At 72.4% G+C, this 114,263-nt stretch carries 108 protein-coding genes and 1 riboswitch; of the genes, 88 read left to right on the top strand and 20 right to left on the bottom strand.

The window, feature by feature from the left end; genetic code table 11:
- Nucleotides 1-256: 256 nt before the first annotated feature.
- Nucleotides 257-1,303 (top strand): S1 family peptidase, encoded by a 1,047-nt coding sequence (locus tag AB0O48_RS10185; protein ID WP_357245233.1) that lies wholly within the window; start codon nt 257-259, stop codon nt 1,301-1,303.
- 75 nt (nt 1,304-1,378) lie between these two features.
- Here AB0O48_RS10185 and AB0O48_RS10180 read toward each other — a convergent pair whose 3' ends face one another.
- Nucleotides 1,379-2,089, bottom strand: coding sequence for a DUF998 domain-containing protein (locus AB0O48_RS10180; protein ID WP_365064556.1), 711 nt, complete (start codon nt 2,087-2,089; stop codon nt 1,379-1,381).
- A 154-nt stretch (nt 2,090-2,243) separates the two neighbouring features.
- Here AB0O48_RS10180 and aspS point away from each other — a divergent pair, with 154 nt between their 5' ends.
- The 26 genes from aspS to AB0O48_RS10050 all read left to right on the top strand — a co-directional run bounded on the left by aspS (nt 2,244) and on the right by AB0O48_RS10050 (nt 33,871).
- Nucleotides 2,244-4,049, top strand: a complete 1,806-nt coding sequence (aspS, locus tag AB0O48_RS10175) for an aspartate--tRNA ligase (RefSeq protein ID WP_365064553.1) — start codon at nt 2,244-2,246, stop codon at nt 4,047-4,049.
- 100 nt (nt 4,050-4,149) lie between these two features.
- On the top strand, nt 4,150-4,962 hold the full coding sequence (locus AB0O48_RS10170; RefSeq protein WP_357245228.1) for a sugar nucleotide-binding protein: 813 nt from the start codon (nt 4,150-4,152) through the stop codon (nt 4,960-4,962).
- 66 nt (nt 4,963-5,028) lie between these two features.
- Nucleotides 5,029-5,628, top strand: coding sequence for a helix-turn-helix domain-containing protein (locus AB0O48_RS10165; protein ID WP_357245226.1), 600 nt, complete (start codon nt 5,029-5,031; stop codon nt 5,626-5,628).
- A gap of 115 nt (nt 5,629-5,743) precedes the next feature.
- Nucleotides 5,744-7,027, top strand: a complete 1,284-nt coding sequence (locus tag AB0O48_RS10160) for an MFS transporter (RefSeq protein WP_357569851.1) — start codon at nt 5,744-5,746, stop codon at nt 7,025-7,027.
- A gap of 132 nt (nt 7,028-7,159) precedes the next feature.
- Nucleotides 7,160-7,381 (top strand): hypothetical protein, encoded by a 222-nt coding sequence (locus AB0O48_RS10155; RefSeq protein WP_357245222.1) that lies wholly within the window; start codon nt 7,160-7,162, stop codon nt 7,379-7,381.
- Between the two features lie 74 nt (nt 7,382-7,455).
- Nucleotides 7,456-8,994, top strand: coding sequence for a replication-associated recombination protein A (locus AB0O48_RS10150; protein ID WP_357569850.1), 1,539 nt, complete (start codon nt 7,456-7,458; stop codon nt 8,992-8,994).
- A 2,492-nt stretch (nt 8,995-11,486) separates the two neighbouring features.
- Nucleotides 11,487-12,182: a hypothetical protein gene (locus AB0O48_RS10145; RefSeq protein WP_357254932.1), complete on the top strand. Its 696-nt coding sequence runs from the start codon at nt 11,487-11,489 to the stop codon at nt 12,180-12,182.
- Nucleotides 12,183-12,330: 148 nt separating this feature from the next.
- A complete protein-coding gene (locus AB0O48_RS10140) occupies nt 12,331-12,795 on the top strand; it encodes a DUF948 domain-containing protein (protein ID WP_357254791.1) in 465 nt (154 codons plus the stop codon).
- Between the two features lie 30 nt (nt 12,796-12,825).
- Nucleotides 12,826-13,131: a hypothetical protein gene (locus tag AB0O48_RS10135; protein ID WP_357254795.1), complete on the top strand. Its 306-nt coding sequence runs from the start codon at nt 12,826-12,828 to the stop codon at nt 13,129-13,131.
- Nucleotides 13,128-15,806, top strand: a complete 2,679-nt coding sequence (alaS, locus tag AB0O48_RS10130) for an alanine--tRNA ligase (protein ID WP_357254796.1) — start codon at nt 13,128-13,130, stop codon at nt 15,804-15,806. Before AB0O48_RS10135 ends, alaS begins: the two co-directional genes overlap by 4 nt.
- 72 nt (nt 15,807-15,878) lie before the next feature.
- Nucleotides 15,879-16,337: a Holliday junction resolvase RuvX gene (ruvX, locus tag AB0O48_RS10125; RefSeq protein ID WP_112677948.1), complete on the top strand. Its 459-nt coding sequence runs from the start codon at nt 15,879-15,881 to the stop codon at nt 16,335-16,337.
- On the top strand, nt 16,337-17,539 hold the full coding sequence (gene mltG / locus AB0O48_RS10120) for an endolytic transglycosylase MltG (RefSeq protein WP_357254798.1): 1,203 nt from the start codon (nt 16,337-16,339) through the stop codon (nt 17,537-17,539). Before ruvX ends, mltG begins: the two co-directional genes overlap by 1 nt.
- Before the next feature lie 79 nt (nt 17,540-17,618).
- Nucleotides 17,619-18,431, top strand: coding sequence for a shikimate dehydrogenase (locus tag AB0O48_RS10115; RefSeq protein ID WP_357254934.1), 813 nt, complete (start codon nt 17,619-17,621; stop codon nt 18,429-18,431).
- A 101-nt stretch (nt 18,432-18,532) separates the two neighbouring features.
- Nucleotides 18,533-20,245: a glycosyl hydrolase gene (locus tag AB0O48_RS10110; RefSeq protein WP_357254800.1), complete on the top strand. Its 1,713-nt coding sequence runs from the start codon at nt 18,533-18,535 to the stop codon at nt 20,243-20,245.
- A 224-nt stretch (nt 20,246-20,469) separates the two neighbouring features.
- Nucleotides 20,470-22,407 carry a hypothetical protein gene (locus AB0O48_RS10105; protein ID WP_357569848.1) on the top strand — a complete coding sequence of 646 codons (1,938 nt, stop codon included), beginning with the start codon at nt 20,470-20,472 and terminating at the stop codon, nt 22,405-22,407.
- A 129-nt stretch (nt 22,408-22,536) separates the two neighbouring features.
- Nucleotides 22,537-23,052, top strand: a complete 516-nt coding sequence (locus tag AB0O48_RS10100) for an acyltransferase (RefSeq protein ID WP_357254803.1) — start codon at nt 22,537-22,539, stop codon at nt 23,050-23,052.
- A complete protein-coding gene (locus AB0O48_RS10095) occupies nt 23,045-24,640 on the top strand; it encodes a lipopolysaccharide biosynthesis protein (RefSeq protein ID WP_365064540.1) in 1,596 nt (531 codons plus the stop codon). The genes AB0O48_RS10100 and AB0O48_RS10095 overlap by 8 nt, the downstream gene beginning before the upstream one ends.
- Before the next feature lie 68 nt (nt 24,641-24,708).
- Nucleotides 24,709-26,013 carry an O-antigen ligase family protein gene (locus AB0O48_RS10090; protein ID WP_365065131.1) on the top strand — a complete coding sequence of 435 codons (1,305 nt, stop codon included), beginning with the start codon at nt 24,709-24,711 and terminating at the stop codon, nt 26,011-26,013.
- A 74-nt stretch (nt 26,014-26,087) separates the two neighbouring features.
- Nucleotides 26,088-27,638 (top strand): polysaccharide biosynthesis C-terminal domain-containing protein, encoded by a 1,551-nt coding sequence (locus AB0O48_RS10085; protein WP_357254937.1) that lies wholly within the window; start codon nt 26,088-26,090, stop codon nt 27,636-27,638.
- An 8-nt stretch (nt 27,639-27,646) separates the two neighbouring features.
- On the top strand, nt 27,647-28,549 hold the full coding sequence (locus AB0O48_RS10080) for a sulfotransferase domain-containing protein (protein ID WP_357254807.1): 903 nt from the start codon (nt 27,647-27,649) through the stop codon (nt 28,547-28,549).
- Entirely contained in the window at nt 28,546-29,808 is a 1,263-nt protein-coding gene (locus AB0O48_RS10075; RefSeq protein WP_365064538.1) for a hypothetical protein, read from the top strand. The genes AB0O48_RS10080 and AB0O48_RS10075 overlap by 4 nt, the downstream gene beginning before the upstream one ends.
- 213 nt (nt 29,809-30,021) lie before the next feature.
- Nucleotides 30,022-30,501 carry a UDP-N-acetylglucosamine--LPS N-acetylglucosamine transferase gene (locus AB0O48_RS10070; RefSeq protein WP_357254811.1) on the top strand — a complete coding sequence of 160 codons (480 nt, stop codon included), beginning with the start codon at nt 30,022-30,024 and terminating at the stop codon, nt 30,499-30,501.
- Nucleotides 30,498-31,169 (top strand): glycosyltransferase, encoded by a 672-nt coding sequence (locus tag AB0O48_RS10065; protein WP_357569846.1) that lies wholly within the window; start codon nt 30,498-30,500, stop codon nt 31,167-31,169. Before AB0O48_RS10070 ends, AB0O48_RS10065 begins: the two co-directional genes overlap by 4 nt.
- Nucleotides 31,166-32,089 carry a glycosyltransferase family 2 protein gene (locus AB0O48_RS10060; protein ID WP_357254814.1) on the top strand — a complete coding sequence of 308 codons (924 nt, stop codon included), beginning with the start codon at nt 31,166-31,168 and terminating at the stop codon, nt 32,087-32,089. The genes AB0O48_RS10065 and AB0O48_RS10060 overlap by 4 nt, the downstream gene beginning before the upstream one ends.
- A 100-nt stretch (nt 32,090-32,189) precedes the next feature.
- A complete protein-coding gene (gene aroC / locus AB0O48_RS10055; protein ID WP_357254816.1) occupies nt 32,190-33,368 on the top strand; it encodes a chorismate synthase in 1,179 nt (392 codons plus the stop codon).
- Nucleotides 33,368-33,871 carry a shikimate kinase gene (locus tag AB0O48_RS10050; RefSeq protein WP_357254817.1) on the top strand — a complete coding sequence of 168 codons (504 nt, stop codon included), beginning with the start codon at nt 33,368-33,370 and terminating at the stop codon, nt 33,869-33,871. The genes aroC and AB0O48_RS10050 overlap by 1 nt, the downstream gene beginning before the upstream one ends.
- A 19-nt stretch (nt 33,872-33,890) precedes the next feature.
- On the opposite strand, the gene AB0O48_RS10045 is transcribed toward AB0O48_RS10050, so the two are convergent.
- Nucleotides 33,891-34,619: an alpha/beta fold hydrolase gene (locus AB0O48_RS10045; RefSeq protein ID WP_365064532.1), complete on the bottom strand. Its 729-nt coding sequence runs from the start codon at nt 34,617-34,619 to the stop codon at nt 33,891-33,893.
- A 79-nt stretch (nt 34,620-34,698) separates the two neighbouring features.
- Here AB0O48_RS10045 and AB0O48_RS10040 point away from each other — a divergent pair, with 79 nt between their 5' ends.
- The 5 genes from AB0O48_RS10040 (at nt 34,699) to nusB (ending at nt 38,618) form a co-directional block, all read left to right on the top strand.
- A complete protein-coding gene (locus AB0O48_RS10040) occupies nt 34,699-35,697 on the top strand; it encodes a YafY family protein (RefSeq protein WP_365064530.1) in 999 nt (332 codons plus the stop codon).
- A gap of 10 nt (nt 35,698-35,707) precedes the next feature.
- Nucleotides 35,708-36,787, top strand: coding sequence for a 3-dehydroquinate synthase (aroB, locus tag AB0O48_RS10035; protein WP_365064527.1), 1,080 nt, complete (start codon nt 35,708-35,710; stop codon nt 36,785-36,787).
- The gene (aroQ, locus tag AB0O48_RS10030) at nt 36,784-37,215 is read left to right on the top strand and encodes a type II 3-dehydroquinate dehydratase (protein ID WP_365064525.1); all 432 of its coding nucleotides are present in this window, start codon (nt 36,784-36,786) and stop codon (nt 37,213-37,215) included. The genes aroB and aroQ overlap by 4 nt, the downstream gene beginning before the upstream one ends.
- Before the next feature lie 411 nt (nt 37,216-37,626).
- Nucleotides 37,627-38,184: an elongation factor P gene (gene efp, locus AB0O48_RS10025; RefSeq protein WP_210793018.1), complete on the top strand. Its 558-nt coding sequence runs from the start codon at nt 37,627-37,629 to the stop codon at nt 38,182-38,184.
- A 23-nt stretch (nt 38,185-38,207) separates the two neighbouring features.
- Nucleotides 38,208-38,618, top strand: a complete 411-nt coding sequence (gene nusB / locus AB0O48_RS10020) for a transcription antitermination factor NusB (RefSeq protein WP_184188983.1) — start codon at nt 38,208-38,210, stop codon at nt 38,616-38,618.
- Between the two features lie 75 nt (nt 38,619-38,693).
- On the opposite strand, the gene AB0O48_RS10015 is transcribed toward nusB, so the two are convergent.
- Nucleotides 38,694-39,182, bottom strand: coding sequence for a transcriptional regulator (locus AB0O48_RS10015; protein ID WP_007458348.1), 489 nt, complete (start codon nt 39,180-39,182; stop codon nt 38,694-38,696).
- 288 nt (nt 39,183-39,470) lie between these two features.
- Between AB0O48_RS10015 and pyrR the strand changes: the two genes are divergently transcribed.
- The 15 genes from pyrR (at nt 39,471) to AB0O48_RS09940 (ending at nt 57,392) form a co-directional block, all read left to right on the top strand.
- On the top strand, nt 39,471-40,055 hold the full coding sequence (gene pyrR, locus AB0O48_RS10010; protein WP_357254825.1) for a bifunctional pyr operon transcriptional regulator/uracil phosphoribosyltransferase PyrR: 585 nt from the start codon (nt 39,471-39,473) through the stop codon (nt 40,053-40,055).
- Complete coding sequence (locus AB0O48_RS10005; RefSeq protein ID WP_357254827.1) at nt 40,052-40,978, top strand: aspartate carbamoyltransferase catalytic subunit; 927 nt, start codon at nt 40,052-40,054, stop codon at nt 40,976-40,978. Before pyrR ends, AB0O48_RS10005 begins: the two co-directional genes overlap by 4 nt.
- Nucleotides 40,975-42,252 carry a dihydroorotase gene (locus AB0O48_RS10000; RefSeq protein WP_357254828.1) on the top strand — a complete coding sequence of 426 codons (1,278 nt, stop codon included), beginning with the start codon at nt 40,975-40,977 and terminating at the stop codon, nt 42,250-42,252. The genes AB0O48_RS10005 and AB0O48_RS10000 overlap by 4 nt, the downstream gene beginning before the upstream one ends.
- A complete protein-coding gene (carA, locus tag AB0O48_RS09995) occupies nt 42,249-43,394 on the top strand; it encodes a glutamine-hydrolyzing carbamoyl-phosphate synthase small subunit (RefSeq protein ID WP_357254830.1) in 1,146 nt (381 codons plus the stop codon). Before AB0O48_RS10000 ends, carA begins: the two co-directional genes overlap by 4 nt.
- The gene (gene carB / locus AB0O48_RS09990; protein ID WP_357569841.1) at nt 43,387-46,734 is read left to right on the top strand and encodes a carbamoyl-phosphate synthase large subunit; all 3,348 of its coding nucleotides are present in this window, start codon (nt 43,387-43,389) and stop codon (nt 46,732-46,734) included. Before carA ends, carB begins: the two co-directional genes overlap by 8 nt.
- Nucleotides 46,731-47,777, top strand: a complete 1,047-nt coding sequence (locus AB0O48_RS09985) for a quinone-dependent dihydroorotate dehydrogenase (protein ID WP_365064517.1) — start codon at nt 46,731-46,733, stop codon at nt 47,775-47,777. The genes carB and AB0O48_RS09985 overlap by 4 nt, the downstream gene beginning before the upstream one ends.
- Before the next feature lie 243 nt (nt 47,778-48,020).
- Nucleotides 48,021-49,295: an adenosylmethionine--8-amino-7-oxononanoate transaminase gene (locus AB0O48_RS09980; RefSeq protein WP_365064514.1), complete on the top strand. Its 1,275-nt coding sequence runs from the start codon at nt 48,021-48,023 to the stop codon at nt 49,293-49,295.
- Between the two features lie 64 nt (nt 49,296-49,359).
- Nucleotides 49,360-50,196, top strand: a complete 837-nt coding sequence (gene pyrF / locus AB0O48_RS09975) for an orotidine-5'-phosphate decarboxylase (RefSeq protein WP_357254837.1) — start codon at nt 49,360-49,362, stop codon at nt 50,194-50,196.
- Between the two features lie 178 nt (nt 50,197-50,374).
- Nucleotides 50,375-50,692 carry an integration host factor, actinobacterial type gene (gene mihF / locus AB0O48_RS09970; RefSeq protein WP_030335662.1) on the top strand — a complete coding sequence of 106 codons (318 nt, stop codon included), beginning with the start codon at nt 50,375-50,377 and terminating at the stop codon, nt 50,690-50,692.
- A gap of 25 nt (nt 50,693-50,717) precedes the next feature.
- Entirely contained in the window at nt 50,718-51,251 is a 534-nt protein-coding gene (locus AB0O48_RS09965; RefSeq protein ID WP_357254839.1) for a guanylate kinase, read from the top strand.
- Nucleotides 51,252-51,316: 65 nt separating this feature from the next.
- Complete coding sequence (gene rpoZ, locus AB0O48_RS09960) at nt 51,317-51,580, top strand: DNA-directed RNA polymerase subunit omega (protein ID WP_030335666.1); 264 nt, start codon at nt 51,317-51,319, stop codon at nt 51,578-51,580.
- A 14-nt stretch (nt 51,581-51,594) separates the two neighbouring features.
- Entirely contained in the window at nt 51,595-52,803 is a 1,209-nt protein-coding gene (gene coaBC / locus AB0O48_RS09955) for a bifunctional phosphopantothenoylcysteine decarboxylase/phosphopantothenate--cysteine ligase CoaBC (RefSeq protein ID WP_357254841.1), read from the top strand.
- An 87-nt stretch (nt 52,804-52,890) separates the two neighbouring features.
- Nucleotides 52,891-54,084: a methionine adenosyltransferase gene (metK, locus tag AB0O48_RS09950; protein WP_357254843.1), complete on the top strand. Its 1,194-nt coding sequence runs from the start codon at nt 52,891-52,893 to the stop codon at nt 54,082-54,084.
- 59 nt (nt 54,085-54,143) lie between these two features.
- Entirely contained in the window at nt 54,144-56,150 is a 2,007-nt protein-coding gene (locus AB0O48_RS09945; protein ID WP_365064506.1) for a primosomal protein N', read from the top strand.
- Between the two features lie 258 nt (nt 56,151-56,408).
- Nucleotides 56,409-57,392 carry an AAA family ATPase gene (locus AB0O48_RS09940; RefSeq protein ID WP_357254846.1) on the top strand — a complete coding sequence of 328 codons (984 nt, stop codon included), beginning with the start codon at nt 56,409-56,411 and terminating at the stop codon, nt 57,390-57,392.
- Nucleotides 57,393-57,471: 79 nt separating this feature from the next.
- Here AB0O48_RS09940 and AB0O48_RS09935 read toward each other — a convergent pair whose 3' ends face one another.
- The gene (locus tag AB0O48_RS09935; RefSeq protein ID WP_365064504.1) at nt 57,472-58,752 is read right to left on the bottom strand and encodes a hypothetical protein; all 1,281 of its coding nucleotides are present in this window, start codon (nt 58,750-58,752) and stop codon (nt 57,472-57,474) included.
- A 306-nt stretch (nt 58,753-59,058) separates the two neighbouring features.
- Here AB0O48_RS09935 and AB0O48_RS09930 point away from each other — a divergent pair, with 306 nt between their 5' ends.
- From AB0O48_RS09930 to AB0O48_RS09915, 4 genes are all read left to right on the top strand, one after another.
- A complete protein-coding gene (locus AB0O48_RS09930) occupies nt 59,059-61,485 on the top strand; it encodes a tetratricopeptide repeat protein (RefSeq protein WP_365064501.1) in 2,427 nt (808 codons plus the stop codon).
- Between the two features lie 189 nt (nt 61,486-61,674).
- Nucleotides 61,675-62,232, top strand: a complete 558-nt coding sequence (def, locus tag AB0O48_RS09925) for a peptide deformylase (RefSeq protein WP_357254853.1) — start codon at nt 61,675-61,677, stop codon at nt 62,230-62,232.
- Nucleotides 62,233-62,237: 5 nt separating this feature from the next.
- Nucleotides 62,238-63,164, top strand: a complete 927-nt coding sequence (fmt, locus tag AB0O48_RS09920) for a methionyl-tRNA formyltransferase (RefSeq protein WP_365065127.1) — start codon at nt 62,238-62,240, stop codon at nt 63,162-63,164.
- Nucleotides 63,119-64,597, top strand: a complete 1,479-nt coding sequence (locus tag AB0O48_RS09915; RefSeq protein ID WP_357375585.1) for a transcription antitermination factor NusB — start codon at nt 63,119-63,121, stop codon at nt 64,595-64,597. Before fmt ends, AB0O48_RS09915 begins: the two co-directional genes overlap by 46 nt.
- A gap of 47 nt (nt 64,598-64,644) precedes the next feature.
- Here AB0O48_RS09915 and AB0O48_RS09910 read toward each other — a convergent pair whose 3' ends face one another.
- Both AB0O48_RS09910 and AB0O48_RS09905 read right to left on the bottom strand, forming a co-directional pair.
- Nucleotides 64,645-65,535, bottom strand: a complete 891-nt coding sequence (locus tag AB0O48_RS09910; protein WP_365064499.1) for a septum formation family protein — start codon at nt 65,533-65,535, stop codon at nt 64,645-64,647.
- Between the two features lie 82 nt (nt 65,536-65,617).
- On the bottom strand, nt 65,618-66,508 hold the full coding sequence (locus AB0O48_RS09905) for a septum formation family protein (RefSeq protein ID WP_357254859.1): 891 nt from the start codon (nt 66,506-66,508) through the stop codon (nt 65,618-65,620).
- Nucleotides 66,509-66,762: 254 nt separating this feature from the next.
- Here AB0O48_RS09905 and rpe point away from each other — a divergent pair, with 254 nt between their 5' ends.
- The 7 genes from rpe to ribH all read left to right on the top strand — a co-directional run bounded on the left by rpe (nt 66,763) and on the right by ribH (nt 73,075).
- Nucleotides 66,763-67,443 (top strand): ribulose-phosphate 3-epimerase, encoded by a 681-nt coding sequence (gene rpe / locus AB0O48_RS09900; RefSeq protein WP_357254861.1) that lies wholly within the window; start codon nt 66,763-66,765, stop codon nt 67,441-67,443.
- Nucleotide 67,444: 1 nt separating this feature from the next.
- Nucleotides 67,445-68,401: a response regulator gene (locus AB0O48_RS09895; RefSeq protein WP_365064495.1), complete on the top strand. Its 957-nt coding sequence runs from the start codon at nt 67,445-67,447 to the stop codon at nt 68,399-68,401.
- A gap of 77 nt (nt 68,402-68,478) precedes the next feature.
- Nucleotides 68,479-68,649, top strand: a riboswitch (FMN riboswitch).
- 193 nt (nt 68,650-68,842) lie between these two features.
- Nucleotides 68,843-69,904 carry a bifunctional diaminohydroxyphosphoribosylaminopyrimidine deaminase/5-amino-6-(5-phosphoribosylamino)uracil reductase RibD gene (ribD, locus tag AB0O48_RS09890; RefSeq protein ID WP_365064492.1) on the top strand — a complete coding sequence of 354 codons (1,062 nt, stop codon included), beginning with the start codon at nt 68,843-68,845 and terminating at the stop codon, nt 69,902-69,904.
- A gap of 1 nt (nt 69,905) precedes the next feature.
- A complete protein-coding gene (locus tag AB0O48_RS09885; RefSeq protein WP_365064489.1) occupies nt 69,906-70,544 on the top strand; it encodes a riboflavin synthase in 639 nt (212 codons plus the stop codon).
- Nucleotides 70,544-71,230 carry a nicotinamide riboside transporter PnuC gene (gene pnuC / locus AB0O48_RS09880; RefSeq protein ID WP_357254869.1) on the top strand — a complete coding sequence of 229 codons (687 nt, stop codon included), beginning with the start codon at nt 70,544-70,546 and terminating at the stop codon, nt 71,228-71,230. Before AB0O48_RS09885 ends, pnuC begins: the two co-directional genes overlap by 1 nt.
- Before the next feature lie 76 nt (nt 71,231-71,306).
- On the top strand, nt 71,307-72,572 hold the full coding sequence (locus AB0O48_RS09875; protein WP_357254870.1) for a bifunctional 3,4-dihydroxy-2-butanone-4-phosphate synthase/GTP cyclohydrolase II: 1,266 nt from the start codon (nt 71,307-71,309) through the stop codon (nt 72,570-72,572).
- A 2-nt stretch (nt 72,573-72,574) separates the two neighbouring features.
- Nucleotides 72,575-73,075 carry a 6,7-dimethyl-8-ribityllumazine synthase gene (gene ribH, locus AB0O48_RS09870; protein WP_357254941.1) on the top strand — a complete coding sequence of 167 codons (501 nt, stop codon included), beginning with the start codon at nt 72,575-72,577 and terminating at the stop codon, nt 73,073-73,075.
- Nucleotides 73,076-73,112: 37 nt separating this feature from the next.
- Here ribH and AB0O48_RS09865 read toward each other — a convergent pair whose 3' ends face one another.
- Genes AB0O48_RS09865 through AB0O48_RS09855 form a run of 3 tightly spaced genes read right to left on the bottom strand, consistent with a single transcriptional unit; the run spans nt 73,113 to nt 75,558 of the window.
- Nucleotides 73,113-73,856 (bottom strand): amino acid ABC transporter ATP-binding protein, encoded by a 744-nt coding sequence (locus tag AB0O48_RS09865; protein WP_357254872.1) that lies wholly within the window; start codon nt 73,854-73,856, stop codon nt 73,113-73,115.
- Between the two features lie 2 nt (nt 73,857-73,858).
- A complete protein-coding gene (locus AB0O48_RS09860) occupies nt 73,859-74,704 on the bottom strand; it encodes an amino acid ABC transporter permease (protein WP_357254873.1) in 846 nt (281 codons plus the stop codon).
- Nucleotides 74,701-75,558, bottom strand: a complete 858-nt coding sequence (locus AB0O48_RS09855; protein ID WP_357254874.1) for an ABC transporter substrate-binding protein — start codon at nt 75,556-75,558, stop codon at nt 74,701-74,703. The genes AB0O48_RS09860 and AB0O48_RS09855 overlap by 4 nt, the downstream gene beginning before the upstream one ends.
- A gap of 117 nt (nt 75,559-75,675) precedes the next feature.
- Here AB0O48_RS09855 and AB0O48_RS09850 point away from each other — a divergent pair, with 117 nt between their 5' ends.
- From AB0O48_RS09850 to AB0O48_RS09805, 10 genes are all read left to right on the top strand, one after another.
- Nucleotides 75,676-75,957, top strand: a complete 282-nt coding sequence (locus tag AB0O48_RS09850) for a phosphoribosyl-ATP diphosphatase (RefSeq protein ID WP_355030129.1) — start codon at nt 75,676-75,678, stop codon at nt 75,955-75,957.
- Between the two features lie 50 nt (nt 75,958-76,007).
- The gene (hisG, locus tag AB0O48_RS09845; protein ID WP_357254876.1) at nt 76,008-76,853 is read left to right on the top strand and encodes an ATP phosphoribosyltransferase; all 846 of its coding nucleotides are present in this window, start codon (nt 76,008-76,010) and stop codon (nt 76,851-76,853) included.
- A 421-nt stretch (nt 76,854-77,274) separates the two neighbouring features.
- Nucleotides 77,275-77,748, top strand: coding sequence for a PH domain-containing protein (locus AB0O48_RS09840; protein WP_357254878.1), 474 nt, complete (start codon nt 77,275-77,277; stop codon nt 77,746-77,748).
- Nucleotides 77,749-78,241: 493 nt separating this feature from the next.
- Complete coding sequence (infC, locus tag AB0O48_RS09835) at nt 78,242-78,892, top strand: translation initiation factor IF-3 (protein WP_357254880.1); 651 nt, start codon at nt 78,242-78,244, stop codon at nt 78,890-78,892.
- A gap of 20 nt (nt 78,893-78,912) precedes the next feature.
- Nucleotides 78,913-79,107 carry a 50S ribosomal protein L35 gene (gene rpmI / locus AB0O48_RS09830; protein WP_110566082.1) on the top strand — a complete coding sequence of 65 codons (195 nt, stop codon included), beginning with the start codon at nt 78,913-78,915 and terminating at the stop codon, nt 79,105-79,107.
- A gap of 32 nt (nt 79,108-79,139) precedes the next feature.
- Nucleotides 79,140-79,532 carry a 50S ribosomal protein L20 gene (gene rplT / locus AB0O48_RS09825; protein WP_007458417.1) on the top strand — a complete coding sequence of 131 codons (393 nt, stop codon included), beginning with the start codon at nt 79,140-79,142 and terminating at the stop codon, nt 79,530-79,532.
- Between the two features lie 29 nt (nt 79,533-79,561).
- Entirely contained in the window at nt 79,562-80,413 is an 852-nt protein-coding gene (locus AB0O48_RS09820; RefSeq protein ID WP_357254882.1) for an RNA methyltransferase, read from the top strand.
- Nucleotides 80,414-80,631: 218 nt separating this feature from the next.
- Complete coding sequence (gene pheS / locus AB0O48_RS09815; RefSeq protein WP_357254884.1) at nt 80,632-81,699, top strand: phenylalanine--tRNA ligase subunit alpha; 1,068 nt, start codon at nt 80,632-80,634, stop codon at nt 81,697-81,699.
- A 40-nt stretch (nt 81,700-81,739) separates the two neighbouring features.
- A complete protein-coding gene (gene pheT / locus AB0O48_RS09810; RefSeq protein ID WP_365064479.1) occupies nt 81,740-84,286 on the top strand; it encodes a phenylalanine--tRNA ligase subunit beta in 2,547 nt (848 codons plus the stop codon).
- 407 nt (nt 84,287-84,693) lie between these two features.
- Nucleotides 84,694-85,374 (top strand): YdcF family protein, encoded by a 681-nt coding sequence (locus AB0O48_RS09805; RefSeq protein ID WP_365064476.1) that lies wholly within the window; start codon nt 84,694-84,696, stop codon nt 85,372-85,374.
- A gap of 6 nt (nt 85,375-85,380) precedes the next feature.
- On the opposite strand, the gene AB0O48_RS09800 is transcribed toward AB0O48_RS09805, so the two are convergent.
- The 6 genes from AB0O48_RS09800 to AB0O48_RS09775 all read right to left on the bottom strand — a co-directional run bounded on the left by AB0O48_RS09800 (nt 85,381) and on the right by AB0O48_RS09775 (nt 92,004).
- Complete coding sequence (locus AB0O48_RS09800) at nt 85,381-85,623, bottom strand: hypothetical protein (protein ID WP_357569827.1); 243 nt, start codon at nt 85,621-85,623, stop codon at nt 85,381-85,383.
- A gap of 318 nt (nt 85,624-85,941) precedes the next feature.
- On the bottom strand, nt 85,942-87,933 hold the full coding sequence (locus AB0O48_RS09795) for a hypothetical protein (protein ID WP_357569826.1): 1,992 nt from the start codon (nt 87,931-87,933) through the stop codon (nt 85,942-85,944).
- A complete protein-coding gene (locus tag AB0O48_RS09790) occupies nt 87,930-89,093 on the bottom strand; it encodes a 5'-methylthioadenosine/S-adenosylhomocysteine nucleosidase (RefSeq protein WP_357569825.1) in 1,164 nt (387 codons plus the stop codon). The genes AB0O48_RS09795 and AB0O48_RS09790 overlap by 4 nt, the downstream gene beginning before the upstream one ends.
- Nucleotides 89,090-89,824 carry an NUDIX domain-containing protein gene (locus tag AB0O48_RS09785; RefSeq protein ID WP_357569824.1) on the bottom strand — a complete coding sequence of 245 codons (735 nt, stop codon included), beginning with the start codon at nt 89,822-89,824 and terminating at the stop codon, nt 89,090-89,092. The genes AB0O48_RS09790 and AB0O48_RS09785 overlap by 4 nt, the downstream gene beginning before the upstream one ends.
- Nucleotides 89,825-90,116: 292 nt before the next feature.
- Nucleotides 90,117-90,827, bottom strand: a complete 711-nt coding sequence (locus AB0O48_RS09780) for a 5-formyltetrahydrofolate cyclo-ligase (protein WP_365064471.1) — start codon at nt 90,825-90,827, stop codon at nt 90,117-90,119.
- Between the two features lie 10 nt (nt 90,828-90,837).
- Nucleotides 90,838-92,004 (bottom strand): helix-turn-helix transcriptional regulator, encoded by a 1,167-nt coding sequence (locus AB0O48_RS09775; RefSeq protein ID WP_357569822.1) that lies wholly within the window; start codon nt 92,002-92,004, stop codon nt 90,838-90,840.
- Between the two features lie 298 nt (nt 92,005-92,302).
- Here AB0O48_RS09775 and AB0O48_RS09770 point away from each other — a divergent pair, with 298 nt between their 5' ends.
- From AB0O48_RS09770 to argH, 9 genes are all read left to right on the top strand, one after another.
- Nucleotides 92,303-92,647: a hypothetical protein gene (locus AB0O48_RS09770; RefSeq protein ID WP_357570239.1), complete on the top strand. Its 345-nt coding sequence runs from the start codon at nt 92,303-92,305 to the stop codon at nt 92,645-92,647.
- 133 nt (nt 92,648-92,780) lie between these two features.
- Nucleotides 92,781-93,782, top strand: coding sequence for an N-acetyl-gamma-glutamyl-phosphate reductase (gene argC, locus AB0O48_RS09765; protein WP_357254894.1), 1,002 nt, complete (start codon nt 92,781-92,783; stop codon nt 93,780-93,782).
- Complete coding sequence (gene argJ, locus AB0O48_RS09760; RefSeq protein ID WP_365064469.1) at nt 93,779-94,951, top strand: bifunctional glutamate N-acetyltransferase/amino-acid acetyltransferase ArgJ; 1,173 nt, start codon at nt 93,779-93,781, stop codon at nt 94,949-94,951. The genes argC and argJ overlap by 4 nt, the downstream gene beginning before the upstream one ends.
- Nucleotides 94,948-95,853, top strand: coding sequence for an acetylglutamate kinase (gene argB, locus AB0O48_RS09755; RefSeq protein WP_357254898.1), 906 nt, complete (start codon nt 94,948-94,950; stop codon nt 95,851-95,853). The genes argJ and argB overlap by 4 nt, the downstream gene beginning before the upstream one ends.
- Nucleotides 95,850-97,145, top strand: a complete 1,296-nt coding sequence (locus AB0O48_RS09750) for an acetylornithine transaminase (RefSeq protein ID WP_365064466.1) — start codon at nt 95,850-95,852, stop codon at nt 97,143-97,145. The genes argB and AB0O48_RS09750 overlap by 4 nt, the downstream gene beginning before the upstream one ends.
- A complete protein-coding gene (gene argF / locus AB0O48_RS09745) occupies nt 97,142-98,140 on the top strand; it encodes an ornithine carbamoyltransferase (protein WP_365064463.1) in 999 nt (332 codons plus the stop codon). Before AB0O48_RS09750 ends, argF begins: the two co-directional genes overlap by 4 nt.
- On the top strand, nt 98,137-98,652 hold the full coding sequence (locus tag AB0O48_RS09740) for an arginine repressor (protein ID WP_357254903.1): 516 nt from the start codon (nt 98,137-98,139) through the stop codon (nt 98,650-98,652). The genes argF and AB0O48_RS09740 overlap by 4 nt, the downstream gene beginning before the upstream one ends.
- Complete coding sequence (locus AB0O48_RS09735; protein WP_357254948.1) at nt 98,649-98,801, top strand: hypothetical protein; 153 nt, start codon at nt 98,649-98,651, stop codon at nt 98,799-98,801. Before AB0O48_RS09740 ends, AB0O48_RS09735 begins: the two co-directional genes overlap by 4 nt.
- 65 nt (nt 98,802-98,866) lie before the next feature.
- A complete protein-coding gene (gene argH / locus AB0O48_RS09730; RefSeq protein ID WP_357254943.1) occupies nt 98,867-100,330 on the top strand; it encodes an argininosuccinate lyase in 1,464 nt (487 codons plus the stop codon).
- Nucleotides 100,331-100,373: 43 nt separating this feature from the next.
- Here argH and AB0O48_RS09725 read toward each other — a convergent pair whose 3' ends face one another.
- From AB0O48_RS09725 to AB0O48_RS09715, 3 genes are all read right to left on the bottom strand, one after another.
- Nucleotides 100,374-100,727: an MmcQ/YjbR family DNA-binding protein gene (locus AB0O48_RS09725; RefSeq protein ID WP_357254905.1), complete on the bottom strand. Its 354-nt coding sequence runs from the start codon at nt 100,725-100,727 to the stop codon at nt 100,374-100,376.
- A 267-nt stretch (nt 100,728-100,994) separates the two neighbouring features.
- Nucleotides 100,995-101,420 carry a DNA-binding protein gene (locus AB0O48_RS09720; protein ID WP_357254909.1) on the bottom strand — a complete coding sequence of 142 codons (426 nt, stop codon included), beginning with the start codon at nt 101,418-101,420 and terminating at the stop codon, nt 100,995-100,997.
- Nucleotides 101,421-101,506: 86 nt separating this feature from the next.
- Complete coding sequence (locus AB0O48_RS09715) at nt 101,507-101,962, bottom strand: hypothetical protein (protein WP_357254910.1); 456 nt, start codon at nt 101,960-101,962, stop codon at nt 101,507-101,509.
- A gap of 176 nt (nt 101,963-102,138) precedes the next feature.
- On the opposite strand from AB0O48_RS09715, the gene AB0O48_RS09710 reads away from it, so the two are divergent.
- From AB0O48_RS09710 to AB0O48_RS09690, 5 genes are all read left to right on the top strand, one after another.
- Nucleotides 102,139-102,780 carry a DNA-3-methyladenine glycosylase gene (locus tag AB0O48_RS09710; protein ID WP_357254912.1) on the top strand — a complete coding sequence of 214 codons (642 nt, stop codon included), beginning with the start codon at nt 102,139-102,141 and terminating at the stop codon, nt 102,778-102,780.
- 37 nt (nt 102,781-102,817) lie between these two features.
- Nucleotides 102,818-103,948 (top strand): exo-alpha-sialidase, encoded by a 1,131-nt coding sequence (locus tag AB0O48_RS09705; protein WP_357254914.1) that lies wholly within the window; start codon nt 102,818-102,820, stop codon nt 103,946-103,948.
- Nucleotides 103,949-103,950: 2 nt separating this feature from the next.
- Entirely contained in the window at nt 103,951-104,226 is a 276-nt protein-coding gene (locus tag AB0O48_RS09700; protein ID WP_357254916.1) for a ubiquitin-like small modifier protein 1, read from the top strand.
- Nucleotides 104,227-104,385: 159 nt separating this feature from the next.
- A complete protein-coding gene (locus tag AB0O48_RS09695) occupies nt 104,386-105,528 on the top strand; it encodes an LLM class flavin-dependent oxidoreductase (RefSeq protein WP_357254918.1) in 1,143 nt (380 codons plus the stop codon).
- Nucleotides 105,525-106,160 carry an FMN reductase gene (locus AB0O48_RS09690; protein ID WP_357254920.1) on the top strand — a complete coding sequence of 212 codons (636 nt, stop codon included), beginning with the start codon at nt 105,525-105,527 and terminating at the stop codon, nt 106,158-106,160. The genes AB0O48_RS09695 and AB0O48_RS09690 overlap by 4 nt, the downstream gene beginning before the upstream one ends.
- Here the strand turns inward: AB0O48_RS09690 and AB0O48_RS09685 are convergent.
- On the bottom strand, nt 106,153-107,025 hold the full coding sequence (locus AB0O48_RS09685) for a universal stress protein (RefSeq protein ID WP_357254922.1): 873 nt from the start codon (nt 107,023-107,025) through the stop codon (nt 106,153-106,155). The two genes, AB0O48_RS09690 and AB0O48_RS09685, sit on opposite strands and share 8 nt — an antisense overlap.
- A 126-nt stretch (nt 107,026-107,151) precedes the next feature.
- Between AB0O48_RS09685 and AB0O48_RS09680 the strand changes: the two genes are divergently transcribed.
- From AB0O48_RS09680 to AB0O48_RS09660, 5 genes are all read left to right on the top strand, one after another.
- On the top strand, nt 107,152-107,655 hold the full coding sequence (locus AB0O48_RS09680; RefSeq protein ID WP_357569815.1) for a winged helix-turn-helix domain-containing protein: 504 nt from the start codon (nt 107,152-107,154) through the stop codon (nt 107,653-107,655).
- A 45-nt stretch (nt 107,656-107,700) separates the two neighbouring features.
- On the top strand, nt 107,701-109,176 hold the full coding sequence (locus AB0O48_RS09675; protein ID WP_357569814.1) for a serine hydrolase domain-containing protein: 1,476 nt from the start codon (nt 107,701-107,703) through the stop codon (nt 109,174-109,176).
- A gap of 38 nt (nt 109,177-109,214) precedes the next feature.
- Nucleotides 109,215-109,715 carry a GNAT family N-acetyltransferase gene (locus tag AB0O48_RS09670; RefSeq protein ID WP_357254927.1) on the top strand — a complete coding sequence of 167 codons (501 nt, stop codon included), beginning with the start codon at nt 109,215-109,217 and terminating at the stop codon, nt 109,713-109,715.
- Between the two features lie 9 nt (nt 109,716-109,724).
- Entirely contained in the window at nt 109,725-110,366 is a 642-nt protein-coding gene (locus AB0O48_RS09665) for a hypothetical protein (protein ID WP_357254928.1), read from the top strand.
- A 204-nt stretch (nt 110,367-110,570) separates the two neighbouring features.
- Nucleotides 110,571-111,902: a hemolysin family protein gene (locus AB0O48_RS09660; protein ID WP_365064450.1), complete on the top strand. Its 1,332-nt coding sequence runs from the start codon at nt 110,571-110,573 to the stop codon at nt 111,900-111,902.
- Nucleotides 111,903-111,921: 19 nt separating this feature from the next.
- Here the strand turns inward: AB0O48_RS09660 and AB0O48_RS09655 are convergent, their stop codons facing one another.
- Complete coding sequence (locus AB0O48_RS09655; protein WP_357254945.1) at nt 111,922-112,305, bottom strand: PaaI family thioesterase; 384 nt, start codon at nt 112,303-112,305, stop codon at nt 111,922-111,924.
- 106 nt (nt 112,306-112,411) lie between these two features.
- On the opposite strand from AB0O48_RS09655, the gene tyrS reads away from it, so the two are divergent.
- Nucleotides 112,412-113,704 (top strand): tyrosine--tRNA ligase, encoded by a 1,293-nt coding sequence (gene tyrS, locus AB0O48_RS09650; RefSeq protein ID WP_357254947.1) that lies wholly within the window; start codon nt 112,412-112,414, stop codon nt 113,702-113,704.
- The last annotated feature ends 559 nt before the right edge of the window (nt 113,705-114,263 follow it).

Here is a 114,263-nt window from a genome sequence, read left to right as displayed (position 1 = left end):
CCGGTGCCACAAGGCATCGACAACCATGCTCGCCGAGGGCGGGTTGGGTGTGACGGCGGCTGTTCGCCATCGTGTCGGTGGTGTTGCGGAGATGTGGCCGGCTGCGTTCGCTGAATCCGGGCTCAACCAAGCCTTGTCAATGATCTTAAGTATGTGAATACTTCAGTGCACTTGGCCGGTTTCCCCAGATCGGCCGGGTTGCCATCGGGTCAGCCGACCTCGGCGAGACCCGCTCCCCCGCCCAGGAGGTTGTTACATGCGACCCACGAGGTCCACATTCCGCGTTGCGGCCACTGTCGCCGTTTCCGGAAGTCTGGTCGTCGGTGTGCTCATCGGCGCACCCGCCCAGGCCGCACCCGCCGCCTCGCCCGACGCCGCGGCCGCGCTGTCCGCGCAACTCGGCGACCGCTCGGCCGGTTCGTACATCGACGCCAGCGGCAGGTCCGTCGTCACGGTGACCGACGCGGCCGCCGCGAGCGCGGCGAACAAGGCCGGCGCCGCCGTCCGCTACGTCACCCGCGGTGCCGGCGAACTCAACCGGGCCACCGCCGATCTGGAGCGCTCCGCGAAGATCCCGGGCACCGCCTGGTGGAGCGACCCGGTCACCAACCAGGTCGTCGTCTCCGTCGACAGCACCGTCACCGGCGCCAAGCTGGAGCGGGTCAAGGCCGCCGCCGCGCGGGCCAACGGCGCGGTCCGCGTCGAGGCCGAGGCGGGCGTGCTGAGCACCCGGATCTCCGGCGGCCAGGCCATCTACGCAGGCGGGGGCGGGCGCTGCTCGCTCGGCTTCAACGTGCGCAGCGGCAGCACCTACTCCTTCGTGACCGCCGGGCACTGCACCAACATCTCCGCCAACTGGTACTCGAACTCCGCCCAGACCGCCCTCATCGGCACGCGGACCGGCACCAGCTTCCCGGGCAACGACTACGGCATCGTGCGGCACAGCAACTCGGCGAACGCCGCCGGCAACGTCTACCTCTACAACGGCAGCTACCGGGACATCACCGGCGCCGGCAACGCGTCCGTCGGCCAGTCGGTGCAGCGCTCCGGCAGCACCACCGGCCTGCGCGGCGGCACGGTGAACGCGACGAACGCCACCGTCAACTACGCCGAGGGCTCCGTCTCCGGGTTGATCCGCACCAACGTCTGCGCCGAGCCGGGCGACAGCGGCGGCTCGCTGTTCGCCAACACCACGGCCCTGGGCATGACCTCCGGCGGCAGTGGCAACTGCCGCACCGGTGGCACGACCTTCTTCCAGCCCGTCACCGAGGCCCTGAGCCGCTACGGCGTCAGCGTCTTCTGATCCCGTCACCGCCCGCGGGCCGCCGGAGGATTCCGGCGGCCCGCGTCGCGCGTCCGGGCGCCGTCGCGCGCCGGCTCACGCGAGCCGGTCGGGCCGCTGGGTGGGTCGCAGGGGATCCGGGGGTACGACACCCACGGCGGGACCGGTGGGTGTCGCGGCGCCGACGGACCAGGCGAGGTGTGCCCGCCGGGCGGAGACGACCGCCAGCAGCGGCCACAGGGAGACCGCCACCGCCGTGACCCGCTCGGCCAGCCCGGTGCGCGACCCACTCGTCACCTCGAACGCGCACCAGCCGAAGAGCGCGAGCAGCACGAGGGTGGTGCTCAGCCCCACCGCCCGGCGGAACGCCCAGGGCGGCTCCGGTCGGGTGGGGTGCGCGGTGTCATGACCGCGCGGCAGCCGCAGTGCCGAGCCGGCCGGCCAGAGCACCAGGGCGAGGACTGCCACCGTGGCCGCGACGCCGTGGCTGACCGAGCCGCCGACCGGCGGCCGGGGAAACGCGACAAGCGCGATGGTGGCCACCCCACCGATCGCGAGCAGGAACCGGCTGGGCAGTCCGGCCGCGTGCAGGACGGCGGCCACCGACAGGTAGCAGCAGCCGAGCAGCACCAGCGCCACCACCATGATCCAGGCGTCGGTGGCGTCCTGCCCCGCCAGTTCGCTGATGGTGTCCCGGATCGGGTCGTACCCGGCGGGTTGCCGGGCCTCCGCGACGGTCCAACCGGCCACCAGCAGCACGGGCGCCGCCGCCGCCGTGGCGACGGCCCAGTTCGGTACGGGCCGCATTTCGCCACGTTAACCGGCCCGGCTGCCGGGGGAGTCGGGTTCGCCGGTCCACCCCACCAGCGAATCGCGCCGGCCTGCCGGGTGCCCGGAGGCGGGGCGGCCACCCCTGACAGAATGCGGGTGAGGACTGTTCCACGATGAGGAGTTGCCAGCCGTGATCCGTACCCACAATGCCGGAAGCCTGCGCGCCGCGGACGCCGGCTCGACGGTGACGCTCGCCGGGTGGGTGGCCCGCCGGCGCGACCACGGCGGGGTCATCTTCGTCGACCTGCGCGACGGCACCGGCGTCGTCCAGGTGGTCTTCCGCGAGGAGGACGCGCACGCGCTGCGCAACGAGTTCTGCGTGAAGGTCGTCGGCGAGGTGACCCGCCGGCCGGCCGGCAACGAGAACCCGGAGCTGCCCACCGGTGAGGTCGAGGTGACCGTCACCGAGCTGGAGGTGCTCTCCGAGGCCGCGCCGCTGCCGCTGCCGGTGGACGACCAGATCGAGGCCGGCGACGACATCCGGCTCAAGTACCGCTACCTGGACCTGCGTCGCAGCGGGCCGGCGAACGCGCTGCGGTTGCGTTCGCGCGCCAGCCACCTGGCCCGGGGTGTCCTGCACGAGCGGGACTTCCTGGAGATCGAGACGCCGACGCTGACCCGGTCGACGCCCGAGGGCGCCCGCGACTTCCTGGTGCCGGTGCGCCTGCAGCCCGGCAGCTGGTACGCGCTGCCGCAGTCGCCGCAGCTGTTCAAGCAGCTGCTGATGGTCGGCGGCATGGAGCGGTATTACCAGATCGCCCGCTGCTACCGCGACGAGGACTTCCGGGCCGACCGGCAGCCCGAGTTCACCCAGCTCGACATCGAGATGTCCTTCGTCACCGAGGACGACGTGATCGACCTCGGTGAGGCGATCGTCTCGACGCTGTGGAAGGAGCTGGCGGGGCACGAGATCTCCGGGCCGATCCCGCGGATCACCTGGCACGACGCCATGGCCCGGTACGGCTCCGACAAGCCGGACCTGCGCTACGGCGTCGAGCTGACCGAGCTGACCGACTACCTGCGCGGCACCGCGTTCCGGGTGTTCGCCGGGGCGATCGACGCGGGCGGTTACGTCGGCGCGGTCGTGATGCCGGGTGGCGCGGCGCAGAGCCGCAAGGAGCTGGACGGCTGGCAGGACTGGGCCAAGGCGCGTGGCGCGCGCGGCCTGGCGTACGTGGTGCTGGACGCCGAGACCGGCGAGGCGCGCGGCCCGGTGGCGAAGAACCTCTCCGCCGAGCACCTGGGCGGGCTCGCCGACGCGGTCGGCGCCAAGCCGGGCGACGCGATCTTCTTCGCCGCCAGCGCCACCACTCGGGAGGCGCAGGAGCTGCTTGGCGCGGCCCGCGTCGAGATCGCCAAGCGGTCCGGTCTGATCGACGAGAGCGCCTGGGCGTTCTGCTGGGTGGTCGACGCGCCGATGTTCGAGCGCACGGACGAGGGCGGTTGGACGGCCGTGCACCACCCGTTCACCTCGCCGAACTCGGAGTGGGTCGACCGGTTCGAGGAGGCTCCGGACCGGGCCCTGGCGTACGCGTACGACATCGTCTGCAACGGCAACGAGATCGGCGGCGGATCGATCCGTATCCACCGGGGTGACGTGCAGAAGCGGGTCTTCGACCTGCTCGGCATCACGCCCGAGGAGGCGCAGGACAAGTTCGGCTTCCTGCTGGAGGCGTTCAAGTACGGCGCACCGCCGCACGGCGGCATCGCCTTCGGCTGGGACCGGGTCTGCATGCTGCTCGCCGGCGCGGACTCGATCCGCGAGGTGATCGCGTTCCCGAAGACCCGGGGCGGCTTCGACCCGCTGACCAGTGCCCCCACCCCGATCACCGCCCAGCAGCGCACCGAGGCCGGCATCGACGCCAAGCCCAAGCCCTCCGCAACAGCCCACACGGGTACGGCCGGCCCCGCGGCCCCGGTAGCCGACCCGGTCTAACCGCACCCCCGCCCCCGCTTGGTTGATCAAGAGGTTTGCGTCATCATCGCCCCGCGAGATGACGCAAACCTCTTGATCATCGCTGGGGGAGTGGGCTGGCATGCGGGTGCTTGTGGTCGGGGGCAGTGGGTTTCTGGGTTCCGAGGTGTGTCGGCGGGGCGTTCGCGCCGGGCTCGCTGTGGTCGGGACCTTCCACTCCGGTGAGCTCGCGGTGCCGGGCGTGCACGCGCGGCGGCTGGACGTGACGGACCGGTCCGCCGTGCGCGCGCTTGTCGCGCAGGTGCGACCGGACGCCGTGGTCGGGACCCCCTACCGGTACGACGACTGGGCGGTCACCGCCGACGGCGCCGCGAACGTGGCGGTCGCCGCCGCCGAGGTGGGCGCCCGACTGGTGCACGTGTCGAGTGACGCGCTGCACGCCGGCCGTCCCATGCCGTACGCCGACGACGACCCACCCACCCCGGTGCACGCCTACGGAGCGGCGAAGGCCGCGGCCGAGACCGCCGTGCGGGCGATCGACCCCGGTGCGGCCCTGGTGCGTACCTCCCTGATCCTGGGGGAGGGCAGCAAGCAGATCCAGCTCTGCCGGGACGCGCTCGCCGGCCGGGCGGCGCTGTTCACCGACGAGTCCCGCTGCCCGATCGATGTCACCGACCTGGCCGACGCCGTGCTGGAGTTGGTCGCCTCCTCGTACACGGGTCTGCTCAACGTCGCCGGCCCGGACGCCGTCAGCCGCGCCGACCTGGGCCTGCTGGTCGCGACGCGGTTCGGTCTGGACGCGGCCGGGCTGACAACCACCACCGGGGCCGCCGCCGGCCTGTCCCGCCCCCTCGACGTACGCCTCGATTCCGCCCGCGCCGCCGGCCTGCTGCGCACGCGACTGCGGGGAGTGCGCGAACTTCTCGCGCCCTGAGCAGGCTTGCACACATGTCATGCACAACTATTGTGCACAAGACTTGTGCAGAGATAGTGTGCAGGAATGGAGAGTCCTTCACCCGACCGGCCGGTCGAGCAGCGCCGCGTCCATCTGGACGGCCGACAGGTTCGCACGCTTGCCCACCCCCTGCGGATGCGGCTGCTCGGCTCGCTGCGGGTCGACGGCCCGGCGACCGCGACCGCGTTGGCCGAGCGGTTGAGCACCAACACCGGTGCCACGAGTTACCACCTGCGCCAGCTCGCCGACGTCGGGCTGGTGACCGAGGACCCCGACCGGGGCACCAGCCGGCAGCGATGGTGGCAGGCCGCACACGACGTCAGCGACTTCGAGCCCACCGACTTCGACGACGATCCGGACGCCCGTGCCGCCGTGCAGTGGATCCAGGGCGACCAGGTACGGGTGATGGCCGAGCTGGCCGAGCGGTGGATGGCCGTCGAGCACCACCAGTCCCGTGACTGGCGTGACGCCGCCGGCATGAGCGACCTGGTGCTGCCGCTGGACCCGACCCGGCTGCGGGCCCTCAGTGCCGACCTGTGGGCGGTGCTGATGCGCTACCGCGAGGAGGCGGTCACCGAGGCGTCGGACGCCAAGCCGGTGCACGTGTTCCTGGCCGGCTTCCCCCGGTTGGACGATCGCTGGTGAGCGCGAGGAGTGAGCCGGTGTTGCGAGCCCCGCAGTCGCGAACGAACGGTGGCCTGGTGAGCGCGAGGAGTGAGCCGGTGTTGCGAGCCCCGCAGTCGCGAAGTGAGGTGTCCTCGTGAGCGCGCTGACCGTACGCCAGGTCCGGTTCCGCTACCTCACGCTCTACGGTCTGCGCTGGTTGCCCACGGGTCTGATCATCCCGGTCATGATCCTGCTGATGCAGGAGCGCGGCCTGTCGCTGCCGCAGATCGGCCTGGTCTTCAGCGCGCAGGGTTTGCTGGTGCTCGCGCTGGAGCTGCCCACCGGCGGGCTGGCCGACGCCCTCGGCCGCCGACCGGTGCTCGTCGTGGCCGGGGCGCTCAGCCTCGTCTCGCTGGCGCTGTTCGCGGTGGCCGACTCGTTCTGGGTGTTCTTCCTGGTCTATGCGGTGCAGGGGATCTACCGGGCACTCGACAGTGGGCCGTTGGAGTCCTGGTACGTCGACGCCACACTGGCCGCGGACCCGGATGCCGAGTATGAGCGGGGCCTGGGCTACGCCGGCACCGTCAGCGGCGGGGCGATCGGTGCTGGCGCGCTGCTCAGTGGCGGCCTGGTCGCACTGGGTTCGATCGGGCGGGTCAGCGCGCTCACCGTGCCCGTGCTGGCCGCGATCATCGCGCAGGCGGTGTCGCTTGTCGCGCTGCTCGTCCTGCTGGTCGAGCAGCGACCGGCCAGCGGGTTCGCGTCCCTGCGGGCCTCGGTGGTCCAGGCGCCCCGGATGATCGGCCAGGCGATCGGGCTGCTGCGCCGTTCCCGGGTGCTGCTGGCGCTGGTGCTGGTGGAGCTGTTCTGGGGCTTCGGCATGGTCACCTTTGAGTCGCTGCTGCCGGTCCGGCTCGCCGAGGTGATCGGTGACCCGGAACGCGCCGCCGCGCTGCTCGGGCCGGCCAACTCGGCGGCCTGGCTGGCCTCGGCCGCCGGCGCGGCGCTGACCCCGTTGCTGCTGCGCTGGTTCGGGGCTGCTCCGGGAGCGGCGCTGCTGCGCATCCTGCAGGGCGTCACGGTGGTCGGGATGGGGCTGTTCGCCGGGCCGGTCGGGGTGCTGGTGGCCTACCTGGCCTGCTACGCCGTGCACGGCGCGTCCAACCCGCTGCACAGCGGCCTGTTGCACCGGCAGGTCGACGGCCCGTACCGGACCAGCGTTCTCTCGCTGAACTCGATGATGGCGCAACCCGGCTTCGCCCTCGGCGGGGTGATCCTGACCGCGATCGCCGCCGCCGTCAGCGTCAGCACCGCGATGGTGGTCGGCGCGGTGGTGCTCGCCGTCGCCGCGCCGCTCTACCTGCCCGCCTGGCTGGCCGGCCGTCGGGTCGCGACGCCCGTCGAGCCGACCGCGGTGCCCGTGTCGGCGCAACGGTAGGAGGGCACGGACCCGGGCGGCGGTCCACCCGGTCCGGAGGTGGACACCCCAGATCCACGGTGGAGATTGGCGAGTCGACCGATTGGGTACATCACGCGCCGACCTACTGGGAACCCCCACCGGAGGACCGACATGCTCGCCATCCTGGCCGCCATCGTCTTTGGCTTTGCCCTGCTGATCGATCTGCTCGACACCGACTTCGGCGCACCCGACCTGTTCAACTGGAACACCCTCGTGCTCCTCGGTCTGTTCCTGCTCGCGCTCTACCTGGGCGGCGTGGGCAGCGGCCCGCGCGGTGGCGGCGGTGGCGGCGGCGGTCGCTGGTACCGGGGCCGTCGCCCCGGCCGTGGCTGACCGGAACCGATCACCGGGGCCGGGCCCACGGCGCGATTCTGGCCTCGTGGGCCCGGCCCGGTACTGTCTTCGTGATGGAGTCCGACGCCCTCTTCTCCCTCGGTGAACCCGCCGGGTCGCGCAGCGCGCCCGACGGTCCCGCCGGTGTCGACGGCTTCACCGCGGTGGCCGACGACTCGCCCCTGCCCGTCCGGATGCGCCCGGTGACTCTCGACGAGTTGATCGGCCAGGACCACCTGCTCGCCCCCGGCGCCCCACTGCGGCAACTGGTCTCCGGCGGCGCCCCGATGTCGGTGATCCTCTGGGGTCCACCGGGCAGCGGCAAGACCACCATCGCGCACCTGGTGGCCGGGGCGACCGACCGGCGCTTCGTCGCCATGTCGGCGCTCTCCGCCGGCGTCAAGGACGTCCGGGCGGTGATCGAGGCGGCCCGCCGCCAGCGCCGCTCGGGTGGCCCGCAGACCGTGCTCTTCATCGACGAGGTGCACCGGTTCAGCAAGACCCAGCAGGATTCGCTGCTCGCCGCGGTCGAGGACCGCACTGTCACGTTGCTGGCGGCGACCACCGAAAATCCGTACTTCTCGGTCATCTCGCCGTTGCTGTCGCGGTGCGTGCTGCTCACCCTGCAACCGCTCGACGACGAGGCGGTGCGGGGCCTGCTGCGCCGCGCGGTCGCCGACAAGCGTGGCCTGGGCGGCGTGCTCACCCTGGCCCCGGAGGCCGAGGACCACCTGGTCCGACTCGCCGCCGGTGACGTCCGCAAGGCACTCACCGCGCTGGAGGCGGCGGCGGCCTCCGCCACGGCGCTGGGCGGCGGGCGGATCGACCTCGCCACCGCCGAGCAGGCCGTCGACGTCGCGGCGGTGCGCTACGACCGCGACGGCGACGCCCACTACGACGTGGTCAGCGCCTTCATCAAGAGCATGCGCGGCTCGGACGTGGACGCCGCCGTGCACTGGCTGGCCCGCATGCTGGTCGCCGGTGAGGACGCCCGGTTCATCGCCCGCCGCCTGGTCATCTTCGCCAGCGAGGACGTGGGCATGGCCGACCCCGGCGCGCTGAGCGTCGCCACCGCCGCCGCCCACGCCGTCGAGTACGTGGGGCTGCCCGAGGCGCAGCTCAACCTGGCCCAGGCGGTGATCCACCTGGCCACCGCCCCCAAGTCCAACTCGGCCACCACCGCCATCGGTGCCGCGATCGCCGACGTCCGGGCCGGTCGGGGAGGCCCCGTGCCGCGCGGGCTGCGCGACGCGCACTATGCCGGCGCTCGCGGCCTGGGCCACGGCACGGGCTACCGCTATCCGCACGACGACCAGCGCGGCGTGGTCACCCAGCAGTACGTGCCGGACGACCTGGTCGGCACCGACTACTACCAGCCCAGCCCGCACGGCGCGGAACGGTCGGTGGCCAACCGGCTGCCGGTGCTGCGCCGGATCGTGCGTGGCCTGCCGGCCCCGGCCACCCGTCCGGACACTCCGACAGCCGAGCCGCCGGTAACGACGCGGACCGCGTCCGCGCTTCCTGGTGAGAACGGCCGCCCGACGACGGGCACGGGCACCTCCGGCACGACGCAGGACAGCGGCGCTGACGCCGCAGGAGAGGGTCAACAGTGAGATCGCGTGGTGGGGACCGCCCGGACGAGGGCCCGGACGAACGGCGCGATCCCCGCGCCAAGACGCGCCGGTGGGGTCGAGGCCGGGCGGCCGAGGCCGAGCCGGAGGAGCCGGTCGCCGGCGAGGAGTTCGGCTGGATCGACGACCTCCGCTCGGCCAAGCAGCAACGCGGTGAACTGGGTCCGGACGGCGCGCCGGCCGAACCCCACCGCCCCCACGGTGGTCCGCCGGTGGAGCCCGCCGGGCCGCGCGGGGGTCCGCCGGCCGAACCCGCCGGGCCGCGGACGGGTGCGCCGGCCGAACCCACCGGGCCGCGGACGGGTGCGCCGGTAGAGTCCGCCAGGCCGCGGACGGGAGCGCCGGCCGAGCCGGCCCGTGCGCGCGGGCCGGTGCCGCCGGCGGCCGCGGTGCCGCCTGCCCCGAGCCAGAGCGGCCCGGGTGCCGCCGCCCGTCGACCGGTCGACACCCCCTGGCCGGGGGACGTGCCGCCGGCGGGCCGCCGCCCGGATGACCGCCCACCTCCCGCCGGCCCCGCTGCCCCCGGCCCGGGCCAGCCCGCGCGTCGCGGCGTACGGCCGGCACCCGGTGCCCGTGCCGCCGTACCGCCGGCGCCCCCGGCCGCCCGCCCGGTCGGCGGCGACCCGGCCGGCCCGCCGGCGCCTCGCGCCACACCCGACGCGCCCGGCGGCCCGGCCCGGCCCCGCCCGGCAACGGCTCCCCCCGGCCCACCCACCTCGGGCGCCCCGACCGGTCGTCGTCCGGACGCCGCCGTTCCGCCGGGCCGTCGTCCGGACGCCGCCGTGGCCGGCGGTCACCCGGACGCGATGCCGCCCCTGCGCCGCCCGGACGCCGGCCCACCGGGTCGCCGACCTGGTCCGGAGCCCACCGAGCCCGGTCGTGCACTGCCACCGGCCGAGGGAACACCGGCCGGTCGGCGCGCCGGAGCGGCACCCGACCCGGCGCGGGCCGCCGGACCAGCCGCCGGCACGGCGCGCCTCGCCGGCGCGCCGGCCGCGCCACCGGCCGCGGACGGCCTACGACCCGACCCCGCCATCGACCGCGACCCGCGTACCGCGCGGCGTCGCCCAGGCCCGGTCGACCCGGGGGCTCCGGAGCCCACCGACCGTCGTCCCGACGAGCGTTCCCGTCCGGCCGCCGGCCGCCGCCGTGCCGCCGAACCCGACGAGCCCGCGGTGCCGCGCACGGGCAACGCCCCGCCGGTGCCGGCGGCCTCCGGCGCGCACAGCGGTGCCACGCCCACCATCGGACCGGCCGACGGCACCGGTCGTCGCCGGGCCGTCCCCGCTGAGCCGGAGCGTCGGACGCCGGCCGGCGGCGAACCCCGGGCGGACCGCCCCGAACGGCCCGCCGACTGGCTGCGCCAGGCCGGCCGCCTGCCGCACACCGACCCCGGCCTGCCCGTGGTCAACCGCCGCGGCGGCACCCCGCCGGCCGCGGGTCGCGGTCCCGCGCCGGCCGGCGGTGCGGGTGACCTCGTCGACCACGCGTCCGGTCGCCTCGGCGTGCCCGACCCGGCCGCGGAGCGCACCGCCGCCCGCCGGCCCGCCGGCCCGCCGGCCGACCCCGGTGCGGACCCTCCGACCGGTCGTCGTGCCGCCCGACCCGACGCGCCAGGAACCACAGGTGAGCAGGCTCCGCCCCCTGCGTCGGCGTCCGGCGACCGCCCGGCCCGTGGCCGGGGCGCTGCGGCGTCCGTTCCGGACCGCACCGGCGGGCGGGCCCGCCCGGTGGGCGCGCCCGGCCCGGACGCGACTCCCACGCCGGATCCGACCGGCCGACGACGCCGGCCGGGCGCCGAGCCCGGCCCGGACGGTCCAGGGCGACCCGGCCCGGCCAACGACCGCGGCGACGCCCCCTACGCCGGTGGACGACCCGCGCCCGGCGCCGGTCCCGCCGCACCCGCGCCCGCGCGCGGCGCCGCCCGCTCCACCCCGCCCGGCCGGGCGCGACCCGTCCCGGGTGGCGCACCGGTCCCGGGCGCCGGGCGCCGGGACGCCGACCCCGCGCCCCGCCCCGCCCCGGGCGCCGAGTCGGCACCCCGGGACGTCGTCCGTCCGGACGGTCCAGCTCGGGCCGCCGTGCCACCGGGTGGGGACGGCCCGGTTCGGGCCGCCGCCGCACCGGGCGTGGACGGTCCGCCGCGTACGCGGCCGGATGGCCCGGCTCGTGCCGCCGTCCGCCCGCCCGGCGGTGCGCGACCGCCCCTCGCCGACGATCGGGCGCACGGTGAGCCGGGTGCCGGTCCCGGGTCCCCGACGCGTGGTGGCGCCCCGGCCGGCCGACCCGTACCCGCCGACCGTGCCGCGGGACGTGCGTTGCCGCCGCACCGGGAGCCCGGCCGCCCCGACCCGAGCGGCGTCGCCCCGGTGCCACCCCCCGGTCGCCCCGGTGAGCCGGTCGGGGTGGCCCGTGCCGCCGCCGCGGTGCCGGTCCCGGCCGGCCCGGTGGATCGGCCGGCAGGTGAGCCCGCGCTGCGCTCGGCCGGCCAGGACACGCCCGACGACGATGCCGCGCCGGGTGCCCGATCCGAGTTGCGCCGGCAGTTGCGGGAACGCCGTCGCCTCCGCGCGGCGGTGCTGGTGCTGGTCAGCGTCGTGCTGCTCGGTGCGGTGCCGCTCTTCTTCGGCATTCGGACGCTGAGCCGTGACCCGGTCTTCGACAACCTTGATCAGCTCAACGTGCCCGGCTGGGCCGCCGCCAAGACCGTCGACGACGTCAGCGGCAGCCGCTGGTGCCTGCTCGACTGCCGGCTGCGGGAGCGCACCGTCACCTCGGACAAGTCGCCAGAGGACACGGCGAAGGTCTACGAGGACGCGCTGCGCCAGGACGGCTGGCAGCCGTGGAAGGTGAGCCGCTGCCCGGAGCAGAAGACGAAGGGCAGCTACACCTGCTGGCGTCGCGACGAGTTGACGCTCGACCTGTGGGTACGCGAGCCGACCTGCGTGCCGCCGCCGGTCGACGGTGAGCCGGCGGTCGTGCCGTCCGGCGACCCGTCGGCCGCTGCGACGGAGTGCACCGGTTCGTTGGTGTCGGTGAAGGTACGCAACGCGATCGACGACGAGCGGACCAGGCCGCAGCCGACCACCGACCCGTCACTGACCGGGGAGGACCCGTTCCCGACGGTCAGCGGGGATCCACTGGGTGAGCTGACACCCTCACCGTCGTGAGGCGGTCTCCATCACGGACGGTAGGGTCTGGGGCTGGCGGGCACGCCCGCTGTCGGTGACCGCTGACGGCGTGGCGGCCGCCACGGTGCCACGGTTGTGCGTTCCGGGGACGTCGGGTCCTGCGGAACTCTGCTTGAGGAGGACAGGCGTGGGCGACATTTTGGCGATCGCGGCGCTGATCGCGGCGAGCGCGTTCGCGGTGCTGGTGCTCATCCTGACGTTGCCCATCCTGCGGCTGCGGCACACGGTGGACGCCACCACCCGGATGATCAACGATCTCAACGATCGGACCGGACCGCTGCTCGGTGACGTGAACACCACGGTGAAGAACGTCAACACCGCCCTGGAGCAGGTGCAGACCTCGCTCGACGGCGTGAATCTCCAGCTGGCGAAGGTCGACACCATGACCAGCCACGCGCAGAACGTCACCGCCAACGTCGCCAACCTGGCCACCGTCGTCTCTGCCGCGGCCGCGAACCCGCTGGTCAAGGTGGCCGCGTTCGGCTACGGCGTGCGCAAGGCCGCCGCCGGCCGCCGGCACGCCGAGACCGAGCGCGAGGTACGCGACACCATCAAGCAGCAGCGACGGGCCGCGCGACGCGGCAACAGCTGACCGGACCGGCGCACCAGGAGGTAGCGGGACATGAGGCGCTTGTTCTGGCTCGGCATCGGCGTGGCCGTCGGGGTGATCGTGGTCCGCAAGGCGACCCGGACCGCGCAGGCGTACACGCCGGCGGGCATCGCCAGCTCACTGACGGAATCCGCTGGCGGGCTCGTCGAGTCGCTGCGTAGTTTCGTGGAGGACGTCCGGGTCGGGATGGCCGAACGCGAGCAGGAGATCCACCACGCGTTCGCCTCGGGCGAGGCGTTCGACGACAAGTTCGCCGACCTGCGGGAAGACCCGCGGATCGGCGATCGGGAAATCTTTCCGGAGGAACACCAGCGATGAAGACGGCGGAGATCAAGCGGCGGTACCTCGCGCACTTCGAGGCGAATGGCCACACCGTGGTGCCGTCCGCTCCGCTGCCCGCCATCAGCGACCCGAACCTGCTGTTCGTCAACGCCGGCATGGTGCAGTTCGTCCCGTACTTCCTGGGTCAGCAGACGCCCGCGTACCAGCGGGCGGTCAGCGTGCAGAAGTGCATCCGTACCCCGGACATCGACGAGGTCGGCAAGACCAGCCGGCACGGCACGTTCTTCCAGATGAACGGCAACTTCTCCTTCGGTGACTACTTCAAGGCCGGCGCGATCCCGCTGGCCTGGGAGTTGTCCACGAAGCCGATCGCCGAGGGTGGTTACGGGCTGGATCCGGAGCGGATCTGGCCGACGATCTACCTCGACGACGACGAGGCGTACGAGATCTGGCGGTCGGTGGGGGTGCCCGCCGACCGGATCGTCCGCCGGGGCAAGGCGGACAACTTCTGGTCGATGGGCATTCCCGGGCCGTGTGGTCCGTCGTCGGAGCTGTTCTACGACCGGGGCCCGGAGTACGGCCGTGAGGGCGGCCCGGCGGTCGACGAGGACCGGTACATGGAGTACTGGAACCTCGTCTTCATGCAGTTCGAGCGGGGGCCGGGCACCACCAAGGAGGACTACCCGATCCTGGGTGACCTGCCGGCGAAGAACATCGACACCGGCATGGGCCTGGAGCGGATGGCCTCGATCCTGCAGGGTGTGGACAACCTGTACGAGATCGACGAGGTCCGGCCGATCCTGGCGCGGGCGGCGGAGCTGACCGGTAAGCGCTACGGCGCGCACTCCGGGCACGTGGCCAGCGAGTCGCACCCGGACGACGTCCGGCTGCGGGTGATCGCGGATCACGTGCGCACGGCGCTGATGCTGATCGGCGACGGCGTGACCCCGAGCAACGAGGGTCGCGGCTACGTGCTGCGCCGGATCATGCGCCGGGCGATCCGGTCGATCCGGCTGCTCGGGTGGCAGGATCGGGCGCTGCCCGAGTTGCTGCCGGTGGCGCGGGACTGCATGTCCCCGTCGTACCCGGAGCTGGCGACCGACTTCGACCGGATCGCGGACTACGCGTACGCGGAGGAGGAGGCGTTCCTGTCCACCCTGCGGGCCGGCACGACGATCCTGGACACCGCGATCGCCGAGACCCGCACGGCGGGCGGCTCGGCGCTGTCCGGCGCGAAGGCGTTCCAGCTGCACGACACGTACGGCTTCCCGATCGACCTGACCCTGGAGATCGCCGCGGAGCAGGGCCTCGCGGTGGACGACGAGGGCTTCCGCCGGCTGATGGCCGACCAGCGCACCCGGGCGAAGGCGGACGCGCAGGCCCGCAAGACCGGGCACACCGACCTGTCGGCGTACCGGTCGGTGCTGGACTCGGGTGGCCCGGTGACGTTCACGGGTTACAGCGAGGTGTCCCGGGAGTCCACGGTGCGCGCGCTGCTCGGCGTCGACGGGCCGCGGCAGGCGGCGACCGAGGGCGACACCATCGAGCTGGTGCTCGACACGACCCCGTTCTACGCCGAGGGCGGTGGTCAGCAGCCCGACCAGGGCATGATCACCGTCGGCGGCGGGCAGGTCGAGGTGCTCGACGTGCAGCAGCCGGTGCCCGGCCTGATCGTGCACCGGGCCCGGGTGATCCGGGGTGAGGTGCGCGCCGGTGAGGCGGGTTACGCCGAGATCGACACGACCCGGCGGCGGGCGATCTCCCGGTCGCACACCGCGACGCACCTGGTGCACCAGACCATGCGGAACTTCCTCGGTGAGTCGGCCACGCAGGCGGGGTCGCTGAACGCGCCCGGTCGGCTCCGGTTCGACTTCAACACGCCGACCGGGGTGTCGCCGACCGTCCTGCGGGACGTGGAGCAGCAGGTCAACGAGGTGCTCCTGGCCGACCTGGAGGTGCACGCCTTCATCACCTCGCTGGACGAGGCGCGGCGGATCGGCGCGATGGCGCTCTTCGGCGAGAAGTACGGCGAGGAGGTGCGGGTCGTCGAGGTGGGCGACTACGCCCGGGAGCTGTGCGGCGGCACGCACGTGGCCCGCTCGGCCCAACTCGGCCTCGTGAAGATCCTCTCCGAGTCGTCGATCGGGTCCGGTGTCCGCCGGGTCGAGGCGCTCGTCGGCATGGACGCCTTCGGCTTCCTGGCCAAGGAGCACCTGCTGGTCTCCCGCTTGGCCGAGCTGTACCGGGTGCCCAACGACCAGGTCGCTGACCGGGTGGAGCAGACCGTCACCCAGCTCCGGGACGCCGAGAAGGAGCTGGAGAAGCTGCGCGCGCAGTTGGTGCTGGGCGGGGCGTCGGCGCTCGCGGCGCAGGCCAAGGATGTGCGCGGGGTGGCGTACGTGGGCACCGAGGCGCCGGAGGGCGCGGCCGGCAACGACGTGCGGACCCTGGCCCAGGAGATCCGCGGCAAGATCGACCCGGCGCGGCCGGCGGTGGTCGCGGTGGCGGCCCGGTCAAACGGCAAGGCGTCCCTGGTGGTGGCGGTCAACGCGGCCGCGCGCAGCCGGGGTCTGGCCGCGTCGGAGCTGGTGAAGGCGGCGTTCTCCGGGCGCGGCGGTGGCAGCCCCGATCTGGCCCAGGGCGGCGGACTGCCGGCGGCCGAGGCGCCGAACCTGCTGCTCACCGTCGAGAAGGCGATCACCGAAGCGTGACAGCTCATTACTGTGAGTCAGGGCGGGCCATTCGGTCCGCCCTGGTTCGTACCCGGTCGGTGGTGACCGTCGGTGGCTGAGCTGACGCGCGGTGTGCGGATCGGGGTGGACGTCGGTCAGGTGCGGGTGGGCGTCTCCCGCTCGGATCCGGACGGGATCTTGGCAACGCCGCTGGTCACGCTCGCCCGTGATCTGACGGCGGCGCCGGACGCGGTGCCCAGCGATCTCGCCGAGTTGGCCGCGCTGGTGGCCGAGCACGAGGCTGTCGGCGTTGTCGTCGGCCTTCCGGTCAATCTCGCCGGCAAGCATGGTCCGGCGGCTGTCCACGTGAAGGCGTACGCTGACCGACTGGTCGATGTCATAGCGCCCGTCCCGGTAACGCTCACCGACGAGAGGATGTCGACGGTGGTCGCCTCTCGTAGGCTTGCCGAGCGTGGCGTCCGAGGTAAACGTCAACGTGCGGTTGTCGATCAGGCGGCCGCAGTGGAGATCCTGCAGAGCTGGCTGGACGCGCAGCGGAGGCGGACGTAATGATCGACGATCTGGACCTGGGGTTCGACGAGGCGGAGCGGGGGGAGAAGGGCCGACACCGGCGCAGCTTCCGCAACGGCAAGGGCAAGGGCGGGTCCGGCGGTGGCCGGGGCAAGACGTTCCTGGCTCTGCTGATGGCCCTGGTCCTGTTGGGCGCGATCGGTGGCGGCGCTTTCTACGGCTTCGACCGCATCCAGAGCTACTTCGTCACCCCCGACTACGACGGCGCCGGGTCCGGTGAGGTCACCGTCGACATCAAGAACGGCGCGCTGATTGCCGACATGGCCGACGCCCTCGTCGCGGCCGACGTGGTGAAGAGCCAGAAGGCGTTCATCGAGGCGGCCGAGGCCAACTCGCGCAGCAAGAACATCCAGCCGGGCACGTACAAGCTGCGCAAGCAGATGAGCGGCACGAGCGCCGTCACCGCGATGCTCGACCTGAAGAACAAGATCGTCAACGGGTTGACGATCCCCGAGGGTCGCACCAGCTTCAACATCTACAAGCTGCTCTCCGAGAAGACCAAGATCCCGGTGAAGGACTTCCAGACCGCCGCGAAGGACCCGGAGGCGCTCGGCGTTCCGGACTGGTGGTTCACGCGCAGCGACGGCAAGAAGGTCGGCAAGTCCGTCGAGGGCTTCCTCTACCCGGACACGTACGAGATCCCGCCCAAGTCCACCGCGCAGAGCATCCTGAAGCTGATGGTGAATCGCTTCCTCTCGGTGACCGGTGAGATGAAGTTCGCCGACACGGTGCAGAAGGAGCGGGGCGGCGTCAGCCCGTACGAGGCGTTGATCGTGGCGTCGCTGGCCCAGGCCGAGGCGGGCAACGCCGACGACCTCGGCAAGGTCGCCCGGGTGGCCTACAACCGGGTGTACGGCGAGTTCTTCTGCAACTGCCTGGAGATGGACGTCACGGTCAACTACTACCTGGAGTCGATCGGCAAGCCGACCAAGTCGTCCAAGCAGATGACGGCGGCCGAGATGGACGACCAGAAAAACCCGTACAACCGCAAGCTGCGCGGCCTGATCCCGACCCCGATCAACAGCCCCGGCAAGCAGGCCCTGGAAGGGGCGATGGACCCGCCGACGGGCAAGTGGCTCTACTTCGTGGCCATCGACAAGCAGGGCCACTCCGAGTTCGCCGAGACGTACGAGCAGCACCAGCGCAACGAGGCCAAGGCCCGGGAAGCCGGCATCATCTGACGGCATCCCATCCGGCACACTCGGGAGGACAGGGCAGTGACGACAACCGGCGGTGGTCGTGTCGACCCGTAGGGCCGCCGTGCTCGGCAAGCCGATCGCGCACTCCCTCTCCCCGGTGATCCACAACGCCGGTTACGCCGCGGCCGGGCTGACCGGGTGGTCGTACACCCGGATCGAGTGCGCGGCCGCGGAGCTGCCGGACCTGGTCGCCGGCCTGGGGCCGGAGTGGGCGGGCCTGTCGGTGACCATGCCGGGCAAGGAGGCGGCGCTCGCCGTGGCCGACGCCGCGTCGCCGGTCGCCGTCGCCGTCGGCGCGGCCAACACGCTGGTACGCCGCCCCGACGGCTCCTGGTACGCGGACAACACCGACGTCGCCGGCATGGTGCGGGTGCTCACCGACGCCGGGGTGGGCGCCGGTGCCGCCGTGACGGTGCTCGGCGCCGGTGGCACGGCCCGTGCCGCGCTGGCCGCCGCCGCGCGGTTGGGCTGCTCCCCGGTCACGGTGGTGGCCCGGCGGGCGGCCGCGGTCGACGAGCTGCGGCCGGTGGCGGACGCGCTGGGTGTCGCGCTGATCCCCGCCGACTGGGCCGCCGCGCACCAGCATCTCGCTGCCGCTGACGTGGCTGTCTCCACCGTGCCGAAGGGAGTCGCCGACCCGTTGGCCGACGCGGTCACCTGGCGGCCGGGGGCGGTGTTCTTCGACGCGCTCTACGACCCGTGGCCCACGCCGCTGGCCGCCTCCGCCGTCGCGGCCGGCCGGCGGGTGGTGTCCGGTCTGGACCTTCTGCTGGCTCAGGCGGTCGGGCAGTTCGAGCAGTTCACCGGCGTGGCCGCACCGGTCACGGCGATGCGGGAAGCGGTACGACAGGCGACCAGAGGCGGCCTTCTTTAGCTGACGGTTAAGACGCGCTTACGGGAAACTGTCGTTCCCGCGATGCGTCCTGGTCATGGATACGCTGCTCACCGTTACGGACGCAGACACAGGGAGTTTCCTTGACCAGGCACGGACTGCACCGCATCACCCGGTTCCGCTCCGCACCCCGGCGCAAGGCGATCGCCATCGGCGTGGTCGGCGGATCGGTGGTGGCCGGCGTCGTGGCGACCATGATGCCGCTGTTGGCCAGCGACGACCTGTCGATCCGGGCGGTGGCCGACACCACCGCGACCGCGGTGTCGCAGGACGGCGACAACGCGACCAAGACGACGCTGGCGACCTGCGCGACGCGCTGCGACGGCAATCCGCGTGGTGGCCGCGAGGCGGTCGTCGAGTTCGCGGTGACCACCGTGCCGGCCGCCGCGGTCAACGTCCGGGCGACGCTGCGGATGCACGCCTGGCAGCAGTTCCCCGCCACGGTGACGGCGCACGCCTCACCGCTGAGCGCCCGTGAATCGCGGCCGCCGCTGGCGACGGCCGGTGCCGTGCTGGACAGCGTGTCAGGTGTGGCCAAGGGCTTCAACGAGTGGGACATCTCCAAGCTGGTCACCGGTAACGGCACCTGGACTGTCGCCCTGGCCCAGACGGGCCTGGAGAGCCGGGTCTACTGGGCGTCGGTCGAGAACCGCAACGCGGACCTGCGTCCCAGCCTGGTGATCAGCTACGACATCGGCACCCGGCCGTCGTCGGTGACGACCACCCGGCCCGCGCCGCCGCCGAGCGCGTCGCCGAGCGCCGCGCCGACCACCGCCGCGCCGAAGCCGTCGGCCACCATCGCGCCGAGCCGGACCGCGACGCCGAGCCCGAGCGGCACCCTCCCGGACGGCCGGTGTGGTTCCGTGTCGGACAAGCTCGTTCCGTCCTGCGGCGCCTGGTGGGGCATGTACTCGCCGGCCGGTGCATCCGGCGGCTGGGACCACGGTAAGGCCGTCACCGACGTGGAGTCGCAGGTCGGGCGCAAGTTCGACATCGTGCACCGCTACCACGACTTCTCCAACGCCGGCAGCAACGGCGCCTTCCCGGACGCGTACGAGACGCAGCAGATGCGCGAGGGCCGGTTGATGTTCTTCGCCTGGGAGTCCCGTGACTTCTCCGCCGGCACCACGATGAAGTGGTCGGAGATCTACAGTGGCCGGCAGGACGCCACGATCGACGCGGTCGCGGGCCGCATCCGCGCGGCTGGCGTACCGGTGTTCATGGGCTTCGACCACGAGCCGGAGGACGAGCCGAACAAGGGCAGCGACGCCGACTTCGTCCGTGCCTGGCGCTACGTCCACGAGCGGTTCGCCAAGGCCGGCGCGACGAACGCGGTCTGGGTCTGGACGATGATGGGCTGGTCCGGGCACCACTCCCGGTACGCCGGCCTGTACCCCGGCGACCGGTACGTCGACTGGGTCGGCTACGACCCGTACAACTTCCACGTCTGCAACGGCAGCACGGTGTGGAAGAGCCCGAGCACGACAGTGGGCGGCTTCTACGACTGGTTGGACGCCAACGGCATCGGCGCCGGCAAGCCCCGGATGCTCGCCGAGTTCGGCACCAACTTCAACTCCGCCGACCTGGGCGCCAAGCAGCGCTGGTTCCAGGACTTCCCGGCCGCGCTGAAAGCGCACCCGAAGATCAAGGCCGCCATCTACTTCAACTCGCCGGGCATGACCAGCCGCACGGCGACCTGCGACATGACGATGAACCACGACGCCGCGGCGGTGGCCGGTTTCGCGAAGGCCGGGCAGGATCCGTACCTGCGGCAGCCCACCGGAGGGAGCCGCTGACGACCGTCTTCGGCCACTGACAGGACGCCGCGCACCGGAGGTCGGACATCCGACCCTCCGGCGTTCTGTCGGCTAGCAGATTCATGCACCGCCCAATCGGCGGATTTCATTGACCAAGCTGGACGAGGCACGCTACCCCGGGTTCTCATCCACCTTGGAGGCGCAGCGTGCCTAGACTCTCGCACTTGTGGCGTTTCGCAGGACAACGTCGGAGCAGGGCGGGGATGGTCGCGTTGGCGATCGTCGCCGCGGTTCTCGGCGTACCCACCACCGTGTCGGCCGCGGTGGTGCCGGTCCCCGAGACGGCCACCCTGGTGTCGGCCAACCCCGCCGATGTGACGCCGCACGCCCGAGACGGTGAGACCCGCGCCTTCGCGCAGGTGGGCAACACGGTCTTCGTCGGCGGCAGCTTCACCCAACTGCGGCAGACCGCCGGCGCCGCGTGGGTCACCCAGCGCTACCTCTTCGCGTACGACCGACTCACCGGCACCATGTCCACCACCTTCCTGCCGGTGCTCGACGGCGCGGTCAACACGCTCGTCGCCGGTCCCGGCGGCACGCTGATCGTCGGCGGCTCCTTCAAGAACGTCAACGGGGTCTCCCGGAAGAACCTGGTCGCGCTCAACCCGGCCACCGGCGCGATCGTCGACAGCTGGGTCGGGCGCTCCGACGGCGGCACGGTCCGCGACCTGGCGCTGCACGGCAACTGGCTGTACGTGGCCGGCGCGTTCAACTGGCTCAACGGCACCGCGCACGTCGGTATCGGCCGGCTCAACGCGACCACCGGAGCGATCGACCCGAGCTTCGTCATCGACGCCACCGTGGGACGGCACGGCACCACGTCGTACGTCTGGACGCTCGACGTCGCACCGGATGGCAACACGCTCGTCGTCGGCGGCAACTTCACGCTCGTCAACGGCCTGGCGCGCAATCAGATCGCGCTCGTGGACGTCTCCGCGACGCCCGCGCTGCTCGACTGGAGCACCGAGAAGTACGTCTCGCCCTGCGCGTCGCCGGCGACCTTCGTGCACTACGTGCAGGACGTGAAGTTCGGCGAGGACGGCAGCTGGTTCGTCGTCGGCAGCAACGGTGGCGGTGGCTGGCCGACCGCGTACTGCGACGTCCTGGTCCGCTTCGAGACCGCAGCGCGGGGCAGCGGCCTGGTCGCCACCTGGGCCGACTTCACCGGCAACGACACCATCACCTCGGTCGAGGTGGCGGACAACGTGATCTATCTGGGCGGGCACTTCCGCTGGATGAACAACCCGAACGCCAGCGACAACGCCGGCCCGGGCGCGGTCGACCGGCTCGGTATCGCCGCCGTCACCCCGGCCACCGGGATGCCGGTGAACTGGAATCCACGTCGCAGTGGCAGCGCCTCGATGCCCGCGGGCACCAGCAGTTGGGGTTCGGCGGTGCCGGTGCTCTGGCGCGGCTCGGACGGGCTCTACTTCGGACACAACTCCGACGGGATGGGCGAGGAGTACCACGGCCGGCTCGGCATGTTCCCGCTCGCCGGCGGGCGTACCTTCGCCCCGATGAACCCGCCCTCGGCCACCACCGGCAACCTCTACCTGAACACCGCCCCGGGCACGCTGGCGAAGGTGCCGTTCGACGGCACCGCGCTGGGCGCCGCGACCACCGTCAGCCAGCCCGCCTACACGGCGGCCGGCGCGACGTGGCGGGTAGGCGACCGGATCTACTGGTCGCACACGGTGGCCGGCACGCCCACCGGCAGCCGGATCGACGTCTCGCTGTTCAACGGCGGCGCGATCGGCTCGTCGTGGGAGGCGTCCGGCTACAACGACTGGTACAACCCGGCGGTGCTGACCGGCGCCTTCTTCCTCGACGGCCGGCTCTACTACACCCGTACCGGGGCCAACAATCTCTACTACCGCTACTTCGAGATCGACGGCAACTATCTCGGTGCCACCGAGTTCGCCCTGCCGACGACCGGCGTGACCTGGTCCGGAGTGCGTGGCATGGCCTGGGTGGGCGGTCGGATCGTCTACGGTGGCACCGACGGCGCCCTGCGCAGTGTGCCGTTCGACCCGACGGCTGCGGCGAGCATGGCGGTCGATGGCACCACGGCGACCGTGATCAGCGCCGCAACGCCCGAGTTGTCCTGGTCCACCCCCTCGACGTTTTTCTCCGTGCAGTAATGGTCAACCGTTCGTAACGGAGCGTCGGTAGATTGTTCACGTTGGGTCGGTGGCGGGCACACCGCCACCGGCCCCGTGACGTGGGGAGGCTCGTTGCTCGGCGCCGCTGGCATCCGTACGAGACGCGCGGTGCGTCTGCTCTTCGCGGTCAAACGCGTGTGGTACCAGCTCCGCTACCGGCGGTTGACGCTCGGCCGGGACGTGGAGATCCGGGGCCGGGTCCGGCTGCGCCGAGGTGTGCGGGTGACAATCGGGGACCGCACCCGGATCAACAAGCTGGTCCGCTTCGCGGGTCCCGGTGAGGTGCGCGTCGGCGCCGACTGTCTGCTCAACGCCACCTGGATCGGCACCTGGACATCGGTCACCGTGGGAGACCGGTGCCTCCTGTCGGACTGCGAGTTGCTCGACAACGACTTCCACAACCTGCCGCCCGCGCAACGGCACGCCCCGCCCGGCCCGGCCACCCGCGCCCCGATCGTCCTCGAGGACAACGTGTGGGTCGGCGCGCACGCCCTGGTGATGAAGGGCGTCCGGGTGGGCCGGGACAGCGTCGTGGGCGCGGCGACGGTGGTCCGCACGGACGTCCCTCCTGGCGTCGTGGTCGTCGGCAATCCTCAACAGACGGTGAAGAAGTTCCATGACTGATGCGACTTCCGGCTCCTGGACCACGGACGGCCCGTCCGCCGCGACCCCCGGCGCGGTGACGCTGACCGACCTGCTGCGGGTGCCGATGCACCGGTTGCGGCTGGTCGGCGCGGCGGCCCTGGTCGGTCTGCTCGCCGCGCTCGGCTACGTGCTGCTGGTGCCGGCGGCGCTGACCGCGAACGCGGTGGTGGCGGTCCGGCCGGTGGTGACCGACGCGTTCACCCCCAGCGGCGCGGGTGCCGACCGGGCGGTCAACATGAACGTGGAGAGCGGCATCGCCACCGGCACCGAGGTGGTGCAGCGGCTCGCCGACGCGGCCGGCGGACACCCGCGCGACATCCGCGGCGCGCTCGAGGTCGAGGTGCCCACCGGTGGGCAGATCCTGCGCTTCAGCTACCAGGCGGGCGAGGCGCAGCGGGCGGTGCAGGGCGCCAACCTGGCCGCCCAGACCTACCTGGACGTGCGACGCACCATGTACGAGCAGCAGCGCGCCGAGATGCTGCGCTCCTACGACGTCAGCATCACCAAGGTCGCCGCCCAGCAGGCCGCGCTGCAGAAGCGGGCCAGTGCCACGAAAGATCCCGCCGCCGGCAACGCGGTGGTCGCCGAGTTGGCCGGGATCAACAACCAGCTCACCCAGCTCAACTCCGCGCGTACCGAGATCGCCGCGGTCGACGTCAACCCCGGCTGGGTGACCCAGACCGCCGAGAAGTCGCTTGTCGCCTCCGCCGGGCACCGGCCGCTCTACCTGGTCGCCGGCCTGCTCGGTGGGGCGCTCATCGGCATCGTGCTCGCGTACGCCTGGGAGTCGGCCGACCGGCGGGTCCGCTCGGTCGCCGACGGCCGGGACGCCACCGGCCTGCCGCTGCTCGGCACCGTGCGGCGGCCGGCGTTCCGGGGCAGCCCCCGAGCGGTCGACGCCGACGTCCGGTACGTGGCGATGGCGGTCGCCGAGCGGGTCCGTCCACCCGCCCGGGTGGCGCTGGTCAGCGCCCGGGAGGACGCCTCCGCGCTCACCGCCGGGCTCGCGGTGGCGCTCGCCGCCGACGGCCGCGACGTCTTCGTCGCCGACGACAGCGGGCGCACCGAACTGCTGCGCGCCACGGTGCTCGCCGACCGGGGACGGCTGCCCATCGACCCGTCCCGGCCGCTGGTGCCGAAGCCCCGCCCGGCCGGCAGCCCTCCGCCCGCCGGCGCCGGTGAGGCCGCGACCCCCCGCCGACCCTCCCCGCATCCGACCGGCGCCCGCCCGTCCACCGACGCGGACGCCACGCTGACGCTGCCCCGGGTGTCGTCCGCCCGCCCGGAGAACGGTCGGGTCGTCGACCCGGACGAGGTGAGCGTCGGTGTGGGCAGCGTCCGGTTCGGCACCTGGCGACAGGGCGCCGACCACGGCCTGGTGCTGTTCAACGCCCCGCCCGCGGAGTCCGACGAGCGCGGCGTCGCCGTCGCCCGGCAGGGCAGCGCCGTGGTGGTCGTGGAGCGGGACCGCACCCGGCAGAGCGACCTGCGACGCCTGGTGGAACGGCTGCGCGCCGCCGGGGTCACCCCGCTGGGCTTCGTGCTCACCCGTAACGGCCGGGCCTGAGCGTGTCGGTCACCCGCGCCCCGGCGACCGATCCGCCGCCCGGAGGCGCTACCGCCGCCGTCGCGCCGGTGCCGCCGCCGTCGCTGCCGCCCCGGCTGCCGCTCTGGCCGCTGTCGCTGATGTTCGGCCTGGTGCCGCTCTGGTGGCTGTTCGGTGCGTTCTACCTCGGCTGGCCGCTGCTGGGTGGGTTGCTGTTCGCGTTGCTGCTCACCCGGGGTCGGGTGCCACTGCCGCCGGCGGCCGGGATCTGGTTGCTGTTCCTCGCCATCGTGGTGGTCAGCGCCACCCAGCTGCCGTCGCCCGCCTCGCTGCTGACGTTCGCCCTGCGCCTGGCGTTCTACCTGACCGCGCTCGTGGTCGGTGTCTACGTCTACGTCGCCGCCCGGGAACGCGCGAGCCTGGTGGCGGTGCTCAGCCCGCTCTGCGCGTTCTGGTTCGCGCTGGTGGCGCTCGGCTGGCTCGGGGTGCTGGTGCCCCGGCTGGCCATGGCCACCCCGATGGAGGTGCTGCTGCCCGGCGGGGTGGCCGGCACCCCCTTCATCCAGGACATGGTGCACCTGACCACCGCGGAATACAGCACCCGGTCGCTCAACCCGATCTACCGGCCGGCCGCCCCGTTCGCGTACACGAACAACTACGGCAGCGCGTACGCCATGACGTTGCCCTGCGTGGTGGCCTTCACGATGCTGCGTCGGCGGGGTGTCCTGCGCTGGGCGCTCCTCGCGTCGTTGCCGCTGTCGCTCGCTCCGGCGTTCCTCACCCTCAACCGGGCGATGTTCCTCAGCCTCGGCGCCGGGCTCGCGGTGCTCGGGGTGCGGGCCAGCCTCCGCGGCAACATCCGGGTGGCCGCGTCCATCGTGGGCGTGGTGGTGATCGGCGGGTTGGCCACACTGTTCATTCCGATCACCGAGTTGATCAACAACCGGGTCGAATCCAGCGACACCAACACCGACCGGCTCTCGCTCTACACCGAGGTGATCCGCCGGGTGCAGGAGTCACCGTGGTTGGGCTACGGCGCGCCGGTGAACGTCGACACCGTGTCGGCGGACGCGCCGATCGGCACCCAGGGGCAGCTCTGGATGGTGCTGTTCAGTCACGGCGTACCCGCGCTCGTCTGTTTCCTCGCCTGGTTCGTCGCCGCCGCGGTGATCTGCGCGCGGGCGACGTCGGCGGCCGGGCAGTGGCTGTCGGTGGTGCCGGTGGTCTGCCTGGTGCAGGTCCCGTTCTACGGCATGGCGAACCAGAATCTGGCTGTCGCGTTCTTCGCGGTGGGCTTCGCGATGGCGCTCACCGAACGGGAGCGGTGGACCGGGTCGCCCCGGGCGCCCGGGTGGTCGCCGCCCGCCGCGCCGGCCGCGGTGGTGCCGGCGTGACCGCCGCGACCCGACCGCCGACCGGCCCGGAGCACCCGACGCCGGCGCCCGCCGGTGCCCACCACCCGGCCGTCATCGCCGACGCGGGCTCGACCGAGACCCGACGCAGCGCGCGCAGCGGCGTGGCCGGGCTGCTCGGCGCGGCCACCAGCGGCCTGTTCGGTTTCGTGCTGGCCGTGGTGATCACCCGGTCGTACGGCACGGCCGGCGCGGGCGCGTTCTTCGCGGCGATCGGGGTGGTCACCGTGGCCACCGCGATCTGCACGCTCGGCGCGGAGACCGGCCTGATGTGGTCGCTGCCCCGGCGCAGCGTCGGCGTGCGCGGCGACGCGGCCCGGGTGCTTCCGGTGGCGCTGATCCCGCCGCTGCTGGCCGGGCTCCTGGTCGCCGGCGTCGGTGTGCTGGCCGCCGACGCGCTCGCGCCCCGGCTGCTGCGTGGCTCCGGTACGAGCGGCCACGCGCTGCTCACCATCACGTTCGCCGCGGTGCCGGTGGTGGTCGCCATGACCCTCCTGCTGGCCGCGTTGCGCTGCGTGCGGTCCATCCGGGCGTACGTCGGGGTGCAGTTCCTGCTGTTGCCGGTCGCCCGGCCGCTGCTGGTCGGTGCCGCCGCGCTGGCCGGCGGTGGCCTGGTCGCCGGCATGACCGGCTGGTTGGTGCCGGCGGCGGTGGCGCTGCTGGTGTGCCTCACCCTCGTGGCCGGCCCGCTCGGGCTGGGCCGGGGCGCGGCGCTGCGACCGACAGGCGGCGACTGGTCGACGTTCTGGCGTTTCGCGCTGCCCCGGGCCGCGTCGGCGGCCATCGACGCGGGCAGCATGTGGGTGGGTGTGCTGCTCACCTCCGTGCTGGCCGGGCCGACGGACGCCGGCGTGTTCGGCGCGGTCGGCCGGTACGTCCTGGCCGGCCAGCTCGCCATGCAGGGGTTGCGGGTGGCGGTGTCACCGCAGTTGTCCCGGCTGCTCGGGCGCGGCGAGCGGGCCGCGGCGGCGGCCGTGCACCGGCAGTTGACCATCTGGGGGTTGGTGCTGTCCTGGCCGGTGTACCTGCTGCTGGCGGTCTTCGCGTTGGCCTTCCTGCAGTTGTTCGGGCCGGAGTTCACCGCCGGTGTGCCGGCGATGACCGTGCTCGCGCTGGCGATGCTCGTCAACACCGGGGTGGGCAACGTGCAGAGCCTGCTGCTGATGGGTGGGCGCAGCGGGCTGCATCTGGTGGCCACCCTGGCCGGGTTGACCGTGACCGTCTCGCTGGGCCTCTGGCTGATTCCCCGGCACGGCGCCACGGGAGCGGCGGTGGCCTGGGCCGCGGGCATCGCCACCGAGAACCTCACCGCCGCCGGGTTCGCCCGGTCGGTGGTCCGGGAGCCGCTGTTCGACGGCGCGACGGTGCGTGCCGCGGCGGCCACGGTCGCCGCGGTGGGCCTGGCGGCCGGCGCCGGTGTGCTGGCGGGCGGGCGCGGCCTGCCCGGCCTGGCGGTGGCACTGGGTGTGCTGCTCGCCGGCTGCGTCGGCATGTTGACGTTGCCCCGGGTGCGCGCCGGTGTCCGGGAGACCATGAGGCAGGTCCGTGGACGGGAGACCGCGGCCACGGCCGCCGACCCCGGCACGGCATCGACGAGAGGCAGGTGAGGTCCGTCGTGGCGTCCATCCGTGACCGGGTCAAGCAGTTGGTCCCGACCCAGGTGACCGTCCGGGTGAAGGAGTCCCTGGTGGACTACGGGGTCCGCACGAGTGACCGGCGGCCCCTGCCGGACTTCCTGATCATCGGCACGAAACGGGGTGGCACCACCTCCCTGTGGAACTACCTCATCCAGCACCCGCTGGTGCCCCGCCTCTTCCCGGCGTGGAACACCAAGTCGGCGCACTACTTCGAGGAGCACTGGGGGCGCGGCGAGGCGTGGTACCGCTCGCACTTCCCGACCCAGCGCCACCGCGACGCCCTGTCGAAGCGGCACGGCGGGCCGGTCCGGGTCGGCGAGGCCGCGCCGCTGTACATGTTCCACCCACTCGCCGCGCAGCGCGTCGCCGCGCTGCTGCCGGGCGTGAAACTGATCGTGCTCCTGCGGGACCCGGTGGAGCGGGCGTACTCGCACTGGAAGGAGCGCCGCACGCACGGCATCGAGCCGTTGGACTTCGCCGCCGCGCTGGCCGCCGAGTCGGAGCGGACGGCGGGGGAGCGGGAGCGGCTGATCGCCGAGCCGGAGTCGTTCAGCGAGGCGTACGACTGGTACACGTACCGGGCGCGGGGGCGCTACCTGGAGCACCTGGAGCCGTGGTTGGAGCGTTTCGACAGGCAGCAGATCCTCTTCCTGCCCAGCGAGGACCTCTACCGTGACTCCCGGGCGACCTACCGGCGCACCCTCGACTTCCTCGGCCTGCCGGCGCACGACCTGCCGCACTTCAAGGTCTTCAACGACCGGCGCTCGGCGCCGCTGGAGCCCGCGGTACGCGCCGAGCTGACCGACTACTACCGCCCGCACAACGACGCGCTGCGCCAGCGGCTCGGGCTGGACCTCGACTGGGCGGACCGGCCGGCGTGACGACACGGGTGGGCCCGGCCACGGACCCGCGCTCCCGGGTGGACGGTCTGGGCTGGGTGAGCCGCGCGGTCTTCCCGGACGAGCGGGTCAACCTGACCGTGGGCGGCGCCGCACCGGCGGGTCACCGGGCGGTGGCCCGGTACGCGGTGGTGCCGTCGGTCGCCCGGGCCCGGTTCCTGGTGCCGCTGGGCGCGCCTGCGGCCGGGGCGGCGTCACTGCTGGCGTACAACGCCCTGCGACCACCGAAGGTGCGCGCGGTGCGGGCGGTGCTCGGCGGACTGGCCCGGTTCGGTGCGGTGGGGCTCGCGCCCTTCCCGACGTTGACCGTCTCGGTGCCCGCCGGGGCGGTGGCCGCGGATCTGCTGCTGACCGAGCGACTCGCGGCCGAGCTGGGCGGCACGCCGCTGCTGGCCGCGTGCGGGGTCCGACCACCCGACCCGAACGTCAAGCCCACCCTGCAACTCTTCAGCGCCGACGGTCGTCCGCGCGGCTACGCGAAGATCGGCTGGAACGACGCGACCCGCGCGCTGGTCACCGCCGAGGCGGCGGCGCTGCGGGCGTTGGCCGCGGTGGCCGGCGTCGCCGATCACCCGACGCCGCCGAGACTGCTCACCGAGACGACGTGGGCGGGCCAGGTGGTCGCGGTGATCGAGCCGCTGCCACCGGCGGTACGCGGTGTGCCGGTCGACGACCCGCCGCGGATCGCGGCGCTGCTCGCGGTCGCCCGACGTGGCGGCCCGCCGGGTGCACCCCGGGCGCTGGCCGGGTCGACCTTCCTGACCCGCCTGGCCGGACAGGCCGACCGGGCCGCCGCGGCCGAGGAGTCCGGTGCGCGGGCGGTCGTCGCGGTCGCCGCGCTGGCTGGTCGGCACGGCGACACAGGCGTCGAGTTCGGTCACTGGCACGGCGACTGGGTGCCGTGGAACCTGGGCCGGCACGACGGCCGGTTGGTCGCCTGGGACTGGGAGCACAGCGGCGCGGACGTGCCCCTCGGGTTCGACCTGGCGCACGACGCGTTCCAGCGGGCACTGGTGCTGCGGGGCGAGTCGGCCGCTGTCGCGGCGTCGGCCGTCGACGCGAACCTGGACCGGTACGGCGAGCGACTCGGTCTCGGCGCGGCACAGCGCCGGCTGGTCGCCGACGCGTACCTGGTGGAGATGTGGTTGCGGACCTGGCGGCTGGCCGACGCGGGCGCGGGCTGGAACACCGCGCTGCATCCCGCACTTCTGGACGTCATCGAGAAAAGACATAGCGGCTGATCCGGAGGAATCGTGGCGTCGAGGCGCGCCGCAGAGTGACGACATAATGGCAGGTGGTGATAACGATCGATGGACCTCGGGCGTTCGACGCGCCCGGGTGCCCGATGTGGAGATCGACGTCTCGACCGGTCGCGCTATTCAACGACCGGAAAACGTGTGATCTGCTTCTGCGTGGCGTGAACTGGAATTCCAAGCGAACTTGTGGGGAGTCGCGTGGACACGAAGATCGACGACGATGCCGCGCCAGTGCTTCTGCTGGTCGGCTCCAGCGGTGGCCATCTGGCCCAACTACTCGCCCTGCGGCCCTGGTACGAACAGTGGCGGCGCTGCTGGGTCACCTTCGACACCCCGGAGGCGGTGTCCCTGCTGACCGGCGAGGACCTGGTGCCGGCGCACCACCCGACCACCCGCAACATCCCGAACCTGCTGCGCAACGCGCTGCTGGCCTGGCGGGTGCTGCGGGCGCGGCGGGTCGCCGCGGTGGTCACCACCGGAGCCGGGGTGGCGGTGCCGTTCGTGGTGCTGGCCCGGCTGTGGCGCATCCCGACGGTCTATATCGAGGTGTACGACCGGATCGACACCCCGACGTTGACCGCACGGCTCTGCCGACCGTTCCTGTCCGCGATGCTCGTGCAGTGGGACGAGCAGCGCCGGCAGTATCCCGAGGCGACAGTCGTCGGGACGCTGCTGTGACGGGGGAGGCCGGCACCGCCCGGCGATCGCAACCAGCCTCGACCGACGAGGAGCCCCGACTGCCGCGCCAGCGTGACACCGAAACCGGCCAGCTCCGGCTGCTGGTCGCGGTGGGCACCGACAAGCACCCCTTCGACCGGCTCGTCGACTGGCTGGCGCAGTGGCACGCGCAGGCCACCGACGAGGTCGGGCTGACGGTGCAGCACGGACACACCCGCGCCCCGCACCTGCCCGGCGCCGTGCCGTTCCTCGGCCACGACGCGCTGCAACAGGCGATGGCCGAGGCCGACCTGGTGGTCTGCCACGGTGGCCCGGCGACCATCCTGGAGGCACGCCGGCACGGCCACCTGCCCATCGTGGTGCCTCGCGACCCGGCGCGCGGTGAGCACGTCGACGACCACCAGCTCCTGTTCGCCCGCCGGCTCGGCGCCGCCGGCCTGGTGGCGCTCTGCGAGACCCGGGAGGCGCTGCACGGCGCGTTGACCGACGGGTTGGCCGACCCATCCCGGTACGCGGTGGCCGCCGACCCGCAGGCGCACGAGGCACAACGGGCGGCGGTGGCCCGGGTCGGGCGGATCGTCGACGACCTGGTGGCCCGCTCGACCCCGCGCCCACTCCGGTGGCGGGCCCGGTCCCGGCCGCGCCCGGGTGCGAAGGAGATCCGATGACCCACCAGCCCAGCGTCAGTGTCGTGGTGCCCACCCGGGACCGCCCGGAGCTGCTGAGGTCGGCGGTGCGCGCGATCCTGGCCCAGGAGTATCCGGGGCCGATCGAGGTCGTGGTGGTGTTCGACCAGTCCGCGCAGGACGAGTCGCTGACCGAGCTGGCCGGCGGCCCGACCCGTGCGGTGCGGGTGATCGGCAACACCCGTACCCCGGGGTTGGCCGGGGCTCGCAACAGCGGCACCCTCGCCGGGGAGGGTGAGCTTGTCGCGTTCTGCGACGACGACGACGAGTGGCTGCCCGGCAAGTTGGCCCCGCAGGTCGACGCGCTGGCCGCCGACCCGGCTGCCGAGTTCGTCTGTTCCGGCATCCGGGTCAGCTATGACGGGCACACCGTCGACCGGGTGCTGGACAAGGACCGGATCAGCCTGGACGACCTCCTGCGCGACCGGTTGACCGAGCTGCACCCGTCGACCTTCCTGATCCGCGCCAGTGCGCTGCGCGACGGGTTCGGGCTGGTCGACGAGGAGATCCCGGGCAGCTACGCGGAGGACTACGAGTTCCTGCTGCGGGCGGCGCGCAGCGCGCCGCTGATCAACCTGCGGACGCCCTCGGTGCTGGTCCGGTGGCACAAGCGCTCGTACTTCTCGCAGCGCTGGGACACCATCTCCGAGGCGTTGCAGTGGCTGCTGCGGCGCTACCCCGAGTTCGCCGGCCAACCGGCCGGTGCGGCGCGGGTGGCCGGTCAGATCGCGTTCGCCCAGGCCGCCGCCGGCAACCGCCGGGGCGCGCTGCGGTGGGCTCGGCGCACCCTGCGGAGCAATCCCCGCGAGCCGCGCGCCTATCTGGCCCTCGCCGTCGCCGGTCGGGTGGTCCGGGCCGACGCGGTCCTGCGCACCCTGCACAAGCGCGGTCGGGGGATCTGACCTGCCACCGGTGCCCGGTCGACCGGGCACCGGTGTCCGCAGGGCGGGACACGGCGGGCAGCGTGCCGGGTCGGTGGCGCGCCGTGACAGACTGGCCGCTGTGTTGCGCTGGTTGACTGCAGGTGAATCGCACGGTCCCGCCCTCGTCGCGATGATGGAGGGGGTGCCGGCCGGCATCGAGGTGACCTCCTCCGAGATCGCCGACGAGCTGGCCCGTCGGCGGCTGGGCTACGGCCGTGGCGCCCGGATGGCGTTCGAGCGCGACGAGGTCGAGCTGCTCGGCGGTCTGCGGCACGGCGTGACCCTGGGCAGCCCGGTGGCGATCCGGGTGGGCAACTCCGAGTGGCCGAAGTGGCAGACCGTGATGGCCGCCGATCCGGTGGACCCCGACGAGCTGGCCCGGCAGGCCCGCAACGCGCCGCTGACCCGTCCCCGGCCGGGCCACGCCGACCTGGCCGGCATGCAGAAGTACGGGCACACCGACGCCCGGCCGATCCTGGAACGCGCCAGCGCCCGGGAGACCGCCGCCCGGGTCGCCGTCGGCACGGTCGCCAAGGCGTTGATCCGGCAGGCGCTCGGCATCGAGATCGTCTCGCACGTCGTCGAGTTGGGTCCGGTGGCCGCGAAGCCGGGGCTGCGTCCCGTGCCGTCCGACGCTGCCCGGATCGACGCCGACCCGCTGCGCTGCCTCGACGCGGAGGCCAGCGCGCTGATGGTCGCCGAGGTCGATGCCGCGAAGAAGGCCGCCGACACCCTCGGGGGCGTGGTCGAGGTGCTGGCGTACGGGGTGCCGCCGGGTCTGGGCAGTCACGTGCAGTGGGACCGCAAACTCGACGCCCGACTGGCCACCGCGCTGATGTCCATCCAGGCGATCAAGGGCGTGGAGATCGGCGACGGCTGGCAGCAGGCCCGGTCCCGGGGCTCGGAGGCGCACGACGAGATCATTCCGTCGGCGACGGGCGTCCGCCGGGTCACCGACCGGGCCGGTGGGCTGGAGGGTGGCATCACCACCGGCGAGCCGCTGCGGGTTCGTGCCGCGATGAAGCCGATCTCCTCGTTGAACCGGGCGCTGGCCACCGTGGACATCACCACCGGCGAGCCGGCCACCGCGATCAACCAGCGGTCCGACGTCTGCGCGGTGCCCGCCGCGGCGGTGGTCGCCGAGGCGATGGTGGCGCTCGTGCTCGCCGAGGCGGCCACCGAGAAGTTCGGCGGGGACTCGATCGCCGAGATCCGTCGCAACCTGGCCGGCTACCTCGACGCCCTGGTGATCCGCTGATGGCGCCGGTCGTCGTGCTGGTCGGCGTCCCCGGCTGCGGCAAGACCACCGTCGGCCGGGCGCTCGCCGCCACCCTCGGGGTGGAGTTCCGCGACACCGACGTCGACATCGAGCAGATGGCCGGCAAGCCGATCCCGGAGATCTTCATCGACGAGGGAGAGGCGCACTTCCGTACCCTGGAACGGGCCGCGGTGGCCGCGGCGCTGGCCGGCGGCACGGGTGTGCTCGCGCTCGGCGGCGGCGCGGTGCTGGCCGAGGAGACGCGGGCCGCGTTGATCGGGCACCGCGTGGTGCACCTCTCGGTGGAGCTGCCGGACGCGGTGAAGCGGGTCGGGTTGGGCGCCGGCCGACCCTTGCTGGCGATCAACCCGCGCGCCACCCTCAAGCACCTGATGGATCAGCGTCGGCCGCTCTACCGAGAGGTGGCCACGATGACGGTGACCACCGACGGCCGGGCCCCGGCGGCGGTCGTCGCCGAGATCGCCGCCGTGCTGAAGGGCTGACCGCTGCCCGGGTCGGCGCTCAGCCGTGGGCGGCGCGGTCGAGCACGTCGGCCAGGGCCTTCGGCTCGCTGAGCATCGGCCAGTGCCCGGTGGGCAACTCGAACAGCTGACCGCCGGCCAGACCGGTGAAGAACGGGTGCCCCTCGCCGATCATCTGCCGCACCACACTGAGCGGGAAGGTGCTGGCGACCAGCGCGGTCGGCACCGGACGCCCACCGGTACGGCGTACCGCGTCGGTGGCGGCCGCCAGCGGTTGCGGGGTGGCCCGGGCACGCAGCAGGGCCAGCGTCGGCTCGTCCAGACCGGCCAGGTTGGTGGGGTCGGCGGCCGGGTCCCACGCCGGCGGCGGCAGCAGGTGGCCGGTGCCGATCGCGGCGCGCAGCCGCTGCTGCTCCTCCGGTGGCACCGTGTCGAACTGCGCGACGCCGTCCGGCAACGGCCCACTCTCCACGTAGATCACCCGGGCGATCCGGTCCGGAATGCGGTCCGCCGCCTGGGCGACCGGCATCCCGCCGCCCGAGTGGCCGACCAGCAGCACGTCGCGCAGATCCTCGACCTCGATCAGTCGGACGATGTCGGTGGTGTGCGTCTCCAGGCCGATCTCCGGACCGGCGAGATGGTGGCGTTCGGCCACCCCGGTCAGTGTCATCGGGTGGACCTCGTGCCCCTGCGCGCGCAGCGCCGAGGTCACCTCCCGCCACGCCCAGGCGCCCAACCAGAACCCCGGCACCAGCACGTACGTCGCCATCTGTCGCTCCTTCTCTCGGTTACCGACAGACCGTACGATCGAATCTGGACAGAATCCGCCCGGTTTCGAGGAGTGGTCTGTGTCACATCCCGCCGGCCGGGTGCTGGCCCTGCTGGAGTTGCTCCAGGCCCGGCACCGTGCCACCGCCGCCGAGCTGGCCGGCCGGCTCGGTGTCGACGAGCGGACCGTGCGCCGGTACGCGGCCACCCTCGTCGAGCTGGGCATCCCGGTCACCGCCGACCGGGGCCGCCACGGCGGCTACCGGCTGCACCCCGGCTACAAGCTGCCGCCGCTGATGCTCACCGACGACGAGGCGGTGGCCGTGCTGCTCGGGCTGGTCGTCGCGGAGCGGGTCGGGCTGACCACCGAGCAGCCCGCCACGGCCACGGCGCTCGCGAAGATCCGTCGGGTGCTGCCGGCGGCGCTCGCCGACCGGCTCGCGGCCGTGCAGGAGCACCTCGGCTTCACCCTGCGCCGCCCCGAACCGGAGCTGCGGCCGGCGTCGGGCACCCTGCTCGCGCTGGCCGCGGCGGCCCGGCACCGGCAGCGGGTGGCACTGGACTACCGCTCCTGGCGGGGCGAGCAGTCGCACCGGGAACTCGACCCGTACGGCCTGGTCTTCCACTCCGGCCGCTGGTACGTCACCGGCCACGACCACCGGCGCGGGGAGGTGCGCACGTTCCGACTGGACCGCGTCGGCGCCGTGACGCCGGGCACGGCGACGTTCACCGTCCCGGAGGGCTTCGACCCGGTGGCCCGGGTGACCAGGTCGCTGGCCGGCGTGCCCTACTCGCACGAGGTCGAGGTGCTGCTGGAGACCGATGTGGACATGGCGCGCCGTCGCATCCCGCCCAGCGTGGCCGAGCTGACCGTCACCGCCGAGGGAGTACTGCTGCGGGCCCGGGCGGAGAGCCTGCCCGGCATGGCCGCGCTCCTCGCCGGTCTGGGCTGCCCGTTCACGGTGCGACACCCGGAGGCGCTGCGCGCCGCGGTGGCCGAGCACGCCCGCCTGCTCGCCGACTGGGCGGCCCGGCCAGCAGGTGGGCAGATGCCGTCACCGCGCCGCCCGCTGGACTAGGCTGCCGGCGATGAACGAGGTGACCCGGATTCCGGTCGGCGGCGAGCGGCCGTACGACGTGTTGGTGGGGCGTGACCTGCTGGGCGCGTTGCCGGGCCTGCTGCCTGGCGCGAGTCGGGCGGCGGTGCTGCACGCGCCCCCGCTCAAGGCCCTGGCGGACGCGCTCGGCGAGCGGCTGCGCGCCGCCGGCGTCGAGCCGCTGCCGATCGAGGTGCCCGACGCCGAGTCGGGCAAGCAGATCGACGTGGCGGCCGCCTGCTGGGACCGGCTCGGCGCGGCCGGCTTCACCCGTACCGACGCGGTGGTCGGGGTGGGCGGCGGCGCGGTGACCGACCTGGCCGGCTTCGTCGCGGCCTGCTGGTTGCGCGGGGTGCGCTGGGTGCCGGTGGCGACCTCGCTGCTGGGCATGGTGGACGCCGCGGTGGGCGGCAAGACGGGCATCAACACGGCCGCCGGCAAGAACCTGGTGGGCGCGTTCCATCCGCCGGTCGGTGTGCTGGCCGACCTGGCCGCCCTGGACAGCCTGCCCGCGGTCGACCTGGCGGCCGGGCTCGCCGAGGTGGTCAAGTGCGGGTTCATCGCCGATCCGGCGATCCTGGATCTCGTCGAGCGCGACCCGGAGGCGGCCACCGACGCGCGCGGGCCGGTGACGCGGGAGCTGATCGAGCGGGCGATCCGGGTCAAGGCGGACGTGGTCGCCGGTGACCTGCGCGAGTCGGGCGTGCGGGAGGTGCTCAACTACGGTCACACCCTGGCCCACGCGATCGAGCAGAACGAGGGCTACCGCTGGCGGCACGGGCACGCCGTCGCCGTCGGCCTGGTCTACGCGGCCGCGCTGGCCCGGCTCGCCGGCCGGCTGGACGCGCCGACCGCCGACCGGCACCGGGTCGCCCTGACCGCGCTCGGTCTTCCGGTGAGCTACCCGGCCGACGCCTGGCCGCAGTTGCTGGCCGCGATGCGGGTGGACAAGAAGGCCCGGGGCAGCCGGCTGCGTTTCGTGGTGCTGGACGGGCTGGCCCGTCCGGCGATGTTGGAGGGTCCGGACGACGCGCTGCTGGAGGCCGCCTACCAGGAGGTGGCCGTCCCGTGAAGGTGTACGTCCTCAACGGGCCGAACCTGGGCCGGCTGGGCACCCGGGAGCCCGAGGTGTACGGCGCGACCACCTACGCCGATCTGGTGGCGCTCTGCGAGGCCACCGGCCGGGAGTTGGGGTTGGACGTGACGGTCCGGCAGACCGACGCCGAGCACGAGCTGCTCGGCTGGCTGCACACCGCCGCCGACGAGGCTGCCGCGGTGGTGCTCAACCCGGCTGCCTGGTCGCACTACTCGTACGCCGTGCGGGACGCGTGCGCGATGCTGCGGGGGCCGTTGGTGGAGGTGCACCTGTCCAACATCCACGCCCGCGAGGAGTTCCGCCACCACTCGGTGGTGTCCGCGGTGGCGACCGGGGTGATCTGCGGCCTCGGCATCGACGGCTATCGCCTCGCTCTGCACCACCTGGCCGGCCGAGGCGCCTGACCACCGGTTTCCCGCCCATTTCCCACCGGCTGCGACAAATTACCGATAGTGAGCGTTTTCGGCCTCGCCGAGCGTCCCCTGGTGCGCCGCGTCCGGTGCCGGGTGTGCGTACCTGCTCAGATCCTTTGCTCTGCTTCAACTGACGCAACAGTGCGGTGAGCTGCGGCTTTGTGAGTTGTGTCGTACCGAGGGCGGCGGTCTGGCCGGCACGGTGGGTGACTGGTGCGCGGGTTGAAGCAGAGCAAAGGGTTCGACGAGGGGAACGGCTACCGGTCCGAGCGTCACGCTCCGTCACCGTTGTGGGCGTCGATGCCCGTTGGTCGGCCCCCGCCCGCGTAGGGTGGTCAGCGGGTCTCGGCGCAGCTAGTAGACTCGTAAGGTCTGTCCGCCAATTGATGATCAAGGCAGGAAATGGCCTCCACCAACGACCTCAAAAACGGCCTGGTACTCAACCTGGACGGCGAGCTCTGGGCTGTCGTCGAGTTCCAGCACGTCAAGCCCGGTAAGGGTGGTGCCTTCGTGCGCACCACGCTGAAGAACGTGCTGTCCGGGAAGGTGGTCGACAAGACCTTCAACGCGGGCACCAAGGTCGAAACCGCGACCGTTGACAAGCGCACGATGCAATACCTGTACGCCGACGGTGAGGACTTCGTCTTCATGGATCTGGAGACGTTCGACCAGATCACCGTGCTCGGCGGCACCGTTGGCGAGGCAGCCAACTACCTGCTGCCCGAGGCGGAGGCGACCGTCGCCCAGCACGAGGGTGTGCCGCTCTACATCGAGCTGCCCACAAGCGTCGTGCTGGAGGTCACCTACACCGAGCCGGGCCTGCAGGGTGACCGCTCGACCGGCGGCACCAAGCCGGCGACCGTGGAGACCGGCGCCACCGTGCCGGTGCCGCTGTTCATCACCACCGGTGAGAAGATCAAGGTCGACACCCGCGACGGCCGTTACCTCGGCCGCGCCTGATGGCTGAGGGTTCCAAGCAGCAGATGCCGGCGCGCCGCAAGGCGCGCAAGCGGGCGCTGGATGTCCTCTACGAGGCCGACCTGCGGGACAAGCCTCCGGTGGAGGTGCTGGCCGGCTACGTGCAGCGGATCGAGCAGCCCCGACCGGAGCACCTCGGCTACGCGGTGGGTCTGGTCGAGGGCGTCGCCGAGCACCTCAACCGGATCGACGAGCTGATCGCCAGCTACGCCGAGGGTTGGACGTTGGAGCGGATGCCGGTCGTCGACCGGAATCTGGCCCGGATCGCCGTCTACGAGTTGCTCTACGTCGACGAGATCGACGACGCGGTCGCGATCAGTGAGGCTGTGGAGCTGGCCCGGCAGATGTCGACCGACGATTCGCCGCGCTTCCTCAACGGGGTGCTCGGCCGGATCGCCGAGTACGCCACCCGCTGAGCATCGCAGCACCGAACGCCGTGACCGGAAAGGGCCCGTGCCAGATGGCACGGGCCCTTTCGGTACAGCGACAGCTCAGGAGGCGAAGAACGCCCGCGGGTCGGCCACCAGCACACCGTGCTCGGTGAGCCGCTCGATCAGACCCGACGGCGAGGCGTCGTAGACGATCGCGAGAGCCCGCAGGTCATCGGCGCGGATCGAGAGCACCCGGCCGTTGTAGTCACCACGCTGCTGCTGGATGGCGCGGGCGTAGCGGGCGACGTAGGCCAGGTCCTCGGAGGCCTCGTCGTAGAGCCGCTCCAGGTCCAGGACGATCTTGCTGGTGGGCTCGTGCCGGACACCACTGCCGTCAGGCAGCAGCTCCGAGACGGGGACACGGTAGAACTCGGCCAACTCGGCCAGACGGGACACCGTCACGGCCCGGTCGCCGCGCTCGTACGAGCCGACCACCACGGCCTTCCACCGCCCATTCGACTTCTCCTCCACACCCTGCAGGGACAGACCCTGCTGCTGGCGGATGGAGCGCAGGCGGGCGCCCAGAGACTTGGCGTATTCAGAGGGCATTCGGACACTCCCAGTGCTGCTCGGGGTTCTCCCGTCGATCGCTACGGAGCGTGACGGTACGGGGAATGCGACACCTGGTCAAGTGGTCGTGACCCGACCGTTGGGGAGCGTCCGGGAAGTTGTCCCCGAATCCTGGTCCTGACCCGGTGGTCAGCGGCCGCCGTCCATCGGCCCGGTGACCACTGGTAACGTGGCGCGAAGCCCCGGTCAGGTCCGCTGCGCGGTCCGGCCGGAGGTGCCCGACATCCTTTAACGACCCGTCCCGTGAGGCGGGGAAGGAGGTCCGCCGTGGCGTACCCACCGGCTGCCCGCCCGTCACCACCGCGACAACCCTCGGTGAAGGTGATCCTCGCCAGCGCCGACGTGCAACGCGTGGTCGACCGCATCGCCCACCAGATCCTGGAGAAGACCCAGGGTGCCGCCAACACGGTGCTGCTGGGGATTCCGACCCGGGGGACGCCCCTCGCCCGGCGGCTCGCCGACCGGATCAGCACCTTCGAGGACGTCGCCGTTCCGGTAGGTGTGCTCGACATCACCCTGTACCGCGACGACCTGCGCCGGCAGGCCACGCGCGCGATCGGCCCGACCGAGTTGCCGTCCGGCGGGATCGACGGCAAGCGGGTCATCCTCGTCGACGACGTGCTCTTCTCCGGCCGTACCGTCCGGGCCGCGCTCGACGCGCTCAACGACGTGGGCCGCCCGGCGTCGGTGCAACTCGCCGTCCTGGTCGACCGCGGCCACCGGGAGTTGCCGATCCGCGCCGACTACGTCGGCAAGAACATCCCGACCTCGCTCGCCGAGAGCGTGAAGGTGACGTTCGCCGAGACCGACGGGACCGACGAGGTCAAGCTCTACGGGGGACCCGCCTCATGATCAAGCATCTGCTCTCCGGCGCGGACCTGGACGCCGACACCGCCACCGAGATCCTGGACACCGCCGCCGAGATGGCCACCGTCGCCGGTCGGGAGATCAAGAAACTGCCCGCGCTGCGCGGCCGGACCGTGGTGAACCTCTTCTACGAGGACTCCACCCGCACCCGGATCTCCTTCGAGGCGGCGGCGAAGCGGCTCAGCGCCGACGTGATCAACTTTTCCGCGAAGGGCTCCAGCGTCACCAAGGGCGAGAGCCTGAAGGACACCGCGCTGACCCTGCAGGCCATGGGCGCCGACGCCGTCGTCGTGCGACACCCCGCCTCGGGCGCGCCGCACCGGCTGGCCAACTGGGTCGACGGTTCGGTCGTCAACGCCGGGGACGGCACCCACGAGCACCCGACCCAGGCGCTGCTGGACGCGTACACCATGCGGTCCCGGCTGGGCCGGCTCGCCGGGCTGTCGGTCGCGGTGGTCGGGGACGTGCTGCACTCCCGGGTCGCCCGCTCCAACGTGCTGCTGCTCTCCACCCTCGGCGCGAAGGTCACCCTGGTCGGCCCGCCGACCCTCATCCCGGTCGACATCGCGGGAGCGCTCGCCCCCGCCACCGACGTCTCCTACGACCTCGACTCCGTGCTGCCCAACGTCGACGTGGTGATGATGCTGCGGGTGCAGCGGGAGCGGATGAACGACTCCTACTTCCCCTCCGCGCGCGAGTACGCCCGCCGCTACGGGCTGGACGGCCCACGGATGCGCCGGCTGCCCGAGCACGCGATCGTCATGCATCCCGGCCCGATGAACCGGGGGATGGAGATCACCCCCGAGGTCGCCGACTCACCCCGCTCCACAATCGTCGAACAGGTCACCAACGGTGTCTCCGTGCGGATGGCTGTTCTTTACCTGCTGCTCGGAGGGAACAACCGGTGAGCGCGTACCTGATCACCAGCGTGAGTGTCGTCGGCGGCGCGCCGACCGACCTGCTGATCCGCGACGGTCTGGTCGCCGAGGTCGGCGCCGGTCTGTCCGCGCCGGACGCCACAGTCGTCGACGGCACCGGGCTGGTCGCCCTGCCCGGCCTCGTCGACCTGCACACCCACCTGCGCGAGCCCGGCCGGGAGGACGCCGAGACCGTCGAGTCCGGGTCCCGCGCCGCGGCGATGGGCGGCTACACGGCGGTCTGCGCGATGGCCAACACGTCCCCGGTCGCCGACACCGCGGGCGTGGTCGAGCAGGTCTGGCGACTCGGCCGCGAGGCAGGTCTGGTCGACGTGCAACCGATCGGCGCGGTCACCGTCGGGCTGGCCGGCGAGCGCCTGGCCGAGCTGGGCGCGATGGCGGACTCCGCGGCCCGGGTGCGGATCTTCTCCGACGACGGGCACTGCGTCGCCGACCCGAAGCTGATGCGCCGGGCCCTGGAGTACGTGAAGGCGTTCGACGGGATCATCGCCCAGCACGCCGAGGAGCCCCGGCTCACCGAGGGCGCGCAGATGCACGAGGGTGAGGTCTCCACCCGACTCGGGCTGATCGGCTGGCCGGCGGTCGCCGAGGAGGCGATCATCGCCCGGGACGTGCTGCTCGCCGAGCACGTGGGCAGCCGCCTGCACGTCTGCCACGTCTCCACCGCCGGCAGCGTCGAGGTGCTGCGCCAGGCGAAGGCCCGTGGGGTACGCGTCACCGCCGAGGTCACCCCGCACCACCTGCTGCTCACCGACGAGCGAGCGGAGAGCTACGACCCGGTCTTCAAGGTCAACCCGCCGCTGCGGACGGCCGCGGACATCGCCGCGCTGCGCGCCGCGCTCGCCGACGGTGTGGTCGACGTGATCGCCACCGACCACGCCCCGCACGCCGTGGAGGACAAGGAGTGCGAGTGGGCGTACGCCCGGCCGGGCATGCTCGGTCTGGAGACGGCCCTGTCCATCGCGCTCGACGTGCTCGGCCCCGAGTGGGACCTGATCGCCGAGCGGATGTCGCGTACCCCCGCCCGGATCGCCGGCCTCACCGGGCACGGCGTCGACCCCGCGCCGGGTGTGCCGGCCAACCTGACCCTGATCGACCCGGCCGCCCGCCGCACCATCGAGCCGACGGAGATGGCCAGCCGCAGTCGCAACACCCCGTACGCCCGCATGACGCTGCCGGGTCGCATCGTGGCGACCTTCCTGCGTGGCGAGCCGACGGTCCTGGACGGAAAGGCAGTCAAGTGACCCGTAGACGTTCCGCAATCCTGGTGCTCGAGGACGGGCGCACGTTCCCCGGTGAGGCGTACGGCAGCGTCGGCGAGACCTTCGGCGAGGCGGTCTTCAACACCGGCATGACCGGTTATCAGGAGACCCTGACCGACCCGTCCTACCACCGGCAGGTGGTGGTGCAGACCGCCCCGCACATCGGCAACACCGGCGTCAACGGCGAGGACGACGAGTCCGGCCGGATCTGGGTGGCGGGTTATGTGGTGCGCGACCCGGCCCGGATCGGTTCGAACTGGCGGGCCACCGGCAGCCTGGAGGACCGCCTCGCCACCGAGGGCGTGGTGGGCATCAGCGGGGTGGACACCCGGGCGCTGACCCGGCACCTGCGCGAGCGGGGCGCCATGCGGGTGGGCATCTCCAGCGTCGAGAAGGACCCGCAGAGCCTGCTGGCCCGGGTCCGGCAGTCACCGCAGATGGTCGGCGCGGACCTGTCCGCCGAGGTGAGCACCGCCGAGCCGTACGTCGTCGAGGCCCTCGGCGAGCACCGGTTCACCGTGGCGGCGCTGGACCTGGGCATCAAGCGCAACGTGCCGCGTCGGCTGGCCACCCGTGGGGTGACCACCCACGTGCTGCCGGCGTCGTCGAGCATCGACCAGATGCTCGCCACCGGCGCCGACGCGATCTTCCTGTCGCCCGGCCCGGGCGACCCGGCGACCGCCGACGCCCCGGTGGCGCTGGCCCGGGAGGCGCTGCGGCGGGAGGTGCCGCTGTTCGGCATCTGCTTCGGCAGCCAGATCCTCGGTCGGGCGCTCGGCTTCGGCACCTACAAGCTGGGCTACGGCCACCGGGGGATCAACCAGCCGGTGCTCGACCGGCTCACCGGCAAGGTCGAGGTGACCAGCCACAACCACGGCTTCGCGGTGCAGGTCCCCGGCTCGGGCAACGGCGCGGTCGTCCCCGACCAGGTGATCGACACCGACTTCGGTGGCGTCCGGGTGTCGCACGTCTGCCTCAATGACAACGTGGTCGAGGGGCTGCGGGCCGTGGACCTGCCCGCGTTCACCGTCCAGTACCACCCGGAGGCGGCGGCCGGCCCGCACGACGCTGACTACCTCTTCGACCGATTCGCCGATCTCATCGAGGGGCGCAGCAATGCCTAAGCGGACCGATCTCAAGCACATCCTCGTGATCGGCTCCGGGCCGATCGTCATCGGGCAGGCCTGCGAGTTCGACTACTCCGGCACCCAGGCGTGCCGGGTGCTGCGCAGCGAGGGGATCCGGGTCAGCCTGGTCAACTCCAACCCGGCGACGATCATGACGGACCCGGAGTTCGCCGACGCGACGTACGTCGAGCCGATCACCCCGGAGTTCGTGGAGCTGGTCATCGCCAAGGAACGCCCGGACGCGATCCTGGCGACCCTCGGCGGGCAGACCGCGCTGAACACGGCCGTCGCCCTGCACGAGGCCGGCGTCCTGGAGAAGTACGGCGTCGAGCTGATCGGCGCGAACATCGACGCCATCAACCGGGGCGAGGACCGGCAGCTGTTCAAGGAGATCGTGGCGAAGGCCGGCGTACGGCTGGGTGTCGACGACCCGACCGGGCTGGTGCCCCGCTCCCGGGTCTGCCACACGATGGACGAGGTCGAGGCGACAGTCGCCGAGCTGGGCCTGCCGGTGGTGATCCGGCCGTCGTTCACCATGGGTGGCCTGGGCTCCGGCATGGCGCACACCCCCGAAGACCTGGCCCGCATCGCCGGCGACGGCCTGGCCGCCAGCCCGGTGCACGAGGTCCTCATCGAGGAGAGCGTGCTCGGCTGGAAGGAGTACGAGCTCGAGCTGATGCGCGACCGGCACGACAACGTGGTGGTGGTCTGCTCGATCGAGAACATCGACCCGATGGGTGTGCACACCGGCGACAGCGTCACCGTCGCTCCGGCCATGACGCTCACCGACCGGGAGTACCAGCGCCTGCGGGACCTGGGCATCGCGGTGCTGCGCGAGGTCGGGGTGGACACCGGCGGCTGCAACATCCAGTTCGCGGTCAACCCGGTCGACGGCCGGATCGTCGTGATCGAGATGAACCCCCGGGTGTCGCGCTCCTCGGCGCTGGCCTCGAAGGCGACCGGCTTCCCGATCGCGAAGATCGCCGCGAAGCTGGCCATCGGCTACACCCTCGACGAGATCCCCAACGACATCACGTTGAAGACCCCGGCGGCCTTCGAGCCGAGCCTGGACTACGTCGTGGTGAAGATCCCCCGGTTCGCGTTCGAGAAGTTCCCCGGCGCGGACCCGGAGCTGACCACCACGATGAAGTCGGTGGGCGAGGCGATGAGCCTCGGGCGCAACTTCACCGAGGCGCTGAACAAGGCGATGCGCTCGATGGAAACCCGATCATCTGGTTTCTGGACCACTCCAGATCCGGCGGACGCCACCCGCTCCGACACCCTGGCCGCGCTGCGGATCCCGCACGACGGCCGGCTCTACACCGTCGAGCGGGCGCTGCGCCTCGGCGCGTCGATCGCCGAGGTCAGCGAGGCGTCCGGCGGGATCGACCCGTGGTTCCTGGACCAGATCGCCGCGCTGATCGAGCTGCGCGGCGAGATCGTCGACGCGCCGGTACTCGACGCCGACCTGCTGCGCCGGGCCAAGCGGGCCGGCCTGTCCGACCGTCAGCTCGCCGCGCTGCGCCCGGAGCTGGCCGCCGAGGACGGCGTCCGCACCCTGCGGCACCGCCTCGACGTACGCCCGGTCTACAAGACGGTGGACACCTGCGCGGCCGAGTTCGAGGCGACCACGCCGTACCACTACTCGACGTACGACCTGGAGACCGAGGTCGCGCCGTCGGACCGGCCGAAGGTGCTGATCCTGGGCTCCGGCCCGAACCGGATCGGGCAGGGCATCGAGTTCGACTACTCCTGTGTGCACGCGGTGCAGGCGTTGCGGTCGGCCGGTTACGAGACCGTCATGGTCAACTGCAACCCGGAGACGGTCTCCACCGACTACGACACCGCCGACCGGCTCTACTTCGAGCCGCTGACCTTCGAGGACGTGCTGGAGGTCTGGCACGCCGAGGACTCGTCCGGCCGGGCGGCCGGCGGGCCGGGTGTGGTCGGGGTGGTCGTGCAGCTCGGCGGGCAGACCCCGCTGGGCCTGGCGCAGCGGCTCAAGAACGCCGGTGTGCCGATCGTCGGCACCTCCCCGGAGTCGATCCACCTGGCCGAGGAGCGGGGCGCGTTCGGCGCCGTGCTGGCTCGCGCCGGGCTGCGCGCGCCGGCGCACGGCATGGCCACGTCCTACGACGAGGCCAAGACGATCGCCGACGAGATCGGCTACCCGGTGCTGGTCCGGCCGTCGTACGTGCTCGGCGGGCGGGGCATGGAGATCGTCTACGACGACCCGACGCTGCGCGACTACATCGGTCGGGCCACCGACATCTCCCCGGATCACCCGGTGCTGGTGGACCGGTTCCTCGACGACGCCATCGAGATCGACGTGGACGCTCTCTGCGACGCCGACGGCGAGGTCTACATCGGTGGCGTGATGGAGCACATCGAGGAGGCCGGCATCCACTCCGGCGACTCGTCCTGCGCGCTGCCGCCGATCACCCTCGCGGGCTCGCACCTGGCCGAGGTCCGCCGCTACACCGAGGCCATCGCCCGTGGCGTCGGCGTCCGCGGCCTGCTCAACGTGCAGTACGCCCTCAAGGACGACGTGCTCTACGTGCTGGAGGCCAACCCGCGGGCGTCGCGTACCGTGCCGTTCGTCTCGAAGGCGACGGCGGTGCCGCTGGCCAAGGCGGCGGCCCGGATCGCGCTCGGCGCGAGGATCGCCGAGCTGCGCGCCGAGGGCCTGCTCCCGGCGACGGGGGACGGGGGCACGATGCCCGCCGACGCGCCGGTCGCGGTCAAGGAGGCGGTGCTGCCGTTCAAGCGTTTCCGGACCCGCGCGGGCAAGGGGATCGACTCGCTGCTCGGGCCGGAGATGAAGTCGACAGGCGAGGTGATGGGCATCGACACCAACTTCGGGCACGCCTTCGCCAAGAGCCAGTCCGCCGCGTACGGGTCGCTGCCGACCGCCGGGAAGATCTTCGTCTCGGTGGCCAACCGGGACAAGCGCGGCATGATCTTCCCGATCAAGCGGTTGGCCGATCTCGGCTTCGAGATCGTGGCGACCACCGGCACCGCCGAGGTGCTGCGCCGGCACGGCATCGCCTGCGAGCAGGTCCGCAAGCACTACCAGGCTGGCGAGGGCGATGACGCGGTGTCGCTGATCGCCGGCGGCCAGGTGGCGCTGGTGATCAACACGCCGCAGGGTTCGGGTGCCAGCGCCCGCTCCGACGGCTACGAGATCCGCAGCGCGGCCGTCACCGCCGACATCCCCTGCATCACCACGGTCCCCGGCGCGGCGGCGGCGGTCATGGGCATCGAGGCGCGCATCCGCGGCGACATGCAGGTGCGCCCCCTGCAGGATCTGCACGCCATCCTGCGGGCCGCCCAGTGACCCTGTTCGAGCAGGCGGTACGGCCCTGGTTGTTCCGGATCGGGGGTGGAGACGCCGAGGCGGCGCACGAGTGGACTTTGCGGCGGTTGGCGGCCCTGTCGCGGCGGCCGGCCGCGCTCGCCGCGCTGCGAACCCGCTACGCGGTCGACGCGCCGCGCACGGTGTTCGGGGTGCGTTTCCCCAACCCGGTCGGGTTGGCCGCGGGGATGGACAAGGACGGCGCGGCGCTGCCGGCCTGGCCGGCCCTCGGCTTCGGGTTCGTCGAGGTCGGCACGGTCACGGCGCACGCCCAGCCGGGCAATCCACGGCCGCGGCTGTTCCGTTTGCCGGCCAGCGAGGCGGTGGTCAACCGGATGGGCTTCAACAACGCCGGGGCCGCGGCGTTGGCGGCCCGGCTGACGGCGCTCACCCGCCCGCTCGGGGTGCCGCTGGGCATCTCGTTGGGCAAGTCCAAGGTGACCCCACTGGACGAGGCGGTCGAGGACTACCTCGCCTCGTACCGGGCGCTGCGCGGGCACGGCGACTACTTCGCGGTGAACGTGTCCTCACCGAACACGCCGGGCCTGCGGTCGTTGCAGGACCGCGCCCACCTGGACGCGCTGCTCGGCGCGCTGGTGGGGGAGAAGCCGGTGCTGGTCAAGATCGCGCCCGACCTGACCGAGGCGGCGATCGCCGAGCTGCTGGAGGTCTGCCTGGCCCGTGGCGCCGCCGGGGTGATCGCCACCAACACCACGCTGTCCCGGACCGGGCTGGCCACGGTGGACGCCGAGCGCGGCGCCCAGGCCGGTGGTCTCTCCGGCCGGCCCCTCACCGGACGGGCTCGGGAGGTGGTCGACTTCGTCCACCGGGAGACCGGTGGACGGCTGCCGATCATCGGCGTCGGCGGGGTGCTGGACCCGGACGACGCGGCGCGGATGTTCGACGCCGGCGCCGCCCTGGTGCAGCTCTACACCGGCTTCATCTACCGCGGTCCGGCCCTGGTCCGCGCCGCCGCCCGCGCGACTGCCGCGCCCGTGGCACCGGACGCGGTCGCCGGCCGGTGACCGCGCCGGCCCGGTGCTCGCCCGGCCTCGCGTCGGGCCGGCCCGCGCCGGCTCGTCGCCGAACCGGCCGCGCGCCCGGGAGGCGAGCCTCGCTGCTGGCCCTCTGCTCTGCGTCAACCCACGCGACGGCCGACGTCCGCTCTCCGGACACCGGGTGTCGCGTCCGGTGAAGCCGAGCAAAGGGCGCGGGGATGACTCTCGGCTGTGGGACGCCCGGCTTGTCCGTGTCTGGAAGGAGTACGTGTGACACCCGAGGAGATCCTGGCCTTTGACCGGGCGCACGTCTGGCATCCGTACGCCGCGCTGCCCCCGACGAACCCGCCGTACGTGGTGGAGAGCGCCGAGGGGGTGCGGCTGCGGCTCGCCGACGGGCGGGAGCTGGTGGACGGGATGTCGTCCTGGTGGGCGGCGATCCACGGCTACCGGCACCCGGTGCTGGACGCGGCGGCGACCGACCAGCTCGGCCGGATGAGCCACGTGATGTTCGGCGGGCTCACCCACGAGCCCGCCGTACGGCTCGCCCGGACCCTGGTCGAGCTGACCCCGGACGGCCTGGAGCACGTGTTCCTGGCCGACTCCGGCTCGGTGAGCGTCGAGGTGGCCGTGAAGATGTGCCTGCAGTACCAGCGGGCCGTCGGCCGACCGCAGCGGCGCCGGTTGGCGACCTGGCGGGGTGGCTACCACGGCGACACGTTCCACCCGATGAGCGTCTGTGACCCGGAGGGCGGCATGCACCACCTCTGGGGCGACGTGCTGCCCCGGCAGGTGTTCGCCCCGGTCCCGCCCGGCGGCTTCGACGACCCGCCCGACGACGCGTACGTGGCGGCGTTGGTGGAGACCGTCGAGCGGCACGCCGACGAACTGGCCGCGGTGATCGTCGAGCCCGTCGTCCAGGGCGCCGGCGGGATGCGGTTCCACCATCCGGGCTACCTGCGGGTGCTGCGCGAGGTGACCCGGGCGCACGGGGTGCTGCTGATCTTCGACGAGATCGCCACCGGGTTCGGTCGTACCGGTGCGATGTTCGCCGCCGAGCACGCCGGGGTGACGCCGGACGTGCTGTGCCTGGGCAAGGCGCTCACCGGGGGCTACCTGACGTTGGCGGCGACGCTCTGCACCCCGGAGGTCGCCCGGGGCATCTCCGCCGCCGGCGTCCTCGCGCACGGACCCACGTTCATGGGCAACCCGTTGGCCTGCGCGGTGGCCAACGCCTCCATCGGGCTGCTGCGGGCCGGGGACTGGTCGGCCCAGGTGGCCAGGGTCGGCGCCGGCCTGCGCGCCGGCCTGGAGCCCCTGCGCGGTGCGCCCGGCGTGGCCGACGTGCGGGTGCTCGGCGCGATCGGGGTGGTCCAACTCGACCACGAGGTCGACCTCGGTGCGGCCACCGTGGCCGCCGCGGATCAGGGGGTGTGGCTGCGCCCGTTCCGCGACCTCGTCTACACGATGCCGCCGTACGTCACCGACGACGCCGACCTGGCCCGGATCACGGCCGGGGTGGCGGCGGCGGTGGCGGCCGGCTGAACCGCCGTCGTCAACGCACACCCGGGAGGCGGTCCGCCGCCCGGCAGGAGAGAGGGAGTACCGGATGGAGAGCTTCGGAACCCGGCTGCACCGGGCGATCGGCGAGCGGGGGCCACTCTGTGTGGGCATCGATCCGCATCCGGGTCTGCTGGCCGGTTGGGGCCTCCCGGACGACGTCTCGGGACTGGATCGGTTCGCGCGGACCGTCGTCGAGGCGCTCGGTGACCGGGTTGCGGTGGTGAAGCCTCAGTCGGCCTTTTTCGAGCGATTCGGATCCCGCGGAGTGGAGATTCTTGAGTCAACTATCCGACAGTTACGGGATGCCGGCTCGCTCGTTCTCCTCGACGTGAAGCGCGGCGACATCGGCTCGACGATGCGCGCGTACGCCTCCGCGTACCTCGATCCATCCAGCCCGATGTATGTCGACGCGGTCACCGCGAGCCCCTACCTCGGAGTCGGTTCGTTGGCGCCGATGTTCGAGTTGGCCGCCGAGCACGGCGGCGGCGTGTTCGTGCTGGCCCTCACCTCCAACCCCGAGGGCGCGGCCGTGCAGCAGGCCCGCACGGCCGACGGCCGCACCGTGGCGCAAACCGTGATCGACGAGATTTCCCAGCTCAACGAGGGTGCGACTCCGCTCGGGAGCTTCGGTCTGGTGGTCGGGGCGACCATCGGTGACACCGGTCACGACCTCTCCGGCGTGGGGGGTCCACTGCTCGCTCCGGGGCTCGGCGCGCAGGGTGCCGGTGCCGCCGATCTGCGTACCGTCTTCGGTTCGAGCCTCGCCTCGGTGCTCCCGTCGTACTCCCGGGAGGTGCTCTCCGCCGGCCCCGATGTCGACGCCCTGCGGGCCGCCGCGGACCGCGTGTTGGCCGACTGCCGGGCCGTCCTGCCTGCCCGGTGACTGACTGACGGGTCGGTCACCTTACGGTGATCATGCGGCCCCCACGTTGCCGAAAGCTCCGTTGGCCGCTAGTTTTCCCCGCGCTGGGAACCATGGACCCCTTGGTTCACAGCGACACCACGTTTCACAGATGCGGCGGTGCGCCCCGCCCGCCGCGATAGGGACCTGAGGAGAACTGGTGCCGCTCCCGTCACTGACCCCCGAACAACGCGCTGCCGCGCTCGAGAAGGCCGCGGAGATCCGCAAGGCCCGTGCTCAGCTGAAGGAGCAGCTCAAGCAGGGCAAGACCACTCTTGGTGCCGTCCTCGAGCGCGCCGAGAGCGACGACGTCGTCGGCAAGCTCAAGGTTTCGGCCGTCCTGCAGGCCATGCCGGGTATCGGCAAGATCCGGGCCACCCAGATCATGGAGAAGCTCAAGATCGCGGACAGCCGTCGCCTGCGTGGCCTCGGCGAGCAGCAGCGCAAGGCACTGCTTGGAGAGTTCGCCGCCAACTGAACCTGGCAGCGTGTAGAAACAAGCAGTGAGCACGGATGACGAGGCGCGCCCGGCTGCTCGGCTCACTGTCCTGGCTGGACCTTCGGGTTCCGGCAGGGAGAGTGTCGTCGAGCTGGTCCGGGCGCGTTCTCCGTCCGTGTGGATCCCGGTGCCGGCCACGACCAGGCCGCGCCGGGAGGCGGAGATCGACGGGGACGACCGCGTTTTCCTCGCCCCCGCCGAGTTCGATCGCCGGCTCGCCGCGGGCGAGCTGTTGGAGTGGTCCCGGATCGGCGCATACCGCCGGGGCACGCCGTACCCACCGCTGCGCGCCCGGCTCGACGCCGGGCAGCCGGTGTTGCTCCCGCTCGACCTGCCCGGCGCGGCGGTGGTGCGGGCCCGCCGGCCCGATGCGCGGCTGGTGCTGCTGGGCCCACCGGGGTACGAACCCGACCCCACCGTGGCGGCCGCCTTCACGCACACGCTGACCCACGACCGCACCGAGCGGGTGGTCGACGAGCTGGTAGGCTTACTCGGTTCTTCTTATCCGGATCCGGCCTGGTCGCGCGTGCGCGGCTGACCGCCGGCCGCCGTTGAGACTCAACACCGCGTGCGCGCGGCTCGAAAGACGCAGAGGTCAAATTCGTGGGATCCATCGCCAACCCCGAAGGCATCACCAACCCGCCGATCGACGAGCTCCTCGAGAAGACGACGTCGAAGTACGCGCTCGTCATCTTCGCCGCCAAGCGCGCGCGCCAGGTCAACGCCTACTACAGCCAGCTCGGCGAGGGCCTGCTGGAGTACGTCGGCCCGCTCGTCGAGACCACCCCGCAGGAGAAGCCCCTCTCCATCGCCATGCGCGAGATCAACTCGGGCCTGCTCACCGCCGAGCCGACCGACCAGCCGTAAGCACTCGCCGGCCGATGTCCGCCTCGATCGTCCTCGGGGTCGGCGGCGGCATCGCCGCCTACAAGGCGTGTGAGCTGCTGCGACTCTTCACCGAATCAGGTCACCGGGTCCGGGTCGTGCCGACCGCGTCGGCGCTCCGGTTCGTCGGGGCGCCGACCTGGGCGGCACTCTCCGGCCAGCCGGTCGCCGACGACGTCTGGACCGACGTGCACGAGGTGCCGCACGTCCGGCTCGGTCAGCAGGCCGACCTGGTGGTGGTCGCACCGACCACCACCGACCTGCTCGCCAAGGCCGCGCACGGGCTCGCCGACGACCTGCTGACCAACACCCTGCTGACCGCCCGCTGTCCGGTGCTGCTGGCCCCGGCCATGCACACCGAGATGTGGGAGCACCCGGCCACCGTGGCCAACGTCGCCACGCTGCGCTCCCGGGGGGTCCGGGTCATCGAACCGGCAGTCGGGCGGCTCACCGGCGTCGACACCGGCAAGGGTCGGCTGCCCGACCCGGCGGAGATCTTCGCCGTCGCCCGTCGGGTCCTGGCCCGAGGTGCCTCCGCCCCCGCCGACCTGGCCGGCCGCCGGCTGGTCGTCACCGCCGGTGGCACGCGGGAGCCGCTGGACCCGGTCCGCTTCCTGGGCAACCGCTCCTCCGGCAAACAGGGGTACGCGTTCGCCCGCGCGGCGGTCGCCCGAGGCGCCCGGGTCACCCTGATCGCGGCCAACGTCTCCCTCGCCGACCCCGCCGGCGTCGACCTGATCCGGGTCGGCACCACCGCCGAGTTGCGGGAGGCGACGTTGAAGGCCGCCGTCGAGGCCGACGCGGTGGTGATGGCGGCGGCTCCGGCCGATTTCCGGCCGGCGGCCTACGCGCCTGGCAAAATCAAGAAGTCGGACGACGGTGTCGCGCCCACCATCGAGCTCGTCACGAACCCGGACATCGCGGCGGAGCTCGGCCAGCGCAAACGAGCGGAGCAGCTGCTTGTGGTGTTCGCCGCCGAGACCGGCGACGCCGAGGCCAACGGCCGAGCGAAACTCGCTCGGAAGCGGGCCGACCTGATCGTCGTCAACGAGGTCGGTCCCGACCTGGTCTTCGGCGCCGACACCAACACGGTGACGGTCATCGGCGCGGACGGCTCGGTCAGCCGGCTGCCCGAGCAGGCCAAGGAAGCCGTGGCCGACACCGTCTGGGATCTCGTCGTGGCGCGGCTGCCGGTCCGCTCCTGACGGGTGGAACGGAGCGCGACCGGTCCCTGCACCGGCCGCAGTGGTGATTAGACTGCCGCGGAACGACCTCACACGCTTAGGAGTGCCGTGACACGCCGCCTCTTCACGTCCGAATCGGTCACGGAAGGCCACCCGGACAAGATCGCCGACCAGATCAGCGATGGCATCCTCGACGCGTTGCTGACCGAGGATCCGCACAGTCGGGTCGCGGTGGAGACCATGATCACCACTGGCCAGGTGCACATCGCCGGTGAGGTGACCACCAAGGCGTACGCGGACATCCCGACGATCGTCCGCCGCACCATCCTCGACATCGGCTACGACTCGTCGAAGAAGGGCTTCGACGGCGCGTCCTGCGGCGTCAGCGTCTCCATCGGCGCGCAGTCCGAGGACATCGCACAGGGCGTGGACAACGCCTTCGAGCTGCGGACCGGGGCGTCGGAGAGCGCGCTGGACGCGCAGGGCGCCGGCGACCAGGGCATGATGTTCGGCTTCGCCTGCTCGGAGACGCCCGAGCTGATGCCGTTGCCGATCGCCCTCGCCCACCGGCTGGCCCGCCGCCTGGCCGCCGTGCGCAAGGAGGGCACGATCCCCTACCTGCGGCCGGACGGCAAGACCCAGGTGACCATCGAGTACGAGGGGCTGCGCCCGGTCCGGCTGAACACCGTGGTCGTGTCCAGCCAGCACGCCGCGGACATCTCGCTGGACTCGCTGCTCACTCCCGACGTGCGTGACCACGTGATCGCTCCGGAGTTGGAGAGCCTCGGCCTGGACACCGACGGCTACCGGCTTCTGGTCAACCCGACCGGCCGGTTCGAGATCGGCGGCCCGATGGGCGACGCCGGGCTGACCGGTCGCAAGATCATCGTTGACACGTACGGCGGGTACGCCCGCCACGGCGGCGGCGCGTTCTCCGGCAAGGACCCGTCCAAGGTGGACCGCTCCGCCGCGTACGCCATGCGCTGGGTCGCCAAGAACGTGGTCGCCGCCGGTCTGGCCGAGCGGTGCGAGGCGCAGGTCGCCTACGCCATCGGCAAGGCCCACCCGGTGAGCCTGTTCATCGAGACGTTCGGCACCGAGACCGTGCCGGTCGCGTCGATCGAGAAGGCCGTCACCGAGGTGTTCGACCTGCGTCCGGCCGCGATCATCCGGGACCTCAACCTGCTCCGCCCGATCTACCAGCAGACCGCCGCGTACGGCCACTTCGGCCGGGAGCTGCCGGACCTCACCTGGGAGAGCACCGACCGGGCCGCCGACCTCAAGTCGGCCGCGGGAGCCTGACCGCCACCAAGCGCAGCGACCGGCGACCCGCGGACGGGTCGCCGGTCGCGCGCGTCTGCGTGGACGTCGGCCTGGCGCACCTGGACCGGCCGTTCGACTACCTGGTGCCGGCGGAGCTGGACGAGGTGGCGGTGCCCGGTACCCGGGTGAAGGTGCGCTTCGCCGGGCAACTCGTCGACGGGTGGCTGCTGTCGCGCGCCGACGACTCCGGGCACACCGGCCGCCTCGCGTACCTGGAGAAGGTCGTCTCGCCGGAGCCGGTGCTGGCGCCCGAGATCGCCCGGCTGGCCCGCGCGGTCGCCGACCGGTACGCGGGCAGCCTCGCCGACGTGCTCCGGCTCGCCGTCCCACCCCGGCACGCCCGGGTCGAGAAGGAGCCCCGCGACGACGGCACGTCCGTTCCACCGGACGCCGACACCCTCGACCCGCCCGCCGCCGAACCCTCGACCGCGCGGCCGGGGCACACCGCGTCCGCGACCGTGCGGCCCGAGACCGTCGACCCGGCGGCCGACCCGGTCGACCCGCGCGGGTGGCGGGACTACCCGACGGGTCCGGCGCTGCTGCGGGCGCTCACCGATGGCCGGGCGCCCCGCGCGGTCTGGTCGGCGTTGCCCGGCGAGGACTGGGCGGCCCGCTACGCCGACGCGGTGGCCGCCACCGTCGCCGGCGGGCGTGGCGCGGTGGTGGTGGTGCCCGACGCCCGCGACCTCGACCGGCTGGACGCCGCGCTCACCGGCGTGCTCGGCCCGGGGCGGCACGTCTGCCTCTCCGCCGCCCTCGGTCCGGCCCGGCGCTACCGGGCGTTCCTCGCCGCCCGTCGCGGGCAGGTGCCGGTGGTGATCGGCACCCGGGCGGCGATGTTCGCCCCGGTGGACCGGCTCGGCCTGGTCGCCATCTGGGACGACGGTGACGACCTGCACTCCGAGCCCCGGTCGCCGTATCCGCACGCCCGCGACGTGCTGCTCACCCGCGTCCAGCTCGCCGAGGCCGGCGCGCTGGTCGGCGGGTACGCCCGCACCGCCGAGGCGCAGTTGCTGCTGGAGACCGGCTGGGCGCGGGAGGTGGTCGCCGACCGGGCCACCGTGCGGGCCCGGATTCCGGCCATCGCGCCGACCGGCGACGACCCGCAACTGGCCCGCGACCCGGGGGCCGCCACCGCCCGACTGCCCAGCCTGGCCTGGACGGCCGCCCGCGACGCTCTCCGGCAGGACCTGCCGGTGCTGGTGCAGGTGCCCCGTCGCGGCTACCTGCCGTCGATCTCCTGCGCCGAGTGCCGCACCCCGGCCCGGTGCGAGCACTGCTCCGGGCCGCTCGCGCTGCCCTCGGCCGGTGGCACCCCGGCCTGCCGGTGGTGCGCCCGGGTGGCTGCCGCGTACGCCTGCCCGCAGTGCGGTGGGCGGCGGCTGCGGGCCGCGGTGACCGGCGCCCGGCGGACCGCCGAGGAACTGGGTCGGGCGTTCCCCGGCGTGCCGGTGCGCACCTCGGGGCGCGAGGAGGTGCTGACCGACGTGCCCGGCGGCGCCGCCCTCGTGGTGACCACGCCCGGCGCCGAGCCGGTCGCTGCGGGCGGCTACGGAGCGGTGCTGCTGCTCGACTCGTGGGCTCTGCTGACCCGGGCCGACCTGCGCGCCGGTGAGGAGGCGTTGCGTCGCTGGCTGGCGGCGGCGGCCCTGGCCCGCCCGGCACCCGCGGGCCGGGTGGTGGTGGTCGCCGACGGTGCGCTCGCCCCGGTGCAGGCGCTGTTGCGCTGGGACGCCGCCTGGTTCGCCGGCCGGGAGTTGGCCGAGCGTCGGGAGTTGGGCTTCCCACCGGCCGTCCGGATGGCGAGCGTCACCGGCGCGGCCGAGGCGGTGGCCGACCTGCTCGCCGCGGCCCGGCTGCCCGACGACGCCGAGGTGCTCGGGCCGGTGCCGGCCGAGGAGGGCCGGGAGCGGATGCTGGTCCGGGTGCCCCGGGCGCGGGCTGCGGCGCTCGCCGAGGCGCTGCACTCGGCCGCGGGTGTGCGCGCCGCCCGCAAGGCCGCCGATCCGGTTCGTCTCCAGGTCGACCCGCTGAGCCTGTTCTGAGCGGTTTCGGGGGGGCGTCGGCGGGCGACGGGCCCGGCCCGCGCGGTTGGTCCTCGCACACCGCGTCCGACAGGGCGGTGGCGGCGGAGTGGTAGCATCGCCCGTCATGCCAAGGCGTACGACGGCTCCAGGTTGCGACGGAGCGTCACAGGCGCCGTGCTGGGGGCCGCCGCAGGATGGCGCGACGATGGCGGGAACGCGTCGGTCGGACGCGATGTCGATGATGTCTTTGAGCCGGTGAGCAGGGGTGGACCAGTCGTGACCGTTGGACAATCGATCGTCTTCAACGGCGACCTCGGCAGCGGCAAGAGCACCGTGTCGGTCGAGATCGCCAAGCGGCTCGGCATGCGCCGGGTCAGTGTGGGTGACCTCTACCGGGAGATGGCGCAGCAGCGGCAGATGACCGCTCTGCAGCTCAATCTGCACGCCGAGCTCGACCAGGCCGTCGACGGCTACGTCGACCAGCTCCAGCGGAACATCGCCGCCTCCGGTGAGCGCCTCGTCATGGACTCCCGGCTGGCCTGGCACTTCTTCACCGACGCGCTCAAGGTTCACATGATCACCGAGCCGGGTGAGGCGGCCCGCCGGGTGCTGGCCCGTCCGTCCGGGCCGGCGGAGAGCTACGCCTCCCTGGAGGAGGCCAAGGCCAAGCTCCGGGAACGCAGCGCGAGCGAGCGCAGCCGGTTCATCGTCCGGTACGGGGTGGACAAGGCCCGACTGCGTAACTACGACCTGATCTGCGACACCACCCGTGCCTCGGCGGCCGAGGTGATCGAGCACATCGTCGCCGCGTACGAGGGCACGCTCGGCGCCGAGGTGCTGCGCGACGGTCCGCCGCTGCTGCTGCTGGACCCGGCCCGCGTCTACCCGACCGAAGACATCGCCACCCTGCGGGGTCTGTGGGACACCGACTTCGTCGGCGACGTGGCCGAGGCCGGCGACGAGGCCCTCGAGCCGCTGAAGATCGGGTTCACCGGCGAGTACTTCTTCGTCGTCGACGGTCACCGTCGGCTCAGTGCGGCCTTGCAGAACGGGTTCTCGCTGGTCCCGGCCCAACTGGTCGCCGAGGTCGACGAGCCGGTGGTGGGTGGGATGAGCGCGATCGACTACTTCGCCGCCCAGGTGCGCCCCGGCCTGATCTACGACTGGGAGGCGGCCCACAAGATCCAGCTGCCGCTGCCCGAGCCGGCGCTGCTGCGCGGTGACGCGGTGCTCGCCGGGGACCCGGCCGCCGGCGCCTGAGCCCAGCGATGGGCCGGGCCGGCACGCGGGGTGCGCGCCGGCCCGGCCACCTGTTCGGTCGGTGCGTCGAGGCGATGCCTCAGCCGAGGACCACGCCGGAGGCGCCGACGCCGGCCATGCCGGAGAAGATGTCCTCGTAGTAGAACCGCCAGGCGCAGGTCCGACCGGTGGGGACGTAGCCGGTACAGGCCACCGAGGTGTTGGTGTCGTCGATGGCGGTGTTGGTCCCGGTCGCCCAGACCTGGAGGGTGTTCGCCGCGTTCACGATCTCCACCGGGCCGCCGCTGTCACCCTGACCGACGGCGTTGGTGCGGGTGGTGTTCTCCGCCTGCACCTGACCGCAGACCGTGCCGAAGTTGCGCACGTTGATGCACAGGTTGCGGGCCTTCACCTGGATCGAGCAGCGGGTGCCGGAGTACGCGCCGGAGGTGCAGACCCAGTTGCCGACCTGGCTGGCCGTCGCGCCGATCACCTGGTTGTTGAACTCGCTGACCACCTGGCCGACCGCGTTGGTGCTGTTGTTGAAGACCCGGCCGCCGCCGCTGCCGTTGAGCAGCAGGGTGTCGGTGCCGACGTTGCGGGTGCCGACGGTGCCGATCGTCTGCCCGGTCGGGTCGGTCGCCAGGACGTTGAGGTTGGCGCAGTGCGCGGCGGAGAGCACCCGCGTCACCCCGCCCTGGTAGACGCCGAAGCCGGTCGAGCAGCCACCGCCGGTGGCGGTGTTGCGCCACGCGGCGCCACCCCACCACGGCGCGCTGTCGTCCCACCGGGTGGCCGGCGCGGCGGCGACCCCGGTCTGCACGGTCACCGGGACGCCGGCGAGTGCCGACGCGCCGAGCAGACCGTCCTGGGTGCCGACGAGCAGGCCGGCGCCGTCGGCGCGAGGCCCGACCGTGGTGATCTGGTTGCCGACCTTGGCCCGCAGCCGGTCGGCCGCGGCGACGAGCTCCCGCTGCGAGTACGGGGCGGACAGCACCTTGGTGGCGACGGTGGCCCGGGTGGTGGCCACCAGGTTGGCCGGCGGCTCGCCCTTCCAGTAGACCTGGAGGTGCCGGGTGGTGGGATCGGCGACGATTCCGGCGAAGCCGGAGTTCGCGCTGCGCTCGGCGGCGTTCGTGATCCGCGCGGCGGCGGTGTTCATCCGCTCCTGGAGCCGGAGCAGCTCCGACCAGGAGGCGAAGCCGCCGGGCACCGGTGTGCTGTCGACGAACGAGCCGGCGGTGGCGGCCTTGCCTCCGGGTGCGGCGGTGGCCGGTGCGGCGGTCACGCCCGCGGCGAGCAGCGTGAGGCCGAACGCGGCGACGGCGACGCGCCGCAGCAGCGACGGAGACCGCCGGACGGTCAGATGTGGACGGATCATCAGGTACCTCTTCCCCCAGGGGTAGTGGAGCGGGCCGAACCCGCACCAGGACGGTGGCACGGGACGTCGGCGCCGCGAGGCGGATCCTGGACGGGGCTGGACACCACCGGACAGCGCCGGACGGTCCACTGTCCGACGTGGAACTGTCAGACATCGGCGCTCGCCTATCGACCGGCGCTGGGGCGGAATTAGCCTGCCCGTGCGCATCCGGGGCGGCCGGGTGACCGGGGGGTGGGAGCCGCATTGTCCGACCAACGGGTACCTTCCGGTCGATCGGCGGCACCGGGATCGTCCGCGGCGTTCGAGGTGACCCATGCCGCCGGCGAGGCGCAGACGTTGCAGGAACTGGCCGGGCTGCTGCGCCAGTTGCGCCGTCGGGAAGCCCGGCAGCAGGGCGAGACCCAACTGACGTACCGGCAACTGGCGGCGAAGACCGGCTGGTCGCGCGGGATCATCGGGGAGTACTTCGCCGGCAACATCCTGCCTCCGCCGGAGCGGTTCGACGCGCTCATCAGGCTGCTCGGTGCCGCCCCTGCCGAGCAGGGGGCGCTGGCCACGGCACGGGACCGGGTCGAGGAGCGCCGCCGAAGTCCGAACCGGGACCACGCGACGACCGGACGGGCGAGTGCCGGGGCCGGACGGGCCAGGGCCGGCGCCCCACGCCCCGGTACGCCGCCGGCCCGCTTCCCGGTGCCCCGCCAACTGCCCCCGGCGCTGCCGGGGTTCGTCGGGCGTGCCGCCCAGCTCGCCGAGCTCGACGCCGCGTGTGCCAGCCCCGGCGGGTCCGGGGACGACAGCATGGCGCCGGGCACCGTCCTGACGTTGTCCGGCACGGCCGGGGTCGGCAAGACGACGCTCGCGGTGTACTGGGCGCACCGGGTCGCCGCCCGTTTCCCGGACGGCCAGCTCTACGTCGACCTGCGCGGGTTCGACTCCTCCGGGGTGGTGGTGACTGCCGTCGAGGCGGTCCGGGGTTTCCTGGAGGCCCTCGAGGTGCCGCCCGAACGAATCCCCACCCACCTCTCCGCGCAGGTGGGCCTCTATCGCAGTCTGCTCGCCGGTCGCCGGATGCTGGTGCTGCTCGACAATGCCCGCGACATCGACCAGGTCCGTCCCCTGCTGGTCGGCAACCCGAGCTGCCTGGTCCTGGTCACCAGCCGCAACCGGCTCGCCGGTCTGATCGCCGCCGACGGCGCCCGCCCGATCGGCGTCGGCCTGCTCAGCACCGTCGAGGCCTGGCAACTGTTGGGCCGGCGGCTCGGCGCGGACCGGTTGGCGGCCGAACCGCGGGCGGTGGACGAGATCATCGAGCGGTGCGCGCGGCTGCCGCTGGCGCTGGCGGTGCTCGCCGCCCGGGGCGCGGCGAACCCCGCCTTCGGCCTGGCCGCCCTCGCCCACGAGCTGCGGGAGGCGCCGCACCCGCTGGACTCGTTCGACGGTGGCGACGCCGGCAGCGACGTGCAGGCGGTCTTCTCGTGGTCGTACCGGAGCCTCACGCCTGCGGCGGCGCGTCTGTTCCGGCTGTTCGGCTGCCATCCGGGGCCGGAGATCGGGGTCGCCGCGGCGGCCAGCCTGGCCGGGCTGCCCCGGGGCCAGGTGCCTCGACTGCTGGCGGAGCTGGCCCACGCCCACCTGGTCACCGAGCAGGCCCCCGGGCGGTTCGGCGCACACGACCTCCTCCGGGCGTACGCGGCGGAGCTGGCGGAACGCCTCGAACCGGCGCAGGCCCGGCGGGCGGCGATCCGGCGTGGGCTGGACCACTACCTGCACACCGCCCACGCGGCGGCGTTGCTGCTGCAACCGGGCCGGGATCCGGTCGCTCTGGCCGCCGCCCCACCGGGTGTGCTGCCCGAGGAGATCACCGACCACGGTCAGGCGCTCACCTGGTTCACCATCGAGTACCCGGTGCTGCTGGCGGCGGTCGCACACGCGAGACGTGCCGGGTTCGACGGGCACGCCTGGCAGTTGGCCTGGACACTCGTGGATTTCCTGCAGCGTCGGGGGCGGTGGACGGACCTGGCGGTCGCCCAGCGGGCCGCCCTGGCCGGGGCGCGGCGCGCGGGTGACCGGCTGGGGCAGGCGAACGCCCACCGCGACCTGGCCCGGGTGCTCTCCCGGCTGGGCCGGGTGGACGAGGCGGCCCGGAACTACCGCCAGGCCCTGGTGATCTTCGAGGCGTTGGGTGACCACACCGGGCAGGCGCGCACCCACCGGGCGTTCGGCGCGATGCTCGACGGGCTCGGCCGGTACGCCGAGGCGCTGGACCACGGCCAGCGGGCCCTGGCGCTGTACCGGGCCGCTGGTCATCCGGCCGGGGAGGCCAGCGCCCGCAACGCGGTCGGTTGGGCACACGCCCAGCTCGGCCAGTACGGGCCCGCGCTCGCGCACTGCGAGCAGGCGTTGGTGTTGCTGCGTCCGACCGGGGACCGGCACGGTGAGGCGAACACCTGGGACAGCCTCGGCTTCATCCACGCCCGGCTGGGTGACCACCGCGCGGCGATCCGCTGTTACCAGCGGGCGCTCGGGTTGTACCGGCGGGTCAGCGACCGCTACGACGAGGCGGACACCCTGGCCCGCCTCGGCGAGAGTCGAGACGCGGCGGGGGACACGGCGGGCGCCGTCCGCACCTGGCGGCGGGCCCTGGGCATCCTCGACGATCTCGGTCACCCCGACGTCGAGCGGGTACGTGACCTGCTGAGCCGGGCGACGCCCAGGTGCTCGGCGTGGGGCTGACGCTCCGCACGGGCCGCCCGGACGTCGGCGAGGGGCCGGGGCCGGGCGCGCTCGGCCGGTGCCCGGCGGCCGGCCGGTGACGCTGGGCACACCTGCGGTGGCCGATCGAGGTACGCCGGCCAGCGCGCGGCCGGGCACTCCGTAGACTGGTACGTGACGCCCATCCACCTGTCGAAGGAGCCATCCCGCGTGACCGTTCAGCCCATCCGTCTGTTTGGGGATCCGGTGCTGCGCACGCCGGCCGATCCGGTGGTCACCTTCGACGCCGAGCTGCGTCGGCTCGTGGCCGACCTGACCGACACGATGCGTGAGCAGAACGGCGCCGGCCTGGCCGCGCCGCAGCTCGGCGTGAGTCTGCGGGTGTTCACCTTCGACGTCGACGACGTGCTCGGGCACCTGATCAATCCGGTACTGGAGTTTCCGGACGAGGAGGAGCAGGACGGCCCGGAGGGCTGCCTGTCGATTCCCGGCCTCTACTTCGACACCAAGCGTCGGCAGAATGTCATCGCGAAGGGCTTCAGCTCCTTCGGTGACCCGGTGCAGATCGTCGGCACCGGCCTGATGGCGCGTTGCGTGCAGCACGAGACCGACCACCTCGACGGGGTGCTGTTCCTGGACCGGCTGGACCAGGAGGGGCGCAAGGAAGCCATGAAGGCGATCCGTCAGGCCGACTGGTACGACGCGGCGGCCCCACCCACGGTCAAGCTGAGCCCGCACATCAGCGACCCCTTCGGTCTGGGTCGGTGACCCCGATGCGTGTGCTCTTCGCCGGTACGCCGGCCGTCGCCGTTCCCGCCCTGGCCGCCGCCGCCGCGTCGCAGCACGACCTGGTCGCCGTGGTCACCCGGCCGGACGCGCCCGCCGGGCGTGGGCGTGGCCTGTCCCGCTCCCCGGTCGGCGAGTGGGCCGACGCGCACGGCGTCGAGGTGCTCACGCCGGAGCGCCCCCGCGACCCCGAGTTCCTCGACCGGCTCCGCGAGCTCGCACCGGACTGCGTGCCGGTGGTCGCCTACGGCGCACTGGTGCCACCGGCCGCCCTGGAGATCCCCCGGTACGGCTGGATCAACCTGCACTTCTCGCTGCTGCCGGCGTGGCGGGGCGCGGCTCCCGTGCAGCACGCCGTGCTGCACGGCGACGAGCTGACCGGGGCCAGCGTCTTCCAGCTGGAGGAGGGTCTGGACACCGGCCCGGTCTACGGCACCCTCACCGACGAGATCCGGGCCGCCGACACTTCCGGTGACCTGCTGGAACGGCTCGCCGAGTCCGGTGCCGGGTTGCTCGTGGCGGTGCTCGACGCGATCGCCGACGGCACCGCCCGCGCCGAGCCGCAGCCTGCCGACGGGGTGTCGCTGGCGCCGAAGCTGACCGTGGACGACGCCCGGGTCCGCTGGGGTGACCCGGCGTTCGCCGTGGACCGCCGGATCCGGGCCTGCACGCCGGCCCCGGGCGGCTGGACCACGTTCCGGGGCGAGCGGGTGAAGCTCGGCCCGGTCGTGCCGGTACCCGACGGCCCCGAGTTGAAGCCGGGGGAGCTGCTGGTGGAGAAGTCCCGGGTGTTGGCCGGCACGGCGACCGTGCCGGTGCGCCTCGGTGAGGTCCGCGCCGCGGGCAAGCGGGCCATGGGCGCGACCGACTGGGCGCGCGGCGTCCGGGTCGGCGCCGGAGAGGACTTCGCGTGACCGCCCCGGAAGGCACCCGTCCGACCCGCTCCGGCCCGCCCCCGGGTCGTGGCGGGGACCGCCGGCCGGTCCGGCCACCACTGGACCGCCCGCGCCGTGCGGCGTACGAGGCGGTGGCCGCCGTGCACCGCGACGACGCGTTCGCCAACCTGGTGCTGCCCATCATCCTGCGGGAGGAGGGGCTGTTCGGCCGGGACGCGGCCTTCGCCACCGAGCTGACCTACGGCACCCTGCGCAACCTGGGCACGTTGGACGCGATCCTGACCGACGCCGCCGGCCGGGACGTGGCCCGGATCGACCCGCCGGTCCGCGACGCGCTGCGGCTCGGGGCGTACCAGCTCCTGCACACCCGGGTGCCGGCGCACGCCGCGGTGTCGTCGACAGTCGACCTGGTCCGTTCGGTCGCACCGGGCGCGACCGGCTTCGCCAACGCGGTGCTGCGCGAGGTGTCCAGCCGGGACGCGGACGCCTGGGTGGCGAAACTCGCCCCACCGATGGAGACCGACCCGGTCGGGCACCTGGCGTTGGCGTACAGCCATCCGCAGTGGATCGTGCGGGCCTTCTCCGAAGCGCTCGACGGCGATCTCGGTGAGACGGCCCGGCTCCTGATCGAGGACAACGAGCGTCCCCCGGTGCACCTGTGCGCCCGGCCGGGCCTGATCGACCCGATCGAGCTGGCCGACCAGGTCGGTGGGGCGCCCGGCGCCTTCTCGCCGTACACCGTCTATCTGCCCGGCGGCGCGCCGGGCGACATCCCGGCGGTGGTCGACGGCCGTGCCCACGTCCAGGACGAGGGTTCCCAACTGGTCGCGGCGGCACTCGCCGACGCGCCGCTGGACGGCCCGGACGGGCGGTGGTTGGACCTGTGCGCCGGCCCGGGCGGCAAGGCCGGCCTGCTCGGCGCGTTGGCCGCGCAGCGTGGCGCGCGGGTGACCGCGGTGGAGGTGGCCGAGCACCGCGCCCGGCTGGTCTCCCTGGCCACCCGCGACCTGCCGGTGACCGTGCTGGCGATGGACGGCCGTGACGTGGGCGCCGACCCGAAGCTACCGGAGCAGCACTTCGACCGGGTGCTGGTGGACGCTCCCTGCACGGGGCTGGGCTCGCTGCGGCGTCGGCCGGAGTCGCGGTGGCGTCGCGAACCGTCCGACCTGCCGCCGCTGACCCGGCTGCAACGGGAGTTGCTGGGCGCGGCGTTGCGGGCGGTCCGCCCGGGTGGTCTGGTCGCCTACGTGACCTGCTCGCCGCACACCGTCGAGACGCACGTGACGGTGACCGAGGCGGCCCGCCGCAGTGGTGTCGCGGTGGACTTCGTCGACGCCCGACCGCTGCTGCCGGCCGGCATGCCCGGCCTGGGTGACGGGCCGACGGTGCAGCTCTGGCCGCACCGCCACGGCACCGACGCGATGTTCCTCGCCGTCCTGCGGCGAGGCTGACGGGGCTCACGTCCGGCCGGTCACCCGACCGGCCGGACGTCGGACGCTCAGGTGACCGGGAGCCCCTTGGTGCCGGCGTTGCGCATCGAGCGGGTCAGGTTCCGGTCGGAGATCCAGAGGAAGCACTGCACGCCGCGGTTGCCGTTCTTCCACTCCTCCTCGTACGGCTGGTAGAAGATCGTGCCGGCGCGGAACTCGAGCTGGGAGTTGTCCGGCACCTTGGCGTACCTGGCGATCATCGTCTGGCAGGCCCGGTGGGTCTTCTTCACGGTGCGGGAGAACTCGGCGAAACTGACCGCCGGGGCCTGCCAGACCCCGACGAACTCGGCGTGGTGCTTGGCCGTGCAGGAGACCGGCAGCATCTCGTCGATGTCGTCCTTGACCAGCTTGGGGTTGAAGCAGCGGTACGCCAGCGGTGCCGCGCCGGACAGCGCGCCCCGGAGGCTGCCGGTGCGCGGGCCGACGGTGGTGTCGTCGATGCTGGCGATCTCGGTGACGTCGCAGCGGTACCACCGGGCGCCGCCCGCCCAGGCCTGCGGCGACGGCAGCACCACGGTCAGGCCGATCCGCCCGGAACGCCAGTCGGCGCCCACCGCCTTGTTGACCTCCGCGTCGCACCCGGCCTGCGCGGCCCGCATGCCCGCCGAGCCGGGCTGCGGGGGCGTGCCGGGCTGGGCGTTCGGGCCGGTGAGCGTGCCGACGTGCATGGTCTCGACCAGATGCGATTCGGTGCACGCCGTCGGGTTGTAGCCGGTCAGGAAGCCGACCTGCTGAGAGGTCAGGTGGCAGACGTCGGCGGCGGGCACGAACTGCTGCGCCGCGACGGGTGCCGGCCAGTCGTCCACGAGGTCGGTGTCGACTCCGGCGGGTGCGCTGCACCCGGTCAGTACCAGGGCCAGGGCCGCACCCCCGGCGTACGCCGCCCACCACCGTCGCATCGCTGACCTCCCGCCACTGTGGCCTCCGGCCGGACCCCGCCGGTCGGTAGCGCCACGGCGCAGCAGCATACGGCACCCATCCTCAGATGGCGGGCAGTCCCTCGGGGCCGGCGCCGCGCATCGAGCGGGTGAGTTTGCGGTCGTCGCTCCACAGGAAACAGCGCACGCCACGGTCGCCCTCCTCCCACTCCCGTTGTGACGGCGGGTAGTAGATGGACCCGGCCCGGTACGGGAGGTCCTTGTTGTTCGGCACGGCCGCGTACGCGGCGATCAACTCCATGCAGCGCCGGTGCGACTGCGCGGCGGACCCGCTGAACTCGGCCCAGGTGGCGTCGCGTTCCTGGTAGACGCCCACGAACTCGGCGCGGTGCGGCTCGGTGCAGAGCACCGGCGCCATGTAGTTGAGGTTGTCGCCGATCAGCTTGGGGTCGAAGCAGCGGTGGGTCAGCGGGCTGTCGCCGATCAACGCGCCCCGCAGGCTGCCGGTGCGGTTCACCGGGCGGGTGTTGTCGATGCTGCCGGTCTCGCTGAGGTCGCAGCGGAACCAGCGCGCGCCGCCGGCCCAGGCCGGTGCCGACGGCAGCGCCAGGGACAGCGTGAGCCGGGCGGTGTGCCAGTCGCCGCCGAGCACCTCCCGGGCCCGTTGGTCGCACTCGGCGCGGGCCGTGCGCAGCGCCGCCGATCCGGGCTCCGGCCGGGTCTCGGTCAGCGCGTCGGGCCCGACGAAGGTGCCGACGTGGATGGCCTCGGCGAGGTGGTTGCGCGCGCAGTCCACCGTCTCGTAGGTGCTGGCCTGCACGACGCCGGTGATCCGGGGCAGGCAGGTGTCGGTGGCGGGGGTGAACGGCGTCGGGTCCCGCAGCGCCGGCCAGTCGTCGGTGAGATCACCGTCCGCGCCCCGCGCCGGCGAGCAGCCGGCCAGCAGCATCGTCGTGACGCCGGCCAGCGCCAGCGCTGGAAGCCACCGTCGCATCGTCCGCCCTTCCGGGAGCTGGCGGCCGGTCACCGCGCCCCGCGGCGAAACCCCGGCGGGCGTGCGCCCTTCGGCACCGTCCCGCTTGGAGTGTCGTCGCGTTTCCGTCGATCGGCCAGCCACTCATGTCTGTTCGTCCGGATTCGGCAGTCCGGAGCGCCTAATTCTGCACCACTGGTCACTGTCGCATCACAACGCGTCGGAGTTGGTGCCGCGCTGCGGGTCGCGCGTGACCGCGTTCGTACACTGGCCCCGTGACCGTACCGCCGCCGATCGTCGCGCCGAGCATCCTGGCCGCCGATTTCGCCCATCTCGCCGAAGAGGTCCGTGCCGTCGAGGACGCCGCGGACTGGTTGCACGTCGACGTGATGGACAACCACTTCGTGCCGAACCTGACCATCGGGTTGCCGGTGGTGCAGAGCCTGCGGGCGGTCACCGCGATGCCGTTCGACGTGCACCTGATGATCGAGGATCCGCGCCGGTGGGCGCCCGGTTACGCCGACGCGGGGGCGTACAACGTCACCTTCCACGCGGAGGCGGCCGACGACCCGGTGGCGCTGGCCAAGGACCTGCGCTCGGCGGGTGCGAAGGCCGGCCTGGCCATCGACCGGGACACTCCGATCGAGCCGTATCTGGACCTGCTGCCCAGCTTCGACACCCTGCTGATCATGACGATCAAGGCCGGTTTCGGTGGGCAGCGGTTCATTCCGCAGTTGCTGGAGAAGGTGCGTGCCGCCCGCCGGCACGTCTCGGCCGGGCACCTGGAGCTGCGCATCGAGGTGGACGGCGGGATCGCCGCGGACACCATCGAGCAGGCGGCCGCCGCCGGCGCCGACGCGTTCGTGGCCGGCACCGCCGTGTACGGCGCCGCCGACCCGGCGGAGGCGGTACGACACCTGCGGGCGCTGGCGGAACGCGCGGCTCCCGGGGCCTGAGGTGGAACCCGAGGTCGACCGCAAGGACATCATCCTCGTCGTCGACGACGACGCGGACATCGCTCGTTTCGTCGAGTTCAACCTGCGGCTGCACGGCTTCGAGGTGATCCACGCCAGCGACGGCCAGGAGGCCCTGGAGGTCATCGAGCGTCAGCGACCGGACCTGGCGGTGGTCGATCTCATGATGCCCCGCATCGACGGGCTGGAGTTGACCCGGCGGCTGCGCGCCGACCCGATGACCTCCGCCCTTCCGGTGATCATGCTGACGGCCAAAGGGATGACTGTCGACAAGGTGCACGGGCTCAGCGCCGGCGCCGACGACTACCTGGTCAAGCCGTTCGACACCGCCGAGCTGGTGGCCCGGGTCTCGTCCACCCTGCGCCGCAACAAGGAGTTCCGGGAGGTCTCCCCGCTGACCGGGCTGCCCGGCAACAGCCGGATCCGGCGGGAGATCAGCGACCGGGTCCGCAACGGCGTGGACTACGCCGTCGGCTACGTCGACATCGACCGGTTCAAGAGCGTCAACGACCGGTACGGCTTCGTGCGGGGCGACGACTTCATCTCCGCGCTGGCTCGCAGCCTGCACCGGGCGGTGGTGGGCGTCGGGCTGCCACCGGCCTTCCTCGGTCACGTCGGCGGCGACGACTTCGTCATCGTCTGCGCACCGGACCAGGTGCGCTCACTGACGTCCCGGGCGGTCGTCGACTTCGAAAATGCGGCCGACACGCTCTACGACCCGACCGACCGGGAGCGCGGTTTCGTCGAGCTGAAGGACCGGCGCGGCAACATCCGCCGCGCCGCCCTGGTCACGCTCTCCATCGGGGTGTCCCTCTCCGACGCCGGCAAGCGGTTCACCGACCCCCTGGAGGCGATCGCGGTGGCCTCGGAGATGAAGACGGTGGCCAAGAGTCAACCGGGGTCGTACGTCGCGGTGGACCGGCGCCGTGGTGTCACGTGAGCATGACGGCCCTGTGAAGTAGCTCGCCTAGGTGGCGACGCGCGCCCTTTTGCATGTAACACTTTCCTGTACCCACCACGCGCTGGCGGGACTCGGTGAAATTCCGAACCGGCGGTGATCCACGGTCCAACCGTGGTCAGCCCGCGACCCGGACGGCTCTGCTGCCCGGTGGACCTGGTGAAAATCCGGGGCCGACGGTTGGGAGCGGTTCGTCCGCTCCCAGACAGTCCGGATGGGAGACAGCGCGCGGGACGGACGGGTCCGAGCCGGCCGCTGGCTTCAGCGTGCCGCGCCGACCCTCCGGGGGCGGCTGTGCCGTTCCCGGAATCCGTGGGCGGCTCGCGCCGTTCCCGGATCCGCCACCGCCTGCCCGCGGCCCCATGGCCGCAGCCTCCCTGACCGCCGCGCGCGGACCGGCGAGTGAGAGGGCAGGGCAGGGCGATGGCCAGCGTCTCCGTCGACGAGGCGATGCGGCGTGCGATCGAGTTGGCGGCACGCGGGCTCGGCACCACCAGTCCCAACCCCGTGGTCGGTTGCGTGCTGCTCGACGAGGACGGCCAGGTCGTGGGCGAGGGCTTCCACGCGTACGCGGGCGGGCCGCACGCCGAGATCGTCGCGCTGGCGCAGGCCGGGCGACGCGCCAAGGGCGGCACCGCAGTCGTCACCCTGGAACCATGCGATCACACCGGTCGCACCGGCCCCTGCAGTTCCGCGCTCGTCCAGGCCGGTGTCTCCCGGGTGGTCATCGCCGTACCCGACCCGAACCCGGTCGCGTCCGGGGGCGCCGCCACGCTGCGCGCCGCCGGGGTCCGGGTCGATCTGGGGGTACGCGGCGAGGAGGCCGAGGCCGGCAACGTCGCGTGGCTGACCTCGATGCGCCGCGGCTGGCCGTATGTCATCTGGAAGTACGCCGCCACGCTCGACGGGCGCTCCGCCGCGGCGGACGGCACCAGCATGTGGATCACCTCGGAGGCGGCCCGGATCGACGTGCACGCGCTGCGCGGCACCGTCGACGCGGTGCTCGCCGGGGTGGGCACCGTCCTCGCCGACGACCCCCGGTTGACCGCCCGCAACCTGCGCGACGGCAGCCTGGCCATCCGGCAGCCGCTGCGGGTGGTCGTGGACAGCTCGGGGCGTACCCCGGCGGACGCCCAGGTCCGCGACGGCGCCGCGCGGACGTGGATCGCGACGGCCGACGCGGTCGGCGCCGACCCGGACGGCCGGGTCGACCTGTCGGCGCTGCTCGCGGCGCTGCACCAGCGCGGGGTTCGCGCGGTGCTGCTGGAGGGCGGCCCCCGACTGGCCGGCGCGTTCCTGCGGGCCGGCCTGATCGACAAGATCGTCGGGTACGTGGCGCCCCGGTTGCTCGGCGCCGGACCGACCGCCCTGGTCGACGCGGGAGTGACCACCATCGCCGAGGCCATCGATCTGGAGTTCGTCGACGTTACGCAGGTCGGTCCGGATCTCCGGATCACCGCTTTGCCCCGCAAAAGGGAGGGCTGACATGTTCACCGGCATTATCGAGGAGTTGGGCGACATCGTCCGGGTCACGGCCACGGCGGGTGATTCCGCGCGTGTCGCCGTGCGCGGTCCGCTCGTCACGTCCGACGCCCGGCACGGCGACTCCATCGCCGTCAACGGCGTCTGCCTGACCGTCGTGGACGTCACCGACGGGGTCTTCACCGCCGACGTGATGGGCGAGACGCTGCGCCGCTCCGCGCTGGGCGCGTTGAACGTCGGCGACCGGGTCAACCTGGAGCGGGCCGCCGCCCTCGGCAGCCGGCTCGGCGGGCACCTGGTGCAGGGCCACGTCGACGGCGTCGGCGAGCTGATCTCCCGGGAGCCGGCCGAGCAGTGGGAGACCGTCCGGTTCCGCCTGCCCGCCGCGCTGTCGCGGTACGTGGTGGAGAAGGGCTCGATCACCATCGACGGCGTCTCGCTGACCGTGGCCGAGGTGGGCGCGGACGAGTTCGCCGTCGGGTTGATCCCGACCACGCTCGCGCTGACCACGCTCGGCGCCAAGGGTGTCGGCGACCCGGTCAACCTGGAGGTCGACGTGCTGGCCAAGTACGTCGAGCGGCTGCTCGGCGACCGGCTCACCGACGCTCGCCCGACGGCCTCGACCCTGGGCGAGGTGGCCTGATGGGTCCGCTCAGCTGGCTGCTGGACGCCCAGGTGCAGGTGGCCGGCTCGCCGGTGCTGCTCCGGGAGATCGTCGGCAACGCCTTCGGGCTGGTCTCCGCGCTGCTCGGGCTGCGCCGGCTGGTCTGGGCGTGGCCGGTCGGCATGGTCGGTAACGCGCTGCTGCTCACCGTCTTCCTCGGCGGGGTGTTCGCCACCCCGCAGGAGCACGACCTGTACGGGCAGGCCGGCCGGCAGGTGTTCTTCTTCGCGGTCAGCGTCTACGGCTGGTGGCGCTGGCAGTCGAACCGTCGCGCCGACGCCGGTCAGGCGGCGGTCGTCCCGCGCTGGGCCACCGGGCGGGAGCGGCTGATGCTGCTGCTGGCCGCGGTGGTCGGCACCGCCGCAGCGTACCCGGTGCTCAAGGCACTGGGCTCCTGGGGTCCGCTGCCCGACGCCTGGATCCTCACCGGCAGCCTGCTGGCCACCTACGGCATGGCTCGTGGCTGGGTGGAGTTCTGGCTGCTGTGGATCGCGGTGGACGCCGTCGGCGTGCCGCTGCTGCTGCGTGGCGGCTTCTATCCGTCGGCGGTCATGTACCTGGTCTACGGCGCCATCTGCGCCTGGGGCTTCGCCGCCTGGTGGCGCACCTCGCGCGCCACCCGACCGGCCCCGGTCCGTCCCACCTACACGGAGGCCGTCGCATGAGCGAGCGGAGCGAGCGAATCAGCAGGTTCAACGCCGTGGTGGGTCATGACGCCATGGAACGAAGTGGAGTGGCGGCATGACCAGTTTTGGGAGCATCGAGCAGGCGATCGCGGAGATCGCCGCCGGCCGGCCGGTCGTCGTGGTCGACGACGCCGACCGGGAGAACGAGGGCGACCTGATCTTCGCGGCCGAGCTGGCCACGCCGGAGCTGATGGCGTTCATGGTGCGCTACACCTCCGGGTACGTCTGCGTGGCGTTGACCGAGAGCGAGGCCGACCGCCTCGACCTGCCGCCGATGCACCACACCAACCAGGACCGGCGGGGCACCGCCTACACGGTGACCGTGGACGCCCGGGAGGGGGTCAGCACCGGCATCTCGGCGGCCGACCGCGCGCACACCAGTCGGCTGCTCGCCTCGGCGGCGACCGACCCGACCGACCTGTCCCGGCCCGGACACGTGGTGCCGCTGCGCGCCCGCGAGGGCGGGGTGCTGCGGCGACCCGGGCACACCGAGGCGGGGATCGACCTGACCCGGCTCGCCGGTCTGCGCCCGGCGGGCGTGCTCTGCGAGCTGGTCAACGACGACGGCACCATGATGCGGGTGCCGGACCTGGAGAAGTTCTGCGCCGAGCACGGCCTCGCGCTGATCACCATCGCCGACCTGGTCGCCTACCGGCGGCGTACCGAGAAGCAGGTCGAACTGGTCGCGGACGCCCGGATGCCCACCCGGCACGGGGTGTTCCGGGCGCTCGGCTACCGTGCCGAGCACGATCCGGCCGAACACGTCGCCCTGGTGCTGGGTGACCTCGGCGACGGCCAGGACGTGCTGGTCCGGGTGCACTCGGAGTGCCTGACCGGGGACGTGTTCGGCTCGCTGCGCTGCGACTGCGGGCCGCAGTTGGACGCCGCGTTGGCCCGGGTCGGCCGCGAGGGCCGGGGCGTGGTTCTCTACGTCCGCGGACACGAGGGGCGCGGCATCGGGCTGTTGCACAAGCTGCAGGCGTACCAGTTGCAGGACGCCGGCCGCGACACCGTCGACGCCAACCTCGACCTGGGCCTGCCGGCCGACGCCCGCGACTACGGCACCGGCGCCCAGATCCTCTACGACCTCGGCGTGCGCTCGATGCGCCTGCTGACGAACAACCCGGCCAAGCGGGCCGGGTTGGAGGGGTACGGGCTGACCATCACCGGCCGGGAGGGGCTGCCGGCCGGCGCGCACCCGGAGAACCTGCGCTACCTGCGCACCAAGCGGGACCGGATGGGTCACCTGCTGGACGAGTTGGACGAGGTGTCCGAGGCGCCGCTGGGGCGCCCGGTCGCCAACGACGAGATCGGAGCATGACGATGGCGGGTTTCGGTGAGCCGGGAGTCGACGCGGTGGACGCCGCGGGGCTGACCGTCGGGATCGTGGCCGCCCGGTGGCACGGTGACCTGACCGACCACATGCTGGAGCGGGCCGTGGCCGCCGCCGAGGCGTGCGGGGCGCGGTCGGTCGTCGCCCGGGTCGCCGGCTCGGTCGAGCTGCCGGTGGTGGCGCAGGCCCTCGCGCGTCGCTGCGACGTGGTGGTCGCGCTCGGCGTGGTGGTGCGCGGTTCCACCGCCCACTTCGACTTTGTCTGCCGCTCGGTGACCGACGGGCTGACCCGGGTGGCGCTGGACGAGGGCAAGCCGGTGGCGCACGGGGTGCTGACCGTGGAGACCATCGAGCAGGCCCGCGACCGGGCCGGTCTGCCCGGCTCGGCCGAGGACAAGGGCTGGGCCGCCACGGTGGCCGCACTCGACGCGGCGCTTGCCGTACGAACCGTCGCGGCGGGCAACGCCCAGCGGGTCGGCTTCGGCGGCTGACGTCCGTGCCGCCCCGGTCGTCTCCGGGGGCGGGCCCTCAGAGACGACCGGCCTCGATGATCCGGTGCAGGAACTGCCGGGTCCGCGGCTGGGTCGGCTCGCCGAACACCTGCTCCGGCGGGCCGCTCTCGACGACCCGCCCGGCGTCGAGGAAGCAGACCTGGTCGGCGACCTCCCGGGCGAAGCCCATCTCGTGGGTGGCCAGCACCATCGTCATGCCGTCGGCCTTCAGGTCCCGGATCATCGCCAGCACCTCGCCGACGAGTTCCGGGTCCAGCGCGGAGGTGATCTCGTCGAGCAGCATCAGTCGAGGTGAGTTCGCCAGTGCCCGGACGATCGCCACCCGCTGTTGCTGCCCGCCGGAGAGCCGATCCGGGTAGGCGTCCGCCCGGCCGCCCAGACCCACCCGGTCGAGCAACTCCCGGGCCTGCGCCTCCGCCTCCGCACGATCCCGCCGGTGTACGCGCCGCGGCGCGAGGGTGATGTTGTCCAACACGCTCAGGTGCGGGAACAGGTTGTACGCCTGGAACACCATCCCGATCCGCCGGCGGACGCGGTCCGGGTCCACCCGGGGATCGGAGATGTCCTCCCCGTCCAACTCGATGGTGCCGTCGTCGAGCTCCTCGAGGAGGTTCACACAGCGCAGCAGGGTGGACTTACCCGAGCCGGAGGCGCCGATCAGCGCGACCACCTGATGCTCGGCGACCGTCAGGTCGAGCTGGTCGAGCACGACCTGACCGCCGAACTCCTTGCGCAGGCCCCGGCACCGCAGCACCGCCATGGTCAGCCTCCCGACTGTCGGCGGGCCGCCCGCAGCGTCACCCAGTCGGTGACCGCGATCAGCGGGATCGCGAGCAGCACGAAGAGCACCCCCGCCACGATGTACGGCGTGTAGTTGAAGGTCTGGGCGGTGGCGATCTGGGCGGCCCGGACCGCGTCGATCGGCCCGGCGAGCGAGACCAGCCCGACGTCCTTCTGCAACGCCACCACGTCGTTGAGCAGCGGTGGCGCCACCCGGCGGACGGCCTGCGGCAGGACCACGTGCCGCATGGTCTGCCGGTAGGTCAGGCCCAGCGAACGGGCCGCGGCGAGCTGGCTGGGATGCACCGACTCGATGCCGGCCCGGAACACCTCGGCGAGATATCCGCCGTAGGTGAGGACCAGGGCGAGCCCGCCGAGCACCAGCGCCGGCGGCATGCCCTGTAGGCGCAGGCCGGGCACACCGAGGGTGAGCACGTACAGCACGATGATCAGCGGCAGACCGCGGAAGGTGTAGGTGTATCCGGCGGCCAGCGCCCGGACCGGAAAGAAGATCGGGCCGCGCAACGTCCGCAGCACCGCGATCACCAGCCCGAGCGCCAGCGCGCCGACGGCACAGCAGACCAGCAGTCGGACGTTGAGCCAGAGCCCGCCCAGCACCGCCGGCAGCGCGTCGGCGGCGATCGCCGGGTCCAGGAACGACTGCCGGACCCGGTCCCAGCCGGGCGCGCCGGTCAGCGCGACGACCAGCAGCGTGCCGAGCGCCGCCGTGGAGCAGGCCGCGACCAGCACGCTGTAGACGGTCTGCCGATGCCGGTACGCCGACCGCCGGCGCTGCGCCTCGGAGGGAACGTGTTCGAGCAGGGTCACCGCAGCTCGGCCGCCCCCGCGACCTGCGCGAGCCACTTCTCCTCCAGCTGCTTGAGCGTGCCCGCCTCGGTGAGCTGACCGACCGCGCCGGTGACGCAGGGGGTCAGTGGCGAGTTCTTGTCCAGCAGCAACCCGAAGGCCTCGGGCGCGCCGACCTGCGGCACCTGCCCGACGATAGTCGCGTCGGTGATCTCCGCGCCGGTGATGTAGAAGGCGGTCGGCAGGTCCACCACCAGACCGTCGATCTGCCCGTTCTGCAGGGCCTTCTTGGCGTCGTCGTTGCTGTTGTAGACCTGGGGTTTGCTGGCGGGCTTGAGCACGTCGACGATCGCCTGGTGGCTGGTGGTGCCGACCTGGGCGCCGAGTCGGGCGTCACGGAGTTCCGCCAACGACTTCCGGCCGGCGATCTTGGACGACTTCAACGCGATCACGGTCTGCCGGACCAGGTAGTACGGCGCGGAGAAGTCGACCGCCCGCTTGCGCTCGTCGGTGATGGAGACCTGGTTGATGTCGAAGTCGAAGGCCTTCGGCCCGGGTGCGATGGCGGTGTCGAACTTGACCCGGGTCCAGGAGACGTCCGCGCGGGCGTAGCCGAGCTTCTCGGCCACCGCGTACGCGACGGCGGATTCGAAGCCCTCGCCGTTGTCCGGCTTGTCCTTGACGAACCACGGCTCGTACGCGGGCTGGTCGGTGGCGATGGTGAGCTTGCCCGGCGTCCGCGTGGGCAGGCTGTCCTTGGCGCAGGACGGCGCGGTGACAGTGGGGGTCGGCTCCTTCTGTGGCGCGCATCCGGCGGTGGCGACGACGGCGGCACCGGCGAGGGTGAGCGCGAGGAGACGTGAGCTGCTGGCCATGGCCGACAGCGTAGAGGTATCGACCAGTCTGCTTGGGGTTTTACCCCACCGTGTTGATAGGGAATTGTCCGCTTGCTGGATTTCGGCGGACCCGGACGTGGGGTGCCGCCCCGGTGGCTGGAAGAATCGTCCACCGTGAAGACGTTCGAGGAGTTGTTCGCCGAGCTGCAGGCCAAGGCCGCCGCCGGCACCCCGGGCTCGGGCACCGTCGCCGCCCTGGAGAAGGGCGTGCACTTCATCGGCAAGAAGGTCGTCGAGGAGGCGGCCGAGTCGTGGATGGCCGCCGAGCACGAGGGGCCGGAACGCACCGCCGAGGAGATCTCCCAACTGCTCTACCAGGTCCAGGTGCTCATGCTCGCCAGTGGTCTCGACCTCAAGGACGTCTACCGACATCTGTGAGTGCATCCCCACCCGTTGATCGCCATCCGGATCGAAGGAGCACTCCCGTCATGCTGCGTGTCGCCATTCCCAACAAGGGCACCCTGGCCGAGCCGGCCGCCCAGATGCTGCGTGAGGCGGGCTACCGCCAGCGCACCGACCCCAAGGACCTCGTCTGCCGCGACGAGGCCAACGACGTCGAATTCTTCTACCTGCGCCCCAAGGACATCGCCACCTACGTCGGGTCCGGTGACCTCGACCTCGGGATCACCGGCCGGGACCTGCTGATCGACTCGGCCGCGCCGGCGGAGGAGGTCGTCGACCTCGCCTTCGGTCAGGCCACCTTCCGCTTCGCCGCCCGCCCCGACGACATCGCCTCGGTGCAGGACCTGGGCGGGCACCGGATCGCCACCGCGTACCCCGGGCTGGTCGAGCGGCACCTCGGCGAGGTGGGCGTCAAGGCCGACGTGATCCGCCTCGACGGCGCGGTGGAGAACGCCGTACGCCTCGGCGTCGCCGACGTGATCGCGGACGTCGTGGAGACCGGCGCCACCCTGCGTCAGGCGGGCCTCGTGGTGTTCGGTGAGCCGCTGCTGCGCTCCTCGGCGGTGCTGGTCCGCCGCGCCGCCGCGCCGGCCCACCCGCAGGCCGCGCAGCTGCTGCGTCGCCTGCACGGTGTGCTGGTCGCCCGCCGCTACGTGATGCTCGCCTACGACGTGCCGGCGGGTCTGCTGGAACGGGCCAGCGGGCTCACCCCCGGCATCGAGTCGCCCACGGTGTCGCCGCTGCACCGCGAGGGCTGGGTGGCGGTGCAGGCGATGGTGCTCCGCGACGACGTCCACCGCATCATGGACGAGCTGTACGAGCTGGGCGCCCGCGCCATCCTCGTCACCAACATCCACGCCTGTCGCCTCTGACCGTCGGCATCCACCGCTCGACCCCGGCGGTTGATCAACTCGGTTTCGCTAAGCGGGGGTGTCCGAATGCCTGGGACACCCCCGCTTCGCCGATGCCGAGTGGATCTGTCATTCGCGCCGCCGCGGGGTTCGAGGCGGTGGTGTCGACGCCCGTGGTGGACGCCCGGCCCGCGCAAGGTCGCGCTCGATCATTGATGTAGTGGCCTCCAGCGCCACCGAGGCCACTACATCCCGGATCAAGCACGATCTTGCGCGGGCGGCACGATCTTGCGCGGGCGGCGCGATCTTGCGCGGGCGGTGCGGCTTGCGCGGGCGGTGCGGCTTGCGCGGGGCGGCGCGGCTTGCGCGGGGCGGTGCGGGCTGAGCGGTGGCTCGGCGGGTGGTGCGCTCGACGGGCGGGTGCGGATGGCAGACTGGTGGGGTGAGTGACACCGAACTGGTCCACCTGAAGCCCCGTCGCATCCGCGTGGTCTGCTGGTCGGCGGCGGTCGCGCTGGTGGTCGTGTTCGGCCTGGTCGCCACCTCGCTGAGCGGGCCGACCGGCGACGGTTACGGCAGCTTCCAACGTGGCGACCAGATCGCCATGATCGGCCTGGGCATCTTCGGCGCGCTGGGCTTCCTGCTGTTCACCCGTCCGCGGGTGGAGGCCGACGCTCGCGGCATTCGGGTCCGCAACGTCATCAGCTCCTACGAGCTGCCCTGGGAGGTTGTCCGGGGAGTCCGTTTCGACCGGGGCGCCCCGTGGGCCAGCCTGGAGCTGCACGACGACGATCTCCTGCCGATGGTCGCGCTGCAGGCCGCCGACAAGGAGCTGGCCGTGGACGGGGTCCGCGCGCTGCGGCGACTGCACGAGGCGCACCAGGCCCGTCTCGCCGAGCGTGCCAGCGGCCGCTGAGCCGACCCCCAGCTGTCCAAGATCCGAGCAACAACACCGAAACTGCTGCCTCACGCCCGCCGGAGGCAGCACTATCGCCGATGTTGCGCGGATCTTGACGCGCCGTGCGCCGCGCGCCGGCAGGGCGGGGTCGACCGTCCGGGAGCGCGGCGGGTAGGCCCAGCGTGGCGGGGGTGTGCCCGGTTTGAGGCCAGCCGGGGCGCGGGTGTAGTGTTATCGAGTCGACCGGGCTGTCTCCGCATGCGAGCAGGCAGCCTTGAAAGCGGAGCGCCTGCTCCCACCCGAGTCGCCGCTACGGTGGCCGGGTCCGGTCACCGGTTCCGGGCACGTCCCGGCACCGGACGTGTGATCCTGTGATCGCACCGACCGGTCGAGCGGGCCCTGGCATGCGCCGGGGCCTTCTGCTTTCCAGGTCGGTTCCCGCCTGGGAGCCGCCGGGGTCGGTACCTGAGCAGAAACGACTCGAGGAGGCCCCATCAGCGTCGAACCACGCGTGAACGAGCAGATCCGGGCACGTGAGGTCCGACTGGTCGGCCCCGAGGGTGAGCAGGTGGGCATCGTCCCGCTGGAGCGCGCCCTTCAGCTGGCCGCGGACGTCGATCTGGACCTGGTCGAGGTTGCGCCGATGGCGCGCCCGCCGGTGTGCAAGCTCATGGACTTCGGCAAGTTCAAGTATGAGAGCGCACTCAAGGCGCGCGAAGCGCGGCGTAACCAGCAGCAGACCGTCATCAAGGAAATGAAGCTTCGGCCGAAGATCGACCCGCACGACTACGAGACCAAGAAGGGTCACGTGGTGCGGTTCCTCAAGGCGGGCGACAAGGTCAAGGTGACGATCATGTTCCGTGGTCGCGAGCAGAGCCGCCCGGAGCTGGGTTACCGGCTCCTGCGCCGGCTCGAATCCGAGATCACGGACCTGGGATACGTCGAGGCCGCCCCCAAGCAGGACGGCCGAAACATGATCATGGTTCTCGCTCCGCACCGGGCCGTCAAGGCCTCCGCGGTCGCCGCCACGGCGTCCCGCGGTGCACCTCGGGACCGGGCAGCGGATGAGTCCGCCGCTCCGGAAGCCGATGAGACCGCGGCGGTCGGCGAGACCGCAGCAGCCGGTAACACCGGCCTCGCCGCCGACACCAGCGGCGAGTAACAGGGGAGAAGACGTTCCACATGCCGAAGATGAAGAGCCACACGGGTATGGGCAAGCGGGTCAAGGTGACCGGCCGTGGCAAGATCGTGGCCGAGCAGGCCGGCAAGCGCCACCTGTTGGAAGGCAAGTCTTCCACCCGTACCCGCCGGTTGACCGGCACGGTCGAGGTGGCCAAGGCTGACGTCAAGCGCATCAAGAAGCTGCTCGGCCGCTGACGCGCGCCACCTTTACGTTTTAAGGAGTTGAGATGGCACGCGTCAAGCGGGCTGTAAACGCCCAGAAGAAGCGTCGTACCCTGCTGGAGACCGCGAGCGGTTACCGCGGTCAGCGCTCCCGGCTGTACCGCAAGGCCAAGGAGCAGGTGCTGCACTCGATGCAGTACGCCTACCGGGACCGTCGCGACCGCAAGGGCGACTTCCGGCAGCTGTGGATTCAGCGGATCAACGCGGGCGCCCGGGCCAACGGGATGACCTACAACCGTCTGATCCAGGGCCTGCGTCTGGCTGGCATCGAGGTCGACCGCAAGATCCTGGCCGACATGGCTGTCAACGACGCCGCTTCCTTCGCGGCGATCGTGGAGCTGGCCCGGGCCGCGGTCACGGCCGAGGGCACCGGCGGCGCGGCGGCTCAGGCCGCCTGATCCCCACGCACCAGAGCGAGGCGTCTCCCGTGTCGGCACCGCCGTCCGGGGGGCGCCTCAATCGTGCCGGAGGAACGCACATCATGGCCTTCACCCCGCGTACCCCCAGGGTTGTCGCCGCCCGGCGGTTGCAGCGCCGGCGCGACCGCGACGCCACCGGCCGGTTCCTGGCCGAGGGACCGCAGGCGGTCCGCGAGGCCCTGGCGCGGCCGGGGGTGGTCACCGAGCTGTTCGGTACGCCCGCCGCGCTCGACCGGCACCCGGAGTTGGCCGCCACGGCGGCCCGCGCCGACGTGCCCGTCTCCGAGATCACCGACGACGCCCTCGCCGCCCTGACCGAGACCGTCGCCCCGCAGGGGCTGGTCGCGGTCTGCCAACACCTCGACGTGTCGTTGGAGCAGGCCCTCGCGAATGCGCCCCGGCTGGTGGCGGTCCTCGCCGAGATCCGCGACCCCGGCAACGCCGGCACGGTGTTGCGCACCGCCGACGCCGCCGGCGCGGGTGCGGTGATCTTCGCCGGCGACGCCGTCGACCCGTACAACGGCAAGTGCGTGCGGGCGTCGGCCGGCAGCCTCTTCCACGTCGACGTGGTCCGCGCGCCGGACCCGGTCACGGTGGTCGACGCGCTGCGCGCCGCCGGGCTGTCGATCTTCGCCACCACGGGGTACGGCGACAGCGACCTGGACGACCTGACCGACTACGGTCGGCTCGTCGGGCCCACCGCCTGGTTGTTCGGCTCGGAGGCGCACGGCCTGCCCGAGGAGTTGACCGCGGCGGCCGACGCCCGGGTGCGGGTGCCGCTGTACGGGCGCGCGGAGAGCCTCAACCTGGCTGCCGCGGCGGCGGTGTGCCTGTACGCTTCAGCGAGAGCACAGCGCTGAGGTGATCGTGCCCGGCGTGACTGACAGCAGGGGAGAGCGTCCGCCCATGAACGCGACACGGCGTTCGTTTAGCCAGCCCGCCGGTGTCGGCGGGCGGCGGGCCTGACCTGCTCCCTGCACAACTCCTACCGGCGGGCTGCGGCGAAGCCGCGCGTCCGTAGACTCGCCTAGCCGCCCCGGTGAGGGCTGGCGCCGCCGTGAGGGAGTGCCCGTACGCCATGAGCTACCGAAACGATCCGTACGACCCGAAGCAGGTCGCCCTGCTCGACCCCGCCGCCCTGGACGAGGCTGTCGCGGACGCCACGAAGGCGTTCACGGCCGCCGCCGACCCGGACGCGTTGACCGCGCTGCGCTCGGTGCACCTGGGGGACCGGTCGCCGGTCTCCCTCGCGCGCCGCGAGATCGGCGCGTTGCCGCCGGCCGCGAAGTCCGACGCCGGTAAGCGGGTCAACGAGGCCCGCCGGGCGATCGAGACCGCGTACGCCGACCGCGCCGAGGTGCTGGAGCGTGAGCAGGCCGAGCGGGTGCTGGTCGAGGAGCGGGTGGACGTCACCCTGCCCTACGACAGGCGTCCGCGGGGTGCCCGGCACCCGCTGAGCGTCCTGATGGAGTCGATCAGCGACCTGTTCGTCGGGATGGGCTACGAGGTGGCCGAGGGTCCCGAGGTCGACCTGGAGTGGGTCAACTTCGACGCGTTGAACATCCCCGCCGACCACCCGGCGCGCGGGTTGATGGACACGTTCCACATCGCGCCGGAGGGGTCCGGGCTGGTGCTGCGAACGCACACCTCCACGGTGCAGACCCGCACCATGCTCAGTCGGAAGCCACCGATCTACGTGATCGTGCCCGGCCGCGTCTACCGCACCGACGAGATCGACGCCACCCACAGCCCGGTGTTCCACCAGGCCGAGGGCCTGGTCGTCGACAAGGGCATCACGATGGCGCACCTGCGGGGCACCCTCGACCACTTCGCCCGGGCGATGTTCGGTCCGGAGGCGAAGACCCGGTGGCGGCCGCACTACTTCCCGTTCACCGAGCCGTCGGCAGAGTTCGACGTGTGGTTCCCGGAGCACCGCGACGGCCCGCAGTGGGTCGAGTGGGGTGGCTGCGGGATGGTCAACCCGCGGGTGCTGCGCGCCTGCGGCGTCGACCCGGAGGTCTACTCCGGCTTCGCGTTCGGGATGGGCATCGACCGGACCCTGATGGTCCGGCACGGGGTCAGCGACATCCGCCATCTCTTCGAGGGCGACGTGCGGTTCAGCCGCGCGCTCGGGACCGGGGCGTAGGCGATGCGGGTACGAGACACGGGAACGGTGGTCTGACGTCATGCGAGTTTCTGTCAGTTGGCTCCGGGAGTACGTCGATCTCCCCGCCGACCTGCCCACCGGTGACCTGGAGCAGGCCCTGGTCGACCTCGGCATCGAGGTCGAGTCCGTGGTGGACCTGGCCGGGGCGGTCACCGGTCAGCTCGTCGTCGGCGAGGTGCGGGAGATCGAGGAGCTCACCGGCTTCAAGAAGCCGATCCGCTTCTGCCGGGTCGACGTGGGTGCCGCCAACGGCACCGGCGAGCCGCAGGAGATCGTCTGCGGGGCGCGCAACTTCGCCGTCGGTGACCGGGTCGTGGTGATCCTGCCCGGCGGTGTGCTGCCCGGCGGCTTCGCGATCGGCGCCCGCAAGACGTACGGGCACAACTCGGCGGGCATGATCTGCTCGGCGAAGGAGCTGGGTCTGGGCGACGACCACTCCGGCATCATCGTGCTGGGGCCGGAGGTGACGGCCAAGCCGGGCGACGACGCGCGCCCGGTGGTCGGCCTCGACGATGTCGTGTTCGACCTGGAGATCACCCCCGACCGGGGGTACGCGCTGAGCCTGCGCGGCCTGGCCCGGGAGCTGTCGCACGCCTTCGACGTGCCGCTGCGCGACCCGGCCCTGACGCCCGCGCCGGGCGGCACCGAGACGCCGGCGTACCCGGTGGAGGTCCGCGACACGGTCGGCTGCGACCGGTACACCGCCCGCCTGGTCCGCGGCGTCGACCCGAACGCGCCCACACCGTCCTGGATGGCCCAGCGACTCGTCACCGCCGGCATCCGCAGCATCTCGCTGCCGGTCGACATCACCAACTACGTGATGCTGGAGCTGGGCCAGCCGATGCACGCCTTCGACGCCGACCGGATCGCCGGGCCGCTGGTGGTTCGCCGTGCCGAGGCGGGGGAGAAGCTGACCACCCTGGACGGCGTCCACCGGGTGCTCACCGCCGACGACATGGTGATCTGTGACGACACCGGGCCGATCTCGCTCGCGGCGGTGATGGGCGGCGAGACCAGCGAGGTCGTCGCCGGCACCACCACCGTGCTCTTCGAGGCCGCGCACTGGGACCCGGCGATGGTCGGGCGTACGGCTCGCCGGCACAAGCTGTTCAGCGAGGCCGCGAAGCGCTGGGAGCGGGGCGTCGACCCGGCCGTGGCGCTCGTCGCGCTGGAGCGTGCCGTGCGGCTGCTCACCGAGCACGGCGGGGGCACCCCGAGCGCGGAGATCCTGGACATCGACCACGTCCGGCCGCGTACCCCGATCACGCTGCCGGCGGACCTGCCGACCCGGCGGGTCGGGGTTGAGTACCCGCCGGCGCGGGTGGTGGCCCTGCTGGAGCGGGTGGGCTGCACCGTCGCGCAGGGCGACGACCGGTTGCTCGAGGACCCGGGCGCACTCGGTCTGGCCAGCGGCGCCGGGGCGGCGCTGAGCGTCACCCCGCCGACCTGGCGGCCCGACCTGACCGACCCGGCCGACCTGGTCGAGGAGGTGGTCCGCCTCGACGGGTACGACAAGGTGCCGTCGGTGCTGCCGACCGCGCCCCCCGGCCGCGGCCTGACCCCGCGGCAGCGTCGCCGCCGCGCAGTCGCCGGGTCCCTCGCCGAGCGGGGGTACGTGGAGGTGCTCGCGCACCCGTTCGTGTCGCCGGAGCTGGCCGACCAGCTCGGCCTGCCCGCCGACGACGCGCGCCGGCCCGCCGTGCGACTGGCCAACCCGCTGTCCGAGGAGGAGCCGCTGCTGCGCACCACGCTGCTTGGCCCGCTGCTCGGCATCCTCAAGCGCAACCTCGGCCGGGGTCACCGCGACCTCGCCCTCTACGAGATCGGCGCGGTCTTCCACCCGCGCGTCGGTGCCGGCAGCCCGCCGGAGATGGGCGTGGACCGGCGTCCCACCGACGCGGAGTTCGCGGCCGCCGACGCGGTGGTGCCGGCGCAGCCGGTGCACGTCGCGGTGGTGCTCGCCGGCGACCTTGACCCGACCGGCTGGTGGGGTGCGGGTCGACCGGCCGGCTGGGCGGACGCGATCGAGGCGGCCCGGGACGTGCTGGCCGCCGCCGGGATCCCCGACGAGCGGGTCGAGGTGCGCGCGGCCGAGTACGCGCCGTGGCACCCCGGCCGCTGCGCCGAACTGCGGGTCGACGACACGGTCGTCGGGCACGCCGGTGAGCTGCACCCGGTGGTGGTCGCGGCCCTGGAACTGCCCCGGCGCACCTGCGCGATGGAGCTGGACCTCGACACGCTGCCGCCGACCCCGGTGACGCCCGCGCCGACGGTGTCCGGCTTCCCGCCGGCGCTCATCGACGTGGCCCTGGTCGTGGACGACTCGGTGCCGGCGGAGCAGGTGCGCCGAGCGCTGGAGGCGGGCGCCGGCGAGCTGCTGGAGGACGTGCGGCTGTTCGACGTCTACTCCGGAACGCAGCTCGGTGAGGGGCGCCGGTCGTTGGCGTACAAGCTGACCTTCCGGGCGCCGGACCGGACGCTGACCGTCGAGGAGGCGGTCGCGGCACGGGACGCGGCGGTCGCCGTCGCGGCGGAACGCCTCGGCGCTACTCTGCGCGGCGCATAACGGGACCGTCCCACAATCTCCTAATCCGTGGGTTCGGGTTCGAATCCCTGACGGCGCACCAACGATCAAGGCCCTGACCTCGGTCTTATCCTGGGTCAGGGCCTTTTCGTCTCCTTGCCGATGGCCCGTTGCGGCGTGGTGCTGGAGTCAGCGGCGTTGCACCGCGCTGCTACCCCTACGCTGGCGGTATGAGGGAACCCAGCGCGGATCGGACCTACGCCACGCCTGGCGACCTTCCGCTGCCGGCTGTGCTTTCTGAGCTACTGCGAAGCGTGCGTGAGGGCCAGGTTGTCTACCTGAGCGAGCGGGATGAGCCCGTGGCCGCCGTCGTGCCTCTGGAGGTGGCGAGGGCGGGATTGGTGGCCCTGGGCAGGTCCGACGGACCCCCGATGACGGCTCTCCGGTAGGTGGTGATGAACCGGCATGCTGCGGCACCTGCCGAGGCGATTCCCGACGCTATCCGCGCGGACGTGGAGACGCTCTGGCGCTACCACGACATGCGTCACGAGTTGCGCCCGTGCGACGTGGGGATCGGGTTGGGCAGTCATGACCTCGGCGTGGCTGTCATCGCGACGCGCTTGTTTCACGAGGGTTTTTTCCCAAGGATCGTGTTCACCGGCGCGAACGCCCCGACGACCGTCGAGCGGTTTCCGCGTGGGGAAGCAGTGCACTACCGCGAGTACGCCATCGAGCAGGGCGTTCCCGCGGAAGCAATTCTCGTGGAGCCGCGTGCCACGAACACCGCCCAGAACCTGCAGCACTCGCGTCAGCTCCTGACCGAACACCGGATCCTGGTGAAGTCGGTGCTGATCATGTCGCGGCCCTACCAGCAGCGTCGGGCCTACGCTACCTGCAGGCTGATGTGGCCGGAGGTCGATGTGGTGTGCGCATCGAACCCACTCGAACTGGATGACTACGTAAGTAGCATCGGCGACCCGCAGCGGGTGGTGGACATGCTGGTCGGCGACACGCAGCGGATCGAGGTGTACGCCGAGCGAGGGTTCGCGATTCCGCAGGAGATGCCGGAGGAGGTGCGGGCGGCCTTCGAGCGACTGGTGGCGGCCGGCTACACGAGTCGGCTGATCTGAGCCCAGCTACCAGCGTGGCCCTCCCGACCGCACGCCCATCCGATCGCTGAGTTCGACGGCCAGTCGGGGCGGTCGGGGGCGGGTGAGGATGTCCCGGACGAGGTCCCGGGAGAGCTGGTGGTAGCGCACCTGGTCGGGGCCGATGACCTCGGCGTCCAGGAGCACCGCGAGCGCGTCGTCGATGCGGTTCCACCGGGCGAGGGCTCGGGCGGTTTCGATGGCGTGCCGAACCTGCCGCTCGACGGGCACGGTGCTGCTAAGCCATCAGGTGTTGCGAGGACCCCCAGAAACCGCCCACCGGAGCGGGCCTTGTCGTGTTTCCCGGGGCTGGCGTCGAGTTCCGGCGCCGGCGAGGACTGGTTCGACCAGTATTGGCCGATGGATGCCAGCAAGTGCGCGCCAGGGCGGCTGAGTGAGCCGATCAGGGCGTGATCGTGGCTGGTGTTGGCGGCGGCGAGACCTAGGCTGGCGGCGGTCCAGGCGAGGTCACCTTCCCCGAGCTTGATGAGGAACAACGCGGCGAACGGGTGCCAGCGTCCGCCGCAATTCCCCGGAGACGAGTCGTCGTCAGTCGCTCACGTCCCGAATGGCGCTTGCGAGGCTGGAAAGTTTCTCATCGGCGCGGCGGCGGCGGTGCCTCACCCACTGCTTACCTTCAGCCGCGATCCCCTCCAGGACGTGAAGGGTGTGGCTGAGTCCGGATGCGTCCTGTGACAGCTCGGTGATCTTTGTCGGGTCGTCCCCATGTGGGTCGGTCTCGCCATCTGGCACGCTCACCTGCACCGAAACCGGGTCGCCGTTGAAAAGCGTCAGCTTGAAGGTCTGCTGCTGTCCGGCGACCCCTTCGATCCGTACGGCGGCGACGGCGTCGAAGCGGTAATTGAGGCGCTGGGTGATCTGGCTCGTGGCCAGCTCGAAGTCCAGTTCGATGTCGACCTGCCGCACACCATCCTGGGTGAGCAGGAAGAGCAGGAGTTGATACCGGGAGTATCGCCAGGGGCCACGGGGATACCGAGCCCGCTTGCAGGCGCGGCCGGGTGCCTCGATGAATGCGTGCGCGATGACCTGGCTGGGATGCAGTTGGAATTGCCTCATGGCCTGGTCGACCAGGACCTTGCGGTCGTGTTCTAGCCAGGCCGCCATCTCGGCGTCGGTGGGGCTGTCAGCCAGCTTCGCCTGCCACTTGCGGTACGCCGCCCATTGGGCTTGATCCCGGAGCAACCGTTCCGCGCCATCGTCGGCTACGCGGCGCCGTTCGGCGATGATGCGGAACCCGGCACGTTTCGCCGGCACCGCCGACGCTACCGCCAGCAGGAGCCACATGACGGCGTGTAGGGGATCAAGCGAGATGCTGCCCGCCATGGCCAGGACGCCGCCACCGGTGAGCAGTACCAGGCCGCCGAGATGGAGGGTGCGTGTGCGGACGGGGAGACGCAGCTCCTGTCGGTGGGCCGTGAGAGTGTCGCGCTCCCACCGGTCTCGGACGTCCCCGACGAGGTGCCGGACCAACCAGGCGACGCGATCGGCTCCGATGCGCTGTTCCCGGTAGATCTCCACCAGCTCGTCACGCAGCTGCCTCCGTATGCCCGCGGTCTGGTCGAGCCAGTACCCGCGATCGGTGCCGCGCGGCACATATAGGGAGAAGTAGTGGTGGAACATGCGGTCCACCCTGCTCGCGAATCCGCCCGTCGGCGCTTCGGGACGGCGTTGGGTGGGCGGGCGAAGCTGTGCCTCCTTGGCGTGCATGCGCGTCGAGCGGTAGTGGCGATCGGCGCCCCCGACACCGAAGGCGGCGAGCCCGCCGACGCCGACGAGCGCGCCGGCGACGGGACCGAGTCGTCCCGTCGCCATGGCCAGCGCGACCAGGGAGGCGACGGAGAGCGCGGCGAAGGCCGCGGCGATACCGAACTGGAGCCAGTTGCGCACGGTCACGGCGGCGGGAGCCACCTCCCGGGTACGGGGCTGTGCGGGCACGGGTTGGAAGAACTTCCATACCCGGTTGACCCGGCGGTCGCTGGTGCGCCGCAATACCGCCAGAGCAACGGACCGTTGCCACATTTCGTCCTGGATCGTGCCGTCGAGCAGTGCCTCGAGGTGGCCGTAGACGCTCTCCCGCTGTCGATCACCCAGCGCGTCGATCTCCTTGATGACGAATTCTGCTTCGGCCGGGCTGACCGGGGTCAGCAGCCGAAGTACAGCCTGCACGCCGGCGGCCCACGGTTCGTTGGCATCGAGCGGCGGCAGGCTGCGACAAATGGCGGTGAGGCGGTCCAGCTCACCGTCCCCGAGCTGGCGCAGGGTGCGTCCGCTGAGGAGAGCGATCAACCGGTAGAACTGCATCTCGGTGGTCTGGAGGCCCCCGGCGGCGGCGCGTTCGAGCAGCCGCACCGCCTCGTCGCGTACTCGGGCGTCGAGGTACTTCACCCCAGCCTCGAACTGCTGCTCCGGAGTCGGGTCGGGGGGCAGGGTGTAGTAGTTGATGCCGCCGTGCACGGTACCGGCCTGCACACCAACATACGCGTCTCCGTCCGCGACATTTGTCGCCGTTTCGGTCGTCACTGGAACGCCTTCACCGCGGCGATGATGCCTGCGAGGTGTGCAGCCAACTCGGCCACCTCGCCGACGAGGCCCCGCAGCCGCCGCAGTGCGAGCAGCAGCCTGCTCCTGCTGCCGGCCACCCCCTCCCGGACGCAGTCGGCGGCGGTGTCCAACTCCGCTTCGGCGGCCTCGTAGGTGTCGTTGTCGAGGCCACCGTCCCGGTGCGCCTGCTTCAGGTCACGCCGCAACTCGCCTAGGCTCGCCGCCAGGTCGGCCGGTCGATCGGCGCCGGCGCCGATGACGACGCCGCCCTGAATCTGCCCGGCCTGGATGCCCACCTGGGCGTTGCCGGTGGCCACGTTCCGGTTCGTCATTCGCACAGGCGCACTCCTGTCGCTGTCGGTGTCACTGGTTGCGGGGGTCGGGGGGTTCTTCACCAGTTCCTGGGCCAGTGCAGCGGCGAACGCGGCGGCATGCCGTGCCGCCCGGGGCTGCCAGTTGTGTCCATCGGTGCTCGTCTTGGTGCCGTCGGCGTGGTCACTGATGCCCCGCACCACCACAACCGGCAGGGCACGGTTGAGGTGCCCGGCCTGGGCGACGCCCGCCGCCTCCATCTCGATCGCCAACGCGTCGTTGTAGTGCTGGCGGATCCACCGCGCCTGCTCCGAGACCGCCGAGTCCTGCACCACCTCACCGGCCGCGATGGCACCGAAGTGGACGGTAGCGGGATGGGACTCGGCAGTGAGCCCGTCGCGCCACCGCCCGGACCGTGCTACGTGGTGCGCGATCTGGTCGGCCTCGTGCGGGATCTCCCAGGCCTTGGGCCGGGCCTTGAGTCCGTCGTTTTCGCTGGTGCCGCCGTGGTAGGCGTAGACCTTGCTCGCCACCACCACGTCGCCGAGCCGGATGTTTGGCCACAGACCTCCGGCGACGCCCACGAAGAGCACGGCGGCCGGGGAGAACTCGGCCATCGCGCGCTCCGCGAGGACGGCGGCTGGGTGGTTGCCCTTGCCCACCAAGGCCAGCGCAACGCGGCAGCCTCCGCGGCCGAGCCCGCCGACCTCGAAACGGGTCCCGGCAGGGTGCCGGTGCACCGTGAGGTCGGACAACCGCTCGCAAACCGCCTCGTACTCCAGATTGAGCGCCGTGAGGATCACGACGAGCCGATCTTTGGTGCTCATGCGGTCTCCTTGTCCGCCGGGTCCGGTCCCGAAGGCCTGACCATGGGGGGATGCAGTGTGGTGTGAGGGCCCGGTCGGAACAGCTGGGCCGGCCGGCCGCCGTCCGTCCGTCGGGTCGCCTCCACCGGGACGATGAAGCCGTCCACGCTGCGAACCTTGCGGTAGAAGTTGCGGGGGTCGAGGGGTGCGCCCCATACCGCCTCGTAGACGGTGCGGAGCTCGGCGATCGTGAACGTCGGTCCGCAGAACGCGGTGGCGAGTGCGGTGCGTTCGAGCTTCTCCCGCGCCCGCTCGACCCCGTCAGCGAGGATCCGCCGGTGGTCGAAGGCGAGCCGGACGTCGCCAGCGAGGGATTCGTTCACGGGCCTCCAGTAGGCGGAAGAGGCGTCGGTGCCGGCGACGGGCTCCGGCAGCGCCGGCGCGATCGCCAGGTAGGCGACCGAGATCACCCGGCCCCTCGGGTCGCGCCCAGGTGCCCCGTAGACGCCAAGTTGTTCGAGGTGTGGCCGGCCGGCACCGAAGCCGGTTTCCTCGGCGAGTTCGCGGTGGGCGGCGGCGAGCAGCTCTTCCTCATCGTGGCCGAGGAAGCCACCGGGCAGCGCGAGCGCCCCACGGTGAGGTTCGACGCCGCGCTCGATCAGCAGAACCTGGAGGACGGCTCCGCGCAGCGTGAGGATGACGAGGTCCACCGCGAGAAGAACCCTCGGGGCGACCCAGCGATCGTCGGACATGAATCGACACTTGAGTTAGCGTCACTCTGACGTAAAGGTGCTCCAGCTGTCGGATTCCGGCACACCCGGGGTGGGCGGATCCCCGAGCGGCCGCAGCCAGTGCAGGCTGGATCTGAGCCCGCTACCGTCAAGGCCTGCCGGTGACGGCCTGTGCCACTCGATCAATCTGAGTGACAGGCTGGGACAGTTGAAGGCAAGGAGAAATCTTGCTCGTTGAACCCACGGGCAGGCCGGGCGCGGGCCTCGTTAGTGAGAAGGCGCCTGGCCTTCTCGCGTCCTCTGGCGACAGTCGCTAGGCGCGCAGGATGGGAATGCTGTCGAGCTGATCTTGGCGAAGGTTTGATCTGATGATGCCGGACGGCTGTCCCCGGCCGGGTCTGCAGGCCACCACCTCGTTCGGCGTGATCGCGTAGTCGACGCTGAAGTCATGGTCCGCGTCGGGCAGCTCATCGTCGAGAAGCTGGGTCTGGTGGATCGTGGTGGCGATGGCGGTCTGGGTGGTCACGAGTCCGGCTTCGGTGAGGAGAGCGATCTCCAGGTCGGAGTAGCCGGCGCCCTTGCCGATCCGCACGCCGCTGTGGCGGTTGACCGCGACGCTGCCGCAGACGATGAGGTCCACCGGACGCATCTCGTCGGGTCCCACGGTGGGAGCGACCTGCGGTGCGCCGCTATTGGTAGCTGCGGTCTCGATTGGTGCGGTGAGGCTGGCGGGGTCGAGCAGATAGAAGGGCTTTGGGGTGGCGAGCTTCGGGACTGCCATGTAGAGCAGTTTGCCGTCCCGCAGGGCTCGTACCCGGACGGGAAGTTGTGCCCGGTCCGGGTTGCACTTGATGACTCGGGCGTTCTTCCAGATGTCCAGCTCCGCTAGGTGGGCTGCGGCCTCCTCCTTGCCGACGAAGTCAGGGATGTGACCGTGCACGCCGGGTGGGGCGGCACCGTGACGTTCGAGGAGGTCCCACACGTGTTGCCGAACGGCGTGTTTGGCGCGGTCGATGTCGGTCACGTTGGTGCTCCTATGGGCTCATCAGGGTGAGGAGTCGGTCGTTCACATCCTGGACCGGGGGCTCGTTGCGCCAGGGGCGTAGCTGCCGGGCGGCGGCGACGGCGAGGTTGAGTCCGCCGCCGGCACGGGTCCGCTCTATGACGTCGATGGCCTGGTGCAGGTATGACGTTGCGGCGTCGACGTCGCGTTGGAGGATGCTAGCGAGGGCGAGATTGCCGAGGATGACGGCGGTGGACTTGCGGCGCGCGGCGATCAGTCGTCGGGCGTTTTCTAGCGCTGGTACGGCTTGGTCTGGCTTGTTGAGGGAGAGCCAGCAGGAGCCCGCGAGCCTCGTGTAGTGGCTGGGGCAGAAGATGTCGGTGGCTGGGTCTCGGGTGTCGACGGCGGCGAAGTGAGCTTCAGCGGTACCGAGAGCGTCGGAGCAGTCCTCGGTCTGACCGAGCATCGCGTGCGCCTCAGCGCGATGCAGTTGGGCGAGGCCAGCGATGACGTGACTGTCGCTGTGGCTCACGGCGGCGGCGCGGGTCGTCAGGACAAGGCCGACGTTGGGTTGCTTGGTGCCGTAGAGGGCGAGGTAGCTCTTGCGGAGCAACGCGTTGGCCTCGGTGACCGGGTCTCGCGTTTCCTGGGCCGCGCTGATCGCCTGGTCGAAGTAGGCGGCGCTGGCGACATGGTCACGCCGCTGCGAGGCGTCCCAGACGAGTTGACCCATCAACGTCGCGGACTCGGCGACTGCTGCCGCCAGTTCGCGCTGCACCGGCCCGTTGCTGGCGTGCTGGCGAAGGAAGACTGCCTGACCGTGTAGCTGCCCGGCCTCGGCGAGCAGGAGCGTCGAGGGCGTCTGGTCGTAGCGCTCGTCGAGGCGCCGTACGCGCTCCCGTAGGTGCGCCACAGCGATCAGGTCGACGCGGCCGGGGTTGCGAAGCACGTAGCCGAGACGCTCGTCGGGCGGTGACGGCGCCTGGCCGACGTCGGCCAACAGGTCGGCCAGTTCCTCGATCGACAGCTTGAGGACCGTGGCAAGGCGCGGCCGGTGCCAGGGCTGCGGGTCAGTCTCCGCCCGTTCCCACCGCACGATGGTGGAGCGGTCGACGCCGAGGGCTTCGGCGAGGCGTTCCTGGCTCAGGCCGATCGTCTTGCGGCGCTGCGCAAGCCGGTGCCGACGCCTGTCCGCCACGTACCGCCTCCCTTCGCCTCCATCCGTCGCGGTCCATTCACCCAGCTCACACCGTGCGACGCAATGGGGATGCGTCAGTTCTGCGCAGTTGCCGCGCTGGGCGGCAGCGACCACTGCGGCTTGTGTAGACGCAGGGCTGGAACGGGTGGGAGCAGACGCCGCTGTGCAAGGCGCGGCGGCCACGTGAACTCCCGCCCGTTCCGCCGCCATTCCAAGCCCGACCTACCGAGTGGGGATTGACGTGAGCGCCCATGAGCAAGACCGGCTTGATTCCACCGGAGCGTCTTCTGCCGCCCGGATCCACGACGAGCGCCTTGCCCAAGCCCAACGCCTCGACTCCGGGCGCAGAGAGCACACCCCGCTGCGGCCGATCTGGCTCTGTCGTGCCTGCGGCCAACCCTGGCCCTGTGGGCGCGCGAAGCTCGCTCTCGTCAGCGAGTACGACGGCGATCAGGTCAGCCTGTGCCTCTACCTGGCCCGTATGCTCCATGACGCCATCGACGACCTGCACAAGCTCAACCCCGCCACCACCGGGAGCGCCAGTGACATGTTCGATCGGTTCCTTGGCTGGCCCACCCGACGCACCCGCTCCTCCTGGATGACTGAGGCCGGCTCTCCGCGGCCCGAGGAGACCGAAGCGTGAGGCCTCCCGCTTGCCGGGTTGGCGATACCGCACCGTTCAGCCGATCTGTTCATTAGCATGCACTGCACTGCATGAACTTGCACTCGTGAGTCGTCCTTGTTAATCTTCGCTGCATAGTCATGCGGAGGTGAGTATGGGGATTCGAGTCGCGGTCGCCGGTGCGAGCGGGTACGCAGGTGGTGAGTTGCTGCGTCTGATCGCCGGGCACCCGGAGTTCGACCTGGTCGCCGCCACCGCGCACAGCCAGGCCGGGCATCGTGTCGACGTGGTGCATCCGCAGCTCACCGGGCTGGACCTGGTGCTCGGCCAGACCGACCCGGCGACCCTGGCCGACGCGGACCTGGTCTTCCTGGCCCTGCCGCATGGTGAGTCGGCGGCCCTCGCGGCCCAACTCCCGGACGAGGTGCGGATCGTCGACCTGGGCGCGGATCACCGCCTCGCCGACCCGTACGCCTGGGCGCAGTACTACGGCGGCACGCACGCCGGGCAGTGGACCTACGGCCTGCCCGAGCTGCCCGGTCAGCGGGAGCTGATCTCCGGTTCCACCCGGGTGGCGAACACCGGCTGTTACGCCGCGGCGATCACCCTGGCGCTCGCGCCGCTGATCGCCGACGGTGCGGCCAGCCCCGCCGACGTGGTGGTGGTCGCCGCCTCCGGCACCTCCGGCGCCGGCCGGTCGACGAAGGCGCACCTGCTGGCCAGCGAGGTGATGGGGGACCTGTCGCCGTACCGGGTGGGCACCCACCAGCACACACCGGAGATCAAGCAGGCCACCGGCGCAACCGGTCTGTCGTTCACCCCGGTCCTGGCGCCGATGCCGCGCGGGATCCTGGCCACGGTCACGGCGGTGCCGGCGCGCGGCGTCGACCCGCAGGAGGTGCTGGCGCGGGCGTACGCCGACGCGCCGTTCGTGCACGTGCTGCCGGAGGGCCGCTGGCCGCACACCGCCGCCACGCTGGGCTCCAACTCGTGTCACCTACAGGCCACCGTCGACGTCGACTCGGGTCGCCTGATCGTGCTCAGCGCCCTGGACAACCTGGGCAAGGGCGCGGCCGGTCAGGCCGTACAGAACGCCAATCTGATGCTCGGCCTGCCGGAGACGACGGGCCTGTCGATCTGGGGGACCGCACCATGAGTGTCACCACCCCACGGGGGTTCCGGGCGGCCGGGGTCGCCGCCGGCCTCAAGGCCGGCGGTGGCGCGGACGTCGCCCTGGTGGTCAACGACGGCCCGGACGCGGGTGTGGCAGGTGTGTTCACCACCAACCGGGTCAAGGCCGCGCCGGTGCGCTGGACGCAGCAGGTCGTGCAGGGCGGCGTGGTTCGCGCCGTGGTGCTCAACTCCGGCGGTGCCAACGCCTGCACCGGCCCGGGCGGCTTCCAGGACACCCACGCCACCGCCGAGCACACCGCCGCCGCGCTGACCTCGGTGAGTCCGCGACTGATCCTCGGTGCCGGCGACGTGGCGGTCTGCTCGACCGGGTTGATCGGTGAGCGGCTGCCGATGCCCAAGCTGCTGCCGGGCGTCCGCGCGGCGATCCGCGGGCTGTCCCGGGCCGGCGGCCAGGCCGCCGCCGAGGCGATCATGACCACGGACACCAGGCCGAAGACCACGGTGGCCCCCGGTGGGGGCTGGACCGTCGGCGGCATGGCCAAGGGCTCCGGGATGCTCGCGCCGGGGATGGCCACCATGCTCTGCGTTCTCACCACCGACGCGGTGGCCGGTCCGGCGACGCTGGACGAGGCGCTGCGGGCCGCGACGCGGGTCACCTTCGACCGGGTCGACTCCGACGGCTGCATGTCCACGAACGACACGGTGTTGCTGCTGAGCAGCGGTGCGAGCGGCATCGAGCCGACGCTTGCCGAGTTGACCGCGGCCGTGACCGAGGCCTGTCACGACCTGGCCCAGCAGTTGGTGGCCGACGCCGAGGGCGCCACCAAGGAGGTCGCCATCGACGTGGTCGGCGCGGCCGACGAGGACGACGCGGTCGAGGTGGGCCGCACGGTGGCGCGCAACAACCTGGTCAAGACGGCGTTGTTCGGCAACGACCCCAACTGGGGGCGGATCCTCGCCGCGGTCGGCACCACCGCCGCCGCCTTCGACCCGGACGAGGTGGACGTGGCGGTCAACGGGGTGTGGGTGTGCCGGGGCGGTGCCGCCGCCGAGGACCGCTCGAAGGTCGACCTGACCGGGCGCAACGTGACCATCCGGATCGACCTGCACGCCGGCTCGTCGGCCGCGACGATCTGGACCAACGACCTGTCCCACGCGTACGTGCACGAGAACTCGGCGTACTCCTCATGAGTCTCAGCACCGACCTCGCCCGCGCCCAGGTCAAGGCGGAGACGCTGATCGAGGCGCTGCCCTGGCTGGCGCGCTTCTCCGGCTCGACGGTGGTGGTGAAGTACGGCGGCAACGCCATGACCGACCCCGAGTTGCAGCGGGCGTTCGCCGCCGACATGGTCTTCCTGCGGTACGCCGGTCTCAAGCCGGTGGTGGTGCACGGCGGCGGTCCGCAGATCTCGGCCATGCTGGGCCGGCTCGGCATCGCCAGTGAGTTCCGGGGCGGCCTGCGGGTGACCACCGCCGAGGCGATGGACGTGGTCCGGATGGTGCTGGTCGGGCAGGTGGGCCGCGAGCTGGTCGGGCTGATCAATTCGCACGGCCCGTACGCGGTCGGCCTCTCCGGCGAGGACGCGCGGCTGTTCACGGCGGTGCGCCGCCCGGCGTACGTGGACGGGTTGCCGGTCGACGTCGGCCAGGTCGGTGACGTCGAGTCGGTCGACGTGTCGGCGGTGACCGACCTGATCGACGCCGGTCGGATTCCGGTGATCTCCACGGTGGCGCCGGACGCGGACGGGGTGCTGCACAACCTCAACGCGGACACCGCAGCCGCGGCGCTGGCCATCGCGTTGCGGGCCCGCAAGCTGGTCGTACTCACCGACGTGGCCGGCCTGTACGCGGACTGGCCGGACACCACCAGCCTGGTCTCCGAGATCGTCGCGGATGACCTGGCCAAGCTGCTGCCCAGTCTGGAGTCGGGGATGGTGCCGAAGATGGAGGCCTGCCTGCGGGCGGTGCGTGGGGGAGTGCCCGCCGCGCACGTCGTCGACGGTCGGGTGGCGCACTCGACGTTGCTTGAGGTGTTCACCTCGGAGGGGTTCGGAACGATGGTGGTGCCGGGAGACGGGATGGTCGCGTCGTGAGCACGTTGGCGCAGCGTTGGAAGCAGTCCATGATGGACAACTACGGCACGCCGCCGCTGGCGCTGGTCTCCGGTGCCGGCGCCGTGGTGGTCGACGACGCCGGCCGCGAATACCTCGACCTGGTCGGTGGCATCGCGGTGAACGCCCTCGGTCACGCCCACCCGGCCGTGGTGGCGGCGGTGTCGAAGCAGGTCGCGACCCTCGGGCACGTGTCCAACCTCTTCGTGGCGGAGCCGCCGGTGGCCCTCGCCGAGCTGCTGTTGGCGCTCGCCGGCCGGCCGGGCCGGGTGTTCTTCGCCAACTCGGGCGCGGAGGCGAACGAGGCGGCGTTCAAGCTCTCCCGGCGCACCGGCCGCACGCACGTGGTGGCCACCCGGGGCGGCTTCCACGGCCGCACCATGGGCGCGCTCGCGTTGACCGGTCAGCCGGCCAAGGCCGACCCGTTCCGGCCGCTGCCCGGCGAGGTGACCCACGTCGACTACGGCGACGTGGCCGCCCTCGAAGCGGCGGTCACGGACGCCACCGCGATGCTGATCCTGGAGCCCATCCAGGGTGAGAACGGCGTCGTCGTCCCGCCGGCCGGCTACCTGGCCGCGGCCCGGCGGATCACCGCACGGCACGGCGCGCTGCTGGTGCTCGACGAGGTGCAGACCGGCGTGGGGCGTACCGGGCACTGGTTCGCGCACCAGGCCGAGGGTGTGGAGCCGGACGTGGTCACCCTGGCCAAGGGGCTGGGTGGCGGGCTGCCGATCGGGGCGACGCTGGCCTTCGGCCGGGCCGCCGACCTGCTCACCCCCGGCTCGCACGGCACCACCTTCGGCGGCAACCCGGTCAGCTGCGCGGCGGCGCTCGCCGTGGTGGCGACCATCGCCAACGAGGGCCTGCTCGACAACGTCAAGCGGGTCGGCGAGCGGCTGCGTCGCGGCATCGAGGCGCTGGGTCACCCGCTGATCGACGGCGTACGCGGCGCCGGGTTGCTGCTCGGCGTGACGCTCACCGCGCCCGTGGCGTCGGTGCTCGCGGAGGCGCTGCGGGAGGCCGGTTTCCTGGTCAACCCGGTGCAGCCGGGCGTGCTCCGGCTGGTCCCGCCCCTGATCCTCACCGCCGCGCAGGTGGACGCCTTCGTCGCCGCGCTGCCCGCCGCCCTGGACGCGGCGGCCCCGGCGGCCGCCGGGACCGAGCCAGATCTTGGAGGGAAAGCGCCCCTCCAGGGGCCCAAATCTTCCAATATCTCGACGCCGACCACGCCGACCACCACGACCACCACGACCACCACGGGGACGACCGCATGACCCGGCACTTCCTGCGCGACGACGACCTCTCGCCGGCCGAGCAGTCCACCGTTCTCGACCTGGCCGCGCAGATGAAGGCGGACCGCTTCGGCCACCGGCCGCTGGCCGGCCCCCGTTCGGTGGCGGTGCTCTTCGACAAGCAGAGTCTGCGGACCAGGATCTCGTTCGACGTCGGGATCGCCGAGTTGGGCGGGCACCCGCTGGTCGTGGACACGCAGGTCACCCACTTCGGCCGGGGCGAGTCCCTGGCGGACGCGGGACGCGTGCTGTCCCGCTACGTCGCGGCCATCGTGCTGCGGACCCACGGCGACGAGCGGATCGCCGAGGTCGCGGCGGGCGCCACCGTGCCGGTGGTCAACGCGCTCACCGACGGCTTCCACCCGTGCCAGCTGCTGGCCGACCTGCTGACCATCCGGGAGCGGTGCGGCGGCACGGCCGGGCGCACCCTGACGTACGTGGGCGACGGCGCGAACAACATGGCGCAGTCGTACCTGCTGGCCGGGGCGCTGGCCGGCATGCACGTGCGGATCGCCGGGCCGGCGGGGTTCGCGCCCGATCCGGCCGTCGTGGACCAGGCGGCCCGGATCGCCGCCGACACCGGCGGGTCGGTACGGGTGCTGACCGACCCGACCGAGGCGGTACGCGATGCCGAGGTGCTGGCCACCGACACCTGGACGTCGATGGGGCAGGAGTCCGACGGGCTGGACCGGATCACCCCGTTCCTGCCGTACCAGGTCAACAAGGAACTGCTCGGTCAGGCCGCGCCGGACGCGATCGTGCTGCACTGCCTGCCGGCGCACCGTGGTGAGGAAATCACCGACGAGGTGCTCGACGGGCCGCAGAGCGCGGTCTTCGACCAGGCGGAGAACCGGCTGCACGCGCAGAAGGCGTTGCTGGCGTTCCTGCTGGAAATCGCGACCGGTGACGGCGCGACCGGTGACGCCGCGACCGGCGACACTGCGACCGGCGACACTGCGACCGGGGAGCGGCGATGACCGGGCCGTTGACCCGCGCGGCCCGGCACGCCCGGATCGTGGAGTTGATCCGTGACGGGGCGATCCGGTCGCAGACCGAGTTGGCGGACCTGCTCGCCGCCGACGGTGTCGTGGTCACCCAGGCCACCCTCTCGCGGGACCTGGAGGAGTTGGGCGCGGTCAAGGTGCGTGGCGGTGACGGACCGGCCGTCTACCTGATCCCGGAGGACGGCCAGCGACCGCTGCGCGACGCCGAGGCAGCTCCGGCGCGGCTGGTGCGGTTGCTGCGTGAGCTGCTCAACGGGGTCGACTCCAGCGGCAACATCGCGGTGCTGCGGACCCCGCCGGGCGCGGCCCAGTACCTGGCCAGCGCGTTGGACCGGGCGGGTCTGCCCGAGATCGTCGGCACCATCGCCGGCGACGACACCATCCTCGTGGTGGCCCGCGAGGCCATCGGCGGGGCCGCGCTCGGCGAGAAGCTCGCCGGTTGGGCACGCCGGGACGACACCGCCGAAGGGAACCTCCCGTCATGACCGAGCGGGTCGTGCTCGCGTACTGCGGAGGGTTGGACATCGGAGACACGTTCGACCAGTCCCTGGCCAAGGGCTTCGTGCAGCTGTGGGGGCTGCCGAGCCGGATGGCCGCCGCTCGGGACGCCCGATTGGGCGGTGGCGGACAGTGACCGGTGCGAGCGCGTACGCAGTGAGTGAGCCCCGCAGTCGCGAGGGAGAGACGAGCAGAGCAATGATGGGCGACGTGGACGACAAGAGCCTGACCGAGAACAGCGCAGCCACCAACCGGACGAGCCTGTGGGGTGGTCGTTTCGCGGGTGGCCCCGCCGAGGCGCTGGCCCGACTGTCGGTGAGCGTGCAGTTCGACTGGCGCCTGGCCCCGTACGACATCGCCGGTTCCCGGGCGCACGCCCGGGTCCTGGCCGGCGCCGGCCTGCTCGACCCGGAGGAGCTGGGCCGCATGCTGGCCGCGTTGGACGACCTGGAGGCCGCCTGCGCCTCCGGGGCGTTCCGCCCGACCATCGAGGACGAGGACGTGCACACCGCGCTGGAGCGCGGTCTGCTGGAGCGCCTCGGCAGCCTCGGTGGCAAGCTGCGCGCCGGCCGGTCCCGCAACGACCAGGTCGCCACCGACCTGCGGCTCTACCTGCGCGACCACGCCCGGGGCGTGGCCAGCCGGCTCGTCGAGCTGGCCGAGGCGCTGGTGGAGCAGGCCGAGCGGCACATCGACACGGCCGCACCCGGCATGACGCACCTCCAGCACGCCCAGCCGGTCACGTTCGGGCACTGGCTGCTCGCCCACGTGCAGCCGCTGCTGCGGGACCTGGAGCGGCTGCGCGACTGGGACCACCGGGCGGCGGTCAGCCCACTGGGCGCGGGCGCCCTCGCTGGTTCGGGGCTTCCGCTGGACCCGGTGGCCGTGGCCAAGGAGTTGGGCTTCCGGACGTCGTTCGCCAACTCCATGGACGCGGTCGCCGACCGGGACTTCGTCGCCGAGTTCCTCTTCACCACCGCCCTGATCGGCGTGCACCTGTCCCGGCTCGGCGAGGAGGTCGTGCTCTGGACCTCGCACGAGTTCGGGTGGGTGGAGCTGGACGACTCGTTCGCGACCGGGTCGTCGATCATGCCGCAGAAGAAGAACGCGGACATCGCCGAGCTGGCCCGCGGCAAGTCCGGCCGGTTGGTCGGCGGCCTGGTGACCGTGCTCACCATGCTCAAGGGCCTGCCGATGACCTACGACCGGGACATGCAGGAGGACAAGGAGCCGGCGTTCGACGCCGTCGACACCCTGGAGCTGCTGCTCCCGGCCCTGGCGGGAATGATCTCCACGATGACGGTCCGGGTGGACCGTCTCGTCGCCGCCGCCCCGGTCGGCTTCTCCCTGGCCACCGAGGTCGCCGACTGGCTGGTCCGGCGCAACGTGCCGTTCCGCGACGCGCACGAGATCACCGGTCGGCTGGTGGCGCTCTGCGCGGCCCGGGAGTGCGAGCTCAACGACGTCTCCGACGACGACCTGACCGCGATCAGCGAGCACCTCGACCCGTCGGTGCGCGACGTGCTCTCGGTCCGTTCGGCCCTCGCCGCCCGCACCACCCCCGGCTCCACCGGCCCCGGTCCGGTGGCCGACCAGCTCGCCACCGCGGCGGACCGGCTGACCACCTGGCGGGAGTGGGCCGCCGAGCGGGTCGTCCCGCGCTGAGCCGTGCCGTGGCGTCGGCGCTGGCCGCCGGCGCCGCGGCGGTTCAGGCCGTCGGGCGCTCCCGCTTCGGGAGCTTCGCCACCACCATGTCGTACGACGCGTCGACCGCCTCGGTCAACTCCTCGTCGTCGATCCCGCCGTCCAGGCGCAGCGTGTTCCACCCGGACCGGCCGATGTAGGCCATCACCTTGGCGTCGTCGGGGTGCCGGTGCAGCCACTCGTCGGCCATCTCCCGGGTCTGCCCGCACTTGATGCCGACCGTCGGCTTTCCCGCGCCGCTGCCGAGGAACGCGAAGATCCGGCTGCCCACCTTCACCACCTCGTCGCCCTCCCACGGCCGGTCCAGCCACGCTCCCGGCTTGGCCAGGCAGTACGTCAGCATCTCCGCGCGCTCCATGGGTGCCTCCTCGTCGTGCGCACAGTGTGCCCGCCCAATCGCCGTCGCACGCGCGCCGTGCCGATCCCGCCCGGCCCGGCCCGCTCTGGGTCCGTCCCGCCCCGTCCCGCCCCGTCCCGTCCCGCCCCGTCCCGTCCCGCAAGATCGTGCTCGATCCAGGATCTAGTGGCCTCCGCCGCGGTCGAGGCCACTACTTCCGTGTTCGAGCGCGATCTTGACACGGACCAGCGCGATCTTGGCGCGGTCGAACACGGACGGGCGCGGCCGTCAGGCGCTCTGCTCGGCTGAGCGGGCGGCGACCCGCTCGTAGCGCTGCCGGGCCGCCTGCGCGCTGCCCAGGCCCAGCCCGTACGCGATCGCCTGCCAGGTCAGCCCCCGGTCGCGGGCCAGCGTCAACAGTCCGGCTTCCAGGGCGTCCAGCTCGGCGCGGACGTGCGGCAGCAGGGTCAGCGCGGCGGTGAGGTCGGCGGCGTCGATCGGCTCCTCGGCCGGTGCCCGCTCGGCTCCGCCGGCGGCCAGTGCGGTGACCAGGGCGACCGCCTCCCACGGGTCGAGCACGTACGGGTGGGCCCAGCGCCCGCGCTGGGTGTCGGTCCCGGCGTGCCGCTCGCTGATGCGTTGCAGGGCCTCGTGGGTGCGGTGGGCGCGGGCGCGGGACGGGTCCGGCGCGGTGAACAGCTCGTCCGTCGTCATGCCCCGATCCCAGTCTATCAACGAACGATTGTCAACAAACTATTGAAGCGGGGCGGCGCGGTCTTGCCGCGCCGCCCCGCCGCGGCTCAGAGCGACAGCTCGAAGCGGTGTTCGTCGGTGAGGGAGTTGCACAGTGCGTCGCAGGAGTTGCCGGTCACCACGCCGAACGCCACGCCGGGGGCGAACGGGCGCTCCGTCGCGGTCACGGCGATCCGGACCTTCTGCGTGGTCGCGTCGCAGACCACCTTCCGACTGGTCGTGCCGGTCCGCATCGTGTCCCCGATCGCCTGGGCGACCTTGACGGTCAGGTCGACCGAGGTGCGCTGCGAGCAGGTCAGGGTGATCGGGACGAAGACCGCCGCGCCGCTGGCGTCGATCTTGCCGGTGCCGCTGAGCGCGACCGCGGTCAGCGGGGCGCCGTCGACCGCGGCACCCGCCCGCAGCGGGGCGTTGGCACTGGCCGACGGGGCGAGGGCAAGCGTGGCGCCTGCCGCGGCCAGGACGATGGCGATGAGAGGTCGACGGATTCTGCGTACGTTCATGGTGGTTCCTCTCCGGATGCGCCGTCGCGCCCTGCGACGACACTCGTTACACCCGCCGGTCGCGGGGCGGGTTTCCGCGGGTGGATGACGAACGAATGAACACCGGAGGGCTTCCGGGTGCCCGGCCGGACCCGGCGGCGGGATGGTCAGGCGGAATGCTGGGTACCGTCGGAGCCATGGATCTCGTGTCGGACGACCGCTCCGCCGACGCCGGCCTGGCGACGCTGGCCGACCTGCTCGCCGGCCCGCTGCTGCCGGCCGCGCGTGGGCTGCTGGGCTGCGAGCTGCACGCGGGCGGCGTCACCGTCCGGATCACCGAGGTCGAGGCGTACGCCGGTATGGCCGGGGATCAGGCCTCGCACGCGCACCGGGGCCGCACCCCCCGCAACGCGGTGATGTTCGGGCCGGCCGGGCACGCGTACGTCTACTTCACCTACGGGATGCACTGGTGCATGAACGTGGTGACAGGTGTCGAGGGGGAGGCTTCCGCGGTCCTGCTGCGCGCCGGGCAGGTCGTCGACGGCCTGACCGAGGCTCGGGACCGTCGGCCGGCCGTACGCCGGGACGTGGACCTGGCCCGTGGGCCGGCCCGGCTCTGTGCCGCGCTCGGCATCGACCGCGAGGCGTACGGGGCGTACCTGCTTAGCGACGGGCCGGTCCGGTTGCGCCCACCGACGCGGCCGGTGCCGCCGGAGACGGTGGTCGCCGGCCCGCGCGTCGGGGTGACCGGCGCGCACGACCTGCCGTGGCGGTTCTGGCTCGACGGCGATCCGACGGTCAGCGCGTATCGCCGGCACGTGCCCCGCACCCGGCGCTGATCCCGCGGGCGTGTGTCCGGCGAACGTGTCGGAGGGTGTGGCCATAATCACCGAACTGCTCATTGACGGTTCGGAGGACATCATGGCGACGTTGCTCGCGATCGGCACGGCCAAGGGGTTGTTTCTCGCCACCAGCGACGATGACCGGCGCGGTTGGGAGATCACCGGCCCGCACTTTCCGATGACCGGGGTCTACGCGGTCGCGGTCGACACCCGGCGGTCCACCCCGCGGCTGCTCGTCGGGATGACCAGCTCACACTTCGGTCCCAGCGTCGCCACCAGCGACGACCTCGGCGCCTCCTGGGACGAGCCGGACGAGGCGCCGGTCGCGTTCCCGGCCGACACCGGCGTCTCCCTCGGGCGGGTCTGGCAGTTGGTGCCGGCCGGCCCCGACCAGCCGGACGTGGTCTGGGCCGGCACCGAGCCGTCGGCGCTGTTCAGGTCCGCCGACGGTGGCCGCAGCTTCGAGCTGGTCCGTTCCCTCTGGGACCACCCGCACCGCCCGCAGTGGGACGCCGGCTTCGGCGGCCAGGCCGTGCACACCGTGCTGCCGCATCCGCGGGACCCGGCCCGGCTGCTGGTCGCGATGTCCACGGGTGGCGTCTACCGCTCGGAGGACGCCGGGGCGAGTTGGGCGCCGGGCAACACCGGCATCCGCGCCTACTTCATGCCCGACGAGTGGCCGGAGTTCGGCCAGTGCGTGCACAAGGTCGCTCGGGACGGGGCCGATCCCGAGCGGCTGTACGCGCAGAACCACCACGGCGTCTACCGTTCCGACGACGACGGCCGCACCTGGTCCTCGATCGCCGACGGGCTGCCCAGCGACTTCGGCTTCCCGATGGTGGCCCACCCCGGGCGGGGCGGCATGGTGTGGACCTTCCCGTTGGTGGCCGACAGCGAGCGGTTCCCGGCCGACCACCGCTGCCGGGTGTTCCGCTCCGCCGACGCCGGCGGCAAGTGGGAGCCGCTGTCGGTGGGGTTGCCCGAGGGGCCGTTCTACCCGGCGGTGCTGCGCGACGCGATGTGCGCCGACGGCGCCGCTCCCGGTGGGGTCTACTTCGGCACCCGCTCCGGCTCGGTCTACGCCAGCCGCGACGAGGGCGACTCCTGGTCCCTGGTGGCGGCACACCTGCCGGACGTGCTCTGCGTCCGGGCCGCGGGGGTCTGAGCGTGGTCACCGTGCTGCTGCCCGGACCGCTGCGGGGCGAGGCCGGCGGGGCCAGTCGGCTGAGCGTCGGCGCCACCGGGACGCTGCGGGCGGTCCTCGACGAGTTGGCCGTCGCGCATCCGCGGCTGGCCCGGCGGATCCGCGACGAGCGTGGCGAGCTGCGCCGCTACGTCAACGTCTATGTCGACGGTGCGGATTGCCGGCACTCGGGTGGGCTGGCCACGCCCGTCGGCGAGGGCGCCGAGGTGCAGGTGCTCCCGTCGGTGGCCGGCGGCTGAGCTGGTGATAGGCGCCGCCAACGCGGGGTGTGTCCGTTATCGGGCGTGACCGGCGCCACTGCGAGATGGGCCGGCCACGGAATAGTTGCGTCGTCAAATAAGTTGTGAGCTGCGTCCGGGTACCACGACGGCACCCGGTTGACACGCGAGGAGCTGGTCATGCAGTTCGGAGTCTTCACCGTCGGCGACGTCACGGTCGACCCGACCACCGGTCGGGAGCCGACCGAGCATGAGCGGATCAAGGCCATGGTCGCCATCGCGCTCAAGGCCGAAGAGGTCGGTCTGGACGTCTTCGCCGCGGGCGAGCACCACAACCCGCCGTTCGTGCCCTCGTCGCCGACCACCATGCTCGGCCACATCGCGGCGCGCACCGAGCGGCTGCTGCTGTCCACCGCCACCACGCTGATCACCACCAACGACCCGGTGAAGATCGCCGAGGACTACGCGATGCTTCAGCACCTCTCCGACGGCCGGGTGGACCTGATGATGGGCCGCGGCAACACCGGCCCGGTCTACCCGTGGTTCGGCAAGGACATCCGCGCCGGCATCCCCCTCGCCATCGAGAACTACGACCTGCTGCACCGGCTGTGGCGCGAGGACGTGGTCGACTGGAAGGGCAAGTACCGCACCCCGTTGCAGTCGTTCACCTCGACGCCGCGCCCGCTCGACGGCGTGCCCCCGTTCGTCTGGCACGGCTCGATCCGCAGCCCGGAGATCGCCGAGCAGGCCGCGTACTACGGCGACGGCTTCTTCGCCAACCACATCTTCTGGCCCAAGGAGCACACCCAGCGGATGGTCGCGCTCTACCGCCAGCGGTACGCGCACTACGGCCACGGCAGCGCCGACCAGGCGATCGTCGGCCTCGGTGGCCAGGTGTTCATGCGCCGCAACTCGCAGGACGCGGTCCGCGAGTTCCGGCCGTACTTCGACAACGCCCCGGTCTACGGGCACGGGCCGTCGTTGGAGGAGTTCACCCGGGAGACGCCGCTGACCGTGGGCAGCCCGCAGCAGGTCATCGACCGCACGTTGGGCTTCCGGGAGTACGTCGGTGACTACCAGCGGCAGCTGTTCCTGGTGGACCACGCGGGGTTGCCGCTGAAGACCGTGCTGGAGCAGCTCGACCTGCTGGGTGAGGAGGTGGTGCCGGTGCTGCGCAAGGAGTTCGAGGCGCTGCGTCCCGCGCACGTGCCGGCGGCGCCGACGCACGCCTCGCTGGTCGCCGCCGCGGGCGGCGGCAAGGACAGCACCGTGCACGCCGTCGACGACGTCACGGGCAAGGCACCGGAGGGGGCGACCCGATGACCCACCGCACCCTGGCCGTGGTCTCGGCGGGGCTGAGTCAGCCCTCGTCGACCCGGCTGCTCGCCGACCAGCTCGCCGCGGCGACCCGCGACGAGTTGGTCCGGCGCGGCGCCGAGGTGGAGCTGCACGTGGTCGACCTGCGGGAGTACGCCCACGACGTGGTCAACAACATGCTCACCGGGTTCCCGCCGACCGCGCTGCGCGACGTCATCGACACGGTGACCGGGGCGGACGGGCTCATCGCCGTCACCCCAATCTTCAGCGCCTCGTACAACGGGCTGTTCAAGTCGTTCTTCGACGTGTTGGATTCCGAGTCGCTCGTCGACCGGCCGGTGCTGATCGGCGCCACCGGCGGCACCGCCCGGCACTCCCTGGCTCTGGAGCACGCCGTCCGCCCGATGTTCGCCTACCTCCGGTCGGTGGTCGTCCCGACCGCGGTCTTCGCCGCACCGGAGGACTGGTCCGACGGCACCGCGGACGGCGCTCTGCGCGGTCGGATCCGGCGCGCCGCCGGTGAACTGGCCGACCAGATCGAGCGCCGGCCGCCGACCAGCGGCCCCGCCGACCCGTTCGCCCTCACCACCGACTTCCTGCAGATGCTCGGCCGATCCGACGACGCGCCGGTCAGCTGACCGGGTGGGCGACCAGCACCGGGCAGTGCGCGTGCTGGATCACCGCCTGACTGACCGACCCGAGCAACAGGCCCGCGAATCCGGCCCGGCCCCGGGTGCCCACGACCAGCAGCGACGCCGTGCCGCTGGCATCGATGAGCCCCTGGACCGGGCCGGCCGCCCGGACCGGATGCTCCCGCACCACCAGGTCGGGGTGCGCGGCGCGTACCGCGGCGGACGCGTCGGCCAGTAGCCGCACCGCCTCGGCCTGGTACACGGCCTGCGACTCCTCGATCTCCTCCGGCACCGCCCGGTCCCCGGCCGCCGGGCCGACGTGCACCAGCACCAGCGGCACCTCCCGCCGCGCTGCCTCGTCGGCGCCGTAGCCCGTCGCCAGCCGGGACGACTCGGAGCCGTCGACCCCGACCAGCACCGGCCCGTCCACCGGGATCGGCTGCTCGTCCGGGCGGACCACCAGCACCGGGCAGTGCGCGTGCGCGGCCACCTGCGTGCCGACCGAGCCGAGCAGCAGCCCGGCGAACCCGCCGAGCCCTCGACTGCCCACCACGACCAACTCGGCCTGGCGGGACTCCTCGATCAGCGTGATGCCGGGGCCGCCGGCTACCTGGCGCACCTCGACGACCAGGCCGGGCCAGCGGTCGGTCAGGTCGGCCGCCGTGGTCTCCAACATCCGCTGCGCCTCCTCGGACGGCACCGGCATCCCGATGTCGTACGGGTTGAGCGGGATGCCGTAGCCGAATGGGTGCAGGTATCCGTGCAGCAGGAGCAGCGGCCGGGACCGGAGCAGTGCGGCGCGGGCCGCGTGCTCCGCGGCGACCAGGCTGGACGACGATCCGTCCACGCCCACCACGACGGGTCGGTTCATCGGCGCTCCCTGGGTCGGTCGGTTGCCCCCTTCATCTTCCTGCCTCGGTGGCGGCGCGCTCGCCACGGATCGCCGACGCCGGAGACAGAGTTTGCTCGGAAGTACGTTAGTACGTACTATCTCCACATGAGCACAGTGGAAGAGCGGCTGGCCGCCCTGGAAGCGCAGATCACCGCCCTGAGTGAACGACTGACGCCGGCATCGACGGCACCGGCCGCGTCCGAAGGCGCCTTCTGGGCCCTCGACGGCCTCAAGCAGCGCCTGCCGCCCGACGGCACCGGCGCGGTCCTCTACACCGGCACCGTCCGCGTCGCCGGCCAGCACTACGACTGGCAGTACGGCCGCACCGTCGACGACGTGCTCGCCGCCGACTGGACCGAGCTGTCCGCCACGCTCTCCGCGCTGGCCCACCCGGTGCGGCTGCGGCTGCTGCGCGAGATCCTCGACGGTCGCCAGAGCACCAGCGAGCTGGCCGAGATCGAGGAACTGGGCACGACCGGCCAGCTCCACCACCACCTGCGCCAGATCACCGCCGCCGGTTGGCTGCGCAGCGTCGGCCGAGGGCGGTGGTCCGTCCCCGCCGAACGCGTGGTGCCGCTGCTCACCATCCTCACCGCCGCCGGTCGCTGAACCGCCCCCACCGCACCGACCGCCCGAACAGCAGGGAGAAGCACCATGCGCAGGACGACCGCGATCACCCTCGCCGCGGCACTGGTCGCCGGCGTCGCCGGGATCGCGCTGATGCCCCGGGTGGCCCGCCTCAGCGCACAGGCCACCGGGGACGCCGATCTGGCCGCCGCCGCACGGTCCGCCGTGCGCGACCCGTCGGGGCACCGCGGGCTCGCCGTCGCCCTGGTCGAGAACGGTCGCATCCGTACCGCCGGCCTGGGCGACCGGGACCCGACCGGCCGGCCGGTCGAGCCCGGCACCTCGTTCGAGATCGGCTCGGTCACCAAGGTGCTCACCGGCATGCTCCTGGCCGACCAGGTCGCCGCCGGGGTCGTCCGCCCCGACGACCCCCTCGGCGCCACCTGGCCCACCGTCGCCGGCCCCGCCCGCGAGGTGACGCTCGCCGAGTTGGCCAGCCACCGCGCCGGCCTGCCCCGCCTCGCCCCCGGCGGCATCCTGGGCTGGGCTCGCATCCTCTGGTCCAACGTGTCCGGTGGCAACCCGTACGCCGGGCAGGACGTCGACGCCATCCGGAGCGCCGCCGACCGGGTCACCCCCGACGACGACGAGCGCGGCGACGTCCACTACTCCAACGTCGGGCCGTCCGTGCTCGGTCACGCGCTCGCCGCGAAGGCCGGCGTCGCGTACGCCGATCTGCTGCGGTCCCGGCTGCTCCGACCGCTCGGCATGAACGCCACGGTGATCGCCACCCACGCCGACGACCTGCCGGCCGGCCGCGCCCACGGCGGCCGGGCCGCCGGCCGGGCACTCGACCCCTGGTCCGGAGTGGGCTACGCCCCGGCCGGCGTCGGCCCCTGGTCCACCGCCGAAGATCTGGGCCGGCTGGCCGCCGCGACCCTCGCCGGCACCGCGCCCGGCACCGACGCCACCACCGCCCGCTTCCGCGAGGACGAGAACACCCACGTCGGGTACGGCTGGTTCACCACCCGGCACGGCGACCACGAGGTGGTTTGGCACAACGGCGCGACCGGCGGGTTCCGGTCCTACATTGGCCTCGAACGGGCCACCGGCCGGGCGGTGGTGGTCCTCGGCAACACCGACAAGGGCGTCGAGCCGATCGGGCTGCGACTGCTCGGCGTACCGGAGAAGGAGGCTGGAGGGGCGGCACCGGCGGCTCCGGTCTGGATCGGCGCCGGTCTCGCGGTGGCGCTCAGCTTCCTCGGCGGCCTGTCCCTGCTCGGCACCGCCCGCCGCCGCGAACTGGACCGGGTGACCCTGGTGGCGGCGGTGGTGTGGGCGTTCGCCTATCTCGGGCTGGCGCACCGGATGGGCGACTGGTCGGTGGTGCCGGTCTGGCTCTGGCCGCTCGGCGCCGGCTTGTCCGCGGCGGGGGCCGCACTGGCCGTGACCCGGTGGTCCGCCCTGCCGGTGGTCAACGCGCGGGTGCCGTGGCGCCGCCTGCTGTCGGTGGGCAGCTCCCTGCTCGCCGCCGTGCTGGCGGTCGCCGCCGTGAGCGACTGAGCGCGCGGCGCGGGCTCGCCGTTGCGTACCCTCGTCCGATGACCCCTGATCTGCGGTTGCGCCCGGTCCAGGAGGACGACCTCGTCGAGTTCTTCCTGTTCCAGCAGGACCCGGAGGCCAACCGGATGGCGGCCTTCGTCGCCAAGGACCCGTCCGACCGTCGGGAGTTCGCCCAGCACTGGGCCCGGGTGCTCACCAACCCGGCGAACCGGGTCCGCACCGTCGAGGTCGACGGCGAGGTGGTCGGCTACGTGAGCGCCTTCCCCGCCGAGGGCAGGACCGAGGTCAGCTACTGGATCGACCCGGCCCGCTGGGGCCGGGGGCACGCCACCGCGGCCCTGACCGCGCTGCTGCGCGAGGTGCCCCGACCGGTGCACGCCCGCGCCGTCAAGGACAACGCCGCGTCCCTCGCGGTCCTGCGCAAGTGCGGCTTCGTGGTGGTCGGCGAGGACTCGGGGTACGCCAACGGTCGCGGCGAAGACGTCGAGGAGTGGCTGTTGGAGCTGCCCGCCGACGCCCCTGACCTGGGCGGGCACTAGTCTCGCGGGGTGAACTGGTTGGATCTGGTCGGCTGGGCCGGCTCCGCGGTGCTGGTCTGGTCGCTGCTGCAGTCGCGCATCCTGCGGTTGCGGGCGCTCAACCTCGTCGGCTGCTTCGTGCTGATCGGCTACAACGCCGCGATCGAGGTCTGGCCCGGCGTCGGGCTCAACGTCGTGCTCGCGGCGATCAACATCTGGTACCTGCGCGGGATGCTCGCCACCCGCCACGACGAGAAGACCTACCAGGTGGTGGAGGTCGGTGTCGGCGACCAGTTCCTCGCGCACACGCTGCGGGTGCACGCCGGCGACATCGCCCGGTTCAACCCCGACTTCCACTGGGACCCGGACGCGTCGGGACGATCCGCCTTCCTGGTGGTCACCGCCGACGAGGTGGTGGGTGTGGTGCTGTCGCACGCCGAGGCGCACGGCGTCGCCCAGATCGACCTGGACTACGTGACCCCCAGGTTCCGGGACTTCACCCCGGGCGAGTTCGTCTACCGACGCAGCCACCTGTTCACCGAACGAGGCTTCCGTCGGGTGGTCAGCCCGCCCCGGATGGTCGCCCCGTACTACCACCGGCTCGGCTTCCGCCCGGACGGCGACTCGTACGTCCTCGACCTGCCGGCGACCCCGGCCGCCGACCCGGCGTAGCGTCACCCGCGACCGATCCGGCGTAGCGTCACCGACGCCCGATCCGGCGTAGCGTCACCGACGCCCGATCCGGCGTAGCCTCACCGGGGCAGGATTCGGCGGGCACCGGACGGGGCAAACACACGCCTACGCCGGGCGGGCTCGCCGACCGGCGGGCACCGCGCGTACCGGCCGGTGCCACCACCACGAGGGAGCGAACCGGGCGTGCAGAGCTACGGGAGCCAACTGGCCCTGGTCGGAATCCTGGTCGTGATCAACGCGCTCTTCGCCGGCAGCGAGATGGCGCTGGTGTCGCTGCGGGACAGTCAGATCCAGCGGTTGGAGCGCACCAGTCGCGCCGGGCGGGTGCTGGCCCGCCTCGCCAAGGACCCGAACCGCTTCCTGGCCACCATCCAGATCGGCATCACCCTCGCCGGCTTCCTGGCCTCCGCCGCCGCGGCGGTCTCGCTGGCCAAGCCGCTCGTCCCGCTGCTCGGAATGTTCGGCAGCGCCGCCGAGACGGTGGCCATCGTGGTGGTCACCCTCGCGCTGACCTTCGTCACCCTGGTCTTCGGCGAGCTGGCCCCCAAGCGGATCGCCATGCAGTCCGCCGAGCGCTGGGCACTGCTGGTGGCCCGCCCGCTCGATCTGCTCGCCAGCTTCACCCGGCCGGCCGTCTGGGCGCTCGGCGCCACCAGCGACGTGGTCGTCCGCCTGGTCGGGCTCAACCCGAAACACCAGCCGGAGGAGATCGGCCCGAACGAGCTGCGCGACATCGTCGCCGGCAACCACGGCTTCACCAAGGAACAACGCACCATCATCGCCGGCGCCGTGGAGATCGCCGACCGACGGTTGCGGGCTGTCCTCGTACCCCGGTTGCAGGTCTTCACGCTCGACAGCGGGACCACCGCGGAGGCGGCGCGGCTCGTGCTGGCCGCCACCGGGCACTCCCGCGCGCCGGTCGTGCGCCACGGCGGCCTGGACGACACGGCCGGCGTGATCCACCTGCGCGATCTGGTGGGCGTGCCCGACGACCGCCCGGTCGACGAGATCGCCCGCCCCCCGATGCTGTTGCCCGACTCGCTGCCGGTGGTGGACGCGTTGCGCCAGTTCAAGGCCGAGCGCCAGCACATCGCGCTCGTCGTGGACGAGCGCGGCGCGGTCGACGGCATCGTCACGCTGGAGGACATCCTGGAGGAGATCGTCGGCGAGATCTACGACGAGACCGACCGGGACGTGCGCTCGGTGCGGCGCGACCCGGACGGCGCGCTGCTGCTGCCCGGCACCTTCCCGGTGCACGACCTCCCGGACATCGGCGTCGAGCTGCCGTCGCGTCCGGACGGCGACTACACCACGGTCGCCGGGCTGGTGCTGGCCCGCCTCGGGCACATCCCCACCGTCGCCGGCGAGGACGTCACCCTGGACGGCTGGGTGCTGGTGGTGGCCGGCATCGACCACCGGGCGATCACCGAGGTACGGGTCAGCCGGGTACCCGATGACACCGACCCCGACGCCGACCAGGCGGCGGAGCCGGTGCTGGACGAGGCCCGCAGCTGAACCGTCCGGGTGCCGCCGCTCAGTCGCGCGAGAGGTTCTGGAGTCGCACCTGACCGCGGGCGACCAACCGCTCGTCGGCGTCGGTGATCTCCACCTGCCAGAGCTGCTGGCTGCGGCCCCGGTGCACGGGGGTGCCGACCGCGGTCAGCTTCCCGTCCCGGACGGCCCGCAGGAAGTCGGTCTGGTTCGACACGCCGACCACCGTGCCCCGGTCGGCCAGCCAGAGGGAGCCACCCACACTGGCCGCGGTCTCCACCACCGAGCAGTACACCCCGCCGTGCTGGATGCCGAACGGCTGGTGCAGCTCCGGTCGGACCTGCCAGCTGATGACCACCCGGTCGGCGGACGCCTCCTCGAACGTCAGGCCGAGCAGGGCGACGAAACCACCCGTCAGATCCGGCATCTCCACGGCAAATCCCTCCTCGATCAACGGGGCGCAAGCCTAACCGGGGCGGGTTGCGGCAAACCCGGTACGGGTCGGTGCCGGCGATGGGGGAGAATCGGTGACCGTGACCGACAGCAGCCCCCCGCCCTCCGGGCGGGACTCCCTGACCGACGACCTGCTCTGGCGTGGCCTCATCCAGGACTCGACAGGCCTCGACGAGCTGCGCGAGCTGCTCGACGGGGGGACGGCCGCCACCTATTACGTGGGCTTCGACCCCACCGCGCCGAGCCTGCACGTCGGCAACCTCATGCAGGTCCTCATGGCCCGCCGGCTGCAACTCGCCGGCCACCGCCCGTTGCTGCTGGTCGGCGGGGCCACCGGGCAGATCGGTGACCCGAAGGAGAGCGCCGAGCGGACGCTCAACCCGCCCGAGGTGATCGCCGGCTGGGTCGAGCGCATCCGCGAACAGCTCGCGCCCTTCGTGTCGTACACCGGGGACAACGCGGCGCAGTTGGTCAACAACCTGGACTGGACCGGCGAGATGTCGATCGTCGAGTTCCTGCGCGACGTGGGCAAGCATTTCCCGGTCAACAAGATGCTCGCGCGGGAGGTGGTGCGGGCCCGACTCGAGACGGGCATCAGCTTCACCGAGTTCAGCTACCAGCTGCTGCAGGGCAACGACTTCTTCGAGCTGCACCGCCGGCACGGCTGTCAGCTTCAGTTCGGTGGCTCCGACCAGTGGGGCAACATCACCGCCGGCGTCGACTACGTCCGCCGGCGGGGCGCCGGGCCGGTGCAGGCGTTCACCACGCCGCTGGTCACCAAGTCCGACGGTACGAAGTTCGGCAAGAGCGAGGGGGGCGCCGTCTGGCTCGACCCCGCGATGACCAGCCCCTACGCGTTCTACCAGTTCTGGCTCAACGTCGAGGACCGAGAGGTCGACCGGTACCTGCGCTACTTCAGCTTCCGTACTCGTGACGAGTTGGAGGAGCTGGCGAAGGCGACGGCCGAGCGGCCGGCGGCGCGCCTGGCGCAGCGGGCGCTCGCCGAGGAGCTGACCACCCTGGTGCACGGCGCCGAGGAGACCCGACAGGCGGTCGCCGCCAGTCAGGCACTCTTCGGCCGCGGGTCGCTCGACGACCTGGCCCCGGAGACGCTGCGTGCGGCGTTGACCGAGGCCGGCCTGGTGCGTCTCTCCGGCGAGTTGCCGGATGTCGCCGGGCTGTTGCGGGACTCCGGGCTCGTCAGTGGGCTCAAGGAGGCCCGTCGGGTGATCGCCGAGGGTGGCGCCTACGTCAACAACAATCGGGTGACCGAGGTGGACGCCGGGGTGTCGGCGACCGATCTGCTGCACGGGCGATACCTGGTGCTGCGTCGCGGCAAGCGCTCGTTCGCGGGCGTTGAGCTGGGCGAATAGTCGACTGTCGACGATGTGACCGGGGACGCGTCCGGCGGATTTGACGATCATCCCGCCGGACGCGTAGCTTTCTCTCTGCCAGCGCGGAACGGACGAAACAGGCGAAAGCCTGAGACGGCCGGAGCGCAGGACAAACGGCCTCGGGCCGGCGGGCTTGCCCACCGGATCCCGGACCGGGAGGTGCCGCCAGAAACGCCGCGAGGCGGATTTGGTGCGGCGAAACCGACCGGGTATGGTTACCAACCGGCAGGGCACCGGGCGAGCTTGCGGGAGACCGCAGCGGCCGGCCTGCCGAATCCGTGACGAGAGCGGCGCAAGCCGGTCGAGCCATGGTGCCCGCATTACCGAATGAAGCACGACGAACCGCGAAACACCGGTTTGACACGGCGGAAACGAGCGGGTAACGTAGTAAAAGTGCCTGGCGCTGGAAAGCGCTAAGGGACACGGTACGAAAAGCCCCGGTTGGGGTTCCACTGAGGTGGGGCTTCTGGTCGGTGTGTGGTTGTTCTTTGAGAACTCAACAGGGTGCTTGTAAAGCCAGTGCCAATTATGATTTATA

Source organism: Micromonospora sp. NPDC085948 (assembly GCF_040686315.1).
Taxonomy (GTDB): Bacteria; Actinomycetota; Actinomycetes; order Mycobacteriales; family Micromonosporaceae; genus Micromonospora.
Note: the sequence above shows the minus strand (reverse complement) of the source record. Positions and strands in the feature narration are given on the sequence as shown.

Excerpts from the sequence above, each read along its gene's own strand:
- AB0O48_RS09865 (WP_357254872.1), bottom strand. The coding sequence starts at position 73,856 with ATGGCGGTGCTGCGGTGCCGGGGCCTGCGCAAGGAGTTCGGCGGTCAG.
- hisG (WP_357254876.1), top strand. The coding sequence starts at position 76,008 with ATGCTGCGTGTCGCCATTCCCAACAAGGGCACCCTGGCCGAGCCGGCC.
- mltG (WP_357254798.1), top strand. The coding sequence starts at position 16,337 with ATGATCGACGATCTGGACCTGGGGTTCGACGAGGCGGAGCGGGGGGAG.
- pheS (WP_357254884.1), top strand. The coding sequence starts at position 80,632 with ATGAGCTACCGAAACGATCCGTACGACCCGAAGCAGGTCGCCCTGCTC.
- argF (WP_365064463.1), top strand. The coding sequence starts at position 97,142 with ATGACCCGGCACTTCCTGCGCGACGACGACCTCTCGCCGGCCGAGCAG.
- ribD (WP_365064492.1), top strand. The coding sequence starts at position 68,843 with ATGGCCAGCGTCTCCGTCGACGAGGCGATGCGGCGTGCGATCGAGTTG.
- pnuC (WP_357254869.1), top strand. The coding sequence starts at position 70,544 with ATGGGTCCGCTCAGCTGGCTGCTGGACGCCCAGGTGCAGGTGGCCGGC.
- AB0O48_RS10045 (WP_365064532.1), bottom strand. The coding sequence starts at position 34,619 with ATGGCGACGTACGTGCTGGTGCCGGGGTTCTGGTTGGGCGCCTGGGCG.
- alaS (WP_357254796.1), top strand. The coding sequence starts at position 13,128 with ATGAAGACGGCGGAGATCAAGCGGCGGTACCTCGCGCACTTCGAGGCG.
- argJ (WP_365064469.1), top strand. The coding sequence starts at position 93,779 with ATGAGTGTCACCACCCCACGGGGGTTCCGGGCGGCCGGGGTCGCCGCC.
- AB0O48_RS10155 (WP_357245222.1), top strand. The coding sequence starts at position 7,160 with ATGCTCGCCATCCTGGCCGCCATCGTCTTTGGCTTTGCCCTGCTGATC.
- AB0O48_RS09855 (WP_357254874.1), bottom strand. The coding sequence starts at position 75,558 with ATGGCCAGCAGCTCACGTCTCCTCGCGCTCACCCTCGCCGGTGCCGCC.
- carB (WP_357569841.1), top strand. The coding sequence starts at position 43,387 with ATGCCTAAGCGGACCGATCTCAAGCACATCCTCGTGATCGGCTCCGGG.
- aroB (WP_365064527.1), top strand. The coding sequence starts at position 35,708 with ATGAACGAGGTGACCCGGATTCCGGTCGGCGGCGAGCGGCCGTACGAC.
- AB0O48_RS10050 (WP_357254817.1), top strand. The coding sequence starts at position 33,368 with ATGGCGCCGGTCGTCGTGCTGGTCGGCGTCCCCGGCTGCGGCAAGACC.
- efp (WP_210793018.1), top strand. The coding sequence starts at position 37,627 with ATGGCCTCCACCAACGACCTCAAAAACGGCCTGGTACTCAACCTGGAC.
- AB0O48_RS09910 (WP_365064499.1), bottom strand. The coding sequence starts at position 65,535 with ATGCGACGGTGGTGGGCGGCGTACGCCGGGGGTGCGGCCCTGGCCCTG.
- AB0O48_RS09725 (WP_357254905.1), bottom strand. The coding sequence starts at position 100,727 with ATGGAGCGCGCGGAGATGCTGACGTACTGCCTGGCCAAGCCGGGAGCG.
- rpmI (WP_110566082.1), top strand. The coding sequence starts at position 78,913 with ATGCCGAAGATGAAGAGCCACACGGGTATGGGCAAGCGGGTCAAGGTG.
- rplT (WP_007458417.1), top strand. The coding sequence starts at position 79,140 with ATGGCACGCGTCAAGCGGGCTGTAAACGCCCAGAAGAAGCGTCGTACC.
- fmt (WP_365065127.1), top strand. The coding sequence starts at position 62,238 with ATGCGTGTGCTCTTCGCCGGTACGCCGGCCGTCGCCGTTCCCGCCCTG.
- argC (WP_357254894.1), top strand. The coding sequence starts at position 92,781 with ATGGGGATTCGAGTCGCGGTCGCCGGTGCGAGCGGGTACGCAGGTGGT.
- argB (WP_357254898.1), top strand. The coding sequence starts at position 94,948 with ATGAGTCTCAGCACCGACCTCGCCCGCGCCCAGGTCAAGGCGGAGACG.
- AB0O48_RS10095 (WP_365064540.1), top strand. The coding sequence starts at position 23,045 with ATGACTGATGCGACTTCCGGCTCCTGGACCACGGACGGCCCGTCCGCC.
- AB0O48_RS10185 (WP_357245233.1), top strand. The coding sequence starts at position 257 with ATGCGACCCACGAGGTCCACATTCCGCGTTGCGGCCACTGTCGCCGTT.
- AB0O48_RS10015 (WP_007458348.1), bottom strand. The coding sequence starts at position 39,182 with ATGCCCTCTGAATACGCCAAGTCTCTGGGCGCCCGCCTGCGCTCCATC.
- AB0O48_RS09735 (WP_357254948.1), top strand. The coding sequence starts at position 98,649 with ATGACCGAGCGGGTCGTGCTCGCGTACTGCGGAGGGTTGGACATCGGA.
- AB0O48_RS09885 (WP_365064489.1), top strand. The coding sequence starts at position 69,906 with ATGTTCACCGGCATTATCGAGGAGTTGGGCGACATCGTCCGGGTCACG.
- AB0O48_RS09935 (WP_365064504.1), bottom strand. The coding sequence starts at position 58,752 with ATGATCCGTCCACATCTGACCGTCCGGCGGTCTCCGTCGCTGCTGCGG.
- AB0O48_RS09720 (WP_357254909.1), bottom strand. The coding sequence starts at position 101,420 with ATGACGACGGACGAGCTGTTCACCGCGCCGGACCCGTCCCGCGCCCGC.
- AB0O48_RS10180 (WP_365064556.1), bottom strand. The coding sequence starts at position 2,089 with ATGCGGCCCGTACCGAACTGGGCCGTCGCCACGGCGGCGGCGGCGCCC.
- AB0O48_RS09675 (WP_357569814.1), top strand. The coding sequence starts at position 107,701 with ATGCGCAGGACGACCGCGATCACCCTCGCCGCGGCACTGGTCGCCGGC.
- AB0O48_RS09685 (WP_357254922.1), bottom strand. The coding sequence starts at position 107,025 with ATGAACCGACCCGTCGTGGTGGGCGTGGACGGATCGTCGTCCAGCCTG.
- nusB (WP_184188983.1), top strand. The coding sequence starts at position 38,208 with ATGCCGGCGCGCCGCAAGGCGCGCAAGCGGGCGCTGGATGTCCTCTAC.
- argH (WP_357254943.1), top strand. The coding sequence starts at position 98,867 with ATGGGCGACGTGGACGACAAGAGCCTGACCGAGAACAGCGCAGCCACC.
- AB0O48_RS09670 (WP_357254927.1), top strand. The coding sequence starts at position 109,215 with ATGACCCCTGATCTGCGGTTGCGCCCGGTCCAGGAGGACGACCTCGTC.
- AB0O48_RS09695 (WP_357254918.1), top strand. The coding sequence starts at position 104,386 with ATGCAGTTCGGAGTCTTCACCGTCGGCGACGTCACGGTCGACCCGACC.
- AB0O48_RS10105 (WP_357569848.1), top strand. The coding sequence starts at position 20,470 with ATGGTCGCGTTGGCGATCGTCGCCGCGGTTCTCGGCGTACCCACCACC.
- coaBC (WP_357254841.1), top strand. The coding sequence starts at position 51,595 with ATGTCCGCCTCGATCGTCCTCGGGGTCGGCGGCGGCATCGCCGCCTAC.
- AB0O48_RS10165 (WP_357245226.1), top strand. The coding sequence starts at position 5,029 with ATGGAGAGTCCTTCACCCGACCGGCCGGTCGAGCAGCGCCGCGTCCAT.
- AB0O48_RS10060 (WP_357254814.1), top strand. The coding sequence starts at position 31,166 with ATGACCCACCAGCCCAGCGTCAGTGTCGTGGTGCCCACCCGGGACCGC.
- AB0O48_RS09740 (WP_357254903.1), top strand. The coding sequence starts at position 98,137 with ATGACCGGGCCGTTGACCCGCGCGGCCCGGCACGCCCGGATCGTGGAG.
- pyrF (WP_357254837.1), top strand. The coding sequence starts at position 49,360 with ATGGAGAGCTTCGGAACCCGGCTGCACCGGGCGATCGGCGAGCGGGGG.
- pheT (WP_365064479.1), top strand. The coding sequence starts at position 81,740 with ATGCGAGTTTCTGTCAGTTGGCTCCGGGAGTACGTCGATCTCCCCGCC.
- AB0O48_RS09875 (WP_357254870.1), top strand. The coding sequence starts at position 71,307 with ATGACCAGTTTTGGGAGCATCGAGCAGGCGATCGCGGAGATCGCCGCC.
- AB0O48_RS09655 (WP_357254945.1), bottom strand. The coding sequence starts at position 112,305 with ATGCCGGATCTGACGGGTGGTTTCGTCGCCCTGCTCGGCCTGACGTTC.
- AB0O48_RS09905 (WP_357254859.1), bottom strand. The coding sequence starts at position 66,508 with ATGCGACGGTGGCTTCCAGCGCTGGCGCTGGCCGGCGTCACGACGATG.
- AB0O48_RS10150 (WP_357569850.1), top strand. The coding sequence starts at position 7,456 with ATGGAGTCCGACGCCCTCTTCTCCCTCGGTGAACCCGCCGGGTCGCGC.
- AB0O48_RS09785 (WP_357569824.1), bottom strand. The coding sequence starts at position 89,824 with ATGTCCGACGATCGCTGGGTCGCCCCGAGGGTTCTTCTCGCGGTGGAC.
- AB0O48_RS10005 (WP_357254827.1), top strand. The coding sequence starts at position 40,052 with ATGATCAAGCATCTGCTCTCCGGCGCGGACCTGGACGCCGACACCGCC.
- AB0O48_RS10135 (WP_357254795.1), top strand. The coding sequence starts at position 12,826 with ATGAGGCGCTTGTTCTGGCTCGGCATCGGCGTGGCCGTCGGGGTGATC.
- AB0O48_RS09690 (WP_357254920.1), top strand. The coding sequence starts at position 105,525 with ATGACCCACCGCACCCTGGCCGTGGTCTCGGCGGGGCTGAGTCAGCCC.
- AB0O48_RS09680 (WP_357569815.1), top strand. The coding sequence starts at position 107,152 with ATGAGCACAGTGGAAGAGCGGCTGGCCGCCCTGGAAGCGCAGATCACC.
- AB0O48_RS09715 (WP_357254910.1), bottom strand. The coding sequence starts at position 101,962 with ATGAACGTACGCAGAATCCGTCGACCTCTCATCGCCATCGTCCTGGCC.
- AB0O48_RS09710 (WP_357254912.1), top strand. The coding sequence starts at position 102,139 with ATGGATCTCGTGTCGGACGACCGCTCCGCCGACGCCGGCCTGGCGACG.
- AB0O48_RS09790 (WP_357569825.1), bottom strand. The coding sequence starts at position 89,093 with ATGAGCACCAAAGATCGGCTCGTCGTGATCCTCACGGCGCTCAATCTG.
- ribH (WP_357254941.1), top strand. The coding sequence starts at position 72,575 with ATGGCGGGTTTCGGTGAGCCGGGAGTCGACGCGGTGGACGCCGCGGGG.
- AB0O48_RS10170 (WP_357245228.1), top strand. The coding sequence starts at position 4,150 with ATGCGGGTGCTTGTGGTCGGGGGCAGTGGGTTTCTGGGTTCCGAGGTG.